Source organism: Streptomyces albireticuli (assembly GCF_002192455.1).
In the GTDB taxonomy this organism is placed as follows: domain Bacteria; phylum Actinomycetota; class Actinomycetes; order Streptomycetales; family Streptomycetaceae; genus Streptomyces; species Streptomyces albireticuli_B.
The window spans coordinates 6,642,083-6,757,425 of record NZ_CP021744.1 but is presented as its reverse complement, the minus strand read 5'-3'; the positions used below and the strand labels follow the sequence as shown (position 1 = coordinate 6,757,425).

Here is a 115,343-nt window from a genome sequence, read left to right as displayed (position 1 = left end):
GCCGCCTGGTGGTCCGCCCGAGGGTGGTCCGGGCGCAGCCCGGCCCGGCGCTGGTCGCGTGCGCGCGCCGGGACACGGACATGCTGGTGATGGGCGCGGGACGGCACGGCTCGGTGCACCGCCTGCTCTTCGGCTCGGTGAGCCGGCACTGCCTGCGGCACGCGCGGTGCCCGGTGCTGGTCGTCCACCCGGACGAGGAGAAGTAGGCCCCGCCGGGGCACCGGACGGGCCGGAACGGGGTCCCCTGGGCTTGCGGCGAAAGGCTGGGCCGCGCGTGGGCCGGGGCCAGGGTGCCGGAGGGAAGGTCCCCGTCACTCTCGTCGGACACGACGGGCGGGCAGGCTCTCGCGGGACCGGCCCGGCGGCGCTCGGGGCCAAGGCGCCAGGGGAGGTCCCCCACCACACGTATCAGACGCGGCGGGGGCGGGCAGGGAACCTCAGCGCAAGCGCGCCAGGTCCCGCGCGACCCCCGTCAGCCACGCCTCCGCGTCCGCGACCAGCAGCGCGTCCGCCCCCGTGACCCCGGCCGGCAGCCCCGCCACGTGCCGCAGCGGCGACGACTCCGCCGCCGGACACGGCGCCTCGGCGCCCGGGGGCGCCGCGCCTCCCGGCCCGTCCCCGGCCCGCAGGGCCGCCGCGGCGCGCCGGGTCCCGTCCGCCACCCGCCCGGCCAGCGCGGCCAGCTCCCCCGCCGCCGCCTCCGGCAGCGGCCCGGTCCCCCTCCCGTGCCGCCCCGTCAGCAGCAGTTCCCCGCCGTGCACCAGGTCGTAGCCCGTGGCGAGGGCGGCCCCCCACGGCGGCTCCGCCGCGTGGCGCCGTCCGGCGCGTTCCATCCGGTGCTGGAGGTACGAGGCCTCCGCGAGCAGCATCGCCTGGCGGGCGGCCCGCAGCGGGGCACGGGAGGTCCGGCCGTCGCCGAGCAGCGCGATGACCGTGCGGCAGGCGGCGGCCCCCTCGGTGAGGAAGGCCGTCACGTCGCGGCGCAGCTCGCCGTGCCCGCCGTGGGGCCAGGCGAGCAGGCTGGCCAGGGCGCCGACGGCCCCGCCGATGAGCACGTCGACGAGCCGCACCCCGGAGAGCGACCACTCGGGGGTGACGAACTGCGTGAACGCGAGGACGAAGGTGAGGCTGAAGACGGCCTGCGTCGCGGCGGGCCCGAGCGGCGGGGCCACCGTGAAGCCGACGAGGATGACGACGGGCATGAGCGCCGCGTAGACGGCGGGCACGTCCCCGACCAGGCCGAGCAGGACGGCGGCGGCCACCGCGCCGGCGAGCGTGCCGACGAAGGCGGGGCCCAGGGTGGCGCGGGTGTCCGCGGCCGAGGTCCGCATCATGCTGAGGGTCGCCAGCAGCACCCAGAAGCCGTGCGAGAGGTCGAGGCCGCCGACGAGCAGCCGGGCGGCGGCCAGGGCGACGGCGATCCGCAGGGCGTTCTGGAGGTGCACCGAGTGCGGGGTGAGGTGCAGGCGCAGCCGGCACCACCACAGGACGGGCGCGGGCGTCGTGGCGTAGCCGAAGAAGCCGGCGCGGTCGTCGGCCGGGCGCTCGCCGAGGACGATCCGGGTGGCCTTCCCCGCCAGCAGGGCGGCGACGGCCGCCGCGCGGGCGACCGCGTCCTGCCGCAGCCGGGCGGCCGGGGCACCGGGCACGGTGCCGGCGCGGGCGGCGTCGAACGCGGCGAGGGCCGCGGGCAGGGTCCCGGGCCGCTCCGGGAGGATGCCGGCGCGCAGGGCGCCTGCGGCGGCCCGCAGGCCGTCCTCGGTGTGCCGCAGCAGGGACACGGTGGCGGGGGCGGCCGGGTGGGGCGCGGCGGCGTCGGTGAACAGCCGGTCGAGCTGGTCGGAGGCCTGCCGCAGGAGCGCGCGGACGTGGTTGAGGGCGTGGTCGTGGGCCGAGGGGGAGGCGGGGCGCTCCGCCGTGGGCACCCGGGACAGCCGGGCGGCTTCCACGGCTCGTTCGGCGGGCTCGCGGGTGGTGTCGGGGCCGTCCGCGCCGGCCGCGAGGCGGTCGGCGGCGGCCCGGCCGCGGTCCGCGACGGCCGCCGCCGCGTCCGCGAGGCGGATCCGGTACGGGACCGGGTCGGGGTCCGGGAACAGCAGGCGCTCGGCCAGGGCGGCGAGCACGATGCCGAGGGTGAGCCCGGCGAGCCGGGAGTCCAGGGTGTCCGGGGCGTAGGGCGGGAAGCAGGGGAGCACGTAGAAGAGCTGGAAGGCGGTGGCCAGGCCGGCCACCCTGGGGCCGCCTACCCCGCAGTAGGAGATGGCGAAGCCGACGACGAACATGCCGCAGGCGGCGGCCCAGGAGCGGACGGCGAGGAGGGTGCCGGCGGTGACGAGCACCCAGCCGACCGGCAGCGCGCCCAGCAGGGTGCGGGTCCGCTCCCGGGCGTCGCCCGGCACCTCGCAGAACATGGCCAGGGGCAGGGCGCCGAAGAGGGAGTAGAGGGCCATGACGTCGTCGCCGGTGACGTAGCGGAAGACGTAGAAGCCGGGGCAGCCCGCGACGAGCACCCACAGGGCGCGGCGCGCGGCGCGGCGCGTGTCCGCGCGCCCGAGGAACCGGCGGAGACGCGCGGTCACGGCCATGGGCGGCGAGCGGGGCGCGGGTACGGAGGAGCTGGGCGGATCATGGTGATTCCTCACGTTAGGTGAACGGCGGCGGGCCGCAACCCGGGGGCGGCCGGGCGCCGGGGCCTCCGGAGGTGCCCCGGAATCGGATATTTACGGGCGGGAGCCGCTCCCGTGCCAGGTGCTCCGAATCCCCGCCCGCAAATATCCGGCAGCATTCCGGGGCACCCCCTGCGGCCCCGTCGCCCTCCGTCGTCGTTCGGCCCCGCGCCGGTGTCCCGGCAGTTGCCGGCGCACGGCCCGGGCGGTACGAACCCGGGCGGTACGAACCCGGGAAGGCGGCCCGGGCGGCGCGCCCGTGCCCGGCCCGTCACGGCGCCGACGTCGGCCGCGCCCCCGGAGCGGCCTCCGACGGCAGCCGGACCTCGGCCGTCGTGCCGTCGGGCCCGCTGTCGACGGAGAACCGGCCGCCCGCGCTCTCCACCCGCACATAGTGGCTGGCCAGGCCGATGTGCCCCTCCTTGAGGCGGCGCTGGACGACACCCGGGTCGAACCCGGTGCCGTCGTCCCGGACGGTCAGGACGGTCTCGTCCGCGTCGACGGCGAGCCGGATCCACACCTGGGACGCGTGGGCGTGCTTGACGACGTTGCTCAGCAGCTCCCGGGCCGCCGAGTAGAGCAGGGCCTCGTGGCCGACGCGGCCGGGCAGCCGCAGGTCGTAGTGGACGGTGAAGCCGCCGCGCCGGGCGAACCGCTCCCCCGCCGCCTCCAGCGCGGCGGCCAGGCCCGCCGCGGCCAGGATCTGCGGATGCAGATCGAAGATGATCTCCCGCATCTCGGTGACGGTCCTGCGCACCTCGGTCTGCGCGCGGCGCAGCGCGGCCGACCCGCCCTCCGGCCCGGAACCCGCCTCCACCTCCTCGACCTCCTCCAGGTCGTGGAGGGCCGCGAGCAGCGTCTGGACGGCGCCGTCGTGCAGCGCGTCCGCGAGGTCCGCGCGCTCACGGGTCTCGGCGGCGAGCGCGTCGTCGAGCAGCAGCTCACGGGTGTCGAGCAGGTCCGAGACGGTCCGCGTGCGGCGGCCCAGCAGCATCGCGATCAGGGTGCACACGCCCATGATCCACAGCACGTACACCTCGTCCACGACGACCGGCCAGCTCTCCTCCTCGTTGTCGGCCAGGAGGTGCGGCAGCGACATGGCGGCGTACGCCGCCATGCAGACGACGCCGAGCGCGGCGGTCATCCTGGGCATCTGCCACAGGACGCTGGCGAGGGGCCAGATGAAGTAGGCGTAGCGGACCGGCGAGTCCTGGCCGCCCGCCGTGACCGCGAGGCCGGTGATGATCAGGAGGTCGACGACGAGGGCCGCCACCGCGCTGCCCACCGAGGTGACCGGCCGCCGGTACACCCACACCAGTCGGGCCAGCGACCAGACCAGATAGACGCCGAGCAGCGCGTCGAACCACTCGCGGTGGAAATAGTCGGCCGAGGGGTTCTGTCCCGCCATGAACAAAGGGACGAAGAACGGCAGCCGGCTCCAGGCGACATAGCGCGAGGACTGCGCGATCATCTCGCCGAGCTGCTGCTCACGCCACCGGGTGGTCATCGGTTCCGACGTTAACCGCGGGGGGCTCCCGGCGCCCCGCCGCGGGCCGATCGGTGGAGGGCTTTTCCCCCGCCCGGTGGACCGGTCGGGGGACGCCCCGGGAAAGGGCCGCCGCCTAGCGTGGAAATCGGCCGTCCGGCACCCGGCGGGAGGGCCGCCGACGGTAAAACGCGGGAACGGAAAGCGGAGCGGAAAGGGGAAAGGGAAATGGGGAACGCAGTACGACGTGTCGTGGTCGGGGTCGACGGATCGGACGGCAGCCTGGAGGCCCTGCGCAGGGCCGCCGGGGAGGCCCGCCGGCACCTCGCCCGGCTGCGCCCGGTCCTCGTCCACTCCTCCCCCGAGGGCGACTACACCGACCTGATGTGGCCGCCGGATCCTGAAATGGCCCGGGAGCTGGACGACCGGGCGCGGGCCACCCTGACGGACGCCTGCGAGCGTGCCCTGGGCGGCCTCCCCGGCGATCTGCGCTGCGAGCCGGTGGTGGCCCGCGGGCAGGTGGGCCCGCTGCTGGTGGCGGCCGCGTGCCGGGAGGGCGACCTGCTCGTGGTGGGCGGCGGCTCGCACGGCGCGGTGCACCGCTTCGTGATGGGGTCGGTGAGCCGCTACTGCCTGCGGCACGCGCCCTGCCCCGTGCTGGTCGTCCCGCCCGCAGCGGCCGGGCACGACCGGCGCCGGGCCCGTCCGGAGCTCTGTCTCAGCAGTTCAGCGGGTAAGGGATGACGTGCGTCGTGGGACCCGTGTTGCGGCACAGGCGGTAACCCTGGGCCTTGAGGTCGGCGACGATGCCGGGCAGGGCCTCGGGGAAGTGGCTGAAGAGATGGCCCAGGACGACACCGCTCCGCTTGTCCGCGGCCGGGGCGTCGCGCACGGTCGCGCGGAGCGCCGCCGTACCGGGGAAGGTCCCGTCGGGCCCCTCCCAGTCCCGGGTGTCGACCGTCCATGTGCAGATGCGGTAGCCGAGCTCCTGGGCGAGACGGGTCTCCCGGTCGCCGAAGTCGCCGTAGGGCGGGCGCAGCAGGGTGCTGTCCACGCCGCGCCGGATCTCGGCACGGGCCTCCCGCTCGGAGAGCTGCCGCAGGTGGGGGTGGGAATAGGTGTGGTTGCCGACCCAGTGGCCCTGGGCGTGCAGGGCCGCGGCGACCTTCGGGTAGCGGGAGGCGTAGGAGTTGACGAGGAAGAACGCGGCGCGGATGCCCTGGCGCTGGAGGGATCTGCCCACGGTGACGGCGCGGTCGTTGTCGCCGTAGGACCAGTCGTCCAGGGTCAGCAGCACCCGGCCGGAGGTGTTGCCGCACCGGTGGTGGTCGTAGCCCGCGGGGGCCTTCGGCTTCGCCGTCGCCGCCGTCGCGGGGCCCGCCGCCGGGACGAGGGCCAGGACCAGGGCGGCCAGCGCCGAGGCGAGCGGGGACCGGGCGCGCTTGCGGGAACCGGGCATACGGAACTCCTCCTGTGGTCGCCGTCGGGCTCCGATCATCCTGGGGTCCGCGCGGTGCCGCCAGCCGTACGGGCGAGTCGGGCGAGCGGCTCCCGCCGGGGCGCGGTGCGGGAGGGAACGCGCCCGGCCCCTCTCTCCCGGCCTGCCGAGGCCGGCCGTACGCCCGTACGGCGGCGGCCGGTGACACCACGTGGAGCGGGCCGCGCCCGGGCGGCCGGCGCGGCGTGAGATGGGCCACGTCCGCGGGGTGCCGCCGGACCGTCATCGGCCGTCGCCACCAGCGGCATTGCGCCTGGGGCAAGAATGCCTTGACCGCGGCGCATTGGAACCGGGGACGGCGGGCGCCGAGGATCCGGGCCATGAACAGCGACCTGAGGAACTTCAGCCACCTGGACCTGCTGGCCGTCGTGAGCCAGAGCGGCCCGACCGTCACCTTCTTCGACGCCGCCACCCATGAGCGGCTCGCCGTGCTCGATGTCCCCGCCCAGCCCCACGAGTTGTGCTTCGACCCCGCCCGGCGGCGGCTGTACTGCGCCGGCACCTACGTCTCCGGCTACTACCACGCCCACCAGGGGCGGGCCCGCGACCTCACCGTCATCGACGTGGACACCCTGGAGACCGTCGCGGTCGTCGACCTGGCGCCGGACCACGCCCCGCACGGGCTCGCCCTGGACGGCGCGCGGAACCGGCTGTACGTGAGCGTGGAGGCGACGGACACCGAGCCGGGCGGTGTGGTGGTGCTCGACGCGGGGACCCTGGAGCGGATCGACCGGATCCCGGTGATGGCCGACGGGCCGCACTGGTTCGCGGTCTCGCCCGACGGGCGGCGCGGCTGGTCCACCAACAAGGAGGCGCCGTTCGTGTCCGTGCTCGACCTGGAGCGTGACGAGTTCGCCGGGCGGATCCCCGTGCCGGGGAGCGAGGGGCTCGCGGTCTCGCCGGACGGCCGGTATGTGCATGTGGCCGCGCCCAAGGGCGACTTCGGCTCGGCGCCCGTCGCGCGACCGGGCGTCCGGGTGATCGAGGCGGCCACCGGTGAGGTGGTGCGGACGCTGCCCACCGAGGGCATCGTCTTCCCCGTGCACACCACGGCGACCGGCCTGGTGCTGGCGGGCGAGCTGCGGGTGGCGCCGGGCGGGAGCGCCTTGGGCGCGCAGACCGACGGGGTGCTCACGGTCTTCGCGCCGGAGACCTTCGAGGTCGTCGGCCAGGTGCCGGTCGGCCGGTTCCCGCTGACGATCGCGTCCTCGCCGGACGGCGCGACGGGCTATGTCGCGAACGTCGTGTCGAGCACCGTGACCGTCGTCGACCTGCGGGAGATGCGTGTGGTCACCACGCTGGAGGTCGAGCGGGCCGGCGAGGCGGGCGCGCACGGCATGGCGTACATCCCGGCGGCCCGCTGACGGGCCCACCACCCGGGGGCCCGGCGGCGGGCCCCCGGGAGCCTCACTCCATGGCGTCGACGTAGACCCAGGCGCCGTCCACCCGCGCGAAGCGGCTGTTCTCGTGCTGGGAGCCCTCCTCGCCCCGCACCGTGTAGTGGGCGCGGAACTCGACGGTGCCCTCCGTGTGGAACGGCGTGCCGTCCGTCGTCCCGAGGATCTCCAGCCGGGTCCAGCGCAGCCGCGGGTCGAAGTCGATCTCTTCCGGGCGGGTCGAGGGGTGCCAGCTGCGGAGCAGATAGGCGGCGTCGTGGACGGCGAACGCGCTGAAGCGCGAGCGCATCAGCCGCTCCGCCGTGGAGGCCGTCCGCACCCCCCGGTGGAGGCCGCCGCAGCAGTCACCGTAGGTGGCTTCGAGGCCGCAGGGGCAGGGCGAGGTTTCCGTGACGGCGGCCGGTCGCGGGCGTGGGCTGTTCTTTCTGGACACCCTCCGATTGTGCCCGCTCCGCCCCGCCGCCTCCGCCCGGGGGCGCGGCGGGGCGGAAGACGGCGGAAGACGGCAGGGGGCGGCGGGGCCCCGGACGGGAACGGCTCCGTCCGGCCCGTTCAGCAGGGCTGCCGCCAGGAGTCCAGCTCCAGCTTCTTGCGCATCGAGCTGAGGCCGAGTTTCCCGGCCGTGCCGCAGAATTCGCCCGGCTTCAGCTCGTACTCGACATGGAAAACCGCCTTCCGGTTCTCTGTGAAGGGGGCGAGCCGCCCGCATTCGTCGTACTGCGCGCACTGCTCGTTCACGGCGAAGTCGAAGTCCCGGACCAGCTCCGGGATCTGGTCGAGGTCGTTCTTCAGGCCGATGGCCAGGCCGCGCTCATGGGCGAGCCGCGCGAGCATCCGGTTGAACGCGAGCTGGTGGGCGCCCGTCAGCGGGAAGCCCGTGCGGTTGCGGTAGCCCTCGGTGAGGTCCGGCTCGACGGCGTCGAAGCCCTTCTTCCGGCACATGTCGAACCGGGCCGCCATGATCGGCCGGAGCTCGTCCAGACGGCGGATGTCCAGCCACTTCTCGCCGTCCCAGCCCTTGTTGTTCGCCCCCAGCAGCCCCTTCGGGAACGCGTCGTGGTCGGGCCGGAAGTCCTCCCAGGCACCGGCGTTGATGTAACAGATCACCTTCCGGCCGTCGGCGTGCAGCCGGGCGACGGTCTCGGCGGAGTTCTCGAACCCGTCGATGTCGTAGACGGGGACGTCCACGCCGGTGTCGACCTTCCCGTCGAGCTGCCACTGCCAGCGGGTGCCGGGACGGGGCTGCCAGCGGCCGGCCCGGTCCGGCTCCGTGGAGCCGGAGGAGGAAGGAGCGGCCGGGCCCGACGGGGCGGCCGGGGGCGAGCCGGAGGGCGTACGGCCCGGGGCCGGCGTGCGTCCCCCCGCCGAAGGCGGTGCCGAGCCCCCGGCCGAGGGCGTACGGTCCGGCTCCGGCTGCTCGGGCTCCCCGGAGTCCGTGGCGGAGCAGCCCGCGAGGAGCAGCAGCGCGGCCACCGCCCAGGCTCCCCGCCCTCGTCGACGTGTCGCGCTCACCGCGCACCTTCCCTTTCCGGCGTGGCCGCCGGTGCTCTGTCCGTCGCTGTTCCCGGTGTTTCCGGTGTTTCCGGTGTTCCCGGTGTTCCCGGTGTTGTCGCTGTTTCCGGTGCTGTCGGTGCTCCCGGTGTTCCGGGTGCCGGCCCCGGAGCGGTCTCCCGTGCCGCTCCCGGATCCGTCCGCGCGGCCCCCGGCACGCTCCGCCACGGGTTGGCGCCCGTCCCCGGCACCGCGCAGTGCACCGCCGCGCCCCGCCGCTCGGCGGTGCGGGCGACCAGAGCGGTGTGCTCCTCCGGCACCCCGTGGACGAGGTGGCAGAAGCGCTCCGGCGGATGGTCGGCGGTCCAGGCGGGGACGCCGGCGCTCCGGTACGTCTCCCAGTCGCCCTCGAAGGTGACGAGGACGTCGGCCAGGTGGGCGTAGCCCGGGTCGGGGTGGGTGCCGGGGTTGAGGACGGCGGTGCCCGCGCCCAGCGCCCGGGCCAGCCGGACCAGGCGGCGGTAGTACGGCAGCGACCCGGGGCCGGCCGCCGCCTGGTCGAGGAAGACGCCGTCGACGCCGTACCACTTGCGGTGCCGGCGGACGTCGCCGGCGACCTCGCGGGCCGGGCGGTGTCCGTAGGCGGTGTCGACGTAGCCGAGTACGGGCACGCCCGCGCCCCGCAGCCCGGCCGCGGCCGCGGCGAACGCCGGGTCGGGGAGCCGGCCCGGCCCGTCGGCGGCGTTGAGCACCACACCGCGGAGCCGGGGCGCGACGGCCGGCAGCGCGGCCCACGCGCCGGGGTCGGTCGCCGGGTGGACGTAGAGGGGCACGAGCAGACCGCCGCGCCGCCGGGCTCCGGCGGCCGGGGCCGGGCGGATCACCGCGCGCGCCCGTCGGACCCGGCCAGGGTCTCGGCCCAGAGGTCGGCGAGGGACTCGGCGAGCGGCCGGGCCGGGGTCCAGCCCAGGGTGCGGGCCGTGAGGGCGAGGTCCGCCCGCTGCCAGGGCACGGCGGCGGAGCGCGGTGAGCCGTCGCCGTCCTCCTCCAGCCGGCCGTCGAAGCCGGCCGCGGCGACGAGCCCCCGGGCGAGCTCCCGGACGGGCCGGGCGGTGCCGCTGCCGACGTTGAGGACGGGGGGCAGCGGGCCGGGCGCGGTGACGGCGCGGGCGACGGCCTCGCCCACGTCGCGGGCGTCGACGAAGTCGCGGTGCGCGGAGAGGTCACCGACCCGCACCCGGCCGCCGGGGCCGGCGGCGCGCAGCTCGGCGGCGAGCCGGCCGGGCAGGGATCCGCGCGGCGCGCCGGGGCCGACGGGGTTGAAGACCCGCAGGACGACGGCGTCGAGGCCGGATCCGGTCACCGCCATGGTGCCGGCCAGTTTGGAGACACCGTAGAGGCCGAGCGGCCGTGCGGGGCCGGTCTCGGCGGCGGGCCGTTCGCCGTCGGCCGCGCCGTACTCCGCGGCGGAGCCGAGGTGGACGAGGCGGGCCCCGGGGGCCGCCTCGGACAGGGCGTCGCAGAGGGCCGCGGGGCCCTTGGCGTTGACGCCGATGAGGGTCGTGGCGCCGCCGCCGACCGCGCCGGCGCAGTTGACGACGGCGTGCGGGGCGGCCGCGCGGACCGCGGTGGCCAGCTGGGCCGGGTCGGCGGTGAGGTCGAGGGGCGGGCCGGACGCCGGGGTGCGGCCGCCGACGATCACCCGCGCGCCCGGGAGGGCGCGCAGGCTCTCGACGGCGTGCCGGCCCAGGAAGCCGGTGGCGCCCAGGACGAGGATGCGCATGCGGGCCGGTCACGCTCCCTTGATCAGCATGTCGCGGTGCAGGGAGAATTCCTTGTTGGCCCGGTCGTAGTCGTCGGGACGGCCGATGTCGAGCCAGTAGCCGTCGAATTCGTAGGCGTGCGGCGGGGTCCGGTCCTCCAGCATGTCCAGCACGAGCTCGTCGAAGCCCAGCGGCAGGCCCGGGGTGTAGCGGGACAGCGCCGAGCGGGAGACGCCGTAGACGCCCATGGAGACGCGGTAGTCGATGCTGGGCTTCTCGGCGAAGCCGACGACCCGGCCGGAGTCGGTGGTCAGCACCCCGAAGTCGATGCTGACCTGCCGGGCGTACGTGGCGATGGTCAGCGGCGCCCCGGAGGTCACGTGCGAGCGGTACACGTCGCCGAAGTCCAGGTCGGTGAGGATGTCGCCGTTCATCGCCAGGAAGTGCTCGGGCAGTCTGTCGAGCATGGTGAGGAGGGGGCCCATGGTGCCCAGCGGGCTCTCCTCGGTGGTGTAGTCCACCTTCATGCCCCACTGGGAGCCGTCGCCGACGTAGGCGCGGATGATGTGGCCGAGGTGGCCGATGGCCAGGGTGCAGCTGGTGAAGCCCGCCCCGGCCAGCTGGCGCATCACGATCTCCAGGATCGCGTGCTCCTCGCCGATGGGCACCAGGGGCTTGGGGAGCGCGGTCGTGTACGGGCGGAGCCGGACGCCCTTGCCTCCGGCAAGTATGACTACGTGCATGATGCCGTCCTCTCTGCGTGGGTGACGTGACGGGCGAGCGGTGCCCTCGCGTCAGACGTTGTAGATGCCGGCCTTGTACCGGGCGAGGTTGTTCGGGTCGCGGAAGAAGTCGACGGTGCGCGCGAGGCCGGTCTCCAGGGTGTGGGCGGGGGCCCAGCCGGTGGCGGCGCGCAGCCGCGAGGCGTCGCAGACCAGCCGCATCACCTCGGAGGCGGCGGGCCGGACGCGCTCCTCGTCGGAGCGGACGTCGAGCTCGGCGTCCATGATCTTGCCGATCAGGGAGACGAGGTCACCGATGGAGATCTCCTCGCCGGTACCGGAGTTGAAGGTGCGGCCGACGACGGCGTCGGCGGGGGCGGTGCCGACGGCGAGGAAGGCCGCCACGGTGTCCGCGACGTAGCTGAAGTCCCGGGTGGGGCGCAGGTCCCCGAGGGTGATGACGCGCTCTCCGGCGGCGACCTGTCCGATGACGGTGGGGATGACCGCGCGCATGGACTGGCGGGGGCCGAAGGTGTTGAAGGGGCGCAGGGTGACCACGGGGACGCCGAAGCTGGCGTGGTAGCTGTCGGCGAGGCGGTCGCCGCCGGCCTTGGAGGCGGCGTACGGCGACTGGGTGTTGATGGGGTGGTCCTCGGAGATCGGGACGGTCTGCGCGGTGCCGTAGGTCTCGCTGGTGGAGGTGTGCACCAGGCGGGGTATGCCGAGGTGGCGCACGGCTTCGAGGACGTTGAGGGTGCCCGTGACGTTGGTCTCCACATAGCTGTGCGGGGCACGGTAGGAGTAGGGGATCGCGATGAGCGCGGCGAGGTGGTAGACGGCCTCGGTGCCGGTCACCAGCCCCTGGACGGAGCCGGGGTCGCGGACGTCGCCGAGGACGACGTCGACGTGGGACATCACCTCGTCGGAGAGCGACTCCAGCCAGCCGTAGGACGAGAAGGAGTTGTACTGCACCATGGCGCGGACCTGGTGGCCGGCGGCGACGAGCGCCTCGACCAGGTGCGAGCCGATGAATCCTTCGGCGCCGGTGACGGCTACGGGTGCGGTTGCGGGCATGGCGGATCTCCCTCGGGGACGGAACGGCGAGCGGGTGGTGCCGTGATGACGGGACGTCAGCGGTGGGTCGTCAGCCGGCCCAGCAGGGCGGTGGCGACGGTGAGCAGGGCGAGCGCGGCGCCCGTGCAGACCAGGAGCTGGACGGTGGCCGGTGTGGAGATCCGCAGGGCGAGCGCGGCCGACTCGGCGCCCGCGGCGGCCAGACACAGGGCGGCCGGGGTCCATGCGACACCGAACGCCTGGAGCAGCAGCCCGGTCCACAGGACCGCCCCGAGCGCCAGCAGGGCGATGAGCCGCGGGGCGGTCAAGGGTGGGCCATCCTTCCACAACAGCGCGGTGGCGAACGCCAGAACGGTGAGCGCGGCGAGATATCCGGCCACGCACAGGGCGAGCACCCGGACGGCCCCCAGCAGCATGCCGCGGGTGGTCGTGGCGCGGGCGAGCGCCTTCAGGGCGGTGCCCCGGCAGCGGTAGAGCAGCCATTCCGCCGCTCCCATGCTGAGGGTGAGCGCGATGACGGCGGCGCCGGCGGTGGCCGCTCCCGGGCTGCGGCGCAGCACGTCGCCGAGTGCGGCGAGGGTCGTCAGGACGCCGCAGCCCAGGCCGAACAGGCCGTACGGGAGCGAGGCGAGGGGCGACGGGGCGGCGCCCGGTGCCCCGTCCTCGCGGGTGCGCAGGATCTGGTGGGCGGCCACGCCGAGGACACCGCCGAGGGTGCCGAGCAGCAGCAGGACGCGGAGGGCGGACGGTGACTGGAAGAAGAGGAGCAGGATTCCCCCGGCGGCGGTGGGCGCCAGGGTGAGCAGCAGCAGCCGCTCGCGGCCGAGGACGAGCAGCACGGTGGCCGCCGCCAGGTAGAGCGCCTGGCCGGCCGCGAAGCAGGTGGTGCCCACGGGGCTCGCCGGGCCGGGCGCGAGGAGCGCGGCGGCGGTGGCGAGGAGCGCGCCGAGGGGCGCGCCCAGGCGCAGGCAGCGGCCGGCCGCCGGGCGGCCGCCCGCCGCGAGGCGGACGTACGCCCGGTGGGCGAGGCCCTGGTTCCAGGCCCAGGCGAACAGGGCGGAGGAGACCAGGCCGGCGGTGCCCGCGGGCAGGCCGTAGCCGTCGCGGGCCCCGGTCATCAGCGGTGCGCCCAGCGAGTAGCCGAAGCCGGGCAGGGTGAAGACCAGGGCCCGGAGGGCGAAGCGGCCGGGGTGCGCCTTCCAGGGGTCGGCGCGGGGGGCGGGTTCGGGGTGGCTGCGGGGCACCCGGGCGTAGAGCTCGGCGGCCAGTTCGAAGGCGTCGGAGCGGCCGTAGCGCTCGGTGATCTGCTCACCGGTGAGGCCGTCGGCCTCCAGGACGGCCGCGATCTCGTCGGGGTGCACGGCCGCCGCGCACACCTCGGCGAGTTCCTCGGCCAGTTGGTCGACGGGGTCGGCCGCCCAGCGCGGCCGGGGTCTCGGGCGGGCCGGGCCGGCCGTGGCCGCGAGGTCGTGGGCGGGTTCGGGTTCGTCCGGTACGAGGCGCAGTAAGCCGCTCATCCCGCACCGCCCGCGGCCATGGCCATGACGGGCACGGCCTCCTGCTGCTGTTCCAGGGCGCGCTGCCGGCGGCGCCAGGGGCGCTCGACGGACGGCTGCCGGGTGCGGACGTCGAGGTCGCGGTAGATGTCGCGGAAGGCGCTGATCGTCTGGCGGAGGGTGAACTGCTCGATCACCCGGAGCCGGGCCGACTCCCCCATCCGGGCCCGCAGTCCGGCGTCCCGCAGCAGGGTGAGGGCGGCCTCCGCCATGCTCTGGGGATCCCGGGGCGGTACGACCAGGCCGCTGTCGCCGACGGCCTCGCGGACCCCGCCCACATCGGTGGAAACGGTGGCGCGGCCGCACGACATGGCCTCGATCAGGGTGAACGGGAAGCCCTCGCTGATGCTGGAGAGCATCACGACGTTGCCGGCGGCGTAGGCGTCCCGGATGTCCTCGACGCGGCCCTCGAAGACGACGGCCTCGGCCACCCCCAGCTCGGCGGCGAGCTTCTCGCAGGCCGTACGGTAGCCCTCGCCGCCGCGCGGGGTGCCGCCGAAGAGCCGCAGCCGCGCGGCGGGGATCTCGGCCCGTACGAGCGCGAAGGCGCGGATCAGCGTCTCCAGGCCCTTGATGGGGTCGACGCGCCCGGCCCAGCTGAGCGTCGGGGTCTCCGGCTCCGGTCCGGCGGGCGGGAAGGCGGCCGGGTCGACGCCGTTGTAGACGGTCCGGATCCGGTCGGGCGGGGTGCCGCCGTGCTCCTCCCAGCGCCGGTTGTAGCGGTTGCCGGGGGTGACGAGCGAGGCGACCCGGTAGCTCTCCACGGCGAGCAGCCGGAACAGCCCCAGCATCAGCGCCTTGACGGGCCAGCGGTAGGGCTCGGCGCGGAAGCCGAGGTAGCGCTCGCGGAGGTAGATGCCGTGTTCGGTGAGGAGGAAGGGGGTGCCGTGGCGGTGGTGGGCGATCAGGCCGGGCAGCGCGGCCAGCCCCCCGCTCACCGCGTGGGTGACCCCTTCGGCGGGCGGGTCGGCGGCGAGCGGGCGCAGCGCGTGTTCCAGCAGGTCGGTGGCGAGCAGGGCGTCGTGGAGGGTGGGGCGCGCGCCGGCGGTGGCGAGGCCGGGGCGGTTCCACACCCGGACGAGGGTGCGGGCCGCGGCCTCGCCGCGCAGGGCCGGCGCGAGGGTGCCGGCCGCGGCGTACTCGGCCAGCCGGTAGAAGGTCCTCGGGAAGTGGTGCTCGTGCGCCGGGTCGAGGAGGGTCAGCAGGAAGAGCTCGTAGGCGGTGAGCAGGGCCCGCAGCTGCTTGCCGCGCGGGGCGCGGCCGCCCGGCGGCGGGCCCCACAGCGGGTGGCATGCCACGCTCCGGACGTGCGGCGGGAGGTCCCAGGCGAGCTGTTCCCGCCCGGTGCCCGTCACCGCGATGACCCGGAAGTCGACGTCGGGCATGCCCTGGACCAGCTGGTCGCACCACACGCTCACTCCGCCGTGGCTGTGCGGATAGGTCCCCTCGGTGAGCAGGGTCACCGAGGGAGTGTCGATTGCTGTCTCGGCAAGCGGTCCGTGCATGAAAATTCGGTTCTCTCCAGAGAGTGCGCGGCTCGATGCGGTGCTGCCGGTCAGCGGCGTGCGGTGTGCGCGGCGTCGGCGGGCCCGTAGGGGACGCGGTGGGCGACGCCCTCGGGGACCGAGAGGGCGGCGGCCGGTGCCTGGACGCGGGCGGCGGTGGCGCCGGGGGTGTGCGCGGCGGAGACGGCGGCGCCGGGCAGGGTGAAGGTGGCCGGGGCCTGGGTGCCGGCGGTGGTCCAGCCGGAGCGGGCGCCCGCGTAGGCGTCGCCGAAGGCGGAGCCCGATCCGTTCGGACCGGTCTGCACGGTGCCCTCGGGCAGGGTGGCGGCGGCCTGCGTCCCGTCGGGCGCGCTGATGGTGACGGCGTTGCCGATCCGGTAGGCGGTGACCTTGCCGGCGGCGACCGCGGCCTGCCAGGCGGCGCGCTTGCCCATCTCCGTGCCGATGTCCCGCATGCGGAGGTTGACCAGCGGGGTGTTGTCGGCGAAGAGGCCGTTGTAGTCGGCGAGGACCTTCTCCAGGACGGCGTAGCCGATGCGCTCCTCGGAGAGGTTGGACTGGTGCATGAAGTGCGGGCGCGGGTCGTTGGCGAGGACGTGGCCGAGGGCGATGCGGGACTCGAGCGGCGCGATGTAGGAGGCGAAGCCGGTCTTCGTGTCGAGCGGGGCCTTCAGGCAGGTGGTCGTCTCGGGGAACTTCTCGCAGGTGCCGCTGCCGCCGTCGGCCTTCTTGGTGTAGAGCCAGTTGTACTCGTCGGTCTGCTCGGCCGCGGTGCCGACGTTGTAGTAGACGTTCATGGGGTAGCGGGGCACGGTCAGCGCGGAACCGATGGCGCGCTGCCGCCGCTCGCGGGAGTTGTCGCTGGCGATCCAGCGGACGCCGCTCTGGCCGAGTACGGGCGCGAGCTCGGGGTTGTCCTCGGTCTGCTGGGGCAGGGTGCGCAGGCCGGAGTGCTCGCCGGTGACGAGCTCGTCCTTGTCGTGGACGAGTCCCTGCTTGGCCGCCCAGGCGGCGTTGCCGTCGATCTCGCCGCCGATCTTCAGACGGCTGACCCAGCGGGTCCGGCCGAGGAGGTCGGTGGCGCACTTCCAGGGCACGACGGAGGTGTTCTGCTCGCAGCCGAGGAAGGCGTGCGTGAAGGTGTGGTTGATCCAGCGGTAGGACTTCTGGTCGGCGACGAGCTGCTGGAGCAGCGGGTCGGCCGCGCCGCCGTGCTCCGCCCGGTACTCCTCGCTGCCGACGCCGTTGTAGGCGAGGTCCAGGGTGAGGTTGTGGCTCTGGGACCACTGCTTGGCGTACTGCGCGTCGGCGGCCTTCATCCGGATCGCGGGGCTCTCCGGGTTGGGGTTGCCGGGGCAGTCGACGTCGCCGGGGGTGCACTTGAGCTTGGTGTCCCAGCGGTCGTCCGCCGCGAAGACGTCGTCGACGTGGACGCCGAAGTAGTTGCGGGCGGCACCGAGGTGGGTGCCCCGGGTCAGCCACTCCACGATGCCGCGCGAGACCAGCCGGAACTGCGTCTGGTACTGGTTGGCGACGAAGGTGACGACGAGCTCGCTGCGCCCGTCGTGGGTGTACTCGCCGATCAGGGAGCCGCGGGCGCTGCCGCCCGGGACGGGGGCGTCGAGGAAGCTGGTGTAGGTGGCGCCGTCGGCCTGCTTCTCCAGTGGGGTGGCCAGATATCCGTAACTCTCGTTGACAGCGGTGTCGTTGTCCTCGAAGGGAACGTTTTTCCTCAGATAGCCGAACGGTCCCGCCGCGCCGGCGGAGGTCACCTGCGCGGACTTGCCGTCCAGGGGTCCGCTGTAGCCGCCGTCCGCGGGGGTGTTGAGCCCGACGGCCGGGCGGGCGTAGGTGTAGGCGTCGACCTGCCGGATCCCGAAGCGCTTCTCGTAGGAGGCGAGGGCCGCCATCTCGGGCGAACCGGCCCCGAAGGGGTTGTCGTTGGGTAACACCACGCCCTGGAATTTGGCGCGCGGTCTGCCGTCGGCCGTGTCGCTCAGGAACGCCTCGTCGATCCGCGGGCGTCCCGCCTCGGTGAGGTCCACCTGGGTGAACGGTGTGCCGGCCTCCGCGAGTTCGGCGCGGATCGCCTCGGTGGCCGGGCCGCCGTCGTCGACGACGAGCAGGCGCAGGTCGATCCTCGGCGTGGTGTCGGCGGCATGGGCGCCGCCGGCCGGAACGGCCACGGTGAGCAGGACGCCGGCGGCCCACGCCGCGGCAAGACGGGTCGTACGACCCATAGCTTTCTCCCCCCAGAACGGCCCCGCGCACGCGTGCGCCGCCGTCCGGTCATGACGTGTACGCGCAGCACCGGGACCCGGTACCGACCCGCACATCGAATGGTCCCCAAAGGCACGGCCCCCACCCGCGGTCGCACCTCCCCGGCGACCGCCGCTCCTCCCCCACGGCGCGGACACCGCTGTCCGCGCCTGAGCCGCACGGCCGGAGCCGAGACCGCGCGGTGGTGTCATGAGCCGCCGGGCACACGTGTGCCGCGGCGTCGGGAGGCACCCTCAGCCTCTCGACCGCCCAGCCATATAGTGCGCCATGCCCGAAGGTCTTGCTGGCTCGATGGCCAGGAGCCACGCGGCGGTTCTCGGCAGTCTGGCCGGATTCTGCCGGGCCGCCGGCGGACCCCCCGCGACCCCCGCGCCCCGGGGGCACGACGGGCATCCGCGGGGTGACCTGTAGCGACATTGGTGTACACCGTTGCCGGACCCGTACGCTCCTCCCGGAACCACAGGGGTCACTCGAAGAACGGGGCGTCCGGAGATCGGCCTGATGAAGGCTGTCCGGCTTGCCTGTTGCATCCGGCAATCAGCGGATACTTCCGCCCACCCGTCGGACGGGGTCCGCGCGCCTTCGCCGGACGTTCCGGGGCCCGGCACGCAACCGGAACCAACTCACCCCCCTCTAAGTAAGGTTGCCCTCCAATTCGCCGCCGGGGCGCGCCCGGAGAGGAGCGGGCGATTCTGCTGAGAGCATGCAGCGCTTCCGCCCGCCCCTGACGGGAGGGCAGGGTGTGCGGCATGAGGCTATTGATTCTGGGCGGGACCGAATTCGTGGGATACGCCGTCACCGAGGCGGCGCTGGCACGCGGCTGGGAGGTGACGGTCTTCCACCGCGGCCACCACGCCGCCCCCGCGGGCGTCACGGCGCTGCACGGCGACCGCACGGCGGCGGACGGGCTCACGGCCCTGGCGACGGGCGAGTGGGACGCCGTCGTCGACACCTGGTCGGGCGCGCCGACCGCGGTCCGGGACGCGGCACGGGCACTGGCCGGGCGGGCGGGGCGGTACGCGTACGTGTCGAGCGGCTCGGTCTACGCCTACCCGAGCCCCGCCGGGCACGACGAGAGCCACCCGGTGGTGGACGGCTCGCCCGACGCGGGGGCGGTGGAGTACGCGCGGGACAAGCGCGGCGGGGAGCTGGCCGCGACCGCGGCCTTCGGGGAGGACGGGGCGCTGCTGGTCCGGGCGGGGCTGATCCTCGGCCCCCGCGAGAACATCGGCCGGCTGCCGTGGTGGCTGAACCGGATCGCGCGCGGTGGCCCGGTGCTCGCCCCCGGCCCGCGCGACCTGGGACTTCAGTACATCGACGCCCGCGACCTCGCCGAGTGGACCCTGGACGCCGTCGCGCGCGGCCTGGCCGGCCCGTACAACCTGATCAGCCCGCCCGGCCACACCACGACGGGCGAGCTCCTGGAGGCCTGCGTGCGCGCCACCGGCTCCGACGCGGAGCTGCGCTGGACGGACCCGGAGCCGATCCTCGCGGCGGGTGTCCGCCCGTGGACGGACCTCCCGGTCTGGGTCCCCCGGGGCGAGCTCTACGACACGCTGCACCAGGGGGCGGTGGACAAGGCCCTGGCGAGCGGCCTGCGGTGCCGCCCCGCCGCGGAGACGGTGGCGGACACCTGGTCCTGGCTGACGGCCCTCGGCGGCCGGGCCCCGCAGCGCCCGGACCGCCCGGCGCTGGGCCTGGACCCGCGGGTGGAGGAGGAGCTCCTGGGGGTGCCGGTACGGGGGTAGCGCGCGTCCGCCGCCCCGGAGCCCGGGCCGGGACTCCGGGGCGGCACCCGGAAACGGAGGACAAAGCTCCATAAGCCCCGTCACTCCGGCGCGAGCCGTCACGCGCCCTGCTGGGAGAGGTGCCGCCACCCCCATAATGGGGGCCGCGCCGGGTCGGCCCGACATATGTCAGGGTCATGCCGACCGGGTGCGTACGTACGAGCAGGTGACACCCGAACCATGGGGGCGTGCATGAGCGCTGAGCTGAACCAGGACGAGCGAGAGGGCCACGGGGCCGGGGCGGTGGCGGGCGGCACCCGACGGCGCCGGGGCCGCCGGGCGGTGGTGGCCGCGGTGCTCGCGCTGGCGGCCGCGCTGCTGGTGCCGCCCGCGGCGGCGGAGAGCCCGGCCCGGCCCGCCGCGGTCGCCGTGGCGGCCGCGAGCGCCACGGACGCGGCCTCGGTGCCGGCGGCCTCCGACGCCGGGTCGGCCGCCGACACCTCGCACCGCTACCAGGCCGACAAGGACCGCAAGTCCACGGTCGCCAAGCCGAAGAAAAAGAAGAAGAAGGGCTTCTTCAAGAAGCTCGGCGTGGTGATGATCGTGGTCCTGATCCTGCTGGTCGTGGTGGCGATCGTGGTGATCGCGCTGATCGTCCACTTCGTGCGGAAGGCCTTCAGGCGCCGGCGGTCCTGACCCCGGCGGCCCGGGCCCCCGCGGCGGTCAGCCGCTCTTGCGCCGGAAGGAGCGCTGACCGCCCGCCTTGCCGTGGGTGCCGTGGATCTTGGACCCGTCGCTGTTCCGGCCGTTGCCGGCGGCGTCGGCCGCCTGGCCGCGCTTGCGCTCCAGGGCCTCCCGGAACTTGCGCTTCACATCGTTCTCGGTGTCGTCCCCGGCCGCGTCCTGCGGCGTGTCCTGGGGCGCTGTACTGTCCGTCATCGAAACCTCCTGGTCATGGCGGGCGTCGCCAAAGCTTCGCACGGGCGCCCGCCCATCGGTAGTCCGGCCGGAATCCGGCCCGACCGCATGTCAGGTCACCGTCATGTCCCCGTCGGGGACGTCCTGGACCGTCACCCGGGCGCGCGGCTGGTCCAGCCCGCCGGCCACGGCCCGCGCGATCCCCTCGGGGTCCGGCGCCGTGGGGTAGGGCACGGCCTCGCCGTCCCCGTAGGCCTCGATCGCCTTGGTGAAATAGCCGGGGTGCCAGGCGCCGACCGCGCCCCGGACCTCCACGGCCCGCACCGCCCGGTTCCCCACCCGGCCCTTGAGCGCCGCGAGGATCCCGTCCGAGCGGTACTCGCCGGGCACCTGGAACAGGCTGGCGTGGGCGCCGACCTTGCCGCCGCCGGCCAGCCGGACGGTCACGGTCAGGCAGCTGGTCACGCTCGGGTAGAGGATCGGGGCGCCCGGACGGGCCTCCGCCACCTGCCCCTCGGTGATCCGCACGACGGCAGTGGCACCGCTCGGGACGGCGGCCGCGGGCCGGGGGCGGGCCTCCGCCACCGCACCGGCCACGGGTATCGAGGTGAGCACCACGGGCAGCAGCGCTCCGGACAGCGCCACGGATACGATCTTCGCTCTCATCGCACGATCTTCGCACTCACCCGGCGCTCAGCCGGCCTGCGGGGCTTCGGGTCCGAAGCGGCTGCGGACGGCGGTCTGCACCTCCGCCTCCTCGGCCGGATCGGCGGCGAGCCTGCGCAGCTGCTCCACGACCCGGGCGTCGGCCGTGGTGGCGTGATGCGCCGCGAGCTCCCGGGTGGTCTCCTCGCAGTCCCACAGGCACTCGACGGCGAAGCCCCTGGCGAACGACGGATCCGTGGCCGCGAGGGCGCGGGCCGTGCGGCCGCGCAGCTGCGAGGAGGTCGTTTCGCGGTAGACGTGGCGCAGCACGGGCGCGGCACAGCCGATGGCCAGCCGCCCGGCCCCCTGGACGAGGTCCCACAGCACGGGCGCGTCGGGCCCCTCCGCGCGCACGGTCCGGCGCAGGGCGCCGAGGACGAGCGCCGAGTCGTACTGCGCGCCCCGGCAGGCCAGCATCCCGGCCGCGGCGGCGCCGAGCGCGTCACCGCGGTGGATCCAGGCGCGGGCCCGCTCCAGGGCGGCCGTGCTGCGCATCCGCTCGAAGGCCGTGACGGCGGCCTCCGCGACCAGCGCCGACGGGTCGGCGGCGGCGCCCTCGATGAGGTCGAGCGCCTGCGGGTCGTGGTGCTCGGCGAGATAGCGCAGGGCGGTCGCCCGCGCGGCCTCGGGGCCCTGGGCGGCGGCCTGGATGATCTCCAGCCGGTCCTCGGGGCCGGCGACGGCGGTCAGGCAGCGGGTCGCGGGGACGTGGCGCAGCTGGGTGGGGTGGAGGTCGAGGCCCTGCTGTGCCCAGTCCAGGACCTCCCGCACGCTCCAGCCCGGCCGGGGGCCGGAGGGACGGAGCTGGCGCTGCCAGCGGTCGAAGGACCCCTGTTCCTGTGCGGCACGCACCCGGCCCGCGGTCGCGGGCGAGAGCTGTTCGTCGGCCCACAGCCGCCAGGGACGGGGCTCGAAGGCGTCGCGGACGGACGCGGCGAGGTCGCGCTCGCCCTCGGGTGTCGCGGGGAACCGGGCGAGGACGCTCGCGCCGAGGGCGAGGAGGCCCGCGTCGTCGTCGCGCAGGGCGAGCTCGTCCAGGGCCCATGCCCAGTTCGTGCCGGAGACCGCGTAGCGGCGCAGGAGCAGCAGGGCGTCCGCACGCCCGTAGGAGGCGAGGTGGCCGAGGACGGCGAGGGCGAGGCCCGTGCGCTCCTCGCCCGTGTCCAGGACGTCGTCCGCGTGGAAGAGGTGTTCGGCGATCTCGCCGAGCCCGGCGTCGAGGTCCAGACACAGGCGTGCGTAATAGAGCGAGCGGTTCTCGACCTGCCAGTCCCGCCTGGGGTCGCGCAGCACGCAGTGGTGCAGCGCCGCGAGCGCCTCCGCCCGCGGCGCCGCGAGGGCATACAGGGTCCCGTCGCCGCGGCCTCGCTGGAGGAGGCCGAGCAGGGTGCCGCTGGGCGCTATGTCTGGATCGAACATGGGGTCAGCATCCGGTGCGGGGAGTCGGCTGGCAACGGGATTTCCGTCGTCCGGCATTCTTGCCGGTGTCCATCGGGGCTATGCCTGGTGAACAGGGGGAACTCCGGATCCTCCAAGCGCCCGCAGCCTACCTGGAGCGAAGCATTCCGCCGAGCTGCGCCCGAAATGCCCCCTCGCTTCCCTTCTTCTCCCCCTCTCGCCCCCGCTCGCCTCCTTCTGCCCCACTCGCCCCCTCGCTCGCCTCCCCGCGGTCTTCCCGCCCCCTCGCCCTCCTCGGCTCCCCCGGCCGCGCACCCCCGCATGCCGGCCAAGGCGCGCACAGCCCCGCTCTCCCCCGGGCACGGCCTTCACTCCCGCACCTCCGTCCCCTCCCGTTCCAGGACCCGGTCCGGCACCGCCCGGCAGCCCCTCCCCGCCCGTCCCGACCGCCCGGTGCCGCCCTTGACGCCTCACCTCCACGGTGCTCACGGAATGCCTCTGGCATGTGCCTACGACACCACCGGATCGGGTGTTGCCAAACCACTTACGAGCCCTCGCTCCCTGTGCAACAGTCGTTACCGGCCCATTCCCCGGACCCAGGAGCCGGCCGCGCCGCGCCGGTATCGGAGTACGACATGCCGTCCCCCCTGCACGCGGACCGCCCCGCCGCTCGACCATCCGAGCCCGGCACGGTCGACGCGCTCATCTCCCAGACCCGAAGGCTGCGCGGTGGCGTCGACGCCGTGCGCCGCGGGACGGTGAGGGAAGAGCTGTCCGAGGATCCGCAGCTGCGCTGGCAGCGCGCCCTGTGCGACCTCGCCGTGCACCACCTCGACAACCTCGGCGAGCACCTGGACCAGCTCCGCGCCGGACTGCCGGAGCTCACCGGCGCCGAGGAGGCCCCGGGCTCCCCGGCCGCGCTCCCGCTCGTGCCTCCGCTCGCCCAGCCCGCCGACGCCCCGCTCGGCCGGGCCGGCAGCGCCGAGTGGAACCTCCTCAACGACGAGGCCACCTGGTCCAGCGAGCTCTTCGAGCTCTTCGGCCGCCGCCCCGAGGACGGCGCCCTGACGCTCGACGAGCTCCCGTCCTGGCTCCTGGAGGAGGACCGCGGCCTGCTGACCGCGATGGTCACCGACTGCCTGGTGGACGGCAAGCCGATCGACGGGGAGTTCCGGATCGTCCGCGGCGACGGCTCCCCGCGCACCGTCCACATGATGGGCGAGCCCGTGCTCGACGCCGACGGCGCCACGGCCTCCATGTGGGCCGTCTTACGCGACGTCAGCGAGGAGCGCCGGAGCCGCCGGGCGGTGCACGAGACCGGGGACTCGCTCCAGCGCCACCGCGAGATCGCCCGGACCGAGCGCCGCCTCGCCGTCGAGCTCCAGGAAGCCGTGCTGCCACCGTGGCGCGGCTCCCTGCGCTTCCCGCAGACCGCCGAGGCCGAAGGCGCCCGGGGCGCCCTCGACCTCGCCGCGCACTATCTCCCCTCCTCCAGCAACGCCCTCATCGGCGGTGACTGGTTCGATGCCCTCCAGCTGCCCGACGGGCGGACGCTGCTGAGCGTCGGCGGCCTCACCGGCCACGGTGTGACCGCCACCTCCACCATGGCCATGCTGCTCGGCGCGCTGCGCGGGATGGCCGTCACGGGCGCCGAGCCGGGCCCGCTGATGGGCTGGCTCAACCACCTCCTCGACGCCTCCGCCCAGCCCGCCCTCGGCAGCGCCGTCTGCTGCCGCTACGACCCCACGACCCGCGTCCTCAGCTGGTCCCAGGCCGGCCACCCCGCCCCCCTGCTCTTCCGGAGCGGAAGGGGACGGGCGCTCCAGCCGCCCGAGGGCGTGCTGCTCGGGGCGGTCCCCGACGTCACCTACGCCCAGGCCGAGGAGCAGCTGGAGCCGGGCGATCTGCTCCTCCTGCACACCGAGGGCCTGGTCCCGCACAGCGCGGAGCCGGGCATCGACACGGACCTGGAGCGGCTGCTGAGCCACGCAGCGCGGTTCGCCGCGGCGAGGAGCGCCCAGGAGTGCGTGCGGACCGTGCTGGAGGAGTTCGGCGGCAAGGACCGTGAGGACGACGCCTGCGTGCTGGTCGCCCGCGTCCCCTCGTAGGGATCACGGCTCGTAGGAGCCTTCGTGGGAACCGCGGCCGCCTGGACCGGGGGCGTCGGGGACCACGGGGGCTCATGGAGCCTTCGGTCCCGTGAAGCCTTCGGAGCACGGGCATGCCGTCGTAGCGCGACGGGAACCACAGCGACGGGAACCACATGGGCGAGCGCCCCTGGGACCCGGGAGAGCCTTTCCGGGCCCTCACACCTTCGCGCTCCCGCCTCTGGCCGCGCCGCCCTTCCCCTGCGGTGCCTTGGGCAGCGCCCGCTGGATCTCCTGGCGGAGATCCTCGATCCGGGCGAAGCCCGCGTACTTCCCCGTGAGCCGGTACATCTCGCGCAGCCGGTCCCAGGTCCGGTGCGAGGAGGTCTCGCCGATCGAGACCAGCGCCAGCCGGGCGTAGGTGTCCGCCTGCTCGGGGTCGTTGCTGATGAAGCACGCCGAGGCCATGGAGATGTAGTCGAAGATCTTCGACCGGAGGGTCTCGACCCCGCGCAGCTCCAGCGCCTCCTTCGCGTGCCGCTGGGCGATGGCCGCGGCCGCGGGGTCGTGCTCCGCGAGGGTGCGGTAGGCGAGCGCCTGCATCCCGTGGAGTTCCATCTCGTCGAACTTCTGCATCCAGCTGGGCGCCGGCACATCGCCACGGTCCGAGACGAACAGCTCCTCGGCCTCGCCGAGGGTGCGCCGCATCGCCTGGCCGCGCCCCATCGACGCCTGTGCCCAGGCCTCGATCGTGCACAGCATGGCGCGGGTGCGGGGCAGGGCCTCGCTGCCGGCGCCGGACTTGGCGAGCTTCATCAGGTCGAGCGCGTCGTCCGGACGGCCCAGGTGGACCATCTGGCGGGCGGCGCGGGAGAGCGCCTCGCCCGCCCGTGGGCGGTCGCCGCCCTCGCGGGCCGCGTGGGCGGCGATGACGAAGTACTTCTGCGCCGTGGGCTCCAGGCCCACGTCGTGGGACATCCAGCCGGCGAGCACCGCGAGGTTGGCGGCGACCCCCCAGAGCCTGCGCTGGAGATGCTCGGGGTGGTGGTAGGCGAGCATGCCGCCCACCTCGTTGAGCTGGCCGACGACGGCCTTGCGCTGGAGGCCGCCGCCGCGGGCGGCGTCCCAGGCGCGGAAGACCTCGACCGAGCGTTCGAGTGCGTCGATCTCCGTGGAGCCCACCGGCGCCGCCTCGTAGCGGTCGAGGCCGGCGGGGTCGGCGTGTGCGGTGTCCATCCGCAGGTCGTCGAAACGGGGGGCGTCGGAGGCGAGAACCGGATCGGAGTGCAGCCAGTCGTGCATCGCGCTGCTGAGTGCTGAGCCTGCGGCGAGCGCGGCGCCCGCGCCCACCAAGCCGCGTCGGTTGAGCATGAGGTCCATTCCCGTGAATTCGGTGAGGACCGCGGCGGTCCGCTCGGGCGGCCAGGGCAGTCCGTCCGCGGACTGCCCCTTACCCGCGCGCCCTCGCCGGCCGAACCCGAGGTCCTCGATGGTCACGACACGACCGAGTCGCTCGGTGAAGAGGGCTGCCAGCACCTTGGGCACGGGATCACGCGGGGATTCCCCCATGTCGATCCAACGCCGTACCCGCGAGGTGTCGGTCGCCAGCTGCGGATGGCCCATGACCGCCGCCTGCCGGTTCACCAGTCTCGCGAGTTCGCCCTTGGACCAGCCGGCCAGGCCGAACAGATCCGCTAGGCGGGTGTTGGGTTCCCTTGTCACGTCAAGCCCCCAGGTTCTCGGCTGACTTGAAGGTAGCGGGCGCTCAGGGGCCAGGCGAGTATTCGCCAGGGTTCGCCAGGGTGCGCCAGATGGTGTGCCACCCGCAGGTGGGTGTCATGTAGGAACGCGCCACCCCGGCCACCCGGCTGCCGGACCGCATTCCCCAGGGTGCTCCTCGGCCCGGGGACCGGGGAGCGTCGCATTCGTCGGCACACGAAGGGATCTGTTCCGCACATGTATGCAGCCTCGTCCTCCGTGTCCGCCCCGCCCCGGCAGCTCCGTCCGCAGCACGCCGGCGGCGGGCCGTACCTCGACCCCTCCCACGCCGCGGGAGCTGCCTTCGGAAGCGGACGGGCCCGGCGGTCCCCGGGGCTCGGCGGCCAACCGCTCAGCGGGAGAATCGACTTGTCCGGCCCCCAGGGCGCCCAGCTGCGGACGGCTATCGCCGCCGTGCACCGCATCTGCCCGGAGTTCAACCCCGTCCAGGTGCTGCGGCGGAGCGGACGCTCGGTCCTGCTGGTCGGTTCCACCGGTCGCTCCACAGCCGTGGCCAAGTGTTTACTGGATCACTCCCCCGCCTGGGCCGAGCGGTCCCGCCACGAAATAGCTACATACCGGGCGTTCGTCCGGCACCGCCCTCCGGTGCGCGTGCCCAGGCTGATCGCCGCGGATCCCGACAACTGCACGCTGGTCATCGAGCGGATGCCGGGCCGCCCGGCCGCCACCCAGCGCCACCCGGCCGACTCGCCGCCCCGCGCGGACGTCCGGGCGGCGCTCGGAGCGGTCTGCCGGGTGAACCTCTGGCGGCCCCCGGTCGGCATGTTCGACATGCCGCTCGACTACGGCAAGCGCATCGCCCGCTACCACGAGCTGGGCCTGCTCACCGACCGCGACCTGGGCGACCTCCAGAAGCTGCTGCACGGCCTGGCCCATGTCCAGGGGCAGTTCTGCCACGGTGACGCGCTGCTCTCCAACATCCTCCTCTCCCCCGCCGGTCCGGTGCTGGTCGACTGGGACCAGGCCGGCTGGTACCTCCCGGGTTACGACCTGGCCACCCTCTGGACCGTCCTCGGCGACGCCCCCGGCGCCCGCCGCCAGATCAGCCAGTACGCCCAGCAGGCCGGCCCCGCCTCACGTGACGCCTTTCTGGTGAATCTGATGCTCGTCCTCACCCGCGAGATCCGTACGTACGAGACGGCGGTACAGCGCGCCATGCACGACCCCGCGCCCACGGCACCCGGGGCCGCCGAGTCCGGCGAGGAGCAGCGGCTCCTGCTGCGCCGGCTGCACGACGACTGCGCGCTCGCCAGGCGTGCCGTCCGGGCCGCGGTGGGCACCCGCTGACCGGGCCGACCCCACGCCGAGGCGCCGCGCACTCCCGCGCGGCGCCTCGGCGTTCACCGTTTCGGCCCAATGGGCCACCGTGAAGCGGACGCCCGCGCGGAGTAGTCTCCGGGCACGGGCATTGACATGCGCAGCATCGGCGACACCAGCATGATTGACGGATCGTCATCCAGCGACTACCTCTGGTACGTCCGGTACCGCACGCCCCGCACGCGCGCCCACCGTTCCGACGCAGCTCTTCCCCGACCGTCCCCAGCGCGTGGCACATCCGTCCCGAGGAGGCCGCATTGCGAGGATCCGCTTCCGCACCCCGGACCACCGCTTCCCCGTCCCTGCGAAGACGCCGCCCGCTCCGTGCGGCGGGCGTCGTGGCCTCGGCGGCCCTGCTGCTGCCCCTGGTCGCCACTGCCCCGACGGCCACGGCCGGACAGCCGGCCGACGGCGCCCTGCTCCAGGCGTTCACCGCGGCCTCCGCGAAGTACCACGTCCCGCGGAGCGTGCTGCTGGGCGTCTCCTATCTCCAGTCCCGCTGGGACTCCCACGGTGGCGCGCCCAGCGTCACCGGCGGCTACGGCCCGATGCACCTCACCGACGCCGCCACGGCCCTGGCCGCGGCCCCGCACCACGGTGACGGCCGTGAGGATCCCCGGGGCGACGGCGCCCGGCCGCTCCCGGCCGCCCGTTCCGCCCGGGGCGCGGCGCCCGTGCCGGCCGAGCTCCCGGCGCGGCTGCGCACCCTGGAGCGGGCCGCGAAGCTCTCCGGGCTGTCCGCCGGGGCTCTGCGCCGGGATCCCGCGGCGAACGTCCAGGGTGGCGCGGCGCTGCTCGCCGACGGCCAGCGGCGGCTGGGCCTGCCGCTGAGCGCCGACCCCGCCGACTGGTACGGCGCGGTGGCGGGCTATCCGGGCGCCGGTGACTCCGCCACGGCGGCCACCTTCGCCAAGGACGTCTTCGAGGTGATCCGTTCGGGTGAGCGGCGCACCACCGACGCGGGTCAGCGGGTGGCGCTCCCCGCGAGCCCCCGGCTGGAGGTCCGCCCGGAGCAGGTGCGGCGGCTGGGCCTGCCGGTCTCCCAGGAGGACGGCGTCGAGTGCCCCACCACGGTGGCGTGCGAGTCCATCCCAGCGCCGTACCAGCAGCTGGAGGGCGCCGACTACGGCAATCACGATCTGGGCAACCGTCCCGCGTCGCAGAAGGCGGACTTCATCGTCATCCATGACACGGAGGGGTCGTGGGAGACCACGATCAAGCTGGTCAAGGACCCGGCGTACGTCTCCTGGAACTACACCATCCGCTCGGTGGACGGCCATATCGCCCAGCACGTGCCCACGAAGGACGTCGCCTGGCACGCGGGCAACTGGTACGTGAACGCCAAGTCGGTCGGCATCGAGCACGAGGGCTTCCTGGCCCAGCCCGACGCCTGGTACACGGAGGAGATGTACCGGACGTCCGCGCGCCTGGTGGCCCATCTGGCGCGGAAGCTGGACATCCCGCTGGACCGGCAGCACATCCTCGGCCATGACAACGTCCCGGGCACCACCCCGGGGACCATCCGTGGCATGCACACCGACCCGGGCCCGTACTGGGACTGGGCGCACTACTTCGAGCTGATCGGCAAGCCGCTGCGGCCCACGGGCGGCGTGTTCGGCGGCATGGTCACCATCCGTCCGGACTACGACAAGCACAAGCCCGCCTACACCGGCTGCGCGGAGCCGGGCAAGGCGTGTGCCGCGCACGGCTCGGGCGCGGTGCGGCTGCACACGGCGCCGAGGGAGAATTCCCCGCTGGTGAAGGACATCGGCCTGCGCCCGGACGGCGGCGAGTCGACGACGGATGTCAACGACACGGGTGCCCGCGCCTCCACGGGTCAGCAGTTCGCGGTCGCCGACCGGCGCGGGGACTGGACGGCCATCTGGTACCTGGGGCAGAAGGCGTGGTTCCACAACCCCTGGTGGCGGCCGGCCGCCGTCAACGCCTTCGGTTCGGTCGTCACCCCCAAGGAGGGCGCCGCGGACGTTCCGGTCTACGGACGCGCCTATCCGGAGCAGGCGGCGTATCCGCCGGAGGTGCCGGTGCAGGCGGTGACCCCGCTGCCGTACAAACTTCTGGCGGGGCAGGAGTACGCCCTGGGACAGCGGTTGACGAGCGAGTATCTGTGGGCGAAGACGTTCGACCCCGCGGGTCACAGGCTGGTCCGGGGCAAGGACGTCTATTACGAGATCCAGTTCGGCCACCGGGTGGCCTTCGTGAAGGCCGCCGATGTGACCGTGCGCCCGTCGAACCAGTAGGCGCCCCGGCGGACGGCGGGGCCTGGACGTGCGAGGAGCCCGGTACGGCGGTCCGTACCGGGCTCCGGGGTGTGCGAGCGGGGGTCAGGCCTGCTGGAACATCTCGGCGGGCAGCGGCTTGAGGAGCTGGTAGAGCTCGTCGGTGATGGGCCGGTCCCAGCTGGCGATGGTGACGAGGACGCCATCGCTGCGGTCGAACTGGGTGCAGGAGATGCGGCCCTCGGAGCACTTCACACGCCGCACGATCAGCAGGTTGTCCTCGTGCATGACCGGGATGTCCTCGGTCTCCAGGACGTGGACGGGCTCCTCGTTGCCGAGCGCGGCGAGGAGCTGGGTCACCTCGAAGGGCACCTGGCCCTCGCCCACCTCGCGCGCGGGGGATCCTTCGGGCAGATTGCCGATGATCATCGCCGGGCCGCGCCCGCCGAAGAGGTCATAGCGGAGGAAGACGCCCTGGCAGCTGCCATCGGGCGCGGGCAGCAGCCCGGCTCCCAGGTCACCCGGCCAGTCCCCCGGGTCCATGGCGAGGACGTCGAAGTCCGGCCCGGTGGGCGTGGCTGCGCTGCGGCGGCGGAGGAACGACATGCCCACATCGTACGTGCCCGGCGCCGTCGCGTGACCCCGGGGAGAGTCGTGGTGCGGCGGCCGGTCAGGCCTTCTCGCGCAGGGTCTCCAGGTGGTGGTGGAGCAGCCGGCGGAGCTCGTCCGGAGGGTAGGCCTCGGGCTGGAGCACGGCCTGGAAGGTGAGCCCCTCGACCAGGGCGGTCAGCCGGCGGGCCTCGGTGGCGACGTCGAGTCCGGCGGGCAGGCCGCCGGACTCCCGGCCGCCGCGGAGGACGTGCTCCATCAGGAGGAGCGTGTTCCCGTGCAGCTCCAGGGCGCAGGGGCGCAGTCCGGGGCGGACCCGGGAGGCGGTGGCGAGGGCGATCCAGAGGACGGCCTCCTCGTGCCGGGTGTCGTCCAGCGGGAGGAACTCCTCCAGCAGTTCCTCGGCGCGGGCCCGTCGCCCCCCGCCGGACCCGGGGGCGCGGAGGTGGTCGACGTGCGCGCGGACGCGCTGGTCGACGCGGTCCACCAGGTGCCGCATGGCGAAGACGACCAGTTCGTCGTGGTCACCGAAGTAGTGCCGGACCGAGCCGATGGCCAGGCCCGCCTCCTCGGCGACGTTGCGGAGCGAGGCGGCTTCCAGGCCGCTCCTGGCCACGACCCGGAGGACGGCCTCGGCGACGGCCCTGCGGCGGGCCCGCGGATCGACGATCTTCGGCATGTTGTCGTTATAGCACGATCGAGCTACCATCCGATTTGGCATAGACGTGCTAAATAGGGGGTCCGAGGAAAGTGAACGGCTGGGTGCTGGCGGCGGTGATCGCCGTGGTGCTGATCGTGGTGGTGGTCAAGCGTCTGAGGGGAGAGCCCGTCAACGCCCGCGACCTGCTGGCTCCGCCGCTGATCCTCATCGGCATCGGCGTGGCGTCGGTGGTCAAGGCCGAGGACGTCACGGGGGCGGACCTGGGGTGGCTGATCCCCGGCGCCGTCCTGGGCGTGGCACTCGGCGCGGCGCGCGGCGCCACGATCGAGGTCTTCGAGCGCGGCGGGGTGCTCTGGCAGCGCTACACCGGCAAGTCCTTCGCGGTGGCGGCGGGTTCGCTGGTGCTGATGGCGGGCTTCGGCTTCCTCGCGGCCCGGGCGGGGACGCACGCGAGCGCCCGCCCGGTCCAGCTGAACATCGGGGTCAGCTTCCTCGGCGAGGCCCTGGTGGTCGCCGCCCGGGGCCTGTCGAGCAAAGTACCCTTCGCCCCGGAGCGGCGGCGGCGCTGAGCCCGCCCGGACGCGGCTTGTGGGGGCGCTTGTCCGGGCGGGGCCGACGGCCCGCGAACCGCCGCGCCCCGCACGCTACCAGCGGAATCCGGCACCGGAATTCCGCTCCGGCGATCCGATGGAGCAAATGAGTGAATGCCCGAAACTTCTGCAAATGGGGTCGAGTTACTCAGGTCGCTTCCCTGAGAGGGGCGCTAATCGATCGAAAGGCACAGACGTGCTCAAGAAGGTACTCGCCACGGCCGCCATGACGGCTTCGGCCGTCGGCACCATCGCCGGCCCCGCGATGGCGATCGGCAACGACAGTGACGTCGCCAACGGCAACGCTTCGAAGACCGGTTACGGCAACACCAAGACCGGCGGTGAGCAGAGCCCGCAGATGAGCCTGATCCAGGGCACGCTCAACAAGCCGTGCCTCGGCATCGGCAAGATCGGTATCCAGTCGCTGATCGCACTGATCAACATCGGCGTCCAGGACGTGCCGATCCTCACCTCGCAGCAGCAGCAGCAGTGCACCGACAACTCGACGATCGACGACGGCGACGACCCGCTGTCGCACATCCTCGACGAGATCCCGGTCATCTCGGGCAACGGCTCGGGCAACCGCGGCAGCGGCGGTCACGGCGGCCAGTTCGGCCACGGTGGAGGCTTCGGCCACCACGGCTTCGGCCACCACGACGGGGGCCACGGGCACGACGGCGGCCACGGCGGCTTCGGCCACCACGACGGCGGTCACGGCCACTGACGGTCGGCTCGCGCCGGATCCACAGAATTTCCCCCTTCCTCGGGAGCACGGGCCCCGAGGAAGGGGGATTCCTGCGTTTCCGGGTGCGAAGAGCCGCGAAAAGAAGGGGTCCACGTTTGCGCCCGGGCCACCAGCGAACGGGCCCCCGCCCGCTGCGGGCGGCCCCGGCCGGGCGCCCCGTCCAGGCCCGGGTACCCGGCCGGTACCGGGCACCTACCGGCCGGTACGCCGGTTCCACGCGCGGTCGTATACGATGACGAGGTGACCATGCTCGTGAAACGCCGCCACGTGGACCTCCTCCGCGTCACGAGCATGTCCTGTCGCCGCTTCGGCTGACCCTCTCCCGCCGGGCCCCCTTCTTCGGGCCGAGGCCTGTTTTCTCCTTATCTTCCCGCCGTTTCCCGGTCACCCGTCTGTCCTGTCGCATACCCTGCTCCGACAGACGGCCGCCCGGCGCATCGCCGTACGGAACCGGGCCTTCACAGCTGTGGACACCCTCATGAGCAACCAGCTTCCCGTCCTCGATCTCTCCGCCGCCGACGGTGACCCCGACGCCCGTGCACGCTTCCGTCATGACCTCCACTCCGCCGCCCGTGACGTGGGCTTCTTCCACTTGACCGGCCACGGCGTCACCGAGGCCGAGACCGAAGACCTGATGCGCACGCTCCGCGCCTTCTTCGCGCTGCCGGAGGCCGAGCGGCTGGCCGTGAGCAACCTCAACTCGCCCCACTTCCGCGGCTACACCCGCATAGGCGACGAGCGCACGGGCGGCAGCCGCGACTGGCGCGACCAGCTCGACATCGGCGCCGAGCGCGCGCCGCACGTGCCCGGCCCGGACGAGCCCGGCTACTGGTGGCTGGAGGGCCCGAACCAGTGGCCGGACTCCCTCCCGGAGCTGCGGACGGCCGCCCTGCACTGGATCGACCGGCTGAGCTCGGTCGCCGAGCGCCTGCTGCACGAGCTGCTCGCCGCGATCGGCGCCCCGGCCGACTTCTACGACGACGCGTTCGCCGACCGCCCGCACCTGCACCTGAAGCTGGTCCGCTACCCCGGCAGCGCCCCCGACGGCGCCGCCCAGGGCGTGGGCGCCCACAAGGACTACGGCTTCCTGACGCTGCTGCTCCAGGACGAGGTGGGCGGCCTCCAGGTGGAGGGGCCGGACGGGGAGTTCCTGGACGTGGCGAAGGTGCCCGGCGCGTTCGTGATCAACCTCGGTGAGCTGCTGGAGGTGGCCACCAACGGCTATCTGAAGGCCACCAACCACCGGGTCGTGAGCCCGCCCGGCAACCGGGAGCGCTACTCCGTGCCGTTCTTCTACAACCCCCGGCTGGACGCCCGCATCGAGCCCGTGCCGTTCGCGCACGCGGACCAGGCGCCGGGCGTCACGCAGGACTCCACGAACCCGCTGTTCGCGGAGTACGGCCGCAATGAGATCAAGGGGTGGCTGCGGGCGCACCCCCAGGTCGCCCGCCGCTACCACGCGGAGCTGCTGACCGAGGGCGTGGCGGCGCGCTGAACCCCCGGGGCCCCGCCCCGGACTTCGCTCCTCGGGCGCTGGGCGGGCCGGAATCCGCCGGCCCGCCCAGCGCCCGAGGACATCCGCTACGTCAGGTCGAACTCCCCTTCGCGCGCCCCGAGTACGAACGCCCGCCACTCCGCCGGTGTGAAGACCAGCGCCGGACGGTCCGGCCGGCGTCCGTGCCGCATCGCGATGAAGCCTTCGACGAAGGCGATCTGGACGTCGCCGAGCCCCTGCGTCCCGGACTGCCAGGCGGCGTTCGCGAGGTCGAGGTCGGGCGTCAGCTCGCCCGCCGGTCGTTCAGTCGTGCTCTCCGCCACGTCCGTAGCTCCTCCCGGTCGTCGTCCCGGCCCACCCTAGCGAGCACGGCCGGAGCCGGACAGGCCGCGTCACACACCGTCAGGAGGTGGGCGGCCGGCTTCCCACCAGCCACATGGAGAAGAACTGCGCCCCTCCCCCGTAGGCGTGGCCGAGGGCCTTCGCGGCGCCCTCGACCTGGTGCGCACCGGCCCTGCCGCGCACCTGGAGGGCGGCCTCGGCGAAGCGGATCAGGCCGGAGGCGCCGATCGGGTTGGTGGACAGGACCCCGCCCGAGGGGTTGACGGGCAGCTCGCCGCCGAGCGCGGTGGCACCGGACGCGGTGAGCTTCCAGCCCTCCCCCTCGACGGCGAAGCCGAGGTTCTCCAGCCACATCGGCTCGTACCAGCTGAACGGGACGTACAGCTCGGCGGTGTCGATCTCGCGGCGGGGGTCGGTGATCCCGGCCTGGCGGTAGACCTCGGCCGCGCAGTCCCGGCCCGCGCGGGGCGAGACGAAGTCCTTGCCGGCGAAGAGCGTCGGCTCGCTGCGCATGGCGCCGCCGTGCACCCAGGCGGGCGGGTGCGGGGAACGGGCCGCGCCCGCGCGGTCGGTGAGGACCAGCGCGCAGGCGCCGTCGGAGGACGGGCAGGTCTCGGAGTAGCGGATCGGGTCCCAGAGCATGGGTGAGGCCCGGACCTTCTCCAGGGTGAGGCCGTGCTCGTGGAGGTGGGCGTAGGGGTTCTTCAGGGCGTTGCCGCGGTCCTTGTGGGCGACGAGGACGCCGGTGTCCGCGGGGGCCCCGGTGCGGCGGATGTACGCGCGGACGTGCGGGGCGAAGAAGCCCCCGGCGCCGGCCAGCAGGGGCTGCTGGAAGGGGACGGGCAGGGACAGCCCCCACATGGCGTTGGACTCGGACTGCTTCTCGAAGGCGAGGGCCAGCACGGTCCGCTGGACGCGGGCGGCGACGAGGTTCGCGGCGACGAGCGCGGTGGAGCCGCCCACGGATCCCGCGGTGTGCACCCGCAGGACCGGTTTGCCCGATGCGCCGAGGGCGTCGGCGAGGTACAGCTCGGGCATCATCACGCCCTCGAAGAAGTCGGGCGCCTTGCCGAGGACGACGGCGTCCACGTCGGCCCAGGTGAGCTCCGCGTCGTCGAGCGCCCGGCGGGCGGCCTCGCGGACGAGGCCGGGCAGGGAGACGTCGCGACGGGCGGCGGCGTGGTGGGTCTGGCCGATCCCGACGACGGCCACGGGTTCCTTGCCGCTCATGACCTCGGCCCCCTTTCCTGCCTTGCCGGCCTTTCCGGCCCTTCCAGCACGGCGACGAGGTTCTGCTGGAGGCACGGCCCCGAGGTCGCGTGCGCCAGGGCGCGGTCGGATTCGCCCCGGTGGACGCGGGCGGCCGCCTCGCCGAGCCGGATCAGTCCGGCGGCCATGACGGGGTTGGCCGCCAGGGGCCCTCCGGAGGGGTTGACGACCACACCGTCGTCCAGCCGCAGCGCCTTGCGCAGGACCACCTCCTGGGAGGTGAAGGGCGCGTGGAGTTCGGCCGTGTCGACGGGGGCGTCGAAGGCGCCGGCGCGCTCGGCGGCGAGGCGGGTGGAGACGGAGTCCGTGAGGTCCCGTACGCCGAGCGCGTGGGGTTCGACGCGGTGGTCCATGCCGCGGATCCAGGCGGGCCGGGCGCGCATGCGGCGGGCGGTGTCGCCGGCGGCGAGGACGACGGCGGCGGCGCCGTCGCCGACGGGCGGGCAGTCGCCGGCGCGCAGCGGCCGTACGACGTAGTCGCCCGCCGGTACGGGGCCGCTGAGCGGCGCGTACGGGTTGGCCTCGGCGGCGGTGCGGCTGCGGGCGGCGATGCGGGCGAGGGCGTCCTCGTCGGTCTCGCCCGCGTCGATGAGCGCCTGCGCCTGGAGGGCGGCGAGGGCGACGGGGTCCGGCCACAGCGGTGCGGTGCAGTAGGGGTCCAGCTGGCGGGTGAGGACGTCGCGGAGGTCGCCGGAGGAGGAGGTGCCGTGGGCGTAGACGAGAGCGGTGTCGGCCTCGCCGGTGAGGATCTTCACCCAGGCCTCGTGGAGCGCCCAGGCCCCGTCCATCTCCACGTGGGACTCGGCGACGGGCGGCCAGGCGCCGACGGTGTCGAGGGTCATGGTGAAGGAGAAGGGCCGGCCGGCGAGGTAGTCGCTCGATCCGGAGCAGGTGAAGTCGGCCTCGCCCGGGCGCAGTCCGGCCTGGTCGAGGGCCTCGCTCAGGACGGGCAGCAGCATCTCGGCCTCGGAGAGCTCCGGGGTGGCGCGGCGGTGCCGGGTCTGCGCGAAGGCGACGATCGCGACCTCGCGGGCGGCGGCCGGGCCGGGCCGCGACGGCCCGGTCACAGCAGCTCCTTGTAGGTGTCGTAGGCGGCGTCGGGCTCGCCGGTGGGGCGGTAGTGGTCGGGGTGGCGGGCGCCCTCGGTCCAGACGGGCTCGACGCGCAGTCCCATGCGCACCTGGTCGCAGGGGATGCCGGCGATGCGGCCGTGGAGGGCGAGGCCGGCGCCGTCCAGGGCGATGTGGGCGTAGACGTACGGCACGTCGAGGGCCGCGTTCCCGGCGTTCCTCGCCTTGATGTTGACGACGCAGAAGGTGGTGACGGTGCCGCGGGGGCCGACCTCGACCTGTTCGCGGGTGGCGACGGCGCAGGTGGGGCAGGCGCCGCGGGGCGGCACGTAGACCTTGCGGCAGGACGGGCAGCGTTCGCCGGTGATCCTGCGCTCGGCGAGGGCGTCGAGGTGGCGGCCGAGGGCGCGGCCGGGGGTGTAGGTGTAGTCGAGGCGGGCGGGTGCGGTGAGGGTGGTGACGGGGTCGGTGAAGACGCCGTCGTGCGGGACGGGTGGGCCCGCGGGTGGAGCGGTGCCGGGCGGGCAGGGTTCGAAGCAGGCGATGTCGGTGATCGCTCCGGTGCGCCGCGGGGCCCAGCGGACGCGGACGCGCAGGCCGGTGCGTACGGCGTCGGGGCCGGGGGCGTCGAGGGCGTGCAGGAGGGCGGTGTCGGCGCCGTCGAGGCGGACGAGGACCCAGGCGAAGGGGGTGGCCAGGGGCTGGCCGCGGCGTGGTGCGGGGTTCCAGGCCCAGGTGGTGACGGTGCCGGTGGCGGCGGTGCGGACGAGTGCGTGGAGCTCCTCGCCGGTGTCGGGGTCGTATTCGGCGGGTGGTACGAGGACGCGGCCGTCGTGGGTGCGGATGCCGAGGACGACGCGCTCGCGCAGACCGGTGAGGAAGGCGCTCAGCACCGGGCCGAGGGAGCGGGTGAAGGGGAATTCGACCACCAGGGGGGCGGTGAGGACGTCCGGCACGGCGGGTCTCTCCCTCGGTCAGGCGCGGCGGAAGACGGGCGGGCGCTTCTCGGCGAAGGCGCGGGCGCCCTCCTGGGCGTCGGCGGTGCGGAAGAGGGGCATGCCGCGTTCGAGTTCGAGGGCGAGGCCCTCGGCCTCGGTGAGGCCGGCGGTGTCGTAGGCGCAGGCCTTGACGGCCTCGACGGCGAGGGGGCCGTTGGCGTTGATGAGCGCGGCGGTCTCCAGGGCGTGGTCGAGGGCGGTGCCGTCGGGGACGACGTGGCCGACGAGGCCGATGCGCTCGGCCTCGCGTGCGGTGTACGGGCGGCCGGTGAGCAGCATTTCGAGGGCGTGGGTGCGGGGGATCTGGCGGGTGAGGCGGACGGTGGAGCCGCCGACGGGGAAGAGGCCGCGCCGCACCTCGAAGAGGCCGAAGACGGCACTCTCGGCGGCGAAGCGGAGGTCGGTGCCCTGGAGGAGCTCGGTGCCGCCGGCGACGCAGGGGCCCTCGACGGCGGCGATGACGGGCTTGCGGGGCCGGTGGTGGCGGAGCATGGCCTTCCAGTGCAGGTCGGGGTCGGCGGTGAACCGTTCCCGGTAGGGGTCGTCGGCCGCCGGGCGGCCGTCGCCGGTCCGGGGCGCGGCCAGGGACTTGAGGTCCATGCCGGAGCAGAAGGCGCCGCCGGCGCCGGTGAGCACGATCGAGCGGATCGCGTCGTCCTCGTCGGCCTCGGCCCAGCCGTCGTGGAGGCCGACGAGCATGGGGAGCGAGAGGGCGTTCCTGGCCTCCGGCCGGTCGAGGGTGAGCACGAGTGTGGCGCCGGCGCGCTCCACGGTGAGGTGTTCGGTGCCGCCCATGGGGTCCTCCTGTCGTCGGACCCCAACAGGGTGCAGGAGGCGCGGAGGGGGTTCAATAGCTTCCCGGCAGTTTTCTGATTGGTCGTCAGTTTTCTTGCGCGCAGGGCCTTCCCACCTCCACGGGGCGGCGCTCTAATGTCCGCCGTGGACTACAACCTCGCGGATCTGTTCGAGTCCGTCGTCGACACCGTGCCCGGCCGGGAGGCCCTGGTCCACCTCGACCACCCGGGCGACGGCACCGAGCGCAGGCTGACCTACGCCGGGCTGGACGAGGCGGCCAACCGGCTGGCGCACCACCTCCGCGACAGCGGCGTACGGCCCGGCGACCACGTCGGGCTGCACCTCTACAACGGCGTCCCCTACCTCCAGACGCTGTGGGCCTGCCTGAAGATCCGCGCGGTGCCGGTGAACGTCAACTACCGCTATGTGGCGGGCGAGCTGGCCTATCTCTACCGGGACGCGGACCTGACGGCGCTGGTCTTCGACGGCGCGTTCACGGAGCGGGTGGCCGAGGCCCTGCCGGCGGCGCCCACGCTGCGCCGTCTCATACGGGTCGGCGCGCCTCCCGAGGGGGCGCGCGAGCCCGCCGTCGCGCCCGTGCCGTTCGCGGAGGCCGAGGCGTCCGGGGCGCCCGGGCGCGACTTCGGGCCGCGCTCCGGCGACGACCGGTTCGTCATCTACACCGGTGGCACCACCGGCATGCCGAAGGGTGTGCTGTGGCGGCAGGAGGACCTGTTCTTCGCCGGGCTCGGCGGGGGCGCCCCGACGGGTGAGCCGGTGAAACGGCCGGCGGAGCTGGCCGAGCGGGTGGCGGCCGGCGGCGAGGGGCTCGTCTTCCTCCCCGCGGCGCCGCTGATGCACGGCACCTCCACACTGACGGCGCTGATCGCCTTCGGCTTCGGCCAGAAGGTCGTGCTGCACCGCAAGTTCGTGCCCGGCGAGGTGCTGCGCACCGTCGCGAAGGAGCGGGTCACGAGCGTCTCGCTGGTCGGTGACGCGATGCTGCGGCCGCTGGTCGACGCGCTGGCGGGGCCGCTGCGGGGCACGGACTGCTCGTCGCTGCTCACCGTGAGCAGTTCGGGGGCCGTCCTCTCGGACACCGTGCGGGAGGAGTTCGCGGCGGTGCTGCCCGGCGTGGCGCTGCTGAACAACTTCGGGTCCTCGGAGTCCGGTTTCAACGGCACCGCCACCGAGGACCGCGGCCGGGGGTTCCGGCTGCGCGTCAACGACCGTACGACCGTGGTCGACCCGGTCACCCACGTGCCCGTCCCGCCCGGCACGCCCGGCCGTGTGGCCCAGCGCGGCCATGTCCCCCTCGGCTACCACAACGACCCCGGGAAGACCGCCGAGACCTTCTTCCGGCTGGGCGGCGAGCGGTGGGTGCTGCTCGGGGACATGGCGACGGTCGACGCCGACGGCGTCGTCACGGTCCTCGGCCGGGGCTCGCAGTGCATCAACACCGGCGGCGAGAAGGTGTACCCGGAGGAGGTCGAACAGGCCCTCAAGGCCCACCCCGGCGTCTACGACGCCCTGGTCGCGGGCGTCCCCGACCCGCACTGGGGCCAGCGCGTGACCGCCGTCGTCCAGCCCCGCGAGGGAGCCGCTCCCCCGCACCCGGACGACCTCCGGGCCCACTGCCGCACCCGCCTCGCGGGCTACAAGGTCCCGCGCGCCGTCGTCTACACGGACCGCATCCGCCGTTCCCCGAGCGGCAAGGCGGACTACCGCTGGGCGCGGGCGGTGGCGGCGGGCGAGCTCTGACGCGCGCCCGCTCCGCGATCCCGGGCCCGGCACCCCACCTCTTGACGTGCGGCTCCTCCTGCTGGTTACGTGGCGGTCAGGAAACTACCGAATGATCGGTCGGGGCTGGGTGGTGGCGATGACGGGGAGCGGCGCGCTGCTGGACACGGCGGAGCGGATGTCCGGCGCGGAGCTGGCCGCGCTCCAGCTGGAGCGGCTGCGGGCGACGCTGCGGCACGTCTACGAGAACGTGGGCTTCCACCGGCGGGCGTTCGACGCCGCCGGGGTGCGGCCGGAGGACTGCCGTTCGCTCGGCGATCTCGGCCGGTTCCCCTTCACCACCAAGGCGGATCTGCGCGACCACTACCCGTTCGGGATGTTCGCCGTGCCCGAGGGGCGGGTGCGCCGGATCCACGCCTCCAGCGGCACCACGGGGACCCCCACCGTCGTCGGCTACACCGAGCGCGACCTCGGCGTCTGGGCGGACGTCGTCGCCCGGTCCCTGCGGGCCGCGGGGGCCCGGCCGGGGCACAAGGTGCACGTGGCCTACGGGTACGGCCTGTTCACCGGGGGCCTGGGCGCGCACTACGGCGCCGAGCGGCTGGGCTGCACGGTGATCCCCGCCTCCGGCGGCATGACCGCGCGCCAGGTCCGGATCATCCAGGACTTCCGGCCCGAGGTCATCATGGTGACGCCCAGCTACATGCTCACGCTGCTCGACGAGTTCGAGCGGCAGGGCGTCGACCCCCGCTCCACCTCGCTGCGCGTGGGCGTCTTCGGCGCCGAGCCGTGGACGGACGGGATGCGCCGCGAGATCGAGGAGCGCTTCGCGCTGGACGCCGTCGACATATACGGGCTCTCCGAGGTCATGGGGCCCGGCGTGGCACAGGAGTGCGTGGAGACCAAGGACGGGCCGCACATCTGGGAGGACCACTTCTACCCCGAGGTCGTCGACCCCCTCACCGGCGAGGTGCTGCCCGACGGCGGCCACGGCGAGCTGGTCCTCACCTCGCTCACCAAGGAGGCCATGCCCGTCGTCCGCTACCGCACCCGCGACCTCACCCGGCTGCTGCCCGGCACCGCGCGCCCCGCCTTCCGGCGGATGGAGAAGGTCACCGGCCGCAGCGACGACATGATCATCCTGCGGGGCGTCAACCTCTTCCCCGCGCAGATCGAGGAGGCCGTGCTGGGCATCCCCGGCGTCGCGCCCCACTTCCAGCTGCGGCTGACCCGCGAGGGCCGCATGGACCGCCTGACCGTACGGGCCGAGGCGCGCCCGGGGGCGACCTCCGCGCAGCGGGCGGCGGCCGCCGGGGAGCTGGTGCGGCGGGTGAAGGACGGCATCGGGGTGTCGGTGGACGTCGAGATCGTCGATCCGGAGACGCTGGAGCGGTCGGTGGGCAAGATCAAGCGGATCGTCGACCTCCGGGAGAAGGGCGGGGCGTGAGGGGTTCCCGATGCCGGGGGCCGGCCCTTACGTTCCGTAGCGTTCCCTCAGCTCCCGCTTGAGGATCTTGCCGCTCGCGTTCCGCGGCAGCTCCTCCGCGAACAGCACCCTCTTCGGCGCCTTGAAGTGGGCGAGCCGCTCCCGCGCGTGGGCCAGCAGCTCCTCCTCCGTCACCGGCCCCCGCGCCACGACGACGGCCGTGACGGCCTCGATCCAGCGCGCGTCGGGCAGCCCGATCACGGCCGCCTCCACGACCGCCGGATGGGTGTACAGGGCGTCCTCGACCTCACGGGAGGCGACCAGCACTCCCCCGGAGTTGATGACGTCCTTGATCCTGTCCACGACGGTGAGGTAGCCCTCGGCGTCGCGGACGGCCATGTCACCCGAGTGGAACCAGCCGCCCCGGAACGCCTCCTCGGTCTCCTCCGGGTCGTTCCAGTATCCGTCGCACAACTGCGGTGAACGGTAGACCACTTCACCCGGCGTGCCGTCCGGCACCTCCCGCCCCTCCTCGTCCACGACCCCGGCCTCCACGAAGAACACCGGCCGCCCGCACGACGCGGGCCGCTCCGCGTGCTCCTCGGGGCGCAGCACGGTGGTCAGCGGTCCCGTCTCGCTCTGTCCGAAGCAGTTGTAGAAGGCGAGGCCGGGCAGCCGGGACCGCAGCCGTTCCAGGACCGGCACGGGCATGACCGACGCCCCGTAGTACGCCTTGCGCAGCCCGGAGAGGTCGCGGGTGGCGAAGCCGGGGTGGCCGGCCATGTCGATCCAGACGGTGGGCGGGGCGAAGAGGCTGTCCACGCCGTCCTTCTCGATCAGTTCGAGGAGGCGGCCCGGGTCCGGCGCGTCGATGACGAGGTTCTCCGCGCCGACCGCCAGGTAGGGCAGCAGGAAGACGTGCGTCTGCGCCGAGTGGTACAGCGGCAGGGCGTGGACCGGCCGGTCGCCCGGCTTGAGGTCGAGGGCCGTGACGGCGCTGGCGTACGCGTGCACGAAGGCGCGGTGCGTCATCATCGCGCCCTTGGGCAGCGCGGTGGTGCCGGAGGTGTAAAGGAGCTGTACGAGCCCGTCCGCGCCGGGTCCGCCGGCGGGAAGGCTCGCCTCTCCGGGATGCCCGGCGAGCCGTTCCAGCAGCGAGCCGGTGGCGTCCCGGAGCGGCAGGGTGCGGACGCCGGCGGGCAGGTGGCGCTCCAGGAACGGGTCGGTGAGGACCAGGGAGCTGCCGGACTGTTCGAGGATGTGGCGCAGACCGGCGCCGGTGAGGCGGTGGTTGACGGGGACGTGCACGAGCCCCGCGCGGGCGCAGCCGAGGAAGCCGATCAGGTAGGCGTCGGAGTTGTGGCCGTAGGCGGCGACGCGGTCGCCGGGCACGAGCCCGTCGTCCAGCAGCGCGCAGGCGGCACCCGTCACCGCCTCGTCGAGCTCCCGGTACGTCCAGGAGCGCTCCCCGTACCGCAGCGCCGTCCGTCGCGGCACGCGCGCGGCCGTACGCCGCAGGATGCCGTCCACCGTGCTGTCGCGGACTCCGGTCATGACCGGATCCTGGGGCCGCCGCGCACGGAGGTCAAGACGACGCCACGGGGGAAAGGCGGCCGCCCCGCGCTCCGCCCGTGGTCAACTCCCTTGGCCGCCAAGGCGTCCTTAAGCCCGCAGGAGACCGTTCGTCCCTCTGACACCTCGGGAGACACCTTGCGCCTACGTCCTCGCACGCGCGCCCTGGCGGGCCTCGGCCTGGCCGTGCTGACCTGCGCCGCCGTGCTGCCGGGCCCCGCCGCGGCCGCCGCGCCCGGCCCTGCCCCACGCGCCTCGGGCGGCGGCCTGTCCGCCGTCATCCGCTACACCGAGTACGGCATTCCGCACATCACCGCCAAGGACTACGCCAACCTCGGCTTCGGCACCGGCTGGGCCCAGGCCGCCGACCAGGTGTGCACCCTCGCCGACGGGTTCGTGACCCTGCGCGGCGAGCGCTCGGCCCGCTACGGCCCCGACGCGAAGCCCGACGGATCCCTGTCGTCCGCCTCCACCAACCTCGCCAGCGATCTCTTCTTCCGCGGCCTGAACGACGCCAGGACCGTCGACAAGCTCCTCGCCCGGCCCGCGCCCGCCGGCCCCGGCCCGCAGGCCAAGGAGCTGATGCGCGGCTGGGCCGCCGGCTACAACGCCTGGCTGGCGCGCAACCGCGTCAGCGACCCCGCGTGCCGCGGCGCCGACTGGGTCAGACCGGTGACCGCCCTGGACGTGGCCCGGCGCGGTTACGCCATCACCGTGCTCGGCGGCCAGGGCCTCGCCGCGGACGGCATCACGGACGCCGCGCCCCAGCCGGCCGCGGCACCCCGCGCGCGGGCGGGCGGAGCCGCCGGGGACCCTGCGGAGACGGCCCGCAAGATCTTCGACGAGCGGCGGCGGAGCGCCGGGATGGGGTCGAACGCGGTGGCCTTCGCGGGTTCCACCACGGCGAGCGGGCGTGGCCTGCTGCTGGGCAACCCGCACTACCCGTGGCAGGGCAGCCGGCGCTTCTGGCAGTCCCAGCAGACCATCCCCGGCGAACTGAACGTCTCCGGCGGCTCGCTGCTCGGCATGCCCGGCGTGCAGATCGGCCACAACGAGCGCGTCGCCTGGAGCCACACGGTCGCCACCGGCGTGCCGACCGGCCTGTACGAGCTGAGAACGGCGCCCGGTGACGCCCGCTCCTACCTCGTGGACGGCAAGGCGGAGCGGATGACCGAGCGCAAGGTCACCGTGCCCGTCCGGGGCGCGGACGGCCGGACCTCCCAGGTCACCCGGGGCCAGTGGTGGACCCGTTACGGGCCGGTGGTGACCTCGCTCGACGAGCTGCCCCTGCCCTGGGCGGACGGCAAGGCGTACGCCCTGGTCGACCCCAACGCGGAGAGCCTGCGCTTCACCGACGCCTCGCTCGCGCTGGGCAGGGCCCGCAGTGTGCACGGGATCCAGGACGCCCTGCGCCGTACGCAGGGCCTGCCGTGGGTGAACACCGTCGCCGCCGACTCCGGCGGCCACAGCCTCTACACCCAGGCGCAGGTGCTGCCACGGGTGACCGACGAGCTCGCCGGGCGCTGCTCGACCGAGCTCGGGAAGCGGACGTTCCCCGCCGCGGGCCTCGCGGTCCTGGACGGCTCGCGCGGCGACTGCGCGCTGGGGCGGGACGCCGACGCCCTCCAGCCCGGCATCTTCGGGCCCGCCGCGATGCCGGCGCTGATCGACGCGCCGTACGCCGAGAACTCCAACGACAGCCCCTGGCTGGCCAATGCCGACCGGCCGCTCACCGGCTACCCGAGGATCTTCGGTGACACCGGGACCGCGCGGTCGCTGCGCACGCGCGGTGCCGTCGAGGACGTCTCCGCCATGGCGAAACGTGGCGGACTGACCGTGGCGGACCTGGAGCGGCAGCAGTTCGCGAACCGCTCGCCCGCCGGTGACCTGGCCGCGGCCGACGCGGCGAAGGCGTGCGCCGCGCTGCCGGGCGGCAGGGCCACGGGCACCGACGGCAAGGCCGTCGACGTGTCGGCGGCCTGCGGGGTGCTGGAGCGCTGGGACCGGACGACGCACACCGGCAGCAAGGGCGCGGTCCTCTTCGACCGCTTCTGGCGCCGGCTCGTGGCGGAGGCCCGGTCGGCGGAGCTGTGGCGTGTGCCCTTCTCCGCGGCGGCTCCGGTGACCACGCCGAACACCCTGAACACCGCGTCCCCCGCGGTCGGCCGCGCCCTCGCCGACGCGGTCGCCGAGCTGCGGGCGGCGGACATCGCCCTGGACGCGCCGCTGGGCGCGCACCAGTTCGTCGTACGGGACGGCGAGCGCGTCCCCGTTCCCGGTGGCACCGAGGCCCTCGGCGTCTGGAACATGATCCACGGGGCGCCGTGGGACTCCGCCCGCGGCGGCTACCCGGATGTGCGGTTCGGCTCCAGCTACATCCAGGCCGTGGGCTTCGACGGCAGCGCCTGCCCCGTGGCCCGCACGCTGCTGACGTACGGCCAGTCCTCCGACCCGACGTCGCCGCACCACGCGGACCAGACCAGGCTGTTCTCGGCCGGGCGGATGGTCACCGGCCGCTTCTGCGAGAAGGACATCCTGTCCTCGCCGCGGTTGCGGGTGGTGCGGGTGAGCGAGCGCTGAGCGCTCCGTTCCCGTGCGTGACCGGGTGCCGCTCGCTCACAGCGGGCGGCCCCGGTCCTTCCAGTAGGGCTCCCGCAGGCGGCGTTTGTAGAGCTTGCCGTTGGGGTCACGGGGCATCGTGGTGAGGAAGTCGACGCTCCTGGGGCGCTTGTAGCCCGCGAGCGACCTGGCGCAGTGCGCCATGATGTCCGCCTCCAGGAGGGCGCCCGGCACATGTCCCTCGGCGGGTTCGACGACGGCCTTCACCTCCTCGCCCCAGTCGTCGTGCGGGACGCCGAAGACGGCCGCGTCGGCCACGGCCGGGTGGGCGAGGAGCACGGACTCGATCTCGGCGGGGTAGATGTTGACGCCGCCGGAGATGATCAGGTCGATCTTGCGGTCGCGCAGGAAGAGGTAGCCGTCCTCGTCGAGGTGGCCGAGGTCGCCGACGGTGAAGAAGTCACCGATGCGGTTCTCGCGCGTCTTGGCGTCGTCCTTGTGGTACGCGAAGCCGCCGGTCGTCATCCTCATGTAGACGGTGCCGAGCCGGCCCGGAGGAAGGCGCTCCCCTTCGTCGTCGAAGATCGCGAGTTCGCTGATGGGCCAGGCCTTGCCGACGGTCCCGGGCTTCTTCAGCCAGTCCTCGGCGGTGGCGAAGGCGCCGCCGCCCTCACTGGCCGCGTAGTACTCCTCGACGCAGTCCCCCCACCAGTCGATCATCGCGCGCTTGACGTGGTCCGGGCAGGGCGCGGCGCCGTGGACGGCGTGGCGCATCGACGACACGTCGTAGCCCGCCCGGACCCGTTCGGGCAGGCCCAGGAGCCGCTGGAACTGGGTGGGGACCATATGGGTGTGGGTGCACCGGTGGGTGTCGATCAGGCGGAGCATCTCCTCCGGCGTCCACTTGTCCATCACCACCAGGCGGTGGCCGATGTGCAGGGACGCGGCGGCGAACTGGAGCACGGCCGTGTGGTAGAGCGGTGAACAGACCAGGTGGGTATGGCCGTCGAAGGGCCTGATGCCGAAGATGCCGAGGAATCCGCCGAGGTGGGACTCCTCCGGGGGCTTCCCCGGCAGGGGGCGGCGGATGCCCCGGGGGCGGCCGGTGGTGCCGGAGGTGTAGTTCATGACCCAGCCGAGCGTGCGGTCCGGCGGCGGGGTGCCGGGCCGGCCGTCGAGGAGGCCCGCGTACGGGCGGAAGCCGGGGATGTCACCGACGGCGTGGCGGCCGGCCACGGGCAGGCCGGCCTCGTCGGCGGCGGCGGTCGCGGTGGCGGCGAAGCGCTCGTGGGCGAGGAGGACCCGGGCCCCGGAGTCGGCGAGGATCCAGGCGATCTCCGGGGCCACGAGGTGGTGGTTGACGGGGACGAGGTAGAAGCCGGCCTGGGTGGCGGCGAGGTGGGCGGTGAGGAGTTCGGCGCCGTTCGGGAGGAGGACGGCGAAGGCGTCCCCTTCCCGCAGGCCGGCTCCGCGCAGCCCGCGGACGAGTTGGTTCGCGGCGGAGTGCAGCCGGCCCGCGGTCCAGGCCTCACCGGCCGGGGTGACGAGGACGGCGCGGCCGGGGTCGGCGGCGGCCAGGGCCCAGAAGCCGTTGGGTGGTTGGGGCATGAGGTGGTCCGTCCTCTCGGTCATGGCCTTGCCCGCCGGGTACGTGCCGCTCGGGGGAGTTCAGCACCGGGCACGTCCCCCTCGGGCGCCGCGCCCCGGTCGGGGCCCGCTCGGGGACGTGACGCCCGCTCAGGGCTCGTCCGGGCACGGGGCACCGGCTCGGCGCCCGGCCGGTGGCGGCATGCCCGCCCCCGGCGCGCAGGGCACGAGCCCGCCCGCTCACGGCTCGTCCGGCCACGTCTCGTCCGGCCCGAACCCGCCCGGTCACAGCTCGTCCGGCCCGGGGCCGCCCGGCCACTGCTCGTCCGGCCGCATCCCGCCCGGTCACGTCCCCCCGCCCCCGCCCCCGCCCCGTCCGCGATCCGCCCCAGGCGCTCCACCGCCCGGGCGAAGTCCCTGGTGAGTTCGTCGAAGACGGCCCGCACGGGGCGCCGGGAGTTCATCCGGCCGACGATCTGGCCGACCGGCGTGCCCAGCAGCGGTGCGGCCTCGTACTTCTGGATGCGGGAGAGCGCCTCGGCGACGAGCAGCCCCTGGAGGGGCATGGGGAGGGTGCCGGGGCCGGCCGGGTCGTCCCAGGCGTCGGTCCAGGCGGTGCGCAGCTGGCGGGCGGGTTTGCCGGTGAGGGCGCGGGAGCGGACGGTGTCGCCCGAGCCCGCGGCCAGGAGTTTGGCGGTCAGGGCCGGGGAGTGCAGCTCGGCCTCGTCGGTGGTCAGCCAGAGGGAGCCGAGCCAGACGCCCTGGGCGCCGAGGGCGAGCCCGGCGGCGATCTGTTCGCCGCTGCCGATCCCGCCGGCGGCCAGCACCGGCAGCGGGTCGACGGCGCGGACGACCTCGGGCGTGAGCACCATGGTGGCGATCTCGCCGGTGTGGCCGCCCGCCTCGTACCCCTGGGCGACGACGATGTCGATGCCCGCCTCGGCGTGGCGGACCGCGTGCCGGGCGCTGCCCGCCAGCGCGGCGACGAGGACGCCGTGCGCGTGCGCGCGGGCGACGACGTCGGCGGGCGGCGGGCCGAGGGCGTTGGCGAGCAGGGCGATCGGGTGGTCGAAGGCGACGTCGAGCTGGGCGCGGGCCACGTCCTCCATCCAGCCCGTGATGCGCCAGCCCGAGCGGTCGCCGGGGCCCAGTTCGGGGACGCCGTGCCGGGCGAGCGTCTCGTCCACGAACCGCCGGTGGCCGGCCGGGATCATGGCCTCGACGTCGGCCTCGGTCACCCCTTCGACCTTCCGCGCCGGCATGACGACGTCGAGCCCGTACGGCCTGCCGCCGGTGCGGCCCTCGATCCAGTCGAGGTCGCGGTGGAGCGCGCCGGGGTCCGCGTAGCGTACGGCCCCGAGCACGCCGAGACCTCCGGCACGGCTGATGGCGGCGGCCACCGCCGGGAAGGGCGTGAAGCCGAAGACCGCGTGCTCGATCCCCAGCCGCCGGCTCAGCTCGGTCTGCATGGGCGGCAGGATGCCGCAGCCGGGCGGGCGAGGGAAGAGGTTTTCTGATGCAGCGTCAGATAGGGGTGGCCGGGCGCCGGGAGGGGCCGGGTCCTCCCTCTCGTCCCCCTGCCCGTGCCCCCGCCCGGCCCGCGCCCTGCGCACCGCCGCCACCTGGCGGTAGAGCTCCACCGCCTCCGTCGAGCGGCCGAGCTGCTCCAGGCAGTGGGCCTCGTCGTTGCGGCTGGTCAGGGCGTCCGGGTGGTCGGCGCCCAGGACGCGCTGCCGGGCCTGGGCGACCTCGCGGTAGAGGGCGAGGGCGTCCTTCCAGCGGCCGAGCCAGCCGAGTCCGACCGCGATCTCGCGGCGGCTGACGAGCGTCTCGGGGTGGTCGGTGCCCAGCAGGCCCTCGCGGAGCGCGCAGACGTCGCGCGCCTCGGCGAGCGCCTCCTCCCAGCGGCCGAGCCGGCCGAGGTTGACACCCAGGCAGTGCCGGGCGCGCAGGGTGTCGGGGTGATCGGGGCCCTGCGCCTGGGTGCGCTCGTCGACGAGTTCGCGGAAGAGCTTCAGGGCCTCCGCGCTGCGGCCGAGCCGGCCGAGGCAGATGCCCGCCTCGTAGCGGGCGGCGAGGGTGTCCGGGTGGTCCGCGCCCAGCACCCGCTGCCGGGCGGCGGCGACCTCGCGGTAGGTCCGCAGCGCGTCGGCCCAGCGGCCGAGCTGGCCCAGGGCGTAGCCGACCTCGTAACGGGTGACGAGGGTGTCCGGGTGGCTCGCGCCGAGGACCCGGGCGCGGGCGGCGGCGACGTCGCGCGCCATGCCGTACGCCTCCTCCGGCCGCCCCAGCCGGCCGAGGTTGAAGGCGAGGTTGTGGCGGCAGCGGAGGGTGTCGGGGTGGTCGGGGCCCATGGTGCGCTCGCGGGCCGCGAGCACCGCCACGTACACGTGGTGGGCGTCGACGTGCTTGCCGAGCTGCCCGAGGACGTACGCCGTCTCCTGCCGCGCGGCCAGCGTGTCGGGGTGGTCGGGGCCGAGCACCCGCTCGCGGCCGGCCGCGGCGCGCGCGTACTCCCGCAGCGCCTCGCCCGTACGGCCCTGCCGGCTGAGGGTGAACGCGGCCTCGTACCGGCTGGCGAGGGTGTCGGGGTGGTCGGGGCCGAGGACGAGCTCCCGCTCGGCGGCCACGCCCCGGTGCGCCTCGCCGGCCTCGGCCCAGCGGCCCAGCCGGCCGAGCCGCAGCGCCTCCTGGTGCCGCCCGGCGAGCCGGGTGAGGACCTCCGGGGACGGGAGCTCGGCGAGGGCGGACCGGCCGCCGGCGCCGGTGGCGGCCACGGCCGGCGGACCGGTCAGGGTGCCGGCCGCGACACCGGTCCAGGCGCCGGTCAGGGAGACGGCGGGGTCGGGCGGCAGGACCGGCCGGGGGCCGGGGCCGGTCGCCTTGGAGCCGGTGGTCATGTTCCTGGCCCAGCCGGGCAGCCGGGGCGGCTCGGGCAGCCGCACCGAGGCACGCGGCGGCCGCGGCAGGTTCCCGGGCAGCGGCCGGGGCAGCGTGCCGGCGTGGGCGGCCGGGCCGAGGGCGAGCAGCCGGGCGTGCAGGGCGGCCGCGTCGGGCGGCCGGTCGTCGGGGTCCTTGGCGAGCAGGTCGAGGACGATCCCTTCGAGGGGCTCGGGGAGTTCCGGGCACAGCTCGCGCGGCGGCCGGGGCGCCCGGTCCCGGTGGCCGACGAGGACGGCCCAGGCGTCGTCCATGTCGAAGGGCGGGGCGCCCGTGGCCAGCTCGTACAGCACACAGCCCAGGGAGTACAGATCGCTGCGCTGGTCGACGGAACCGCCGCCGATCTGCTCCGGCGACATGTAATGCGGGGTGCCCATGGCGATGCCGGTGCCGGTGAGGCGGGAGGAGAGGGACGACAGGGAGCCGTAGCCCATGTCGCCGAGCCGGGCGATGCCGAAGTCGCAGATCTTCACGCCGCCGTCGGCGAGCCGCATGACGTTGGCGGGCTTGAGGTCCCGGTGCACGACCCCCTGCCGGTGGGTGTAGTCGAGGGCCGCGGCGACCTGCTCCGCGATGTCGACGACGTCCGGCACGGGCAGCGGGTACCGCCGGTTGTCGTCCATGAGCTCGCTGAGGTTGCGGCCGTCGAGCAGCTCCATGACGAGGAAGAGCACGCCGTCGGACTCGCCGAAGTCGTGCACGACGGTGATGCCCCGGTGCTGGAGGGCCGCCGCGACCCGCGCCTCCCGCCGGAACCGCTCCCGCAGCACCCTCAGGTAGGAGTGCTCGTGCCGCGGCCCCATCGGCTTGAGGCACTTGACCGCGACCTGCCGTCCGAGCGAGGTGTCACGGGCGCGCCACACCTCGCCCATGCCGCCCCGCCCGATCCGGTCGAGCAGCTCGTACCGCCCCTGGATCAGCCTGGATTCCACCATCCCTCGCCGCCGCCCCCGTCGCGTCGCGTGCATCCCCCGGCCCGTCCAGTATGGCGGCCGCCACGTGCGGCTTGAAGACGGAAGGACGGCCGCCGGATACGGCCGGCGGGCGGCGCCCGGCTCGGGCGGGCGCGCTTCCGGAGGCCCGGAGGGCGCGGGCCGCCTTCCGGGGCACGCGGGCCGCCGCGCCCCGGCCCCCGGGCCGTTACGCGTGTAGCGCCCGGAGCCTTCCGGACGTCACGCCTGCGGCTCGGCCGCCGCCCCGCCGAGCGTGGTGACGACCACGAAGCGCAGGTCCGGCTGTTCGGCGGGGACCAGGACATGGCTGGTGACCTGGACGTCCGTGCCGCCGTGGCAGGGCAGCCGGAGCCGGAGGCGGTGGCCGCCGGGGTGTTCGACGACGGCGTGCTGCTCGGCCCAGATGCGGCGGCAGGTGCCGTTGGCGGCGAGGATGTCCGCGATCAGGGCCTGGATCTGGGCGTTCCGCGGGGCCCGGTGGCTGGCGACGCGCAGCATCGGCAGGTAAATGCGGGCGCAGGTGTCCTCCCAGCCCAGGATCTGCTCGCGGGCCTCGGCGGAGGTCAGCGCCCAGCGCATCAGGTTGGGCTGCGGGCCGAGGGTGAAGGGGAACCACTCCGCCATGGGGGCGTTGGCGGCGACGATGTTCCAGGCGGCGTCGGAGACGTAGGCCGGGTAGGGCGCCTGGTGTTCGAGGAGGGTCACGGTCGCCGGGTCCACAGCGGCCCCGTCCCGGTGCGCGCCGCTCACGGGCGGGCGGCGGCCGGAGACGCCGAGGAAGAGGGTGAGGGTCTCGGTCTCGCTGAGCCGCAGCGCCTCGGCGACCCGCAGCAGGAAGGCGTCCGAGAACTCCCGGGGCGCGCCGGTCTCCAGCGCCCGGTACCAGCCCTCGCTCACACCGGTCAGCCGGGCGACGTCGGCCTGGGACATCCGGGAGCCCGCGCGGTGTCCCCAGATGCGCAGCTCGGGTATCCGGCGCCGGTCGACCCGCTCGCGCCAGGCGCGCAGCAGCCGGCTGACGGACTGTCCGCCCACCGGTGTCGCGGCCGGGGCGGCCGGGCTTCCCGGCCGCGTCGGCGACTCGGGACTTTGGTCCTGTTTCACCTTCGGATCGCTCCCCCGGCTTTAACTGATCATTTGCCATGCCCGTTTCTACCGGATCCGGGCGGCGCTGACCAGTCCGGTCCAACTCCCGAACAATGCCCGTTCAGTTGTTTAACGATTGATTTGATTCCGCACCGCCTTCCGGGGACCCGCACTGGAACTCACGACACTGCGAGTGACGGATTTCCTGTTGCAGACTCTGAGTGCGAAGAAGGCGTCGCGGGCCTCGACCGGTCCGCGCTGCCCGATGCCGCGTGTCCGTGGAGGAGAACCCATAAGGATTCGTTGGAGGTGTCAGAATATGCGCTTTCAGATTCTCGGCCCTTTGCGGATCGCCGACGGCCCCGAGGTGGTCGTCCTCCCTCCGTCGAAACCCACCGTCCTGCTGGCCGCGCTGCTGCTCCGGCCGGGCACGGTGGTGTCGGTGGGTTTCCTGCGGCGGGCGATCTGGGGCGACGAGGAGCCCTCCTCGGCGAAGGCGGCGCTGCACGCCTGTGTGCTGCGGCTGCGCAAGACGTTCGCCAAGTACGGGCTGTCCGACGCGGTGATCGAGTCCGTGCCGGGCGGTTACCGGATCGCGGTCGAGCCGGGCTCCCTGGATCTCGTCCACTTCCGTGAACTGCGGGCGAGGGCACAGGCCGAGCGGGATCCGGAGGCCGAACTGTGCCTCCTGAAGGAGGCGCTGTCGCTGTGGCAGGGGCCGTTGCTGACCAACGTCCCGTCGGACCTCCTGCGCCGGGACGAGATGCCGCGGCTCGTCGAGGAGCGGCTGCGGACGGTCGAGCGGGCCTGCGACATCGAGCTCGCGCTGGGCCGTTGCGGCCAGGCGCTCGTCGAGCTGTGGGCGGTCGCGCGGGCCCACCCCGGGCACGAGCGGTTCCGCGAGCAGCTCATCGAGGCGCTCTACCGCACGGGCCGGCAGGCCGACGCACTCGCCGAGTACCGCGAGGTCAAGCGGTACCTCCAGGACGAGCTGGGGGTGGACCCCGGACCGGCCCTGCGCCGGCTCGAACTGAGCATCCTCCGCGGGGACGACATCGGACCGCGCCGGGAGGCGGGCGGCACGGACCCGGTCCCCGCGCCGGCCGCTCCCGTCCCCGCGCCCACAGACACCGACACGGCGGCGGCGCCCCCTCCGGGGCCCTCCCCCCTCGCCGCCGTGTCGGGCTTCACCGGCCGGGCGGCCGACGCCGCCGCGCTCGCCGGGCGGCTCACCGCCGACCGGTCGGGACCGACGATCGTGGTGCTCTCCGGCGCGCCCGGCATCGGCAAGACCGCCCTCGCCCTGCACACCGCCCGGCAGGTGGAACACGCCTTCCCGGACGGCCTGGCCGCGGTGCGGATGACGCGCGACGACGGCACGCCGAGGACTCCGGCCGAGGTGGCGGCCGAGCTCCGGCAGCGGGCCGGGGCCCGTCCCCCGGGCCCGCGGGGACTCCTGGTCCTGGACGACGTGACCGGCGCCGACCAGGTGCGGCCCCTGCTGCCGGCCGAGGCGGGCGGTGCCGTGCTCGTCACCAGCAGGCTCGGCCTCGCCGGGCTCCTCGCCGCGCACGGCGGCTGGGCCCACCGGCTGGGCACGCTCGCCGAGGAGGAGTCCTTCCGGCTCCTGGCGGCCGTCCTCGGTGACGGCCGCGCCGAAGCGGAACCCGAGGCGGTCCGCCTCCTGGCGGCGGCCTGCGGCCATTTCCCGTTCGCCCTGCGGATCATGGCGGCGCGCCTGCTCACCCGGCCGCGCCTGTCGGTGGCCGGCTGCGTGGCCTGGCTGCGCGAGGACCCCGTCGCCCGGCTGTCCCTCCCCGACGACCCCCGCCTGTCGGTGCCCAGGACGTTCACCGACGCGCTGGACAGGCTCGACCCGCGGCTCGCCGACGCGTTCCTGCGCGTCGGCTCCGCCCCTCCGGAACGGCTCTCGGTGACCGGCGCGGCCGGCCTGCTGGGAGTGGTCCCCTCACTGGCCGAGGAACTCCTGGAACGGCTGGTGGACGTGAGCCTGCTGGAAGAAGGGCCGGCCGGTCGTTACCACATGCACGAACTGCTCCGGAATTTCGCCCGCCGGGCCACCGGATATCAAGCCGGTCCCCCCGCGCTGACGACGCGCCACTGAATTCATCCGTCTCCTTCACGAGGTGTGAAACTCATGCTGGAAGCCTACGAAGCGATTGCCGAGACGCGGCCCCGGATCCGCCGGGACGTACTCTTCACGGAGACTCCGGACGGAGTGCTGTTCCACAACGCGCACGGCGGGTTCCATCTCAATTCCAGGTCCGGATACCGTTTCGCCACTCTGATAGTCCCGCACCTGAACGGGGAGAACCGGGTCGCCGACCTCTGCGAGGGGCTCGGCGAGCCCCAGCGGGCCATGGTCGGCCGGCTGGTGCGGACGCTGTACGAGCGCGAGTTCGCCCGTGACACCCCCGTACCGGACGGTCCGTCGGTATCGGGGACGGCTCCGGAGGTCGCGGAGCGCTTCGCCCCGCAGATCGCCTACGTCGACCACTACACCGACGACGCGGCACGGCGCTTCCAGGAGTTCCGCACCACGCGGGTCGCGGTCGTCGGCGACGACCTGATCGCCCGCTGGTGCGTGCTGAGCCTGGTCCGCAACGGCAGCGCCGCCGTCGGCCACCTGCCGGGCCTGGACACCCCGGAGAACCGTTTCGCCGAGGTACGGGCCGAGGCCGGCGCCCTCGCCGCCGAGGGCTGCCCCGTCGCCCTGGAGACGATCGCGACGGACGGGCCGGTGCGCTGGAGCGATCTGACGGGGTACGACGTCGTCGTGGTCACCGGCGGCCGCGAGGGCGCGCGGCGGCTCTTCCGGCTGGTGGCGGCCGGGGTGCCCGAGGGCACGTCCCTGATACCGGCGGCCCTCTTCGGGGACCGCGCCGTGGTCGGCCCGCTGATGACGCCCGGCACCGCGGGCTGCTGGGCCTGCGCCGTGCTGCGGCTCGGCGCCCACGGCGACGCCGCGGCGGCCGCCGACCTGTGGAGCGGCATCTGCCTGCCGGCCGGTGACGGACCGCCGGCCCGGGAGGCCGGCCGCGGCCTCTCCGCGATGATCGGCAACCTCCTCGGCTACGAGGTCTTCCGCCTCACCACGGGCGCGCTGCCCGCCGAGACCCGCGGCCAGGTGATCGTCCAGGACACCGAGTCCTTCGACGTCGTCGCGGAGCCGCTGCTCCCGCACCCCCGCTGCCCGTTCTGCCCGGCCCCGGAGGCCACGGGCACGCCGGCGCGCCCCGTCGCCCCGGAGGAGCCCGCGCCCGCCGGCGGCACCCCGCCCGGCCTCGACACCGAAGCGCTGCTCGCCGAGCTCAACGGCCGGCAGATCCTGCTCCGCCCGCACACGGGCGTCTTCGAGCGGTTCACGGACGAGCCCTGGACCCAGACCCCGCTGAAGGTCGGCGCCGTCAGCCTGCCCACCGGCCACGCCGGGCGCCGGAACATCACCGCCTTCGACATCCACACCGTCGCGGGAGCCCGCCTGACCGCCCTGAACGCGGCCGCGGGCGCCTACACCGAGCACGTCGTCCCACTGCGCGGCGTCCTCACCGGCGAGGCGCTCGACGACGCCCGCCGGGACACCCGCTCCCTCGCCCCCGCCGCGCTGACCGTCGCGAGCGGCCTCGCCGCCGACGCCCCCGAGCCGGCCGCGTGGGTGCGGGCCACCTCGCTGGCCGACAGGGAGCCGGTGCTGGTGCCGGCCGGCGCGGTGCGCACCTTCGGCCCGTACAACCGCGACCGGCTCCACACGCCGACCACCGCGGGCACCGGTGCGGGCCGGACCGCCGCCGAGGCCACGGCGCGCGGCCTGCTCTCCGCCCTGTGCCACGACGCGCTGGAACGCGCCGTGCGCGGCACGGGCGGGGCGGCCCTGGTGGCGCCGGAGGGGCTCGGGGACGACCCGGAGCTCGCCTTCCTGCTGAGCTCGGCCCGCAACCTCGGTGTGGAGTGCGAGCTCCTCGACCTCGGCGAGCCGGCCCGCTCCTCCGCGCACGTGCTGCTCGCCCGCGCCCTCCTCCCCCGGACCGGCGAGCGGATCTGGGCCGTGGCCGGCGAAACCGGCCGACGGCGGGCCGCCGCCGGGGCGCTGCGCGACCTGCTGGGCCAGGAGCAGCTCGGCCGCGAGCTCGCCGAGCGGGGCGAGCCGCCCGTCGACCTCGGCGACCCGCTGCTGGGCGACCTGGAGCCGGCGGCCCTCGCGGTCACCGGCACGAGCGGCGCCCGCCTGGACGAGGCCACCTCGTACCCGGCGATCCTGGACCGGCTGCGCGCGGCGGGGCGCGAGGCGCTCGTCGTGCCCACGGACTCCGCCGATCTGCTCGCCGGCGGCATCAGCACCGTCCGGGTGCTCCTCACCCGCGAGGGCGCGCGCACCACCGGGGCGTCCCGTGCCCACTGAGACCGCGGCACCCCCCTCCGCGCCGGGCACGGCCCCCGAGTGGGAGCGCGCGTGCCGGGACCTGGCCGCCCTGCTGCGTGACTCCCCCGCCGCGCCCGGGCCGGTCGAGGTCACGGCGCTCGGCTTCCGGGACGAGCTGTCCCAGGGGCCCTCGGCCGGCCACGGGCCCCGGACGCGCGTACAGCTCTACGGGCACCACGCGCTCGTCGGACCGTTCCCCCGCGCCGGTGAGGAAGCGGAGGCCGCCCGGCCGTGCCCCCGGTGCCTGGCCCGGCGCTGGCAGTCGGTGCGCGGCCGGGCGCTGCGCGACGCGCTGGAGCTGGGCTCGGGCACCAGGGCCGCGGGCGTGCCGCCGTACGCCCTGCCGTTCCTGGCCGACGCGATCGCCGCGCTGGTCACGGACCGTCAGGAGCGGGAGGCCGGACGGGCGCGCGAGGCGGCCACGACCGCGGAGGACCCCGGCGGGCCCGGAGCCGTCCCGGCCCCGCCCGTCTCCCGCGCCCCGGCTCGCGCGAAGGACGAAGCGGCCGCGGGAACCGGGGGCACCTGTCGCACCGGCACGGTCGGCGCCGACGGCCCCTTCCCCGCCGTCCACCTCGTCGACCTGGAGACCCTGCGCGTCAGCCGCCACCCGCTCGTCCCGGACGCGGAGTGCCCGGACTGCGGGCGCGGCGTCCCCGACAGCGCGGAGGCCGCGACGCTCACGCTGCGGCCCGCGCCCGAGCACCGGCCCGGCTCGTTCCGGGTGCGCGGCATCGGAGCCTACGACCTGCCGACGGAGGCGTTCGCCAATCCGGTCTGCGGCGCCCTCGGCCCCGGTGTGGTGCACGACGTGGCGTCGGCGACGACCTCGGCGACGATCGGCTGCTTCGAGCTGCGCTCGGGCGAGTACCTGCGCGAGACCTTCTGGGGCGGCCACGCCGACTCGTACGCGGACAGCGCCCGGATCGGCGTCCTGGAGGGCCTCGAACGGGCGGCGGGCATGCGCGCCCGCGGCCGGACGACGCGGGTCCGGGCCTCCCTGGAGGCCCTGCGGGCCCGGGGCGAGGCGGCCGTGGACCCCCGCGAGTGCGGCCTGTACCCGCCGGAGTTCCACCGCGCCAACCCCCGGGTCACCCCCTTCACGCCCGGACGGGAGATCCCCTGGGTGTGGGGGTACTCGCTGCGGGACCGCCGCCCGCTGCTGGTGCCCGAGATCCTCACGTACTACAGCACCCCGGGCCTGGAGAACCGCTTCGTGCAGGAGAGCTCCAACGGCTGCGCCTCGGGCGGCTCGCTGGAGGAGGCGGTCTACTTCGGGCTGATGGAGGTCGTCGAGCGCGACGCGTTCCTGCTGGCCTGGTACGGCCGGGCCGCGCTCCCCGAGATCGACCCGTGGACCAGCGCCGACCCGCGGACGCGGCAGATGGTGGACCGGCTGGCGATGTACGGCTACGAGGCGCGGTTCTTCGACACCCGGATCACCTTCCCGGTGCCGGTGGTGACGGCGGTCGCGGTCCGCCCCGACGGCGGCCTCGGCACGATGTGCTTCGGCGCGGGCGCCGGGCTCGACCCGGAGGCGGCGCTCGCCGGCGGGCTGTGCGAGATCGCCACCGACGCGGTGAACATCCGCGGCCGGGCCGAGCGCGACGGGGAGCGGCTGCGGGCCATGGCCGCCGACTTCGACAAGGTCCTGGCCCTGCACGACCACCCGCTGGTCTACGGCCTGCCGGAGATGGCCGGGCACGCCGCGTTCCTCCTGGCGGAGCGGGGGCCGAAGCTCCCGATGGCGGAGCTGTACGGGCCCGGCACCCGGGTCCTCGCCGCCTCGGGCGACCTCAGGGACGACGTCGAGCGGTGCGTGGCGGCGGTGACGGACGCGGGGTTCGACGTGGTCGTCGTCGACCAGACGCTGCCCGAGCAGCGCGACCTGGGGCTGCACACGGTCTCCGTGATCGTGCCGGGGCTGCTGCCCATCGACTTCGGATGGGGGCGGCAGCGTGCGCTCCACATGCCGCGGACGCGGACGGCGCTGCGCGCGGCCGGGCTGCGCGAGCGCGACCTGCGGCCCGAGGACCTCAACCCGGCACCGCACCCCTTCCCTTGACCCCCGCGCTCCCCTCCCGACTCCCCCCACTCCCCTGGCCGATTGAGCCGAACGAGCCGAACACCTAAGGAGAACCTGTGGGTTTCGCCCATGAATACGCGGCTGCGATCATGCACCGCGGCAGAATCCCCATGGAGCCCGTCGACTTCGTGCCCGACTGGTCGGACCGTCCGCGCAAGGGGAAGTTCTACCCGGGCGCCGAGTCCCTGCCGCTGCCGGACGGCGCCCTGCCGGACCCCGGAGCGACCGTGCAGGAGGGCGTCTTCGCCGCCTCCGGGCCCCGGGACGAACCGTTCACCCTGCCCCTGCTGAGCGGGATGCTGCTCGACTCGTACGGCCGGGTCGGCCGCCGCCTGGGCGTCCAGGCCAACACCGACCTGCCGTCCCTGCCGGTCTACACCGACGCCAACTGGTACCGGGGCACCGCCTCGGGCGGCGGTCTCTACCCCGTCACGGTCTACTGGGTCAGCGGCCCCGGCGGCCCCCTCGCCCCGGGCGTGCACCACTACTCCACGACGCACCACGCCATGCAGCGCCTGCTGACGGGCGACGTCTCCGGGGAGGTCCGCGAGGCCCTGGGGAACGGCACGGGCGCGGACCAGTTCCTGGTCCTCGGCGTCAAGTTCTGGCAGAACGCCTTCAAGTACAACAGCTTCTGCATGCACGCGGTCAGCATGGACGTCGGCGCCGTCCTCCAGACCTGGCGCATCTGGGCGCGCGCCCGCGGGCTGCGGGTCGAGCCGGCCCTGTGGTTCGACGAGGAGCGGCTGGCCCGGCTGCTGGGCGTCGACGTGGCGGAGGAGGGCATCTTCGCCGTCGTGCCGCTCTCCTGGGAGGGGCCGGAGACGGACGCCGTCGCCCCGGCGCGGGTCGCGGGCGGTCCCGCGCCCCGGGTGCGGCGCACCGAGAGCGAGCGCTCCCGCCGGGTGATCACTTTCGAGACGGTCCGGCGCGTCCAGGCCGCGACCGTCGGGCACGCCGCCGACCGCCCGGCGCCCGGCGCGCTCGCCCCGGCCGCCGCCCTGCCCGCCGGGGAGGGCGGGCGCGTGGCCCTGCCGGCGGCCCCGCCGCTGACCATGGACGTGCGGGAGGCGCTGCGGCGCCGGCGCAGCAGCTTCGGGCGCTTCGCCGCCGGGCGGCCGCTCTCCGCCGGGCAGCTGGCCGCCACCCTGGCCGCCGCCGCGTCGGCGTCGGTCGGCGGCGACGCCGCGGACCCCGGCGGGCCGCCGCTCGCCAAGCTGTACGTCTTCGTCAACCACGTGGCGGGCGTCGCGCCCGGGGCGTACGAGTACGTGGCCGACGACCACGCGCTGCGGCTGGTGAAGCCGGGGCCGCCGGGCACCTTCCTCCAGGAGAACTACTTCCTGTCCAACTACAACCTGGAGCAGGCCGGGGCCGTCGTCGTCCCCGCCGTGCGCACCGCGGCCGTGCTGGACGCGGTCGGCGACCGCGGCTACCGGCTGGTCAACGCCACGGTCGGCGCGGTGGCACAGACCTTCTACACCACGGCGTCCGCCCTGGGGCTGGGCGGCGGCGTCGCGCTCGGCTTCGACACCGTCTCCTTCGTCGAGGAGCTGGGCCTCGCCGGGAGCGGCGAGGCACCCCTACTGATCATGCTCGTCGGCCATGAGCGGCCCGGCTCCGCCGACTTCCGCTACGAGATCGCCTGAGCGGCGCGGGGAAGCCATGACCCACCACACCATCCCTGAGTCCCCCCTGCCCCCGGGCGACGACCCCACCTGGACGCTCGGCCCCCGGTTCATGCTCCGCGTCGCCGGGCTGCCGCTGGAGTCCGTGCACGCCCTGCGCTGCCCGGACACCGGCGACTGGGCCGACCGCGTGCTCCGCGCCGAGGCCCGGCTGCGGGCGCGGGGCGCCGGGCTCAGCGACCGGCTGCACCCGCTCGTCAAGGCCGCCGGCGACGAGCGCGCCCGGCGCCTGCTGCTGCGCCTGCGCCGGGAGGTGTTCAACGGCAAGCCGCCGGCCGCCCCCGAGGAGGCCGTCGCCCTGGTCGCCGCCGCCGACCCGGCGACCGCCGCGGCGGTCGGCGACTGGGTGCGCGACCGGCGGGCCCTGGAGGCGCTCCTCGCCGAGGGCGCCCCGCTGCTCGCCGCCGAGACGGCCCGCAGCCGCGCCGCGCTGCGCCGCCTGCTGGGCGAGGAACGGCTGCGGCTCGGGCTGCTCCTGGCGTCGCCGACGCTGGAGGGCCGGCTGGACGCGTACGTACGGACCGATCCGGCCCGGCGGCCGGACAAGCGGCTGCGCAAGGTCGAGCGCTCGGCGCTCGCGTACCTCTACCGGACCGCGCGCAAGACCAGCCCCTTCAGCACCTTCACGGCGGTGGCCCTCGGCCGGTTCGCCGAGGCCGGCCCCGAGGAGCCCGGCCGTCCGGAGAACGGGGAGGAGACGATCCGCCTGCCCGAGGTCTGGTCCAGCCACCCCCGGCTCAACGTCGTGGTCCTGGCCCGGCTCACCGAGCTGATCCTCGCCGACCCCGTCCGGCGCGCCGGCCTCCCCGTCGTCCTCGCCTCCGGCTGGGAGCACGACGACGACCGGATCCGCTACGTGCGCCGCTCGCTGACCGCGGGCGACGACGGCGCGGCCGTCACCTTCGACGTGGCCGGCGACCGGCTGTTCTTCCTCCGCCGCAGCGGCACCCTGGAGCGCCTGCTCACCCTCTTCACGCGAAGGCCCGACCCGCGCTACGGCGAGCTCGCGCGGTGGCTGGGCGAGGAGCACGACGCGGACCCGGAGGAGTGCGAGCGCTATCTGACGGCCCTGCTGGAGCTGGGCATGGTGCAGATCCCCTGCCTGCGCACGGACGTGCACGCGGCCGACCCGCTGCGGGCCTTCCGCGACTCCCTCGAAGCCGTGGGGCGTCCCTGGGCGCACGAGCTCGCGGAGGCCCTGGAATGGCCGATCGCCTGCGTCGACCGCTACCCCGCGGCCGGCACCGGGCTGCGCCGCGAGCTGCTGGCCGAGCTGCGCCGGTCCCTGGCCGACATCCAGCGGCACCTCGGCGCGCGGGAGCCCGCGCTGCCGCAGACGCTGCTCTACGAGGACGTGCGCGCCGGGGCCGACCCGGCGGCCGGGACCGCCGTGGTCTGCGACCCCCGGTCCTGGGCGGGCGACGACGGCGGCCCGCTCGCGTCGCTGCGCTCCCTGGAACGGGTCCTGCCCGCCTTCGATCTGACGCTGCCTCAGCGGATCACGTTCAAGGGCTTCTTCCGGGCGCGGTACGGCCGGGGCGGCCGCTGCGAGGACCTCCTGAAGCTCGTGCACGACTTCCACGAGGACTTCTACGACCAGTACCTGACGTTCGCCGCCCGCCGGCAGCCGTTCGGCGAGGACGGCGCGTACGTCCCCGAGCCGAACTGGCTGGGCCTGCCGCAGATCACGGCCGTGGACGCGGCCCGCGAGGAGTGGACCGCCCGGATGCGCCGGCTGTGGGACACCGCGCGGGGCGCCGAGGAGCTCCGCGTCCACCCCGGGACGGTCGACGCCGTCGCCGGCGAGCTCGCCGGGGCCGCGCCGGACTTCGCGCCGCAGAGCCACTTCCTCCAGCTGGTGCGCCGCGACGGCGACCCGCTGGCCGTGCTCAACCAGTCGTACGGCGGGCTCGCCTTCCCCTTCAGCCGTTTCACCCACTGCTACGACGACGCCGAGGGGGACGGCGGCACCCTGTCCGACCGCGTCCGGCACGCCGCGGCGGCCGCGCAGCCGGAGGGCGCGGTGTTCGCCGAGATCACCGGCGGCTTCGTCACCAGCAACCTCAACCTGCACGGGCGGCTCACGGACTACGAGATCGTCTGCCCGGGCGAGACCAGCTCGGTGCCCGAGGAGCACCGGATCCACCTCGACGACCTCTACGTCGAGGACGACACCGCCGCGGACCGGCTGGTGCTGCGCTCGCGGCGGCTCGGGCGCGAGGTCGTCCCCGTCTACCTCGGCTACCTCGTGCCCCTGGCGCTCCCCGAGATCCCGCGCACCCTGCTGCTGCTCTCCCCCACCTCCATGGCGCCGCTCGACGTGTGGGGCGGGGTCCCGGAGGGGACGCCCGAGAACGGGGTGACCAGCCGCCCCCGGGTGCGCTACGGCGGCCTCGTCCTCAGCCGGCGCAGCTGGACCGCCCCCGCGTCCGCGCTGCCCGCGCGCACGGCCTCCGGGCCGGAGGCCGACGCGGCCTGGTTCCTCGCCTGGCGGCGGTGGCGCGCGGAACACCGGCTGCCGCTGCGCGTCTTCGCGACCGTCACCCCGGCCGGGACGGCCGGCGGAACCGGGGCCGGCGCCGCCCGGGCCAAGCCGCAGTACGTCGACTTCGACAGCCCGCTCTCGCTGACGGCCCTGGACGGGCTGCTCAAGGACCCCGGGGACCGGGTGGTGCTCCGTGAGGCGCTGCCCGACGAGGACGGCCTGCGCGCCGTCTCCGACCGGGGCACCCATGTCGTCGAACTCGCCGTCGAGACCCTCCGCAACGACCGCAAAGGAACCGGTGCGCAGAAATGACCGTCTCCCGCCCCGACACCGCCCCGGCGGCCGCGCCCGGCGCCTGGCAGGCCCTGCACATCCACTACGCCGCGAACCCGGCGCCCCTGATGACCCGGTGCGTCGGCCCGCTCGTCGAGGGGCTGCTCGCCGACGGCCTGCTGGAGAGCCACTTCTTCATCAACTACTGGCTGGAGGGCCCGCACGTCCGGCTGCGGCTCAAGCCCTCGACCGAGGCGGCCACGGAGGCCGTGCTCGCCCGCGCCGAGGAGGCGGTCGCCGCCTTCCTCCGTGAGCGTCCCGCGCTCTACGAGGTCGATTCCTCGGGCTTCCTCAACGAGTTCTACAACACCCTGTTCGAGCTGGAGTTCCCGGAGGACGAGCGGGGCGGCTTCCTCGCGCCCGACGGGCGGATGAGGCTCAGACCGAACAACAGCTTCAGCCGGCAGCCCTACGAACCGGAGTACGGCAAGTACGGCGGCCCCGCCGGGGTCGCGCTCGCCGAGTGGCACTTCCGGCACTCCAGCGAGCTCGTCATCGAGGCCGTGCGCGGCATGAACCTCCACCTGCGGACCGTACGGCTGGGCACCGCGGCCCAGCTGATGATGGTGATGGCCGGCTGCTTCCTGCCCGACCGGGAGGAGCTCGCCGGGTTCCTGGACCGGTACCACGTCTTCTGGCAGAAGGCCTTCTCCGGCACCGGCTTCATCGGCTCCGACGAGTACGACCGCAGTTACGGGACCACCGGCCCGGCACTGGCCCGGCGCTTCGACGCGGTCCTGGACGCCCTCGCGCGGGGCGAGGCCGGCCGGCTCCCCCGCTTCCTGGGCGGCTGGGCCGCGCACTGCGCCGAACTGCGGGACCGGGCCACCGCGCTGGCCGTGGGCGGCGAGCTCGTCCTCCGCTCCTGGGACGGCACGGCCGACGAGCGGATCACCGACCCGGCCGCCGCCCTGCCCCTCCTGCTCTCCCCCTATATGCACATGACCAACAACCGGCTCCACGTGACGATCCGCGACGAGGCGTATCTGTCGTACGTCCTGGGGCGCGCCCTGCGCGAGGAGAGCCTCCGATGACCACCGGGCTGCTCGGACAGCGGCCCGCCCTGCGCGCGGAGGTGCTGCGCAGCGCGGCGCTGCGGCGCGGCCCGGCCCTGGTGCACCTGGTGAAGGACCCGCGCAGCGGGCAGTCCTTCGAGGTCGGGGTCAAGGAGCACTTCCTCATGGCCCGGCTGGACGGCACCCGCACGCTCGGCGAGATCGGCGAGGAGTACGCCGGCCGCTTCGGCCGCAGGCTCGGCGAGGCCAACTGGCGGCAACTGCTGCGGCTGTTGTGGGAGCGGGGGCTGCTGACGGGTGCGGAGCCGCCCGCGGCGGCCCCGCCCGAGGAGCGTGACGGGCGCCGCACGCTGCTCAAGGGCACGCTGCGGCTGACCGCGGACGCGGCCGCCACCACCGACCGGCTGCACAGGGCCGTCGGCCCGCTGCTGTCCGCCGCGTTCGTGGTGCCCGTGCTGCTGCTGGCCCTCGGCATGGAGGTGTGCGTCGGTCTGCGCCTGGGCGAGTTCGCACACGAGGCGTTCCGGCTGTTCCGGCAGCCGGCGGCGCTGCTCGCGGTGTTCACGCTGCTGTGGGTGAGCACCGCGCTGCACGAGCTGGCCCACGGGGTGGTGGCCCGCCGCTTCGGCGGGACCGTCGGCGAGATCGGGCTGCGCTGGCACCTGCCCATGGTGTTCATGTACTGCGAGGTCGAGAACTACCCCTACCTGCCCACCCGCTGGGCGCGGGTGGCCACCGCGGCCGCGGGCACCGTGATGAACCTGGCCTTCCTGCTGCCGTTCTGGCTGCTGTGGTCGCTCCTGCCCGGCGGCGACCCGGCGCGCGGCCCGCTGGCCGGGCTGCTCCTCGTCGGCTCGGTGCTGGCGCTCACCAATCTGGTGCCGCTGCCGCCGCTGGACGGCTACAAGATGCTCGGGCACGCCCTGGGCATGACCGACTACGCCACCGAGAGCCGCCGCTTCCTGCGGCTGCTGTGCGCCCGGGCGGTACGGCGCGGCGACGGCGTCGCCGGCTACCCGCGCGGGGCACGGGTCGCCTACACCGCCTACGGGCTGGGGGCGGTCCTCCTCGTCTGCGGCAGCGGCGCCGGGTTCGTCCTGCTCTGCCACCACTTCCAGGGTGACCGCTACGGCGTGTGGGCGGCCGTCGTCCCGGCGCTCCTGGTCGCCGCGCTGGTGGCGGCGACGGGCCCGTGGGCGAGACGCGGTGGCCGGGACGCACAAGCCTTGTCCGCAACGCGCAAGTGAAGCTGAGGAATCCATGACACAGAAGAAGCCGACCGGACAGGCGGCGGGGCCCGCGCTGGTGCTGGAGGGGGTGCGCAAGCGCTACGGGGACAAACAGGCCCTGGACGGCATCACCCTGACCGTGGAGCGCGGCGAGTTCTTCGGCGTGCTCGGCCCCAACGGCGCGGGCAAGACGACCCTCGTGGAGATCATGGAGGGGCTGCGCCGGGCCGACTCCGGCTCGCTGTCCGTCCTGGGCGCCTCCCCGTGGCCACGGAACATGGCGCTCCTGCCGCGCGTCGGGGTGCAGACCCAGAGCTCCGCGTTCTTCACCCGGCTGACGGCGCGGGAGCACCTGGCGACGGTCGCGGCGCTCTACGGCGCCGACCCGGCCGGGGTGGAGCGCACCCTGTCGCTCGTAGGACTGGCCGAACAGGGCGGCGTCCGGGTCGACGTGCTCTCGGGCGGGCAGCGGCAACGGCTCGCGATCGCCTCCGCGCTGGTCCACGAACCCGAGCTGATCTTCCTCGACGAGCCGACCGCGGCCCTCGACCCGCAGGCCCGCCGGGCCCTGTGGCAGGTGCTGCGCGGGCTGAAGGGCGCCGGGCGCACCATCGTCTACACCACCCACCACCTGGACGAGGCGGAGGCGCTCTGCGACCGGGTGGCGATCGTCGTCGCCGGTTCCGTGGTGGCCCTGGACAGCCCGGGGAAGCTGGTCGGCGCGGCGAAGGCGCCGACGCGGCTGCTGGTGCCGGCGGACCGGATCACGGTGGAGCGGGCCCGGGCGTTCGAGGGCGTCGACCGGGCCGTCGCCGAGGGCGGCTCGGTCGTCATCGAGACCCGGGCGGCGGGCCCGGTGCTGGCCGCGCTCGGTGAGGCCGTGGGCCTCGACGGCGTCCGGACGCGCACCGCGACCCTTGAGGACGTCTATCTGGAACTCACCGGTGAGCTCACCGGATCGGAGCGGCACGCATGAGTGAGCGAAGCGAACGAACGATCAAAAGGTGCGTGCCGTGCGCGGGCGGGCCCGAGCGAAGCGAGGGACACGCATGAGCGCGTACGGCGCACTGACCGCCGCGAGTTACCGCGCCTCGGTCAGGGACAGGACCACCGTCTTCTTCACCTTCGCCTTCCCCCTCATCTTCCTGGTCGTCTTCGGCCTGATCTTCCGCGGCAAGACGGTGGAGGAGAGCGGGCGCGGCTACATCGACTACATCGCCCCGGGCGTGCTGTCCTGGGGCGTCGGCAACGCCGCCGTCTTCGGGGTGGCGTTCACGCTGATGCAGTGGCGGCGCGACGACCTGCTGCGGCTCGTCCGGATGACGCCCACGCCGCTCACGTCCGTGCTCGCGTCGCGGTACGTCATCGCCCTGGTCATCGGGGCGGTGCAGGCGGCGCTGTTCATCGGGGTCGCGCTGCTGCCGCCGTTCGGCCTGCGGGTGGACGCCACCTGGCCGCTGGCGCTGCCGGTGCTGGTGTGCGGCATCACGGCGTTCCTCGCCATCGGCATGGTGATCGGGTCGCGGGCGGACACCCCCGAGGCGGTGGCGGCGGTCGCCAACTGCGTCATGGTGCCGATGGCCTTCCTGTCCGGCTCGTTCTACCCGCTCGACGCGATGCCGTCGTGGCTCCAGTCGGTGTCCAAGGTGCTGCCCCTGGGCTATCTCAACGACGGGATATCGAAGGCGGTCTCCGGGCGCGCCGACCTCGCGTCGACGGCCGTCGCCTGCGGTGGCCTCGCCGTGTTCGCCCTCGTCTTCGGCGTCCTCGCGCTCAAGACCTTCCGCTGGAGCAACGAGTCATGAGCACGGTCACCACAGGGTCCCCCATGGCCGGGGCGAGCGCGCTCCTCCAGCGGGCGCTCACCGAGCGCTTCCACGCCGCTCCCCGGCCCGCGGGCGCGGCGGAGCCCCTGGTCGTGCCGGTGGGCGCGGCCGACGCGTTCCGCCCCGGCGAGGACCCGTACGCCGCGCTCCGCGCCCGCGCCACCGTGCACCTCACCGCGCAGGCGGTGCTGATCGGCCCCTGGGGCACCACCGACGAGGCGACCGCGGCCTGCGGCAACTGCCTCGCCAGGCGCTGGCAGCGGCTGCGCTCGCGCTCCGAGCGCGACGCGCTGGAGGTGGGTCGCCGTATGACGGCGGCCGGGCCGTGGCCCGTCCTGCCGGAGTACGCCGTCGACACGGTCTGGGCCGTGTACGAGGCGGTCCTGCTCGGCGGCCGGCCGGCGGGCGCGGGCCGGCCCGCGGGCGAGTGGCACACCGCCGCGGACCTCCCGCTGCCCCAGGTGTCCCGGGTCGACCTGGCCACCCTGCGGATCACCACGCTGCCGCTGCTCACGGAGCCGTTGTGCCCCGCGTGCGCACCGGCGCCGGCGCCCCGGGAGCGGCTGAGGCTCGTCCCCCGGCCCAAGCCCGGCGCGGACGCCGCCCGGCTCCGCCCGGCCGGCTCGTACCCCTTGCCCCGGGGCGCGCTAGCCAACCCGGTCTGCGGCGCGCTCGGCGAGGGCACCTGGCTCAACGTCGCCTCGCCCACGACCTCCCCCGTCGCGGGCAGCGTCTTCGTGCGCACCTACGCGGGCCTGTCCGACGTCACCTGGAGCGGCCAGGCCAACTCCTTCGAGTCCAGCCGGACACTGGCCTTCCTGGAGGGGCTCGAACGCTACGCGGGCATCCACCGCCGGCACGGCGGCGCGCCCGTGGTGGCGGCCTACGACGACGTCCGCGCGGAGGCGGTCGACCCGCGCGCGTGCGGTACGTACGCCCCGGAGACCTACCGCGACGACCCGATGGTGGCCCCGTTCGACCCCGCGCGGGAGATCCCGTGGGTGCGGGGGTACTCCCTGCGCGACGACCGCACGGTGCTGGTCCCGGCCCGGACGGTCTACTACGGCGCGGGCGTGGACAGCGACAACTTCGTCTTCGAGAGCTCCAACGGCTGCGCGACCGGCAGTTGTCTGGAGGAGGCCGTCCTCTTCGGCCTGCTGGAGCTGATCGAGCGGGACGCGTTCCTGCTCGGCTGGTACGGCCGGGCCCGGCTCACCGGCATCGACCTGGCGTCCTGCCGGGGCGGCGCGGTGCGGGCGATGGCCGACCGGGCGGCGCTCCAGGGGTACGACGTCCGCGCCTTCGACAACCGCGTCGATCTGGCGGTCCCCGTCGTCACCGCGCTCGCCGTGCGGCGCGACGGCGGTCCGGGCACGCTGTCCTTCGCGGCGGGCGCGCGGCTCGACCCGGAGGAGGCCGTCGAGGCGGCGCTGTCGGAGGTGCTCACGTACCTCCCGCACCTGGACCGCCAGGTGGCGGAGCACCGGGCCGACCTGGAGGAGATGGCCGAGGACTTCTCGAAGGTCCGTCACCTCACCCACCACGCCAGGCTCTACGGGCTGCCGCGGATGGCCCGGCACGCGCGGGAGTACCTGGAGCCGGCGGCGGTGCGTCCGATGGACGAGCTGTACGCCGGCTGGCGGGAGCGGCGCCCGGCCACGGGGGACCTCCTCGACGACGTCCTGCTGTGCCGGGACGAGCTGACGGCCGCCGGGTTCGACGTGATCGTCGTCGACCAGACCTCGCCGGAGCAGGAGCGCATGGGGCTGCGCACCGTCTCGACGGTCGTCCCCGGGCTGGTCCCGATCGACTTCGGCTGGGACCGGCAGCGGGTGCTGGGCATGCCCCGGCTGCGGACGGCGTTCCGGCGCGCCGGCCTGCGGGACACCGACCTGACGGTCGCTGAGCTGCGCCGGGTGCCGCACCCCTTCCCCTGATCCCTCCGCTGCCCGGACGGACGCGCGCGGACGCCGGCAGCCCTCCCCGGGCGGGAGTTCCGTCCCGGGGAGGGCTGCCGGCGCGTGGCCCGAAGAAGATCAGGCGGAGCAGCTGGTGGTGCTGGTGGTGCTGGAGCAGGTGCTCGTGGAGCTGGAGCTGGTGGAACCGGCGAGGACCACCTCGCTGGCGTCCGAGTAGTCGCTGATCTCGAAGGTCTCCGACTCCAGCTCCAGGATCTCCTGGGCGAGGGAGGCGAGTTCCGTCTTCTGGGCCATGGCGGTCTCCTTGGCGGTCCGTGCGCGGCGGTCGCCCGCCGCGCCGTTCGTTCGTTGCTCCGCAAGTCCACCAGGGCCCGCTGACGGATCACTGTGCCGACCGCTGACGCGCGATGTCAGCGGGCGTCGCCGCCGGGTCCCTTCCGCGCGTCTCCGCGCACCTCCGCACCCGTACCGTCCTCCGGCCAGGAGTCACCTCGTGCTCACCGAAGACCTGCTCAAGACGATCACCACGTTCTATCTCGGCCTGCACGCCCACCCCGAGCTGTCCGGGGAGGAGGAGCGGACGGCCGCCGGGTTCGCGGACCTGCTGGCGGCGGAGGGCTACCGGGTGACGACCGGTGTCGGCGGCCACGGTGTGGTCGGCGTGCTGGAGAACGGCGAGGGCCCGCTGGTCATGATCCGCGCCGAGCTCGACGCCCTGCCCGTCGAGGAGCGCACCGGGCTGCCGTACGCGAGCCGGGTGACCGCGCCGGTGCCCGTCATGCACGCCTGCGGCCACGACCTCCACCTGGCCGCCGCGGCGGGCGCGGCGGGCGTGCTGGCCCGGGACAGGGGGCGGTGGCGGGGCACGCTGATGGTCGTCGGCCAGCCCGCAGAGGAGACCCTGAGCGGGGCGCGGGCCATGCTCGACGACGGCCTCTACGCGCGCTTCGGGCGCCCGGACGCGGTGCTGGCCCAGCACGCCGCGCCGCTTCCCGCGGGCATGGTCGCCCACGGCGCGGGCCCCGTCACGGCGGGCGGCGTCACCCTCCGGGCCGTGATCCACGGGCGCGGCGGGCACGCGGCCGTGCCGCATCTGGCGGTCGACCCGGTCGTGACCGCCGCCGCCACGGTGCTCCGGCTCCAGGGCGTGGTCGCCGCCGCGACGGCGCCGGCGGAGCAGGTCGTCCTCACCGTGGGCGAACTGCGCGCGGGCGACCGGGCCAACGTCGTGCCCGACCGCGCCGAACTGGGGCTGACCGTGCGCGGCTTCTCCGAGGACGCGCTCGACCGGGTCTGCGCGGCGGTGCGCCGGGTCGTACGGGCGGAGTGCGCCGCCTCGGACTGCCCCGAGCCGCCGGAGATCACCGTCGTGAACCGCTCCCCCGTCAACCTCCCGGACCCCGGCCTGACCGCCACCGTGCGCGCGGCCCATGTGGCGGCCTTCGGCGCGCCCCGGGTCGCGGGGTGGCCGCCGGCCATGGCCACGGAGGACTTCCCGCTGTTCGCTGCGGACGGGGTGCCGACGGCGTACTGGATGCTCGGCACGGCCGGCCCCCGCGCGTGGGCGGCGGCCCCGGGGACGTCCGCGGCGGAGAAACTCGCCGCGCTGCCGCCGAACCACTCACCGCTCTTCGCCCCGGACGTGCGGATCGCGCTGCCGACGGGGGTGACGGCGCTGGTGACGGGGGTTCTGTGCCGGCTGTCCGGCTGATCCTTCCGGGTGGCGTCCCGCCCCGGCCCCGCTCAGAGCACGTCGTGGCGCAGGAACGGATGCCGGCAGGTGGGCCGCTTGCAAGGCCCCATGCCGCCCGTCGCGGGCGCCTCGTACGCCGGGCACGGATGCGATGTGAACCGGCACTTGAAGCAGAACGAACCGCTCTCGTCGTCCGGGTCGCCGAACCCGGCCAGCCGTGAGCGGGCGTCCAGGTGGGCCTTGCGGAGTTGTTCCTCGGCGCGGTCGAGGTCGGCCTCGATCTCGTCGCGCGCCTTCTTCTGGGCGTCCGTGAGGTGGTCGTCGGGTGACATGGCTGGCTCCTCGGGAGGAGGGGGATGGTCTGCGACGTGCTCCGCACCGGGCCATCAGGACACGTCACCATCATCGCGCGCCGGCCCCGCCCGCGCATGGCGGCGGGCGCCGCCTCCGGGAACGCCGAAGGCCGGGCGCCCGCCGCGTTTCCGCGGTCGGGGCCCGGCCTTCCGGGGGGATGTACGAACCGGCGCGCGTCAGCGGCCCGGTTCTCGTGCCGACCGGCCTCAGACCGCCGCGGGCGCCGGGGCGGCGTCGGTGCTGTCGGTGGCCTCGGCGGGCTCCTCCGCGCCGGGGACCCGGTGCAGGCCCTTGCGGTCGTAGAAGCGGGTGACGCCGAAGCCGAAGAGGACCGCGACGACCAGGGCGATGCCCATGGCGGTCCAGGCGCGGGTGAGACCGGCGTCGGCCTGGGCGTCGTAGTACAGGATCGAGCGCATGCCGCCGGTGATCTGCCGGAGCGGCTCGAACTCGCCGAGCGCGCGGAAGAAGTCGGGCAGCGCCTCCAGGGGCACGGTCGCCCCGGAGGAGGGGACGGCCATGGCGACGAAGATGATGGCCGAGAGCAGCATGCCGGGGGTGCCGAAGGCGGCGAGCAGGGCCAGCGCGCTCAGGCCGACGACCGCGATGGTGCCCACGGAGTAGAGCCACAGCAGGCCGAGGTGGGAGGCGTCCATGTCGAGGATGCCGACCGTGGCGAACTCGACCAGGGAGCCCATGACCACCGAGAAGGCGAGCATGAGGACGGAGCCCACGGCCAGGGTGCGGACCCGGCTGGTGCGCTGGAGGGGCATGCGCTGGCGGAACGGGCCGAAGTCGCTGTGCAGGTAGCCGAGCGCGGTGTCCACCTGGGAGGTGATGACGTTGGCGCCGAGCATGCCGCAGACGAGCAGGACCAGGGCGTAGTAGAAGGCGCTCAGGCCCATGGCGCTGTGCGAGCCGAGCGGGTGGCCGTCGGCCACCTCGACCGTCACGGGGTCGGCGAGCATCAGCTGGGCGGCCGGGGCGAGCTTGGCCCCCTGGGCGTTCGCGCGCTTGAGGAGGTCCTTGCCGAGCTGGGCGGACGCCCCGTGCGCGGCCTTCTGGTTCGCCTGGCTCGCCATGGACGAGCCGATGCTGCCGGCCGACTGGTTGGTCAGCACGGTCAGGACCGGCCGGACCGGCTGCTTCTGCTGCGGGGCGGTGAGCCCCGTCACCGTGGCGGTGAAGTCCTTCGGCACGACGAGGGCGCCGTAGAGCTTGCCCTGGCCGAGCCGCTTGTCGGCCTCCTGCCGGCTGAGCACCTGCCAGTCGAAGCTGTCGTTGCTCTCGGCGTTCTTCTTGATGCCGGAGACCACCTGGTCGCCGAGGTTGACGTGCTTGCCGCCCGTGTCGGCACCCTTGTCGCTGTTGACCAGGGCGACGGGCAGGTCGCGCAGGTTGCCCTTGGGGTTGACGTTGCCGCCCACGTAGAGCAGGGCGAACAAGGTCGAGACCACCGCGACGATGAGTCCGGTGCCTATCCACAGCCGGGGGCTGCGGAGCACGGACGGGTGCTGAGGGGAAGGCATGAATGCTCCGGTGCGTAACACTACGTAACTGGATACTTGAGGTATCTAGTGCTAGATAGTGGCAGTATCGAGTTGAGGTGTCCAGTCGTGTCCGGTCGCCGGCGGCAGGCGCCCGGCCGCACCACCAGTCGAGGAAAGCCGCATGAAGATCTCGGAGCTCAGCCGCACGACCGGTGTGCCGGTCGCCAGCATCAAGTACTTCCGCAGGCAGGGGCTGCTGCCCGCCGGCCGGGCGACGGCCGCCACGCTGGCCGAGTACGGGGACGAGCACGTCCAGCGGGTCCGGCTGATCAAGGCGCTGACCACCCTGGGCGGGCTGTCGATCGCCGCCACTCGCGACGTCCTGGCCGCGGTCGACGGGGCCGACAGCCCCGACGGCACCCTCAAGGCGATCAGCTACGCCCTGCCGGTGCCGGTCGCCCAGGCCCCGGCCGAGGACGCCGACCAGGAGGCGGCGGCCGAGTCGGCCGCGGCGGCCGACGCGGCGGCCCTCGTCGCGGCCATGGACTGGCGGGTCGCCGCCTCCTCGCCGCACGTCCAGGGGCTGACGGCGGCGCTGCGGGAGCTCCGGCGGCTCGACGCGGGCTATCAGCCGGACCGGCTCGTCGCCTACGCGGAGCTGGCCCACGCGGTCGCCGGCCTCGACCTGGAGCGGGCGGCCGGCTTCGACGACTCCCCGGCCCTGGCCGAGCAGGCGGTCATCGTCCTCGCCCTCTCCGGGCCCGTGCTCGAACTCCTGCGCAGGCTGGCCCAGGAGGACCGGGTCCGGCGCCGCATGGGGCCCGAGGGGAACGGTGATGTTCTGCTGTGACGTCCGGCCCGGGTCAGCGGCGCACCCGCGGCATGCCCAGGCCGAGCCAGGAGATGATCTCGCGCTGGATCTCGTTGTTGCCGCCGCCGAAGGTGAAGATGACGGCGCTGCGGTAGCCGCGCTCCAGCTCGCCGTGGAGGGCGGCGCCGGCCGAGCCCTCCTTGAGGGGGCCGGCGGCGGCGAGGATCTCCATGAGCCAGGCGTAGGCGTCGCGGCGGGCCTCGGAGCCGTAGACCTTGACGGCCGAGGCGTCCTGCGGGGTGAGCTCGCCGCGCTGGAGGGCGTCCACCATGCGCCAGTTGAGCAGCTTCATCGCGTCGAGCCGCACGTGCGTACGGGCGAGCCGGCCGCGCACCCAGCCGAGGTCGGCGACCCGGCGGCCGTCGGCCAGCTTCGTGGCCGCCGCCCAGTGCTGGACGTCGCGCAGGGCGCTGATGGCGGTGGTGCCGTGCGCGGCGAGGGTCACGCGCTCGTGGTTGAGCTGGGTGGTGATCAGCCGCCAGCCCCCGCCCTCCTCGCCGACGAGGTCGGCGACGGGCACCCGGACGTCGTCGTAGTAGCCGGCGGTGGTGCCGTGGGAGGCGAGCGTGCTGATGGGGGTGCAGGAGTAGCCGGGCGAGGTGGTGGGGACGAGCAGGATGCTGATGCCCCGGTGGGGCGGGACACCCTCCTCCACGGGTGCGGTGCGGACGGCCAGCCAGATCCAGTCGGCCGTGTCCCCGTTGGTGGTCCAGATCTTCCGGCCGTTGACGACATAGGTGTCGCCGTCGCGCACCGCGCGGGTGCGCAGCGAGGCCAGGTCGGTGCCGGCGTCGGGCTCGCTGTAGCCGATGGCGAAGTCGAGCTCACCCGAGAGGATGCGCGGCAGGAAGTACGCCTTCTGCTCGGGGGTGCCGAACCGCATCAGGGTGGGTCCGACGGTGTTGAGCGCCATGAGCGGCAGCGGCACACCGGCCTGCGCGGCCTCGTCGAAGAAGATGAACTGCTCCATGGGCGTCATGCCGCTGCCGCCGTACTCCTCGGGCCAGCCCACGCCGAGCCGGCCGTCGGCGCCGAGCCGGCGGATGGTGGCCCGGTAGAAGCGCTTCTGCTCGGCGGGGTCGAAGTGGCGCGCGTGCGCGTCGCCGGGCACCAGCTCGGCGAAGTAGGCGCGCAGTTCGGCGCGGAACCGCCGCTGTGCCGGGGTGTACTCGAGGTCCACCGTGCCCTCCCGGGTCTCGCCGCCGCCGTGACGGCGCACACAGTAGAACCGGTTCCAGAAATACGGAAGGGCGGGGGCGGCCGGCGTGGTGCCGGATCCCGCCCCCGCCCTCCCGGACGGTTCGCCGGTGCCGCGGTCAGCGGCCCGCGTGCTTGCGGTGCCGCCCGCCGGAGCCGGCGGGCGCGCCGGACGGCCGGCGGCGGCTCTGCGGCACCGAGCCGTGGGTGTGGTGGCCGGCCTCGGCCGCCGCGAGCTCGGCCCGCTCGCGTTCCAGGCCGAAGCGCTCCATCAGGGGGATCCGGTGCAGGTTCGGCAGCAGCCAGACGTGCCACAGACCCGTGACGAAGGTGATCGCCGAACCGGCGATCAGCACCGAGCCGAAGGTGTCGGTCGGGTAGTGCGCGCCGACGTACATCCGGGAGAAGGCGACCAGCAGCACGGCGAGGACGCCGCAGACGAGGACGGTCCGCCGGTGCCGGCTCTCGCGGAGGAGGAAGTACGCCGCGATGACGACGGAGACGGTGAAGGCCGTGTGCCCGCTGGGGAAGCTGTTGGAGCCGATCTCGGGGTCGAGCATGAACTCCCGCGGCGGCCGGGGACGGGCCACGACAGCCTTCGCGATCTGTGTGCTGTTCCAGCCGACCGCGACCACGAGGAAGGTCGCGGCCGCCTTCGTCGGCCGGCGGCGGACGAACAGCAGCCAGCCGCTCCAGATCGCGAGGATGATGACGCCCGCCACCGGCGAGGCCAGATAGCTGACCCCTTCCATCACGTGGTTCAGCCACTCGGCGCGGGTGTGGATCTGGATCGTGCGGTCCAGCCGGAGGTCGTGCGGCTGGATCAGTTGGGTGTGCGCGGCGACCATTCCCAGCGCGATCGCGACCGCGAACAGCAGAATGGAATTGCGCAACCAGTGGCGCACGTACGGCATCGGTGGGGCGTCCTTTGTATCGGTAGGGCGGTACCGGCACGGCAGTACACGCGAAGGTGACGAATGCGCGCCGCGCGGATGTCCTCGGCGCGGCTGTACGGCAAAGCTACACGCGCCGCGGACCCGCTCCTCGGGGACGCCGGTCCCCGCCCGTGAGCAGGGACGATGCGTGAGGGAGTTATACCTGACGGTCACCGCCGGGGCGGGGCCCGGGGTGCGGGTTCAGCCGATCGTGGCCCCCCGGGTCAAGGCGCCGGTCAAGGCACCGCCCGGCGGGTCGCGCGGCCGGGCGCCGGGGCCGGGCCGACGCGGTGGCGGAGCTCGGCCGCGCCCGCTCCGGTGAGCCGGTCGAGGCCGGCCGGGCGGCCGGTGAGGGCCAGCAGGATCGCGGCGATGGGCCCTTCGACGTCCCGGCCCTCCCCGGCCACCCACACGGCGTCCGTGGCGGCGAAGCGCAGGCCGTGCAGGCGCTTGCGGGCGTGGAAGGGGAAGCCCATGGTCCAGACGCGGGTGGCGGCGGCCGCGGCCGCCGGCGGCGGCATCTCCCGGGGGCGGCCGAGCGGCAGCGCGATGTCCTGGCCGTGCACCAGGAGGTCGACGAGGGGCTCCAGAGGGGTCGTGCCCACGGCGTGGCGGCGTGATCCGGCCAACCCGCGCAGCTCGGCGGCCAGCGCCGCCGCGGGGCGGTGGGCGGCGTAGCGGCGGGCCGTGTCGCGCACCATGCGGTCGAGGCTGCCGCGGGCCCGCAGGAGGCCGATCAGCACGGCCCCGGGGCCGGTGCGGGACAGGGCGAGGTGCGCGGCGACGTCGCGGACCCGCCAGCCCTCGCACAGGGAGGGCCGCTCCCACTCCTCGTCGGAGAGCTCGTCCAGCAGGTCGGCGAGGCCCAGCCGCTCGGTGTCGGTCGCCTGCCAGATCTCGTCGGTGTCCATCGGGCTCACCCCCTCGCACAGCGCGCGCGACCAACTGTCCATTTTAGCCGGATTTCGAGTGGAACAACCCTGTTCCTTCGGTGCCACTCCGACCCCGGGCGGGCCGCCGGCCCCTCGCGGCCCCCTGGCCGGATCCGGACCCCGCCCGGTCAATTCCGCTCAACGGTACGACCGTTGACGGAGTCCTGCCCCGTGTACACCTCCGACCGGACACAAGGAACCGCACAGCACCGCACAGCACCGCACAACCGCACAGCACCACACCGAACGCACACGGGAAGAAGGAGCGGGAACGCATGAGCATACGTACGGTACGCAGGGCACTGGTGGGGGCGCTGGCCACGGCCGCGGTGACCGCGGGGGTCCTCACCGTCCCCGCCTCGGCCGCCGCGGGCGGCCACGACCCGCACGCGGCCACCCGGGCCGCCATGGAGGCCCAGGTGAAGGCGGGCATCCCCGGGGTCCTGGGGCAGGCCCGGGACGGCTCCGGGGTCTGGAAGGCCGCCTCCGGGGTCGCGGACCTCACCACGCAGCGGCCGCGGCAGGACCAGGACCGCTTCCGGATCGGCAGCGTCACCAAGGCGTTCGTCTCCGTCGTCCTGCTCCAGCAGGAGGCCGAGGGCAGAATCGACCTGGACGACAAGGTCGACGACTGGCTGCCCGGCACCGTCCGGGGCAACGGCCACGACGGCCGGCTGATCACCGTCCGGCAGCTGCTCAACCACACCAGCGGCATCTACAACTACACCGACGACCCGGAGTTCCGGAAGACGATCACCACCGGCTTCCCCGAGCACCGCTACGACACCTACACGCCCCGGCAGCTGGTCGGCATCGCCACCGCCCACGCGCCCACGTTCCGGCCGGGCAAGGCCTGGGGCTACTCCAACACCAACTACGTCCTCGCCGGGATGATCGTGGAGAAGGTCTCGGGCCGCTCCTACGCCCAGGAGATCGAGCGGCGGGTGATCAAGCCGCTGGGCCTGCGCGCCACCACCCTGCCCGGCACCTCGTCCGGGCTGCCCGGCCCGCACGGCCGCGGCTACAGCAAGCTGGAGGACACGCCCGACGCCAAGATCTACGACACCACCGAGCTCAACCCCTCCTGGGGCGGCGCGGCGGGCGAGATCATCTCCACCGCCGGCGACCTCAACCGGTTCTACCGCGCGCTGCTCGGCGGCGAGCTGCTGCCGCGCGCCCAGCAGCGCGAGCTGCTCACCGTGGTGCCCGTCGGGAGCGCGGGCCCCGGCGGCTACGGCCTCGGCGTCTCCAAGGTGACGCTGTCCTGCGGGACGGACGTCTGGATGCACTCCGGTGGCATCCACGGCTCCACCACCCTCGCGACGTCCTCGGCGGACGGCCGTCACACCAGCGCCTTCAACCTCAACGGCGACTGGACCGGTGACCTCGACGCCCTGGTCGAGGCCGAGTACTGCGGTACGGAGGCCCGGCCCTCCGCCGCACCCGGCCCGGTGACGGCCCTGGCGGCCCTGACCGACCTGCGCTGATCCGGCCGGACCGGCCGGGAACGCGTGACGGCTCCCGCCGGACGTCCCTGGGGACCTCCGGCGGGAGCCGTCGTACATACGGGGGCCTGGTCAGCCCTGGCAGACGCCGCGCGCGTAGTCGAAGGTGGCGGTGGCCTGCGAGTACTGCCACTGCGGTGCCAGCAGCTTGGCGTCGAGCTGCTTGGCCGCGTCCGGGCTCTCCACCATGTAGCCGAAGTCCTGGAGCCACGACGGGTAGAGGTTCTTCGAGCCGACGTAGAAGGCGGAGCCGTCCACGGAGACCAGCTTGTGGTGCTGGGCGTAGGGGTGGCCGTCGGCCCACTTCGGGTTCGCGGAGCTGCGGAAGGTCGCCAGCTGGAGGTTGGAGCACATGGCCGTCTTCGCGGAACCCTGGTCACCGGTCAGCAGGGCGAGGCGGTTGCGGAGCAGGTCGCTGACCTCGTTCAGGGACTTGATCTGCGAGTAGCCGCCGCTGCCGACCGCGCCGCGGTTGGCCGGGTCGCTGACGACGATGCGGACCTTGACGCCGGCGGCCATCTTCGCGGCGAGGGCGTCGTAGAGGCGCACGTCGTAGCGGGGCAGCGGCGGGCAGGTCGCGTTGAGGTCCTGCTGGGAGATCTCGATGTGGCTGCTCGCGCTGGCGACCAGCGCGCGCAGGGCGCTCTCCTCGGGGTTGACCGTGTCGTAGTCGCGGTCGGCGTTGGTGCGGTCGGGCAGGCCGACGACGCACTTGGTGTCGGACGCGGTGGGCAGCGTCGGACGGAAGGAGGAGGACGGGTCGCTGTCCTTGATGCCGACGCCGAGGCCGCCGACGGCGATCACGGGGACGTCACCGGTGGGCTTGGCCGCGCCGGCGTTCGCCTCCTTCTCCATGGCCGGCATGCAGCCGGCGCCGTTGGAGGACGCGAACCAGACGCTCGCGATGTTGCTCTTGTTCTCGCACGTCCAGGACCAGAGCGTGTCGAGGTACTTGCCCGCGGAGCCGGCGGCGGGGCCGGTCAGGGCGAGGTCGACGTCCGACACCGGGTGCGCGGTGTCGAGGTAGTCGTCCTTCCAGCTGTTGATGCCGCCGGTGATCGCCGACTGGCCGTCGACGACGAGGAGCTTCGAGTGGTTCCACGAGAAGGCGGTCTTCGACGTGGTCATCGAGGCGACGTTCAGGGTGACGTTGCCGGCGGCCTTGCCGAGCTTGGACACGAGCTCGTCGCGGTACTTCGAAGGCAGCACCGTCGCGTGGTAGACCGGCGCGGCGCCGACGAGGACGCGGACCTTCAGCTTGTTCCCGGACTCCGCCGAGGACTTGAGGCCGGCCACGATCGCGTCCTGGAACGCGCCGTTGGGGAAGGGCGCCAGCGTGGATATGTCGACGGTGCGCTGTGCCTTGGAGATGTTCTCGGTCATCTTGGCGAGCAGCCGCTTGGTGCCGGGGCGGTCGGCGCACTTGTCGTCGCCCCAGCAGCCGGGGGTCTGGAGCAGCCAGTCGGCGGGGTCACCGGCGGAGGCGTCGAGCTTGTTGCCCGCGGTGCGCTCCCACACGCTCCCTTCGAGACCGGGCGAGACCTGACGCAGCGTCTTCTCGACGGCGTCCAGGTGCGGGGTCGGGGAGCCGGAGTCGGCGACGGCCGGGGCGGCGGGCAGCACGGCGAGAGCGACGGCCGAGGCCGCCGCGCACCCGGCGAGGCGGTTGAGACGGCGTAGCCGGTGGCGAGCCATTTCGCATCCTTATCGAGGTGTCAAGAACGGGGGTGTGTCGATGGGCGGGACGCGGGGACGGCGTCTCGCGGATCCGCGTCCGCCGGTGACGGTCGGTACGCGCAAGATCAACTCCTTGAAGTTACCAGTCCGGAAGGGGTGCTTGGACACCATGGGGCAAGCCGGAGCGAGCCCGGACGGGTCCAGGGATTTCTGGATTCAGCCCTTGACAATTCCCATGGAATCCCCTGTTCCAGCGGCTCGGGGGTGCGGGGCGGGGTACCGAACCCCGACTCAGGTAGGGGTCGTTCGTACGCCTCGCGGAGGAGTCACACCCCGGATCGGGGCCCTCAGATGTATGCCACACAGGCTTCCGGGCTGATTACCCGCCCCGCCGCCACGGCCTAGATTTCTTGATCAACGGTGGGCGTTCCCCGCTCCCCCCGGATCCAGAAGTGAGGCAGGCATGTACGGCAAGGCTTTCGCACCCGAATACCGGGGCTCCCTGGGCGACCTCTCCGTGAACGCGTCGCTGGAGGAGGTGCTGGCGAAGGCCACCGAGCAGCTGCGCAGAGCCGAACGGGGCGGGAGCGACCTGGAGTCGGCGCACGCCGGACTGGCCGTCGCGGAGGCGAGCCGCCGGCTCGGCCGGGTCGCGGAGGCCGAGCGGGCGTGGAAGGACAGCTACCGCGCCGCCCGGCGCGCCGCCGACCTGGGGGCGATGGCCTGGGCGGTGTGGAGCGGCGGCACCCTGGCCCGGCAGCGGGGCGACCTCGCGCTGGCCCGGCGCTGGCTCGCCACCGCCGCCGAACTCGCCGAGCGCGGCGGGGACATCGTGGCCCGCGGCTACTCCCTGGCCGGGCTCGCCGAGACCGGCCGGATCCAGGGCGACTACCAGGCCGTCGGCGAACTGCACGAGAAGCTGCTGGCGGAGGCGCGCAAGCGCGGCGAGGCCCGGCACACGGTGTGGGCACTGGAGGGCATCGCCCAGATGCACCGCAACACCGGCTCGTACGACACCGCGCTCGCGATGTTCGAGGAGGCGGCCGAGATAGCCGGGCGGGCGGACGACGCCCGGGGCCGCGCGTGGGCGCTGCGCGGCATCGCCGATGTGCGCTCCGCCCGCGGGGAGACGGAGCCGGCGCTCGCGCTGCTGTCCGAGGCCGAGGCCGCCTGCCGGGAGATGCGGCTGGTCAGCGCGCTGGCCTACAACCACAAGATGCGCGGCAACGTGTTCTTCCGCGCGGGCCGCTACGAGGAGGCGAAGGAGGCCTACGCCGGCGCCCTGGAGGAGTTCCTGGCCATGGACGAGCCGCGGGGCGCCGCGCTGGCCCGGCTGGGGCTCGTGAAGTCCCGCGCCCGGCTGGGGCGCGCCGCCGAGGAGACCGCCGCCGAGCTGGACGAGCTGCACCGCACGCTCGGCGGGATCGGCCTGCTGCACGCCCGGGACATGGTCGACAAGGCCCGCGCCGAGCTGGGCCTCACGCCCGTCGGCGCGGCGGCCGCCTGCTGAACTCCCCCGCTCCGCGCCTTCCTCGGGGCGCCCGGCGTCCGCCGCCGACCGGCCCCGCCCGAGAAGGTCACGCTCCGGCCCCGCTCACGAACGGCCTCCGCCCGAGAAGGACACGCTCCGGCCCCGGCCACGACCGGCCCTCGTCCACGACCACGGAAAGAGAAGCTCCCATGACCTCGCAGACCGGCCTCCAGGTTCCCGTGCCACCCGCCCTCGACCGCTGCCGGAGCCTGGTGGAACCCGCCCTGACCACGGCCGTGCGGAGCCTCCACCCGCTGCCGCGCCTGATGACGTCCTTCTCCCTCGGCTGGTGCGACGCCGACGGCAGGCCCACCGCCGCGCCCGGCGGCAAGGGCATCCGGCAGGCCCTCGCCGTCCTGGGCACCGAGGCCGTGGGCGCGCCCGGTGACCTCGCCGTGCCCGCCGCGGTGGCCGTCGAGCTGGTGCACACCTTCTCGCTGGTGCACGACGACATCATGGACGGCGACGAGCGGCGCCGGCACCAGGAGAGCGCCTGGAAGGCGTTCGGCACCGGCCCCGCGGTCCTGACCGGCGACGCGCTGTTCGCGCTGGCCGTGCGGACGCTGGCCGGCGCCGGCGGCGACCACAGCGGCACGGCCGTCCGGCACCTCGCCGAGGCCATGGGCGAGCTCGTCCACGGACAGGCCGACGACCTGGTCTTCGAGAGCCGGCCCTGGGTGGGCCCCGACGCCGTCGGCATACCCGAGTACCAGGCGATGGCCGCCCGGAAGACGGGCGCCCTGCTCGGCTGCTCGGCCGCCCTGGGCCCGGTCCTGGCGGGCGCCCCGCCGCTGCTGGTGGGCGCGCTCTCGGAGGCCGGGCGGCAGCTGGGCCTCGCGTTCCAGGCCGTCGACGACCTGCTGGGCATCTGGGGCGACCCGGCGACCACGGGCAAGCCGGTCCACAGCGACCTGCGCCGCCGGAAGAAGACCCTCCCGGTGCTCGCCGCCATGGCCCTGGACCCGGCGGCCGCCCGGCACCTGGTGGGGCTGCTGGGCTCGGGGATGCCGGTGGACGCCGACGACGCCTACCGCGCGGCGGCGGTCGTCGAGGAGGCCGGGGGCCGGGAGTTCGCCCTGGAGGACGCCCGCCGCCATGTGGCGTCGGCGCGGGAGTGCCTGCGCGCGGTGCCGCTGGCGGAGCGCGCGGCGGACGAGATCGCCGAGATCGCCGAGTACCTGCTGGACCGCCGGCTGTGAGCTAGCGGGCGGTGTGCCCCGCCGGTACGGGCAGCGGGGTCGCCGCGCAGGTGGTGTCACGGTCCGGTGCGGCGCCGGTGAGGAGGTAGCGGTCGACGATCGCGTCCACGCAGGCGTTCTTCTCCAGGTACTGGCCGTGGTCGCCGCCGGTGACGGTGACCAGGCGCGAGCCGCGCAGCGCCCGGTGGGCGCGCCGGGCGCCCTCGTAGTAGGTGGCCGGGTCGTGGAGGGAGTTGAGCATCAGGACCGGCGGCAGCCCCTCGCCCGTGACGTCGACGCGCGGCGCCGTGCCGGCCGGCCAGGCCGCGCAGGTCGCGGCGAAGGCGAGCGCGCGGGCGCCCATGAGCGGGTACCTGGCGGCGTCCTCGGCGGTCTGCCGCACCCACTGGGCGGTGTCCCGGGTCCACGGGGTGTCGTTGCAGGTGACCGAGAAGAACTCGGCGAGGAACTCCTTGCTGAGGTAGCGGCCGAAGATCAGGTCGACGTTCCGCCGCTCCTCGTCCGTCGCCGTGTCCCAGTGGTCGAGCGCGGCGAGCGCGCCCGCGAGCAGGGGGAACGTCCCGCCCTTGTAGAGGGCCAGGATCGCGCCGTTGTCGAACTGGTTGGGCGCGAGCGTCCTGCCGCCGCCGATCGTCAGCGGCCGCGCGCCCAGGGCGCGGCGGCGCTCCTCCCACCTGGCCTTGGCCTCGGCCGGGGTGCGCCCGTAGTGGTACACGTCGTCGTACCGCGCCAGCCAGGGCAGGAAGTCCTCCTCGAACCGGCGCTGGAAGCTCATCGGCTGCCCCTTCTCGAACTCCTCCCAGGTGCCGTCGAAGGCGATGTTGCTGTCGAGGACGACGCGTTCGACGTGCCGGGGGAAGAGGGTGGCGTAGGTCGCGCCGAGCTTCGAGGCGTAGGAGGGCCCGTAGTAGGAGATCTTCCGCTCGCCGAGCAGGGCGCGGTACAGGTCGACGTCGCGGGCGGTCTGCTCGGTCGTGAGGTACGGCAGCAGGTCGCCGCTGCGGGCCTGGCAGCCGGCCACGAACTTCCGGGAGTTGTCCAGCACGCGGCGGAGGGCGGCGGGCGAGCGGTCCCGGAAGTCGCCGGCGAAGAAGTCCGCGAACTCGGCGTCGTCCTGGCAGCTCACCCGGGTGCTGCGGCCCACGCCGCGCTGGTCGAAGCCCACCACGTCGTAGACCTCGGCGATCTTCGGCGCCGCCTTGACGAAGCCCGTGGGCCGGATCAGCCCCTCGCCACCGGGCCCGCCGGCCGCCATCAGCAGCGTGCCGCGCCGCCGCGCCGGGTCGGCGGCCCGCTGCCGCGACACCCGCACGGTGAGGTCGGCACCGGCACCGGGGTGGTGCCAGTCGCGCGGGACGGTCATCGGCGCGCACTCCAGCGTGGCGCCGGGCGCGCAGGGCTCCCACACGAGCCGCTGCGCGGTGTAGCGCTCCGGCACGGGCGCGGGCACGGCCGCGGCGGGCCGGGCGGCGGTGGCCGCCGGGCACAGCGCGGCGGCGATCGCCACCGCCGCCGCGCCGGTCACGCCGGCGCGGGTCCACCGCGCCTTCCTGGTGCCGATCCTGATCCTGGTCCGGGACATCGATCCTCCTGGGCGTCGTCGTACGCCCTCGATGTTCCGGCCCGGGAAGAGCGCGATCGATCCCGCTGGTATCCGTCTCCGAGGTGGCACCAGCTTCACCATGGCGGGAGGCGCGGTGGAAGCGGCGCCGTGCGGCGGCTACTTGAGGAAGGTCACCTCGGGGTGCCGGGCGGACGGCCGGTCGAGCAGCGGGCTCGGCACGCCGCGCAGCTGACGGTCGAAGAAGGCGGCCACGTAATCCCTGGTGAGGGACGTGGCCTTGGAGGCTGCCAGGGTGCCGAGGGCGCCCGGGCGGTCCTTCTCGGGGAGCTGGGCCGGCAGGCCGAAGCGGTCCACGATCCAGGGGGCGTCGGTGAAGGTGAGGTGCCCGCCGTCGGGCACGTCGAGCCAGCGCTTCCAGCCGGTCAGGTGGCTCCAGGTCTGCTCCCAGTTCTCCTGGAACTCCGGCGACGCGCCGCGCTGCGCGCCCAGCAGCAGGACCGGCTTGCGCAGGCCGGCGGCGGGCGGCTCGGTGAAGAAGTTGCCGTCGAGGTTGACCGCGGCGTCCACGCGCGGGTCGTCGCGCATCACCTCGACGGCGCTCGCGCCGCCGATGGAGTGCCCGGCGACGCCGATGCGCCGGGCGTCGACGCGCGGCACCGCGCCGGGGCGGGTGAGCTGGTCCAGCACGAAGCGAAGGTCCTTGCTGCGGTTGCGGACGACGGCGCCGGTGTCGGGCTTCCCGCAGATCAGGCAGGTCTCCATGCGCCCGCCGGGGAACTCCACGGCGGCCTCGTAGGTGTGGTCGACGGCGGCCACGGCGTAGCCGCGGGACGCCAGGTCCTCGCCGAGCGCGGTGAGGGTGAGGCGGCTCATCCCGAAGCCCGGGGACAGCACGACCAGCGGCCGGGCCTTCGGCGCCGGGCGCGCGTCGGTCACGGCGTGGGCGCGCACGTCGCCGAGCGCCTCGGTGCCGAGGATCTGACGGGACAGCGCCTTCGACGCGTACGGCGCCTTCTCCCCGCGCGAGGGCAGGGCCGGGTACCACATGGTGACCATGAGTTCCCGGGAGCCCGCGGCGGGCTTCCACGGGTCCGGGCGCGACGGGTCGACCAGGTGCAGCGTCCTGGTCCCGATCGGGGCGCGTGTGGTGGGGGCGGGTACCTCGGCGGTGGCGCGGGCGGGTGCGGACGACGACGGCGCGGCGACGGCGGAGGTCACGGGTGCGGCGGCAAGGGTCATGAGCAGCGCGGCGGCCACGAACGACCGCCGCGAGGTGGATGTCCTCAACATGATCATCACCGTAGATCACCACCGGATCGGAGGCATCGGCCGCGGGGTGGAGTGACGGCCGCGCGGGCCCGCCGCGGCGGGAGAATCCCGGCGTGCGGCTCCCGGGGCTGCTGAAGGCCGGGCCGCCGGCGCGGGAGGGGTAGCGGAGGGCGGGGGTTTCCTTCGCGGGGCGGCCCCCTGACGGCCCTTGCCCCGAGAACGACGTCGGGTCAGGGGCAGCCCGAGGCGGTAGCGCGTTCGGCGCGACGGGCCACCGCCCGCAGGACCTCGATCCTGATGTACGCCGCTCCGCCCAGCTGGATGAGCAGCCAGTAGGCACGGAAGGCGCGCCGGGCGTGGGCGTCGGTGGAGCGCACCCGGGTCTCGAACGACAGGAGGGTTCCGCCGGTGCCGGGGACGACGCTCAGGCTCAGGGCCGCTTTGGCCCAGCCTGGCTCGTCGAACGCGACGAACGCCGCCGCGTCCCCCGGGGCGACCGGGGCGGGCCGGGGACGGACCCTCCAGAACCGGGCGACCATGCCCTTGACCAGTTCCTCGCCGTCCACGGTGACCAGGGTGGGGGTGGGGAAACCGTCGATGAACGGCCCCTCGACCCGGCCCCGGCCACCCAGGCGCAGCCGCATCAGCGTCCGGTAGACCGGCAGCTCTGCGGCGGTGACCTCGGTCAGCGCCCGCCACACGGTCGCCGGGTCCGCCGCGATCCGCCGGGCGAACCGCGAGCGGAGGTCGTACGCGGGCAGGAGCCGGTCGAGTTCTCTCGCACCACTCCGCCGGCCCGGCACACCAAGCTGTCGGTTCACGCACCCATCACTACCGTGGACGCTCCCCTTCCCTCACGACACCACCGGATGCCACCCGATAGGGGTGGCCCCGCCCGGAGCAACGGGAAAGGGCGGGACCGGGGAGAGCCCCGCCGCGGGCGCCGCCCCTACTGACCCACCGCCGCCTCGCCCCCGCTCAGCGCGATCTCCGCGAAGCTCCGCAGCGACTCCGTGCCCGGCGCGAAGTACCCCGTGTGGCCACGCGCCCCCGTCGACGGCACGAGCCGGGCGCCGAACGACGCCCCCGTGGGATCCGCCCCGTGTCCGAGGCCGAAGAGCTCGACGTTGGGGACCTTGCCTATCCAGTCCGCGCCGTTGCGCCGCACCGCCCACACGCGGGCGCCCGTGTGCAGCCCGGCCGCGGTGTCGGCGCGGACGCCGGGGCTGCCGAGCAGGACGAGGTCGCCGGCCGTGTTGCCGTCGAGGGCGTGGGCGGCCAGGCCGCAGACGACCGAGCCGTAGCTGTGGCAGAAGACCGCCGGGGCGTGCGCGGCGCCGAGGCCCGCGAGGAAGCGTTCCAGGCGAGGGGCGCCCGCCGCCGCGAGCCGGCCGGTGGCGGCGTCCAGGCCGAGGCCGACGGGGGTGGTGTAGCCCGCCCAGGCGATCACCGCGTTGGGCGTGCCCGGGGCCTGCCGGGTCATCTCGGCCCGCAGCGACGCGGCCATGCCGGCGGGGGTGCCGTAGCGGTCCTTCGTACGGTCGAAGGAGGCCAGGTCGATGTCCGAGCCGGGCACGACGACGGCCGTGCGCCGGGCCGCCGCCCAGTCCCCGTAGACCTCGGCGAGCTGGCCGCGGCCGCGCGGGTCGAAGGCGAGGATCTGCCGGCCGGGCGCGAGCAGCCGGGAACAGCGGTCGGCCTGGGCGCGGGCGCGCTCCCGTTCCCCCGGGGGAGGTCCGGGTCGGCGGCGCGGGCGCGTGCCGCGGCGCGCTCGGCGGTGATGGCCCGCGCGTTGGCCTCGTACCGCAGGGGTACGGGCGCGCCGTCGAGGTTGCCGACGACGAGGGGGTGACGGGCGGCCAGCTCGTGCCGCCGGGTCTCACCGAGGCCGGCGAAGAACGCGGCGACGTCCCGGGGCGCGGCCGTGGCCGGGTCGGGCAGCTCGCGGCCGAGGGAGTGGTCGGCGCGCCAGGCCGCGGTACCGGCCGGCGGGCCGGTGACGGCGGTCTGCTCGTCGGCGACGGCCCAGCCCGCCGTGCCCGCGACGACGGTCGCCGTGAGCGCGGCGGCGATCAGCGAGCGCTTGAAGCGGCCCATGGATGTCTCTCCCTCGTCCTGTGTGGTGACGGAGGGAAAGTTAGGAAGGGAGTGACGGACGGGGCGTCACACCAGGGGGCCAACCCGGAGGTGATACCGCAGTAGGGGGTCGGCGACGCCGGGGGCGCGGGCCGGCGCCGCGCCTCCCCTCCCGGGTGATACCGCCCCGCACGGCCCGGAACGCGCCTGGTCCCGGCCCTACAATCGCCCGGTGCTGGATGTGAGTACGCGCCGTCTCCGCTGCTTCCTCGCCCTCGCCGAGGAGCTCAGCTTCACCCGGGCCGCGGGCCGGGTGCGGCTGGCCCAGCAGGCGCTCAGCCTCCAGATCCGCAAGCTGGAGGAGGGCCTCGGCGTGCGGCTCTTCGAGCGCACGACCCGGCAGGTGTCGCTCACGGCGGCGGGCGCCGCGCTGCTGCCGGAGGCGCGGCGGGTGGTCGGCGCGTGGGAGCACGCGCTGGCGGTGCTGGACGAGTGCCGGCGGGAGGCGGTGACGCTGCGGCTCGGGTTCGTCGCGGGCGCGGCCCTGGAGCTGACGGGCCCGATCCTGGACGAGTTCGCCCGCCGCCGCCCGGAAGTCTCTCTGGTCCAGCGGGAGTTCCACCGGGACGACCCGTCGGCGGGGCTGGGCCGCGGCCTGGTCGACGTGGCGTTCGTCCGGCCGCCCTTCGGGACCGCGGGCCTGTGTCTGCGGGAGCTGCTGGTCGAGCCCCGGGTGGCGGGCCTGCGGGCGTCCCATCCGCTCGCCGGGCGGGAGTCCCTCTCCGTCCGGGACCTGCGGGACCTGCCCGTCGTGGCGGTCCCGCACCCGGACCCGGTGTTCAGCGACTTCTGGACGCTGACCCGGCCCGGCGACGGCGCCGGGCACGGCGGCCCGCGCCGGGTCACCATGGAGGCGGCGACGCCCGCCGAGGAACTGATGCTGGTCACGACGGGCCAGGCCTTCACCGTCACGGCGCTGTCGGCCGCCCGTTACACACCCCACCCCGAGATCCGTTACGTGCCCGTCCGCGACATCGAGGGCTCGGCCCTGGCCGTCGCCCGGCGCCGGGACACCGACTCGGAGCTCGTCGAGGACTTCGTCGCGAGCGCGCTGGCCGTGCGGAACCGCGAGCAGGCGGTCGTACGGGCGATCCGCGGCGAGACGGAGTGAGGCGGACGGGGCGGAAGCAGGGCGGCAGGTCAGTAGGCGGCAGCCCGTGAGCGACGGCGCCCGGACCGGGTCCGCCCCCTCGCCCTGACCGCCTCGGCACGGGCTTTTCCCCTCTCCCCCCACCGCCCTCCCGGCAAGATCGAGCTCCGTTTCGACACGCCTCCGCGACCGCCGGACGACCTTCCGTGAGCACCGCGGCGGGCGCCGGTACGTGTTGCGCAATCGCCTGGGAACCGACGTCCGGCCGACGCACGGCTGTTACAAAACAGCAGGGAAACAGCAGGTTGCGGATCATAGGATCGAACTCATGACCAGTGGGTGATTAGTTCTATTCACCCCGTTGCTTTGTTGAGTTTGATCACCGCGCGCGCATGGCGTTGGCGCAGGAGAGTAGGGGACACACCTGTGCCAGGGCACATACCGCGGCGACGCGTGCTTCAGGTCGCCGGTGGCGGCATCGTCGTCGGAGCGGGCGCGGTGGGCGCCTGGCAATGGCTGGCCCCCGAGGCGAAGCAGGCCGGCCCCAAGGGCGCCTCGGCCCGTAACGCCAAGGTGGCGGCCTCCGAGTCGTTCGTGCACGTCATCGCCCACCCCGACGACTCGCTCTACTTCATGAACCCGGAGCTGGAGCAGTCGATCCGCAGCGGCGCCCCGTCCGTGACCGTCTGCCTCACCGGCGGCGAGTCCGACGGCCGCAACGCGCTCTCGAACACCCGCGACTACCGCAAACTGCCGGAGCGGCGGCCGGAGTTCGTCCGCGCCCGGCTCAACGGCTTCCGCGAGGCCACGGCCCGGATGGCGACCGGCGACTCGCTGAGCCCGTGGGAGGTGGAGACGCTCACGCTGCTCCCCGGCTTCGAGGTCGAGGTCCAGACGCTGCGCGCGGCCCCCCAGGTCCAGCTGATCTTCCTGGAGCTGATCGAGGCCCGGACCCTGCGCAACCCGCGCAAGGAGAGCCTGCGCGGCCTGTGGCTGGGCGCGGTGCCCAACCTGACCACGCTCAAGCCGGCCGCCACCCCGGTCACCCGCACCTTCCGGTACGGGCGCCAGGAGCTGATCGACACCCTCGTCGCCGTGTTCGAGCGCTACCAGCCGACGGTCGTGCGCACCCTCGACCCGAACCCGACGCACGAGCCCAAGCAGCGGCACTTCCCGAACACGCCCCCCGTCCTGGAGGGCATATCCAAGTACGACCACCAGGACCACACCACCTCGGCGTTCTTCGCGCAGGCCGCCCTCGCCGAGTACTGGGGCCGCAAGCACTCGCGGCCGACCGCCGTCGAGAGCTACATCGGCTACGAGGTCTCGCAGCTGCCCAGCAACCTCGACCGGGCCACCACCGACCACAAGGTGAAGTTCCTCGACACCTACGGCTGGGCCGACGGCAAGGACTGCGGCGACTCCGCGGGCTGCGGCGACCGCAAGGTCGGCGCCCGTTCCAAGGCGGTCCGCTGGTCGAACAACTGCCGCCACCGCGCCCCCGGCACCACCCGCTGGGTGCAGCCGCTGCCCGACAAGCGGCTCGCGGCCTTCGCCCTCCTCGACGGCGCCGCGCACTGCTGGACCGAGACCAAGCCCGGCAGCGGCGTCTGGTCCTCGGCCGCCCCGGTCGCCGGCCCGATGCTGGAGGGCCAGGTGCAGGCGGTGCGCCACACCGACGGCACCCTCCAGCTCTTCTCCGTCCGCACGGTGCTGCCGGGCAAGGAGAAGGGTGACCGGACCCACCGGCGCGAGGTCGTCACGACCCGCCAGACCGGGATGAGCTCCGGCACCCCCACGTTCGGCGCCTGGGAACCGCTCGGCTCCCCCGAGACCGAGGACCGGCGCTCCATGGAGATGGGCTACCCGGTCGCGGCCGTGGGCAAGGACGGCACCGTCCACGTCTTCGTCCGCACCTTCGACGGCGGGGTGGCCTTCCGCGGCGGCGCCGGCGGCAAGGACTGGACGGAGTGGGAGACGCTCCCCTCCCCCGGCCCCGAGCCGAGGACCATCGACGGGCTCGACGCGGCGGCCGACGAGCAGGGGCGGATCCACGTCCTCATCGCCGACACCCGCACGGTCCACCACTGGATGTCCCAGGAGCCCGGCGGCACCCCGCAGCCGGCCGAGCCGACCCGGCTGCCCACCTGCACCGGTCCGGTGACCCTGGCCGCGCTCCCGAGCGGCGGCATGCGGGTCGCCATGCGGCAGCCCGACACCTCACGGGTGATCGTCGCGGACCGGCCGGAGAACGGCTCCTGGAAGGTGTCCGCCCAGTGCGAGCCGCTCGGCGGCTACGAGCGCGTCGGCATCGCCCAGGCCGGGAACACGACCGTGCTGGCCGACCGCGACAGCAAGGGCCGCGTCCGCCTCGCCGCCGGCTCGGGCCGCCCCGGGTCCTGGCAGGACCAGGGCATCCCGTACCGCGGGACGCCGGGCATGGTCCAGGACGCGGAGGGGCGCGTGGTGACCGTGGTGCTGGGGATGGACGGCAAGCTGAGTTCCGCGCGTCAGCGGGGGGCCGGGGCCGGGGCGTTCACGGCGTGGGCGGCTCATGACGGCAGGACGCAGGGGACGTGGCGTCGTAGGGCGTCGCGGGAAGGGGCGGGTGGGGGATTCTTCCCCTGCCCGCCCCCTCCCGGTTCCCGGGGCTCCGCCCCGGACCCGGCCCTACGCGCCCAGACGGTCCACGATCAGCTTGTTGATCGCCGCCTGGTGGTTCGCCAGGAAGAAGTGCCCGCCGTCGAACACATGGAAGTCGAACGGCCCCTCCGTGTGCTCGCCCCACGCCTTCGACTCCGCCAGGGTCACCTTCGGGTCGTCGTCACCCGTGAGGGCGACGACCGGGCAGCGCACCGGGTCCCCCGGCTCGTAGACGTACGTCTCGGCGGCGCGGTAGTCGGCGCGGATGGCCGGGAGGACCATCCGCAGCAGCTCCTCGTCGCCGAGGACCTTGGTGTCGGTGCCGCTCAGGCCCTTCATCTCGGCGATGAGGCCGTCGTCGTCGCGCAGGTGGACGGTCTCGTGGCGGTGGGCGGACGGCGCGCGGCGGCCCGAGGCGAAGATGCCGGCGAGGACCGTGCCCTTCTCCCGCTCGAAGCGCCGGGCGACCTCGAACGCGACCGACGCGCCCATGCTGTGCCCGAACAGGGCCAGCGGCTTGTCCGCCCAGGGCAGCAGCGCCTCGAACACCCGGTCGGCGAGGTCGGGGATGTTGTCTATGAGCGGTTCCTTGCGGCGGTCCTGGCGGCCCGGGTACTGGACGCACAGCACGTCCACGGACTGCGGCATCGCCTGGGACACCGGGAAGAAGAAGCTCGCGGAACCGCCCGCGTGGGGCAGGCACGCCAGCCGGACGCCGCTGTCCGGACGCGGGTGGAACCTGCGGATCCAGAGGCCGTTGTCCTCGGTCTTGTCGATCACGGAACGTTTTTCCTTCCAACGGGAATCAGGGCGGGCGGAGAAGGGCCGCGCGGGAGGCGGGGTACGTGACGGGCCCCGCCGCGCCCGGCCCGGGCCCGCTCATTCTGGTGTTCCCCCGACCCGTCGTGCCACAGCCGATCCACGGGACGGGCGCGCGCCTCGCGCGAGGCGCGCGCCCGGGACCGCCCGGCCTTACTTGGCGACCACGTCCTGCTTGATGACGCGCTCGATGTTGCGCTCGGCGAGCGCGGTGATCGTCACGAACGGGTTGACGCCGATGGAGCCGGGGATCAGGGCGCCGTCGGTGACGTAGAGGTTCTTGTAGCCGGCGACCCGGCCGTAGTCGTCGGTGGCCTTGCCGAGGACGCAGCCGCCGAGCGGGTGGTAGCAGAAGTCGTCGGCGAAGGCCTTGAGCTGCTTGCCGAAGAGGTCGTACCGGTAGATCGTGGTGTTGGCCTTGTTGATGCGGTCGAACAGCGACTTCGCGGCGGCGACGGCGGGGGCGTTCTGCTCCCGGGTCCAGCGCAGGTCCGCCCGGTCCTTGGCGGCGTCGTAGACGAAGGTGCCGCGCTGGGGGTTCTTGGTGATCGCCAGGTAGAGGCTGACCCAGGTCTCCAGGCCGGCCGGCATGGGCGCGATCTCGGCGAAGACCGGGGCGTCCGGGTTGTCCCAGTCGTCGATGCCCAGGGCGGGTATCGAGGACTGCTTGGTGCCCGTGGGGTTCCACATGTGGTTGGCGCGGGCGGTCATGATGTTGCCGTTGGGGCCCCAGCCGGCGCCGATCTCGGAGCTGAGGTTCGGCAGGGCGCCGGTCTCCCGGGCCCGCAGCAGCAGCTCGGTGGAGCCGAGGCTGCCGGCGCCGAGGAAGAGGTGGCGGCAGGAGATCTCCTTGGTCGCCAGCAGCTTGCCGTCGGCGTCCTTCTGCTCGACGGTCAGCAGGTAGTTGCCGTCCTTCTGCTGACGGATCGTCTTGACCTGGTGCAGGGTCTCGATGGTGACCTTGCCGGTGCCCAGGGCCGCGGCCAGGTAGCTCTTGTCGAGCGAGACCTTGCCGTGGTTGTTGCCGTAGATGACCTCGGCGTCCAGCGCGGACTTGGGCACCGAGCCCTCGGCCTCGCGCTTCATGTACTCCCAGTCGTAGACGTTGGGCACGAAGGTGGTGCTCAGACCCGCCTTCGACGCCTGCTCACGCGAGACGCGGGCGAACTTGTACCACTCGGTCTCCTCGAACCACTTCTTGTCGATGTTGCCGACGCGGAGGGTCGAGTTGGCGCGCGGGAAGTACCGGTCGTACATCTCGGCGGCGTCGACCTGGGGCAGCACTTCCTCGAAGTACGAACGCCGGGGCGTCACCGCCATGCCGCCGTTGACGAGCGAGCCGCCGCCGACGCCGCGCCCCACGTACACGGACATCTGGTCGAAGTTCACCCGGTCCAGGACGCCCGCGTAGGGGTCGATGTCCCGGTTGGCGAGGTCCAGCCACAGGAAGGAGCCGAGCGGGGCCTCCGTGCGGGTCTTGAACCAGCTGGAGCGCTTGTCGGGCTTGAGCATCCCGCTGAAGACGTTGCCGTCCGGGCCCGGCTGGTTCCACAGCTGGCCCATCTCCAGCATCAGCGTGCTGACGCCGGCCTCGCCGAGGCGCAGCGCGGAGACGGCCGCGCCGTAGCCGGTGCCGATGACGACGGCGGGCACGAAGGTGCCGCCGGCCACCGCCTTGCCCGCGGCGGCGGCGCGCGGGGCCGCGGAGATGGTGGTCGCGCCCGCGAGGGCCGCCGCGCTGAGGGCGGCCATGCCGAAGAGCCGACGCCGCGACAGGTGCTGGTTGTCTACCACGCTGGTGATACCTGACCTTTCGAACAATTACGTAAGTGCTTATCGAACCGTGGTGGTCTGGGGGGTGGCCCACGCGGCGACCGGGCGGCGCCCGGGCTACCAGGCGACCGGCATCCGCTGGACGCCGTAGACCTGCGTGTCGTGCCGCGGCGGGATCGCGTCCGCCGGGACGGCCAGGCGCAGGCCGGGGAAGCGGCGCAGCACCGCGTCGATGCCGGCGCGCAGCTCGACGCGGGCGAGCTGCCGGCCGAGGCACCGGTGGACGCCGTGGCCGAAGGCCAGGTGGCCGGCGGCGTGCCGGGTGACGTCGAGGGCGTCGGGGTCGGCGTAGCGGGCGGGGTCGCGGTTGGCCGCCGGCAGCGAGACCATGACGACCTCGCCCTTCCGCACCGGCACGCCGTCGATCCCGGCGTCCTCCAGGGCGACGCGGGTGGGGCCGTGGTGGACGACGCTGACGTAGCGCAGCAGCTCCTCCACCGCGCCTTCGGTCAGCGAGGGGTCGGCGCGCAGCGCGGCGAGCTGCGCGGGGTGCCGGAGGAGCGCGAGGACGCCGAGCGCGAGCTGGCCGGCGGTCGTCTCCAGGCCGGCGAGGAGCAGGAGGAGGGCGAGCGAGGTGAGTTCCTCGTCGGTGAGGCCGTCCCCGCCGTGGACCAGGCCGCTGAGGACGTCGTCGCCGGGCACGGCGCGCTTGCGGAGGACCAGCCCGTGGAGGTAGGCGCCGAGGTCGGCGAAGGCCGCCGTGACCTCCTCGGTGGAGGCGCCGTGGCCGCTCCACACCGCGGCGTCGTGCCGGAACCGCTCCCGGTCCGCGTGGGGCACGCCGAGCAGCTCGCAGAGGACGAGGGAGGAGACCGGGAGCGCGAAGTGCTCGAAGAGGTCGGCCGGTGAGCCGGCGCGCTCCATGACGTCCAGCCGCTCCTCGGCGGCCTTCCGGGTCCACTCGGTCAGGAGACGCAGGCGCCGGTCGGTGAACTGGCCGGCGAGCAGCTCGCGGTAGCGCCGGTGGCCGGGGCCGCCGGGTGGGGCGGGCGTTCCGGCGGGGGCCGCCGGGGGGTCGGCCAGGACCGTCGCGCGCGGCACCGCGGGGTGTTCGGGTCCGCCCCGGGTGCCGAAGCGGGGGTCGGATAACACGGCACGGGCGGTGGCGTCCGCGGTGACCAGCCAGCCGAGGTGCCCGTCGGCGAACGCCACACGGGTGAGGGGTGCGTGCTCCCGTGCGGTCCGCGTGGCCGCCGGCGGGTCGAAGTGGTTCTCGCGGACGGTCGAGAAAACCGCCGGTGCGGCCCCGGTCATCTCCCCCCGCCTTCCCATGCCATCTGTTTTCCCGCGGTACGAGGCATTTCCCGGGGATGGACCCACCTTGGACACCTTCGACACCTTCTCGAGGACGGTATGCAGCCGTCCGGAACGCTGTCAACGAAATCGATCGCGGGCGCTTTAACCCTGTGGGGCGGCCCGCCGGTACGGCTACCCGGGGGTACCGCGGCGCTTCGGTTCGGTACGGTTCGCCGCGGGGGGCCGCACTGCGGTACGGGGGGCGTCCGCGGTGCCGTCGGGCAGCAGGTGGGCCAGGCCCACGAGTTCGGCGCGGCCGCTGACGTTCAGCTTCCGGTACGCGTGTGTCAGGTGCTTCTCGACGGCCCGTGAGCTGACGTCGAGGCGTTCGGCGATGTCCCGGTTGGAGACGCCGTGCGCGGCGAGCCCGGCGACCCTGCGCTCGGTGCGGGTGAGCGCCTCCACGTCCAGCGGGCTGGCGCGGCGGGCCATGGCCTGGAGCTCGCGCGCGGCCCGGTCGGCGAGCCAGGGCACGCCGGAGGCCAGCGCCTGCTCCCGGCCCCGGCGCAGCTGGATCTCGGCGTCGGCCCGGCCGGCCGCGCGCAGCCGCCTGCCGAGGAGCACGGAGGTGCGGGCCCGCTCCATGCCGTTGACGGCGCCCTCCAGGACGTCCAGGGATTCCCGCAGCAGTTCCAGGCCCCGTTCCCCCTCGGTGACGGCGCCCCGCATCCGCAGGGCGCGGCCGATCGCCACGGGTGTCCCCCAGGCGCGGGCCCGCGCGTACTCCTCCTCGATGAGCTCCTGGGCCCGGGTGGCGTGCCCCATGCGGTAGTGGAGGCCGGCCGCCCAGGCCCGCCAGGGGAAGACCGCGGGGTTGCGCCAGTCGGCGCGCTCGGCGGCCCGCCCCCAGTCGAGGAAGTACTCCAGGGCGGTGGGCAGGTCTCCGACGGCCGCGGCCATGGAGCCGCGCAGCAGCTGGAGGCTGGAGGGCTGGTGCCCTTGGGAGGCGCCCTCGCGGCGGAACTCCAGGAGGCTGCGGGTCAGTTCGGCGTCGCGGCTCTCGATGGCGACGAGCACGATGCCGATCATCGACTGGAGGGTCGCCCAGCCCGTGACCCCGAGGGCGAGCGCCTCGGTGGCCTGGGCGCGGGCCTCCTCCAGGCGGCCCTGGGCCAGCAGCACCTGGGTGAGTTCGATGCCGATGACGCCCTGGGGCACGACGGCGTTCTCCCGGCGGGCCCGGTCCTGCGCGGTGCGCAGCCAGGGGCCGATGACCTCGACGGAGTCGGCGGCGATGAGGATGTGGGGCAGCAGGGGCAGGGCCGAGTAGACGTGGTCCGGGGTGGCGGGCTCGTACTGGAGGACGCGGTTCGCGAGCGGTCCGACCTCCGCGGCGGTCATGCTCTGGGTCATGGTGGCGCCGTGCAGGAGGACGGTGACGAGCTCGCGTTCGGCGGCGGTGCCGAGCGGGGGCGTGGGGCCGAGGGCGCGCAGCCGGTCGGCGCAGGTGAGGAGCCGGCCGGGGCCGGCGACCGCGATGTGGCGCAGCCGGGCCTCCAGACGCAGGGCCAGTTCGCGGTCCTCGCCGGCGATCAGCGTGGCGTCGCCGAGTTCGCCGGCGACCTTGCAGACCACGTCGACGGAGGGCGACGGGCAGCCGCCGAGCTGGGAGGGAGGGATGCGGGCGGCGGCCTTGGCGCGCTGGGTGGCGGTCGGGATGAGCAGCAGGGCCTGGGAGATGTGGCGGATGGCGGCGGGCGGGTCGAAGGCCCGCTCGACGGTGGCGAGGTCGACGAGCAGGGCCGCCCGGTCGGGGCCGGCGGGGGTGCTGCCCAGCAGGGCCCGGCGCAGATAGCGGGCGGCGTCCTCGGGGGCGCCGCGGCGCATCGCGGCGGTGGCGGCGGAGCGCAGCACCTCGATGGCCCAGCCGTCCTGGCAGGAGGTCGCCTCCAGGAGCTGGGCGGCGGCCTGTTCGGCGGGGTGGCCCGCGCCGTGCAGCAGGAGGGCCGCGTAGATGTGGCTGTCCTCGTGTTCCGCGGGGGTCATCGCGTCCTCGACGGCCTCCCGTACGGCCCGGTGGACGAAGCGGGGTCCGTCGGCCGGGGCGAGCAGCCCGAGGCGGCGCAGGGAGCGGATCGCCGCGTCGCGGCCGGTCTCGTCCAGGCCGGCGAGCCGGCCGGCCAGCTCCAGATCGGTGTGGCCGTCGAGGACGGCCAGCGCCTTGGCCATGGCCTGGACGGGGGCGGGCTGGGTGCGCAGGGCGGCGAGGAGCCGTTCGCGCAGGGACGGCAGCGGGGTGGTGCGGACGGTGTGGGCGCGTTCGGCGTCCGGTCCCCCGGTGCCGGCGAGGGCGTCGAGGGCGGCGGTGAGGAACAGCGGGTTGCCGGCGCCCACCTCGTGACAGGCGGTCAGGTAGGCGGGGTCGGCGGGGCGGCCGAAGCGGGCGGCCACGAGCTCGGCCGTGCTCTGCGGCGAGAGCGGGTCGGGGCGCAGCACACGGGCGGCGCGGTCGGTGATCTCGTGGACGCGCGGCTCCTCGCCGCGGGGGTCGCCCTCGCGCAGGGCGACGACGGCGGTGATGCGCAGGTGGGCGATCCGCTTGGCGAGGTGGCCGAGCCAGCGCAGGGAGGGGGCGTCGGCCCACTGGAGGTCGTCGACGAGCAGCAGCAGGGGGGTGCGGGCGGCGCGGTCGGCGGCCAGGGCGAGGAGTTCGCCGTGCGGTTCCGGGGCGGCGGCCCCGGCCGGGTCGCGGGCCGCTTCCGCGGCGTCGGGCAGCAGGGGTTCGAGGAGCTGGCTGACGACGCCGAAGGCGAAGTCCTGTTCCAGGAGGGCGGCGCTGGCGCTGAGGACCTGGGTGCCGCGCCGTTCGGCCAGCGGCCGCAGGGCGCGCAGCAGGGTGGTCTTGCCGGTGCCGAGGCCACCGGTGACGACGAGCAGGGAGCCGCTCGCCCCCTCGGCGGACTCCAGCGCCTCGGAGATCAGGTCGAGTTCACGCTGCCGGTCGAGCAGGGTGGTCATGGGGTGTTCCTCCGTAGCTGCCCCAGCGCGTCGGCCAGCTCCGAGCGCCCTGAGATGCCCAATTTTCGGTAGGCCTTGGTCAGATGGAGTTCGACGGTGCGCAGGGTCACCGAGAGCTCGGCGGCGATGGCGCGGTTGGCCATGCCGTGTGCGGCGAGGTCGGCCACCCGGAGCTCGGCTCCGGTCAGCCCGCCCGGCGCCGGGGCGCGCCCGGTGCCCGGGGCGGTCCGGGCGGCGGGTGCCCGGCGGGGGGCGCGGGTGCCGGTGTTCGCGCCGTCGCGGGCGGCCGCGGCCGCACCGGTGGCCGCGAGCAGGGCGGGGACGGTGGCGGTGCCGGCGGGCCCGGCGAGCGCCGCGGTGCCGAGGGCCGCCAGGGCCTGCCGGTACTGCCAGGTCGCGGGGGCACCGGCCGGTGGCAGCGCGGGCACGGACCGGGGTGTCCGGCCGCCGGCCGCCAGCAGGGCCCGGCGTACGGCGCTGGGCGCGCCCCAGGCCAGGGCGAGGCGGCGCTCCTCGGCCGCCGGTTCGGGGAGGCAGCCGTGCTCGGGGTCGGGGCCCTGGGCGAAGGCGGCGGCCGAACGCCAGGGCAGCAGGGCGGGGTTGGCGACCCGGCGGGCGAGCAGGACCCGGCCGCACTCCAGCAGGTCGGCGAGGGCCTCCTCGCGCCGGTCGCCGGCCAGCCGCAGCAGGCCCCGGGCGTACAGCAGGTACGCCCACGCCAGGCCGTCCTCCGCGCCGGTGGGCCGGGCCAGCCGCACGGACCGCTCGGCGGCGGTGAGGTCGCCGCGCTCCAGGTAGACGAAGGTCTTGAGGCCGACGAGGCCGGGGGCCATCAGAGGGTGCCAGCAGTGCGGCGGCATGGCCTCCTGGGCGTGGTCGATGGCGGCGGAGGCCGCCTCGGTGCGGCCCTGGTGCAGCTCGGCGAGCGCCTCGACGAGCAGGGCGAGGCCGGCGATCTGCTGGGCTCCGAGGCTCTCGGCCCGGACGAGGACGGCGGCGAGCCCGGCCCGCGCCTCGGCGAAGTCGTCGGTGAGGACGAGGGCGTGGCAGGCGGCGAGCTGGCAGGTGAGGGGGGTGGTGTCCCGGGCGGAGGGGGCGAGCGCGGCGCGGGCGAGCGCGCGGGTGCGGGCGATGTCCTGGCCTTGGAGGGCGAGCCGCCAGGCGGCGACGCCCGCTTCGGCGGGTTCGGCGGGTGCTTCGGTCAGACCGGGTATGGAGGGCCGGTCCAGCGCGTAGGCCGCGCCCTGCTGGCTGTGCTCGGCGAGCCAGTACAGGGCGCGGAGGGCGGACCGGTCCCGGGGGTGGAGGTCGCCGCGGTCCAGGGCGTGGGCGATGAGCGGCTGCGCGGAGACGACGTCGCCGCGGGCGACGAGGAGTTCGGCGGCGTGCACCCAGGACGGGCCGGCCGTGGCGTCGGCCTGGGTGAGCAGGGCGCGGCGCAGGTGCTGGTCGGCGGCGTCGGGTGAGGTGGGGAGGACGACCGCGCTCAGCTCGATGAGGACCTTCACGCGCAGTGCCGGGGTGAGGGGTTCGCGCAGGGCGCGCTGGAGCAGCCGGACCGCGCAGGGCAGGTCGCGGGCGGCCCGGCGGCGGGCGGCCTCCCGGCGCAGGACGTCCACCGCCCAGGCGGAGCCGATGATGCGGGCGGCGAGCAGCAGCCGGGCGACCGCCGCGTCGGGGAGCGCCTCCCGGTGTGCCCGCTCGGCGGCGCGGGCGTAGAGCTCCTCGCGGCGCTCCGCGCCGATCCCGGCGAGCACCGCCTCGGCGGCCCTCGGCTCGCGGAAGACGGGCGGGCCGTCGTCGGTGAGCAGCCCGGTCGCGGCCAGCAGGCGCAGGGCGTGGGAGGTGCCGTACGCGCGGGGTTCGGCGAGCGCGGCGAGCATGCCGGGGGTGCCGTCGGCGCCGCACACGGCGACCGCGCGCAGGACGTCCTGGAGTTCGTCGGGCAGGGTGGCGCAGGTCCGGGCGGCGCGGCTGCCGACGGCCTCGGCGGCGGTCTCGTCCAGCTGCGCGAGGCGTTCGGGTACGGGGTCCCAGCCCTGGCGGGAGAACCTGCGGATGACCGCGCGCAGGACGGCCGGTCTGCCGTCCATGGCCCGGGCGGCCGCCCGGCTGAAGTCCGGGTCGACGGACCGCCCGTAGGCCCCCCGCAGCACCTCGCCGACGCCTTCGGCGGAGAGCGGGGCGAGGGTGAGGTGGTGCGCGGTGACGACGCGCCCGTCGGCGAGGGGGCACAGCTCGGTGCGGTCCTCGGGGCCGGGGGAGACGCCGTGGGTGGTCAGCAGCAGCACGGGCGCGCCGGACAGCCGGCGGGCCAGCGCCCGCAGGACGTCCCAGGACTCCCGGTCGGCCCATTGGGCGTCGTCGACGGCGAGGAGCAGCGGCCGCTTCCGGGCGGCGGCGAGCAGGACGCGGCACAGCTCGGGGGTGGTGTCGGCGCCCTGCCGGGCCGTGTGCCAGGACGGGTCGGTGCCGGGGGCGGCGCAGGCCAGCAGCTGGCCGACGACGCCGAGCCGCAGCCCGGACTCCTCCCAGGAGGCGTGGGCGGTGGCAGCGGTGACGCCGGAGCGGTTCGCGAAGGCGACCGCGCGGTCGAGCAGGGCGCTGCGGCCGACCCCGGGGACCCCGTGCACGGCGACGGTGGCCGACCGGCCCGCGCCGAGGCCGTCCACCAGGGTGCGCAGCAGCTTCTCCTCGTGCTCCCGTTCCACGAGCGGCGGTGCGCCGCTGACGTGTCCGTCGACCGTGGGCCAGGATCCGGCTCCCCCGGCCCGGCCGGCTCTCCAGTCCGCCATGGGCCGCCCCCTAGCGACTCTGCGCGTGGGCGCCGGCCGGCGGTCCCACCCGCTCCGGGCGGTGTCCGTCCGCCCCGTAGGGGCGCAGCGGGCCGGGCGTGCCGAGGGAGCCGAGCGAGAGGGGCAGGTCGGCGCGGCCGCGCACGTCGAGCTTGCGGTAGACGTTGGTCAGGTGCATCTCCACGGTGCGGGGGGTGACGAACAGGGCGTCGGCTATCTCCTTGTTGCTGACGCCGCGCCGGGCGAGGACGGCGACGCGGCGTTCGCTGTCGGTGAGCGAGTCGACGGGCGAGGCGGCGAGCTGCGGCATCCGGCCGCCGGCGGCGACGAGCAGCTTCCGGGCGAGGCCGCCGAGGATGTGGTAGCCGCAGCGGGTGGCGAGTTCGATGGCTCCGCGCAGGTGGCGGCGGGCGCCTCGGGTGTCGTCGTGGCGCAGGAGCTCGTAGCCGAGCTGGTACTGGGCCTTGGCCTGTTCGAGGCGGGCCGGGGAGGCGGTGAGCGCGTCGACGGCCTCGGCGAGCAGGTCCAGCCTGGTCCGGCCCTCGGCGACGACGCCGGCGGCCAGCAGGCCGAGGCCGATGCCCCGGGGGGTGCCCCAGCGGCGTACCCGCTCCTGGGCGCTCTCGGCGAGTGCGGCGGCGTCGGCCGTGCGGCCCTGCTGGGCGAGGACGGAGGCGGCGGGGAGCCACCAGGGGGCGAGCACGGGGTTGGTCACTCCGGCCTCCTCCAGGCTGCGCCCGCACCGCTGCCACAGCTCCAGCGCCCCGGCGAGGTCGCCGCGTTCGCGCCGGGCCCGGCCCTTGGCGTAGAGGTAGTGGTGCCACTCCCAGATCTGCTGGTCGGTGCCGTGCCCGCCGCGGGCGAGCACGTGCTCGGCGCGGTCGAGCTGTCCCTGGGAGAGCAGCGCGGTGCCGAGGGCGATGTAGGGCATGGGCGAGCGGGGGCCGTCGGCCGTCTCGGCGATCTCGACCGCGGCGTGGGCGTCGGCGGCGGCGCCGCCGATGTCCCCGGCGGAGTGGCGGACGACGGACCGCCCCGCCAGCACCGTCATGTGCATCCACGGTTCGTACCGGTCCCGGCTGGAGGAGAGGGCACGGCCGAGCCCGGCCAGGGCCTCGTCCGTCTCGTCGGCGAGGCCGAGGACGACGGACGCCCCGAACACCCGCCAGCCGACGGGTGCGGGCTCCTCGACCTTCAGCGCGCGGCGGGCGAGGGCGACCGCCTGCCGGGCGGGCCTGCCGTCGAAGGCGGCCAAGGCGCTCATGACGGCCAGCAGCCGGCGTTCGGCCGGGTTGTCCCCCGGGGGTACGGGCCAGGCGTCGGCCCGGTCCCGGGCCGCGGCCATGGCCGCCTTCTCGTTGACCGCGGTGATCAGCAGGGCGGCGGCGACGGAGGTGCGCAGCTCCGCGTCGGCGGGGTCGGTGCCGAGCTCCGTGCGGAGGGTTTCGAGCACTCCGCCGAGGACGTGGACCGCTTCGGGCGCGTCGCGGGTGCCGAGTGCGGTCGTCCCGTACTCGACGGCGATGCGCGCCCGGTCCCGTGGGTCGGCGGCGTCCTCGAGGGCGTGCCGCAGGTGGAGCAGCGCGGTGGCGGGGGCCACGGGGGCCGCGGCGCGGGCCAGTTCGACGCGGACGACCTGGCGCTGGGTGCCGGTGAGTTCCGCGTCGAGGGCGCGGCGCAGGTAGCGCACGGCGGCCGGGGAGCCGTCCCGGCCGGCTGCCTCGGCGGCGGCGTCGCGCAGGGCGGCGAGCATCCAGGGCTCGGTGAGCTCCTTGAGGAGGACGAGCTGGTCGGCGACGTCCGAGGCGGGGCGGCCGGCGTCGTTGAGGACGCGGGCGGCGCGGGCGCGCAGGGATTCCAGGCGGGCGGCCGGCAGGTCGGCGAGGACGGCGTCGCGGACGGCGTCGCGCATGGTGATGACGGGGTGCGGGCCGGCGGGCGCCACGGCTCCCCCGGCGGTTCCCTCGGCCGGGCCGTCGACGGCGCCGTTGCGGCGCAGGGCGTCCAGGGCGGCGGTGAGGCGCCTGCCGGTGACGCCGGAGAGGGCGGCCAGCGGGTCGGCGCAGGACCGGCCGAGGACGGCGAGGGCCTGGGCGACGGATCGTTCGTGGCCGGGGCAGTCGGCGAGGTGGGCGGTGACGGAGCCGGCGAGGACGGCGTCGCCCGTCCTGCGCAGCCGGCGGGTGCCCGCGGCGTCGGGGCCGAGCCCGGCCGCGCGGACGCCGTCGAGGAGCCGTACGAGCCGGCCCGGGTTGCCGGCACCGGTGTCCACACAGTGGCGGAGAAAGGTTTCGTCGGCGGGGCCGCCGAGGGCGCGGACGACCATCCGGGCGGTGTCGTCCGGGGTGAGCGGGCCGAGGTCCATGGTGGCGCAGCGCCCCTGGGCGAGGAACTCGTCGAGCATGGCCGTGCCGGGGCCGTGGCATTCGGTGCGCTGGGCGAAGAGCACCAGCAGCGGCAGGTCGGCGGCCCTGCGGAGCACGAAGTCGACGCTGCGGAGGGAGGCTTCGTCGCACCACTGGGCGTCGTCGAGGACCAGGGTGAGCGGCCCGGCCGCGAGCAGGCCGGCGAGGTGCCGGTGGAACCGGCGGTGGAAGGCGTAGGCGGCGTGCGCGGCGGAGGTGCCGGGGAGCGTGCCGGCCGGCTCCGGGAGCATGTGCGGGTCGTGGCCGAGCAGTTGGCCCAGCACCGGCCGGCCGTCGCCGGGCTTCTCACCGCCGGCGCCGCGCAGGACGGTGCCCCCCGCCGAGGCCAGCCGGTCGGCGAAGGCGGCGAGCAGACCGGTCCTGCCGATGCCGGCCGGGCCGCGGACGAGGACGGCCCGCGCACCGTCCCGGCGCGCCTCCTCGGCGTGCCGTGCGAGGCCGGTGAGTTCGGTGGAGCGGCCGACCAGGAACCGGGGAGCGTCCTGGCCCTTGTCGCTGCTGACCGCCACGGCGTTTCCTTCTTTCGTGAAGCCACACTCGAGCTCCGTCGACCGACGTGGCGGAGACGGTTCCTAAGACGGTTCCAAGTCCCGACTTGCACGATCAAGATCAGAAACGACGGTAACAGGACAGCTAATGGGGACCCATCACCTTTGAGACAGAATGCGAAGCATCTGTGGCCAAAGATGAACGCTGAGTTCCCGGCCGCCTACGGGGCGTGGCGCCCCGTCAGTCTTCCGCAAGTGAGCCGAAACCCGTCCGCGACAAGAATGCCGACATTCGCTTGTCATTCGCTTGCCGTACGCTGCACCGTTCGCCCTCCCGGGCGGGAAACCCCTGTCTCACCGGCGAAGACGCGCTTAACGGGCATCTTGAGCGGGGTGGTGGGACGGCGTCTTGGGCGGCGTCTCACGGCGGCGCGGCAGGGGGCGCGGGGCGGCATGCGGGTGGAGGACGGACCGCTGCGCGGAGCCCGCTCCCCGGCCCCGCCCCTTCCCGAAACCGGGACTCCGCCCCGGACCCCGGCCCTCAAGCGCCGGACAGGCTGAATTGTCACCCGGAACCGGGCAGGAAAGTCGGCCTCACCCCAAGGGAAGCGGCATCTGCCGCAAGGGAAAGCCGGCCACGGACAGGGGCGAATCCAGCCCGGCTGGGGGCACCTCCCAGCGGTAGCTGGGGGAGTTTGAGGCCACCGCGCGTCAGCGCGGAAAAGGGGGCCCGGGGGCTTGCCCCCGGTTACGGGAAGGGGCGGGTAGGGGACAACGCCCGCCGCAGGCGCACCCCGCACCCGCACCCGCCACAATCCACCGCGTCAGCGAATCCCCACCCCCGAGACCGCCCGGGCGATCACCAGCCGCTGAATCTCACTCGTCCCCTCGAACACCGTGTAGATCGCCGCGTCCCGGTGCATCCGCTCCACCGGGTACTCCCGCGTATAGCCGTTGCCCCCGAGGATCTGCATGGCCTGCGCCGTGACCGTCTTCGCCGTCTCCCCCGCGAAGAGCTTCGACATCGAGCCCTCCGCCGAGGTGAAGGGGCGGCCCGCGGTCGCCATCCACGAGGCGCGCCAGACCAGCAGGCGCGCCGCGTCGATGCGGGTGCGCATGTCGGCCAGCTGGAAGGCGACGCCCTGGTTGTCGATGATGGGGCGGCCGAACTGGACGCGGTCCTTGGCGTATTCGAGTGCCACCTCGTACGCGGCGCGGGCGATGCCCACCGCCTGCGCGCCCACGGCCGGGCGGGAGGCCTCGAAGGTGGCCATCGCGGCGTTCCGGGCGCCGGCGGCGCCCGCCTCCCGCTCCCCCTTCGCCCGCTCCCGGGCGCGCGCCAGCCGGTGCTCCAGCTTCTCGCGGCCGCCGAGCAGGCAGTGGCCGGGGACGCGGACGCCGTCGAGGACGACCTCGGCGGTGTGCGAGGCGCGGATGCCGTGCTTCTTGAACTTCTGCCCCTGGGACAGGCCCGCCGTGCCCGGCGGCACGATGAACGAGGCGTGCCCGCGCGCCCCCAGCGCGGGGTCGACGACGGCGACCACCACATGGACATTGGCTATGCCGCCGTTGGTCGCCCAGGTCTTGGTGCCGTTCAGCACCCACTCGTCCTTCGCCTCGTCGTAGACGGCGCGGGTGCGCATGGCCGAGACGTCGGAGCCCGCGTCGGGCTCGGACGAGCAGAAGGCGGCGACCTTCACGTCGGCGGCGTCCCCGTACATCTGCGGGACCCAGGTGCCGATCTGCTCCTCGGTGCCGTTGGCGAAGACGCCGATCGCCGCGAGGCCGGTCCCGGCGATCGCGAGGCCGAGGCCGGCGTCGCCCCAGAAGAGCTCCTCCATGGCCATGGGGATGCCGAGCCCCGTGGGGTCGAGGAACTGCTGGGCGAAGAAGTCGAGCGAATACAAGCCGATCTTGGCGGCCTCCTGGACCACCGGCCAGGGGAACTCCTCGCGCTCGTCCCACTCCGCGGCGGCCGGGCGCATCACGTCCTCGGCGAAGCCGTGGAGCCAGTCCCGTACCCCCCGCTGGTCCTCGTCGAGCTCCATGGTGAACTCCGCCATAGCCCCTCCCACCCCTCGTTACTCAAGGTAACGCGAGTATGTTACCCATGGGTAGAGGTGTCAACCGCCCCCGCCTCCCCGATTCGCTGAGTGCAGCGGGTGTTACGTTGCGCATGCGTGACGATTCGCAGGGGCGGGGAGGCATTCCTATGGAGAACAACAGTCAGCGGGACGATCAGCAGCGTGCCGCGGAACGGCGGCGCAAGGAGCTGCTGGAGGCCGCGGACCGCGTGGTGCTGAGGGAGGGCCCGGGGGCGTCGATGAACGCCATCGCGGCCGAGGCGGGCATCACCAAGCCCATCCTCTACCGGCACTTCGGCGACAAGGGCGGGCTCTACCGCGCGCTCGCCGAGCGCCACACCGACGCGCTGCTGGTCGGGCTGCGCGCCGCGCTGGACGCCCCGGCGGACCGCCGGGAGCGGGTCGAGACCACCCTGGACAGCTACCTCGCGGCGATAGAGGCCCGGCCGCAGGTCTACCGCTTCCTGATGCACCCGGCCGACGAGAGCCACCCCACGGAGCAGGGCTTCGACGTGGGCCGGCACTCCGCTCCCCTACTGCGGCGGATGGGCGAGGAGCTGGCCCAGGTCATAGCCGAGCGGGTCGACCTCGGCCCGGGCAGCGACGAGCTGGCCCGCGCCTGGGGGCACGGCATCGTCGGCATGATGCACGCGGCGGGCGACTGGTGGCTGCGCGAGCGGCCCTTCCCGCGCGCGCACCTCGTACGGCACCTCGCGGACCTGCTCTGGGGCAGGCTGGCGGCGGCGGGCGACCTGCCGGGCGGCCCCGGCTTCTGACGGGGGCGCCCCGCACGGTGCCCGGCCGCCGGGCGGGCCCGGCGCCCGCCCGGCCGGGGCGGGCCGTCCCGCACGGGACGGCGCCCCGCCCGGTTCGCACCGTCTTCGTCGGAAATTCGCGCCCCCTTCGCAGGGAAAGGGGCGGCCTTCCTGCCCGGTTCCGGGCAGGGCCTCAGCCCACCCGGTGACCGGGGGCCGGGGTCCGGGCCGGGGTGCCGGCGGCGGGTGTCAGCCCGTCCCGCCGGGCGGCCCGCAGCGCGCGCCACTTGCGGACCCCCGTCAGGCGGTCCAGGTACAGCCCGCCGTCCAGGTGGTCGCACTCGTGCTGGAGGCACCGCGCGAAGAACCCCGTGCCGCTCACCCGCACCGGGGAGCCGTCCCTCGTGAAGCCCTCCACCTCCGCCTCGTCGAAGCGCTCCGTGCCCGCCTCGATCCCGGGCACGGAGAGGCACCCCTCGGATCCGCGGACGGTGACGCCGCCGGCCGTGACGAGCCGGGGGTTCACGAGGTGCCCGAGGTGGCGGACGTCCTCGTCGTCCGGGCAGTCGTAGACGAAGACCCGGAGCGGGACGCCGATCTGGTTGGCCGCGAGGCCCACGCCCCGCGCCGCGTACATCGTCGCGAACATGTCCTCGACGAGCTCCGCGAGGCCCTCGTCAAACTCCGTGACCTCCTCACAGGGGGTCGCCAGACCCTGATCTCCGAGCAGCCGCAGGGGCCGTACACGTCCTGAACCACCGGGAATCGAGCCTTTGCGCATGGGGTCAACCCTACGTTCCGAGGGCCGCGGGTTCGGGCCCACGGCCGGATCTCGATAGGCTGATCCCCGACCGAGGCCTCCTGGCCGGCGTTCGGCTCGGAGGGGGCGTTCCACCGGCGGACCAGGAACAGGCGGCGGCGCCGGATTGCAAGGAGGATCTAGGACGATGGCAGGCAACACGGGGCCGCTGTCGCCGCGGGCCAAGCTGGCCGTGACGGCGGGCAAGGCAGCTGCGGCGGTGTCGCGCGCCGCGGGCCGCGGCAGCGGATCGGTGATCGGCGGCAAGGTCGCGCTCAAGCTCGACCCCGATCTGCTCGCCCGGCTGGCGACCCACCTGGACGTGGTCCTGGTGTCGGCCACCAACGGCAAGACGACCACGACGCGGCTGATCGCCGAGGCGCTGCGGGCCAGCGGACCGGTGGTGTCGAACGCGCTGGGCGCGAACATGCCGGCCGGTATCACCTCCGCCCTCGCGGGCGGCTCGGACGCGCGCTACGGCGTGATCGAGGTGGACGAGAAGTACCTGGCGGGTGTCGCCCGGGACGTCTCGCCCAAGGCCATAGCGCTGCTGAACCTCTCGCGTGACCAGCTCGACCGGGCCGCGGAGACGCGCATGCTCGCCGAGAAGTGGCGCGAGGGCCTGGCCGGCACCAAGGCGGTGATCATCGCCAACGCCGACGACCCGCTGATCGTCTGGGCGGCGTCCTCGTCGTCGAACGTGGTGTGGGTGGCCGCGGGCCAGGAGTGGAAGGACGACGCCTGGTCGTGCCCGTCCTGCGGCGGTGTGATGCAGCGCCCGGGCGACGACTGGTTCTGCGGTGAGTGCGGCTTCCGCCGGCCCACCCCGAGCTGGGCGCTGTCGGGCGACTACGTCCTCGACCCGCACGGCTCCGCGTGGCCGATCCACCTCCAGCTGCCGGGCCGGGCCAACAAGGCGAACGCCACCACCTCGGCCGCCGTCGCGGCCACGTTCGGGGTGCCGCCGCAGGTGGCCCTGGAGCGGATGTACCAGGTGCAGGCGGTCGCGGGCCGGTTCGACGTGGTGCAGTTCCTGAACCGGGACATCCGGCTGCTGCTGGCGAAGAACCCGGCCGGCTGGCTGGAGACCTTCTCGCTCATCGACGGCCCGCCGGCGCCGGTGATCCTCGCGGTGAACGCGCGCGGCGCGGACGGCACGGACACCTCCTGGCTGTGGGACGTGGACTACACCCGGCTCGCCGGGCACCCGATCTTCCTCCTCGGTGACCGCAAGCTCGACCTGGCGGTGCGCCTGGAGGTCGCGGGGCTGGACTTCCGGGTCTGCGAGACCGTCGACGAGGCCGTGCAGTCGGCGCCGCCCGGCAAGATCGAGCTGATCGCCAACTACACCGCGTTCCAGGACGTCCGCCGCCGCGTCGGCAACTGACCCCACGACAGGATTGTGAGCATGAGCCAGAACAGTCTGCGGGTGGTGTGGGTCTACCCCGACCTGCTCAGCACCTACGGCGACCAGGGCAATGTCCTGGTCCTGGAGCGCCGGGCGCGGCAGCGCCGGCTGGACGTCCAGCGCGTGGACATCCGTTCCGACCAGCCGATCCCCACCTCCGGTGACATCTATCTGATCGGTGGCGGTGAGGACCGTCCGCAGCGGCTGGCGGCCGAGCGGCTGCGCCGCGACGGCGGTCTGAACCGCGCGGTCGCCAACGGCGCGATCGTCTTCTCGGTCTGCGCGGGCTACCAGATCCTGGGCCACGAGTTCATCAACGACCTCGGCCAGCGGGAGCAGGGCCTCGGGCTGCTCGACGTCGTCAGCACCCGCGGCGAGGGCGAGCGGTGCGTCGGTGACGTGCTCGCCGACATCGACGACCGGCTGGGGCTGCCGCCGCTGACCGGCTTCGAGAACCACCAGGGCATCACCCACGTCGGCCCGAACGCGCGACCCTTCGCGCGGACGCGGATCGGCAAGGGCAACGGCACGGGCGACGGCACCGAGGGCGCGTACAACGACACCGTCTTCGGTACGTACATGCACGGGCCGGTCATGGCGCGCAACCCGCACATCTCGGACCTGCTGATCAAGCTGGCGCTGGATGTCAACGCCCTTCCGCCGGTGGACGACCGCTGGTACGAGGCGCTGCGCAACGAGCGGATCGCGGCGGCGACCCAGCCCTCCTGACGGGCTTCCCGCCCGTACGCGCGCCCGCATGACGGACGGTTGTGTCCCCCGCCACCTCTCGCTTGTATGGTGGCGGGGATCCAGCCGGACGACGGGGTCCGGTCACCCGCCCTGTTGTGAAGGTTCCCTGTCATGCGCATCGGCGTACTCACCTCCGGTGGCGACTGCCCCGGTCTGAATGCCGTCATCCGGTCCGTGGTGCACCGCGCCGTCGTGGACCACGGTGACGAGGTCATCGGCTTCCGCGACGGCTGGCGGGGGCTGCTGGAGAACGACTTCCGCAAGCTCGACCTGGACGCGGTCGGCGGCATCCTGGCGCTCGGCGGCACCATCCTCGGCTCCTCCCGGGTCCGGCCCGCCGATCTGCGCGACGGCGTCGAGCGGGCCCGCGGCCATGTCGCGGAGCTCGGCCTGGACGCGATCGTGCCGATCGGCGGCGAGGGCACCCTCAAGGCGGCGCGGCTGCTGTCGGACGCCGGCCTTCCCATCGTGGGCGTCCCCAAGACCATCGACAACGACATCGCGTCGACCGATGTGACCTTCGGCTTCGACACGGCCGTCGGGGTGTCGACGGAGGCCCTGGACCGGCTGAAGACCACCGCCGAGTCCCATCAGCGGGTGCTGATCGTGGAGGTGATGGGCCGCCACACCGGCTGGATCGCCCTGCACTCGGGCATGGCCGCGGGCGCCCACGCGATCGTCGTGCCGGAGCGGCCCTTCGACATCGACGAGCTGACCGAGGTGGTCGGCCGCCGCTTCGAGGCGGGCAAGCGCTTCGCCATCGTGGTGGTCGCCGAGGGCGCCAAGCCCCGCGCGGGCTCGATGGCCTTCGAGACCGGTGACACGGACGTCTACGGCCACGAGCGGTTCGCGGGCGTGGCCCGGCAGCTGGCCGTGGAGCTGGAGCGGCGCCTCGGCAAGGAGGCCCGCCCGGTGATACTCGGCCACGTGCAGCGCGGCGGCACGCCCACCGCGTACGACCGGGTGCTGGCGACCCGCTTCGGCTGGCACGCCGTGGAGGCGGTGCACCGCGGCGCCTTCGGGATGATGACGGCGCTGCGCGGCACGGACATCACGCTGGTGCCGCTGGCGGAGGCCGTGGAGCGGCTGAAGACGGTTCCGGACGAGCGCTACGCCGAGGTGGAGTGCGTCCTGTGAAGTGATCTTCGCGGCCGCCGCCGTACCGCCCCCGGCCGGAGCTCCGGCCGGGGGCGGCTCTACTCTGGTCCCGGCGCATCGGTACGAAATGGGAGAGACGCGGATGGATCACAGCGGGCACGGCATGATGATGGACATGCCGCCGTTCACGCTGGGACGGGGTCTGGAGTTCAGCGGCGATCCGTTCTTCATGATCGGTTGCTTGCTGGGGCTGGCCCTGTACGGCTGGGGTGTGGTGCGGCTGCGGATGCGCGGTGACGCCTGGCCCGTCGGCCGTACGGTCGCGTTCGTGCTCGGCGTGCTGTCGGTGTGGCTGGTGATGTGCACCAAGCTGAACGACTACGGCATGGTCATGTTCAGCGTGCACATGGTGCAGCACATGGTGATCAGCATGCTCTCCCCGATCCTGCTGCTGCTCGGCGCGCCGGTGACGCTGACGCTGCGGGCGCTGCCCACGGCGGGGCGCGGGCGCAAGGGCCCGCGGGAGTGGCTGGTGGCGCTGCTGCACAGCCGCTACATGCGGATCATCACGCACCCGGCGTTCACGATCCCGCTGTTCATCGCGAGCCTGTACGCCCTGTACTTCACGCCGCTCTTCGACTTCCTGATGGAGTCCAGGACCGGGCACATCGCGATGATGGTGCACTTCCTCGCGGTCGGCCTGGTGTTCTTCTGGCCGATCATGGGCGTGGACCCGGGGCCGCACCGGCCGGGCTACGTGATGCGGATGCTGGAGCTGTTCGCCGGCATGCCGTTCCACGCCTTCTTCGGCATCGCGCTGATGATGGGGTCGGAGCCGATGATCGGCACGTACATGCACCCGCCGGCCTCGCTGGGCATCGACCCGCTGGAGGACCAGCAGGCGGGCGGCGGCATCGCGTGGGCGTTCAGCGAGATCCCGTCGGTCGTGGTGCTGCTCGCGCTGGCCTATCAGTGGTACCGCTCGGAGCAGCGCCAGTCGCGGCGCTCGGACCGGGCCGCGGACCGGAACGGTGACAAGGAGCTGGCGGAGTACAACGCCTACCTGGCCGCGCTCCAGGCGCGCGGGCGGTGAGCTGAGACCCCTGGGTGCACGCCTGGGGTCGGAGGTATGGCGGTGAGGGCCGCGGCCGGAGACGATGGTCTCCTGGCCGCGGCCCTCCCGCGTCCGCGCGTCGGGCCGCCGTGAGGAGGTGCGGCATGCCCGGATCCGCGAAGGCGATGGCGGGGCTGACGGTGGGGGGACTCGTCACGGTGACCGCCTACTCGGTGACCATCGGCAGCGACGGCTGGCTGTGGTTCACCTGGGTGGTGCTGATGCTGATGACGATAGGCACGCTGGTGGCGCGGGGCACGTGACACGGCGCCGGGCGGCACCGGCTAGAAGCGGAACACCGCTCCCGTCGCGGCGTCGAGCCCGCACGCGTTGGGGTAGGTCTTGTGCCAGACGAGCGGCCTGCCGTTCCAGTCGCCCTCCACGGTGGCCGTGACGGGGTCGTACTCCCTGGTGCACAAGTGGCGGTCGCCGGTGAGCGCATCCGGTTCGCCCTTGGCCCGCTGGAGGTCGGCACAGGCCGCGGCCGCGTGCGGGTGGTGGCCGCCGGCGTCGGGGCAGGTGAGCTGGACACCCCGGATCCAGGTGTTCTGGGCGCCGGAGACGGTCAGGAACAGCCGCCCGCGCTCGGGCTCGCTCGCGGTCGCCGCGGGGACGGCGGCGAGGCAGAACAGAGCGGTGGCGGCCGTCGCGGCCGCCACGCCGGTACGTACGGACATTCGGTGCCTCCTGGGGCGCGGGGGATGCCCGGTGCCAGGCCATCGCGCGCGGGGGCCGCGGGGCAAGCGGCCGCACCGGGGCGTCCCCCGGGTGGCGGCGCGCTCTCACCCGGGCGGGCCCGTGGGCAGGCGGACACCGTACCGCCACGGAGCCCGCCCGCCGACCACCCGGGCCGGCCCCCGGGCCCTTCCCCCGCCGCCGACCTGCGGGAAAACCCTTGGCAGTCGAGGGGGGTGAATCCGTAACCTCGGGCACCGTGACTGGACAACGCATATGAGCGCCCGGCTGCGGGGCATCGCCGGGGAGACCGAGCGGATCGTCGCCTCGGGCGGCTGGACCACGCGGGACGGGCGCCGGATCGACCTCGCCGCCGCGATCGCTTCGGCGGCGGCGGGCACCCGGCTGTACGGCCCGGAGCCCGTGCCCGTACCGGAGTGGACGCCCGTGGCCGCCACGGAGTTCGAGGTGACGGGCGAGGGCAGCCTGGACGCGGCGCGGCGGGTGGCCGGGGACGGCCCGGTGGCGGTGCTGGACTTCGCGTCCGCGCGCAATCCCGGTGGCGGTTACCTCAACGGCGCCCAGGCCCAGGAGGAGGCGCTCTGCCGGGGCTCGGCGCTGTACCGGTGCCTGCGCGAGGCGCCGGAGTACTACGCGGCCCACCGGGCGGACCCCAGCCCGTTCTACAGCGACCGGGTGATCCACGCCCCCGGTGTGCCGGTCTTCCGTGACGACCGCGGCACGCTGCTCGACGCCCCGTTCCGGGCGGGCTTCCTGGCGTCCCCGGCGCCCAACGCCGGGGTGATCGCCCGCCGCGACCCCGCGGCGGTGGCCCGGGTGCCGGCGGCCCTGGCGGCCCGCGCCGAGCGCGTGCTGGAGGTGGCGGCCGCCCACGGCTACCGCCGACTGGTGCTGGGCGCCTGGGGGTGCGGGGTCTTCATGAACGACCCGGCGGAGGTCGCGGCCGCCTTCCGGGCCCCGCTGACGTCCCCGGGCCGCTTCGCGGACCGCTTCGACCGGGTGGTCTTCGCGGTCCTGGACCGCCGCGCGGACTCCCCGACGAGGGCGGCGTTCGCCGCGGCCTTCCCGGGCGGCCCGGTCCGCGGCACGGCCGCACGCCTGGGTTAGCGTGCCGCTCATGGCACGCCTCAACCTCCGCGCGGCCGTCCCGGCGGCCGCGACCGCTCTGGCCCTGCTCACGCTGACGGCCCTGGTCCGCCTCGCCGGCTGGGCGCTCTCGCACGACCACGTCCACGACCCCGCCGCGGAGGGCGACGACGTCGGAGCGGCCCTGGGCGCCGAACTGGCCCACACCGCCCGGCGGATCCACGACCTGACGGGCCCGGCCGCGCTGGGGATCGTCGTGACGACGGCGGTCTGGGCGGCGCTGGCCGTGTGGCTGAACCGGCGCGACGGCGAAGCCTTGCGGTGAAGCCCTGGAGCGGGCCTCCCGGTGCGCCGCGCCGCGGGGGTCCGCGGAGGTCCGGGTTCAGCCCGCGAGCTTCTTCTTCAGTTCCGCGGCCTGGGGGCCGGAGTCCTGGGCCGGGATCTGCCAGCGGAAGGTCTTGCCCTCGCCGTCGGTGTAGACGAGGGTGCCGCCGCGCTGGCGCTCGTTGATGTCGAAGGCCCGCGCGCGCCACTTGGTGGTGCCGGCGGGGATGGGGCCGCTGGCGTCGTAGCCGCTGAGGAAGACGTTCGCGGCGTTGCCGTCGCCCGCGCCGACGGCCTTGCCGTCGGCGGACACCCACTGCCAGCCGCCCCGCTGGGCGGGGGCCGTCTCGGCGACGGCCGACGCCGAGGTCGGGCGGTCCTTCACGGACACGACGACGAAGAGGCCGTTCGTGGGCTTGTCGGCCATCGCCTTGGCCGCGTAGACGACGCTGGTGGGCGTCACTTCGAGGCGGCCGGCGCCGCCCGATCCCACGGTCGGGGCGGCCTCGCCCATCGGCTGGACCCCGCGCTCGGGGCTGTCCCCCGTGGTGGCCGAGGAGGCTGCGGCGTTCGCGGGCGACTTGTCCTTCGTCTCGGTGCCGCACGCGGTGAGCGGCAGCGCGGCGACGAGGCAGACGGCTATGACGGTGCTGGTGCGCATGTATCCCCTGAGGTCTGAACGGACCGGCGAAACGTACCGCCGGTAACAAGCCCTCCGGGGCAGGTCTGTTCGAATCGTGACCACTCCGCTATCACCCCGCGACCCACGGAACCGTCGCTACCGCTATGCAGAAAAGCCTCACCCCGGCCCTTACCGGACCGGGGTGAGGCTCGCTATGTCGTGCTGTGTTCCGTTACGCCCGGGGCTACTTGGCCGCGGCCGTCTTCGGCGCCGGAACGGCGTGCGGGGCGCACGTCACGTCCTTGGCGTCGACCTTGCCGTCGAGGAGGTAGGCGTCGACCCTGGAGTTGATGCAGGGGTTGACGAGGCCCGTGACGCCGTGCGAGCCGGCGCCCTTCTCGGTGATCAGGCGCGAGCCGCGGAAGCGCTTGTGCAGCTCGACGGCGCCGACGTACGGGGTGGCGGCGTCACGGTCGGCCTGCACGATGAGGGTCTGCGGCAGGCCCTTGCGCGTGGTGACCTCGACCGGCGTCTGCTGCGGGGCCTTCCAGGTGGCGCAGGGGAGGTTCATCCAGGCGTTGGCCCAGGTCATGAACGGGGCCTTCTTGTGGATGCGGGTGTTGTCCCGGTCCCACTTGTTCCAGCTGGTGGGCCACTTGGCGTCGGCGCACTCGACCGCGGTGTAGACCGCGTTGCTGTTCTCCTTGTCGATGTTGCCGGCCTTGTCCGCGAGGTTCGGGCCGGCCTCCTCGATCAGCGGCTTCTCGTCACCGGCGACGTACTTGCTCCACGTCTCGGCGACCGGCACCCAGGAGGAGTCGTAGTAGGCGGCGCTCTGGA

Annotated in this window: 86 protein-coding genes and 4 pseudogenes (2 of these 90 running past the window's edge); 40 read left to right on the top strand and 50 right to left on the bottom strand. The window is 74.5% G+C overall.

Translation table 11 applies throughout. The annotated features are described in order from the left end of the window. Positions 1-206: the final stretch of a universal stress protein gene (locus SMD11_RS29265; protein WP_087929300.1), read on the top strand. Its footprint begins 253 nt before the window's first position; the window shows 206 of its 459 coding nt (coding positions 254-459); its start codon lies beyond the left edge, outside the window; it ends in the stop codon at positions 204-206. A gap of 231 nt (positions 207-437) precedes the next feature. Here SMD11_RS29265 and SMD11_RS29260 read toward each other — a convergent pair whose 3' ends face one another. Then, positions 438-2,579 (bottom strand): FUSC family protein, encoded by a 2,142-nt coding sequence (locus tag SMD11_RS29260; RefSeq protein ID WP_159395374.1) that lies wholly within the window; start codon positions 2,577-2,579, stop codon positions 438-440. A gap of 358 nt (positions 2,580-2,937) precedes the next feature. Beyond that, a complete protein-coding gene (locus SMD11_RS29255) occupies positions 2,938-4,173 on the bottom strand; it encodes a sensor histidine kinase (RefSeq protein WP_087929298.1) in 1,236 nt (411 codons plus the stop codon). Positions 4,174-4,380: 207 nt separating this feature from the next. Here SMD11_RS29255 and SMD11_RS29250 point away from each other — a divergent pair, with 207 nt between their 5' ends. Then, positions 4,381-4,896 carry a universal stress protein gene (locus SMD11_RS29250; RefSeq protein ID WP_087929297.1) on the top strand — a complete coding sequence of 172 codons (516 nt, stop codon included), beginning with the start codon at positions 4,381-4,383 and terminating at the stop codon, positions 4,894-4,896. On the opposite strand, the gene SMD11_RS29245 is transcribed toward SMD11_RS29250, so the two are convergent. Beyond that, positions 4,871-5,611: a polysaccharide deacetylase family protein gene (locus SMD11_RS29245; protein WP_159395373.1), complete on the bottom strand. Its 741-nt coding sequence runs from the start codon at positions 5,609-5,611 to the stop codon at positions 4,871-4,873. The two genes, SMD11_RS29250 and SMD11_RS29245, sit on opposite strands and share 26 nt — an antisense overlap. A 359-nt stretch (positions 5,612-5,970) precedes the next feature. Between SMD11_RS29245 and SMD11_RS29240 the strand changes: the two genes are divergently transcribed. Further along, positions 5,971-7,014: a YncE family protein gene (locus tag SMD11_RS29240; protein ID WP_087929295.1), complete on the top strand. Its 1,044-nt coding sequence runs from the start codon at positions 5,971-5,973 to the stop codon at positions 7,012-7,014. 43 nt (positions 7,015-7,057) lie between these two features. On the opposite strand, the gene SMD11_RS29235 is transcribed toward SMD11_RS29240, so the two are convergent. The 9 genes from SMD11_RS29235 to SMD11_RS29195 all read right to left on the bottom strand — a co-directional run bounded on the left by SMD11_RS29235 (position 7,058) and on the right by SMD11_RS29195 (position 17,398). Beyond that, the gene (locus tag SMD11_RS29235; protein WP_087929294.1) at positions 7,058-7,480 is read right to left on the bottom strand and encodes a YchJ family protein; all 423 of its coding nucleotides are present in this window, start codon (positions 7,478-7,480) and stop codon (positions 7,058-7,060) included. 119 nt (positions 7,481-7,599) lie between these two features. Further along, positions 7,600-8,559: an endo alpha-1,4 polygalactosaminidase gene (locus tag SMD11_RS29230; RefSeq protein ID WP_087929293.1), complete on the bottom strand. Its 960-nt coding sequence runs from the start codon at positions 8,557-8,559 to the stop codon at positions 7,600-7,602. Further along, positions 8,556-9,422, bottom strand: a complete 867-nt coding sequence (locus tag SMD11_RS29225) for a spherulation-specific family 4 protein (RefSeq protein WP_418952489.1) — start codon at positions 9,420-9,422, stop codon at positions 8,556-8,558. Before SMD11_RS29225 ends, SMD11_RS29230 begins: the two co-directional genes overlap by 4 nt. Further along, positions 9,419-10,321 carry an NAD-dependent epimerase/dehydratase family protein gene (locus SMD11_RS29220; protein WP_087929292.1) on the bottom strand — a complete coding sequence of 301 codons (903 nt, stop codon included), beginning with the start codon at positions 10,319-10,321 and terminating at the stop codon, positions 9,419-9,421. The genes SMD11_RS29225 and SMD11_RS29220 overlap by 4 nt, the downstream gene beginning before the upstream one ends. A gap of 9 nt (positions 10,322-10,330) precedes the next feature. Then, on the bottom strand, positions 10,331-11,044 hold the full coding sequence (locus SMD11_RS29215; RefSeq protein WP_087929291.1) for a nucleotidyltransferase family protein: 714 nt from the start codon (positions 11,042-11,044) through the stop codon (positions 10,331-10,333). 51 nt (positions 11,045-11,095) lie between these two features. Further along, complete coding sequence (locus SMD11_RS29210; protein WP_087929290.1) at positions 11,096-12,097, bottom strand: SDR family NAD(P)-dependent oxidoreductase; 1,002 nt, start codon at positions 12,095-12,097, stop codon at positions 11,096-11,098. Positions 12,098-12,153: 56 nt separating this feature from the next. Beyond that, positions 12,154-13,614, bottom strand: a complete 1,461-nt coding sequence (locus SMD11_RS29205) for a hypothetical protein (RefSeq protein ID WP_159395372.1) — start codon at positions 13,612-13,614, stop codon at positions 12,154-12,156. Further along, on the bottom strand, positions 13,611-15,158 hold the full coding sequence (gene pelF, locus SMD11_RS29200) for a GT4 family glycosyltransferase PelF (RefSeq protein ID WP_087929289.1): 1,548 nt from the start codon (positions 15,156-15,158) through the stop codon (positions 13,611-13,613). The genes SMD11_RS29205 and pelF overlap by 4 nt, the downstream gene beginning before the upstream one ends. Before the next feature lie 50 nt (positions 15,159-15,208). Further along, positions 15,209-17,398 (bottom strand): hypothetical protein, encoded by a 2,190-nt coding sequence (locus SMD11_RS29195; protein WP_087929288.1) that lies wholly within the window; start codon positions 17,396-17,398, stop codon positions 15,209-15,211. A gap of 789 nt (positions 17,399-18,187) precedes the next feature. On the opposite strand from SMD11_RS29195, the gene SMD11_RS29190 reads away from it, so the two are divergent. Both SMD11_RS29190 and SMD11_RS29185 read left to right on the top strand, forming a co-directional pair. Then, on the top strand, positions 18,188-19,186 hold the full coding sequence (locus tag SMD11_RS29190) for an NAD-dependent epimerase/dehydratase family protein (RefSeq protein ID WP_087929287.1): 999 nt from the start codon (positions 18,188-18,190) through the stop codon (positions 19,184-19,186). A gap of 231 nt (positions 19,187-19,417) precedes the next feature. Then, entirely contained in the window at positions 19,418-19,861 is a 444-nt protein-coding gene (locus tag SMD11_RS29185) for a hypothetical protein (RefSeq protein ID WP_087929286.1), read from the top strand. A 27-nt stretch (positions 19,862-19,888) separates the two neighbouring features. Here SMD11_RS29185 and SMD11_RS29180 read toward each other — a convergent pair whose 3' ends face one another. The 3 genes from SMD11_RS29180 to SMD11_RS29170 form a co-directional block, all read right to left on the bottom strand. Next, on the bottom strand, positions 19,889-20,104 hold the full coding sequence (locus tag SMD11_RS29180; protein WP_087929285.1) for a DUF5302 domain-containing protein: 216 nt from the start codon (positions 20,102-20,104) through the stop codon (positions 19,889-19,891). Between the two features lie 90 nt (positions 20,105-20,194). Further along, positions 20,195-20,749 carry a hypothetical protein gene (locus SMD11_RS29175; RefSeq protein WP_087929284.1) on the bottom strand — a complete coding sequence of 185 codons (555 nt, stop codon included), beginning with the start codon at positions 20,747-20,749 and terminating at the stop codon, positions 20,195-20,197. A 27-nt stretch (positions 20,750-20,776) separates the two neighbouring features. After that, complete coding sequence (locus SMD11_RS29170; RefSeq protein ID WP_087929283.1) at positions 20,777-22,207, bottom strand: HEAT repeat domain-containing protein; 1,431 nt, start codon at positions 22,205-22,207, stop codon at positions 20,777-20,779. Positions 22,208-22,821: 614 nt separating this feature from the next. On the opposite strand from SMD11_RS29170, the gene SMD11_RS29165 reads away from it, so the two are divergent. After that, the gene (locus tag SMD11_RS29165) at positions 22,822-24,294 is read left to right on the top strand and encodes a PP2C family protein-serine/threonine phosphatase (protein WP_087929282.1); all 1,473 of its coding nucleotides are present in this window, start codon (positions 22,822-22,824) and stop codon (positions 24,292-24,294) included. A 198-nt stretch (positions 24,295-24,492) separates the two neighbouring features. Here SMD11_RS29165 and SMD11_RS29160 read toward each other — a convergent pair whose 3' ends face one another. After that, complete coding sequence (locus SMD11_RS29160; protein ID WP_087929281.1) at positions 24,493-25,995, bottom strand: hypothetical protein; 1,503 nt, start codon at positions 25,993-25,995, stop codon at positions 24,493-24,495. A 234-nt stretch (positions 25,996-26,229) separates the two neighbouring features. Between SMD11_RS29160 and SMD11_RS29155 the strand changes: the two genes are divergently transcribed. Together SMD11_RS29155 and SMD11_RS29150 are read left to right on the top strand one after the other, a co-directional pair. Next, positions 26,230-27,339 (top strand): aminoglycoside phosphotransferase family protein, encoded by a 1,110-nt coding sequence (locus SMD11_RS29155; RefSeq protein WP_087929280.1) that lies wholly within the window; start codon positions 26,230-26,232, stop codon positions 27,337-27,339. A 287-nt stretch (positions 27,340-27,626) separates the two neighbouring features. After that, on the top strand, positions 27,627-29,627 hold the full coding sequence (locus tag SMD11_RS29150; RefSeq protein ID WP_087929279.1) for a peptidoglycan recognition family protein: 2,001 nt from the start codon (positions 27,627-27,629) through the stop codon (positions 29,625-29,627). An 84-nt stretch (positions 29,628-29,711) separates the two neighbouring features. Here SMD11_RS29150 and SMD11_RS29145 read toward each other — a convergent pair whose 3' ends face one another. Together SMD11_RS29145 and SMD11_RS29140 are read right to left on the bottom strand one after the other, a co-directional pair. Next, on the bottom strand, positions 29,712-30,212 hold the full coding sequence (locus tag SMD11_RS29145) for a hypothetical protein (RefSeq protein ID WP_087929278.1): 501 nt from the start codon (positions 30,210-30,212) through the stop codon (positions 29,712-29,714). Between the two features lie 64 nt (positions 30,213-30,276). Then, on the bottom strand, positions 30,277-30,894 hold the full coding sequence (locus SMD11_RS29140; RefSeq protein WP_087929277.1) for a TetR/AcrR family transcriptional regulator: 618 nt from the start codon (positions 30,892-30,894) through the stop codon (positions 30,277-30,279). Between the two features lie 71 nt (positions 30,895-30,965). Between SMD11_RS29140 and SMD11_RS29135 the strand changes: the two genes are divergently transcribed. The 4 genes from SMD11_RS29135 (at position 30,966) to SMD11_RS29125 (ending at position 33,706) form a co-directional block, all read left to right on the top strand. Then, a complete protein-coding gene (locus SMD11_RS29135) occupies positions 30,966-31,445 on the top strand; it encodes a DUF1453 domain-containing protein (RefSeq protein ID WP_087929276.1) in 480 nt (159 codons plus the stop codon). A gap of 217 nt (positions 31,446-31,662) precedes the next feature. Then, positions 31,663-32,190, top strand: coding sequence for a rodlin (locus SMD11_RS29130; RefSeq protein WP_324614779.1), 528 nt, complete (start codon positions 31,663-31,665; stop codon positions 32,188-32,190). Positions 32,191-32,451: 261 nt separating this feature from the next. After that, positions 32,452-32,526: a putative leader peptide gene (locus SMD11_RS37380; RefSeq protein ID WP_418952541.1), complete on the top strand. Its 75-nt coding sequence runs from the start codon at positions 32,452-32,454 to the stop codon at positions 32,524-32,526. A 163-nt stretch (positions 32,527-32,689) separates the two neighbouring features. Then, positions 32,690-33,706, top strand: a complete 1,017-nt coding sequence (locus tag SMD11_RS29125) for an isopenicillin N synthase family dioxygenase (RefSeq protein ID WP_087930794.1) — start codon at positions 32,690-32,692, stop codon at positions 33,704-33,706. 86 nt (positions 33,707-33,792) lie between these two features. Here SMD11_RS29125 and SMD11_RS29120 read toward each other — a convergent pair whose 3' ends face one another. The 5 genes from SMD11_RS29120 to SMD11_RS29100 all read right to left on the bottom strand — a co-directional run bounded on the left by SMD11_RS29120 (position 33,793) and on the right by SMD11_RS29100 (position 38,180). After that, the gene (locus SMD11_RS29120) at positions 33,793-34,029 is read right to left on the bottom strand and encodes a DUF397 domain-containing protein (RefSeq protein ID WP_087929275.1); all 237 of its coding nucleotides are present in this window, start codon (positions 34,027-34,029) and stop codon (positions 33,793-33,795) included. A gap of 79 nt (positions 34,030-34,108) precedes the next feature. Then, positions 34,109-35,278: a thiolase domain-containing protein gene (locus SMD11_RS29115; RefSeq protein WP_087929274.1), complete on the bottom strand. Its 1,170-nt coding sequence runs from the start codon at positions 35,276-35,278 to the stop codon at positions 34,109-34,111. Further along, complete coding sequence (locus tag SMD11_RS29110) at positions 35,275-36,384, bottom strand: thiolase domain-containing protein (protein WP_087929273.1); 1,110 nt, start codon at positions 36,382-36,384, stop codon at positions 35,275-35,277. Before SMD11_RS29110 ends, SMD11_RS29115 begins: the two co-directional genes overlap by 4 nt. Further along, a complete protein-coding gene (locus SMD11_RS29105; RefSeq protein ID WP_087929272.1) occupies positions 36,381-37,343 on the bottom strand; it encodes a Zn-ribbon domain-containing OB-fold protein in 963 nt (320 codons plus the stop codon). Before SMD11_RS29105 ends, SMD11_RS29110 begins: the two co-directional genes overlap by 4 nt. A gap of 18 nt (positions 37,344-37,361) precedes the next feature. Beyond that, entirely contained in the window at positions 37,362-38,180 is an 819-nt protein-coding gene (locus SMD11_RS29100; protein WP_087929271.1) for a crotonase/enoyl-CoA hydratase family protein, read from the bottom strand. 144 nt (positions 38,181-38,324) lie between these two features. Between SMD11_RS29100 and SMD11_RS29095 the strand changes: the two genes are divergently transcribed. Together SMD11_RS29095 and paaK are read left to right on the top strand one after the other, a co-directional pair. Continuing rightward, on the top strand, positions 38,325-39,941 hold the full coding sequence (locus SMD11_RS29095; protein ID WP_087930793.1) for an acyl-CoA synthetase: 1,617 nt from the start codon (positions 38,325-38,327) through the stop codon (positions 39,939-39,941). A gap of 91 nt (positions 39,942-40,032) precedes the next feature. Further along, on the top strand, positions 40,033-41,367 hold the full coding sequence (gene paaK, locus SMD11_RS29090) for a phenylacetate--CoA ligase PaaK (protein ID WP_234366204.1): 1,335 nt from the start codon (positions 40,033-40,035) through the stop codon (positions 41,365-41,367). 27 nt (positions 41,368-41,394) lie between these two features. On the opposite strand, the gene SMD11_RS29085 is transcribed toward paaK, so the two are convergent. Continuing rightward, positions 41,395-42,900, bottom strand: a complete 1,506-nt coding sequence (locus SMD11_RS29085; protein WP_087929270.1) for a fatty acyl-CoA synthetase — start codon at positions 42,898-42,900, stop codon at positions 41,395-41,397. Between the two features lie 156 nt (positions 42,901-43,056). Between SMD11_RS29085 and SMD11_RS29080 the strand changes: the two genes are divergently transcribed. Further along, positions 43,057-45,498, top strand: coding sequence for a penicillin acylase family protein (locus SMD11_RS29080; protein ID WP_087929269.1), 2,442 nt, complete (start codon positions 43,057-43,059; stop codon positions 45,496-45,498). A gap of 36 nt (positions 45,499-45,534) precedes the next feature. On the opposite strand, the gene SMD11_RS29075 is transcribed toward SMD11_RS29080, so the two are convergent. The 4 genes and pseudogenes from SMD11_RS29075 to SMD11_RS29065 form a co-directional block, all read right to left on the bottom strand. Further along, positions 45,535-47,085: an acyl-CoA synthetase gene (locus SMD11_RS29075; RefSeq protein WP_087929268.1), complete on the bottom strand. Its 1,551-nt coding sequence runs from the start codon at positions 47,083-47,085 to the stop codon at positions 45,535-45,537. Positions 47,086-47,105: 20 nt separating this feature from the next. Then, positions 47,106-48,476: pseudogene (locus SMD11_RS36605) on the bottom strand (NAD(P)H-dependent flavin oxidoreductase); the annotation flags it as partial. Positions 48,477-48,650: 174 nt separating this feature from the next. Continuing rightward, positions 48,651-50,939 (bottom strand): annotated as a pseudogene (locus tag SMD11_RS36600) (tetratricopeptide repeat protein); the annotation flags it as partial. A 237-nt stretch (positions 50,940-51,176) separates the two neighbouring features. Next, positions 51,177-52,061, bottom strand: coding sequence for a helix-turn-helix transcriptional regulator (locus tag SMD11_RS29065; protein WP_087929266.1), 885 nt, complete (start codon positions 52,059-52,061; stop codon positions 51,177-51,179). 301 nt (positions 52,062-52,362) lie between these two features. On the opposite strand from SMD11_RS29065, the gene SMD11_RS29060 reads away from it, so the two are divergent. The 10 genes from SMD11_RS29060 to SMD11_RS29015 all read left to right on the top strand — a co-directional run bounded on the left by SMD11_RS29060 (position 52,363) and on the right by SMD11_RS29015 (position 69,084). After that, positions 52,363-54,168: an AfsR/SARP family transcriptional regulator gene (locus tag SMD11_RS29060; RefSeq protein ID WP_087929265.1), complete on the top strand. Its 1,806-nt coding sequence runs from the start codon at positions 52,363-52,365 to the stop codon at positions 54,166-54,168. Positions 54,169-54,201: 33 nt separating this feature from the next. After that, entirely contained in the window at positions 54,202-56,463 is a 2,262-nt protein-coding gene (locus SMD11_RS29055) for a TOMM precursor leader peptide-binding protein (protein WP_087929264.1), read from the top strand. Positions 56,464-56,599: 136 nt separating this feature from the next. Next, positions 56,600-58,549 carry a TOMM precursor leader peptide-binding protein gene (locus tag SMD11_RS29050; RefSeq protein WP_199844097.1) on the top strand — a complete coding sequence of 650 codons (1,950 nt, stop codon included), beginning with the start codon at positions 56,600-56,602 and terminating at the stop codon, positions 58,547-58,549. 77 nt (positions 58,550-58,626) lie between these two features. After that, positions 58,627-60,219, top strand: coding sequence for a nitroreductase family protein (locus SMD11_RS29045; protein WP_087929263.1), 1,593 nt, complete (start codon positions 58,627-58,629; stop codon positions 60,217-60,219). A 16-nt stretch (positions 60,220-60,235) separates the two neighbouring features. Further along, the gene (locus SMD11_RS29040) at positions 60,236-63,055 is read left to right on the top strand and encodes a lantibiotic dehydratase (protein ID WP_234366203.1); all 2,820 of its coding nucleotides are present in this window, start codon (positions 60,236-60,238) and stop codon (positions 63,053-63,055) included. Next, positions 63,052-64,110 carry a lantibiotic dehydratase C-terminal domain-containing protein gene (locus SMD11_RS29035; protein WP_087929262.1) on the top strand — a complete coding sequence of 353 codons (1,059 nt, stop codon included), beginning with the start codon at positions 63,052-63,054 and terminating at the stop codon, positions 64,108-64,110. The genes SMD11_RS29040 and SMD11_RS29035 overlap by 4 nt, the downstream gene beginning before the upstream one ends. Then, positions 64,107-65,339, top strand: coding sequence for a metalloprotease (locus SMD11_RS29030; RefSeq protein ID WP_234366202.1), 1,233 nt, complete (start codon positions 64,107-64,109; stop codon positions 65,337-65,339). The genes SMD11_RS29035 and SMD11_RS29030 overlap by 4 nt, the downstream gene beginning before the upstream one ends. A gap of 13 nt (positions 65,340-65,352) precedes the next feature. After that, a complete protein-coding gene (locus SMD11_RS29025) occupies positions 65,353-66,297 on the top strand; it encodes an ABC transporter ATP-binding protein (RefSeq protein ID WP_087929261.1) in 945 nt (314 codons plus the stop codon). A 73-nt stretch (positions 66,298-66,370) separates the two neighbouring features. Further along, positions 66,371-67,126, top strand: coding sequence for an ABC transporter permease (locus tag SMD11_RS29020; RefSeq protein WP_087929260.1), 756 nt, complete (start codon positions 66,371-66,373; stop codon positions 67,124-67,126). Beyond that, a complete protein-coding gene (locus SMD11_RS29015; RefSeq protein WP_199843974.1) occupies positions 67,123-69,084 on the top strand; it encodes a TOMM precursor leader peptide-binding protein in 1,962 nt (653 codons plus the stop codon). Before SMD11_RS29020 ends, SMD11_RS29015 begins: the two co-directional genes overlap by 4 nt. Before the next feature lie 99 nt (positions 69,085-69,183). Here the strand turns inward: SMD11_RS29015 and SMD11_RS29010 are convergent, their stop codons facing one another. Continuing rightward, positions 69,184-69,360: a thiazolylpeptide-type bacteriocin gene (locus tag SMD11_RS29010; protein ID WP_087929258.1), complete on the bottom strand. Its 177-nt coding sequence runs from the start codon at positions 69,358-69,360 to the stop codon at positions 69,184-69,186. A 199-nt stretch (positions 69,361-69,559) separates the two neighbouring features. On the opposite strand from SMD11_RS29010, the gene SMD11_RS29005 reads away from it, so the two are divergent. Further along, on the top strand, positions 69,560-70,777 hold the full coding sequence (locus tag SMD11_RS29005; protein ID WP_234366201.1) for an amidohydrolase: 1,218 nt from the start codon (positions 69,560-69,562) through the stop codon (positions 70,775-70,777). Between the two features lie 32 nt (positions 70,778-70,809). Here the strand turns inward: SMD11_RS29005 and SMD11_RS29000 are convergent, their stop codons facing one another. Next, complete coding sequence (locus SMD11_RS29000) at positions 70,810-71,091, bottom strand: hypothetical protein (RefSeq protein WP_087929256.1); 282 nt, start codon at positions 71,089-71,091, stop codon at positions 70,810-70,812. A gap of 228 nt (positions 71,092-71,319) precedes the next feature. Beyond that, positions 71,320-72,642 carry a YhgE/Pip domain-containing protein gene (locus SMD11_RS28995; protein ID WP_087929255.1) on the bottom strand — a complete coding sequence of 441 codons (1,323 nt, stop codon included), beginning with the start codon at positions 72,640-72,642 and terminating at the stop codon, positions 71,320-71,322. Positions 72,643-72,784: 142 nt separating this feature from the next. Between SMD11_RS28995 and SMD11_RS28990 the strand changes: the two genes are divergently transcribed. Next, complete coding sequence (locus tag SMD11_RS28990; RefSeq protein ID WP_087929254.1) at positions 72,785-73,453, top strand: MerR family transcriptional regulator; 669 nt, start codon at positions 72,785-72,787, stop codon at positions 73,451-73,453. A 13-nt stretch (positions 73,454-73,466) separates the two neighbouring features. Here the strand turns inward: SMD11_RS28990 and SMD11_RS28985 are convergent, their stop codons facing one another. From SMD11_RS28985 to SMD11_RS28975, 3 genes are all read right to left on the bottom strand, one after another. Next, positions 73,467-74,654, bottom strand: a complete 1,188-nt coding sequence (locus tag SMD11_RS28985) for an acyl-CoA dehydrogenase family protein (protein WP_087930789.1) — start codon at positions 74,652-74,654, stop codon at positions 73,467-73,469. Between the two features lie 136 nt (positions 74,655-74,790). After that, positions 74,791-75,585, bottom strand: coding sequence for a phosphatase PAP2 family protein (locus SMD11_RS28980; protein ID WP_087929253.1), 795 nt, complete (start codon positions 75,583-75,585; stop codon positions 74,791-74,793). Positions 75,586-75,842: 257 nt separating this feature from the next. After that, positions 75,843-76,559 carry a maleylpyruvate isomerase family mycothiol-dependent enzyme gene (locus SMD11_RS28975; protein ID WP_234366200.1) on the bottom strand — a complete coding sequence of 239 codons (717 nt, stop codon included), beginning with the start codon at positions 76,557-76,559 and terminating at the stop codon, positions 75,843-75,845. Between the two features lie 254 nt (positions 76,560-76,813). On the opposite strand from SMD11_RS28975, the gene SMD11_RS28970 reads away from it, so the two are divergent. Then, a complete protein-coding gene (locus SMD11_RS28970; protein WP_199843973.1) occupies positions 76,814-78,025 on the top strand; it encodes a serine hydrolase domain-containing protein in 1,212 nt (403 codons plus the stop codon). 90 nt (positions 78,026-78,115) lie between these two features. On the opposite strand, the gene SMD11_RS28965 is transcribed toward SMD11_RS28970, so the two are convergent. Then, a complete protein-coding gene (locus SMD11_RS28965; RefSeq protein WP_087929251.1) occupies positions 78,116-79,738 on the bottom strand; it encodes a phospholipase D-like domain-containing protein in 1,623 nt (540 codons plus the stop codon). 445 nt (positions 79,739-80,183) lie between these two features. On the opposite strand from SMD11_RS28965, the gene SMD11_RS28960 reads away from it, so the two are divergent. Then, positions 80,184-81,230, top strand: coding sequence for a tetratricopeptide repeat protein (locus SMD11_RS28960; protein ID WP_087929250.1), 1,047 nt, complete (start codon positions 80,184-80,186; stop codon positions 81,228-81,230). Between the two features lie 170 nt (positions 81,231-81,400). Continuing rightward, complete coding sequence (locus tag SMD11_RS28955; protein ID WP_087929249.1) at positions 81,401-82,450, top strand: polyprenyl synthetase family protein; 1,050 nt, start codon at positions 81,401-81,403, stop codon at positions 82,448-82,450. 1 nt (position 82,451) lies between these two features. Here SMD11_RS28955 and SMD11_RS28950 read toward each other — a convergent pair whose 3' ends face one another. From SMD11_RS28950 to SMD11_RS28935, 4 genes and pseudogenes are all read right to left on the bottom strand, one after another. Next, a complete protein-coding gene (locus tag SMD11_RS28950) occupies positions 82,452-84,032 on the bottom strand; it encodes an alpha/beta hydrolase (RefSeq protein WP_087929248.1) in 1,581 nt (526 codons plus the stop codon). A 138-nt stretch (positions 84,033-84,170) separates the two neighbouring features. Next, on the bottom strand, positions 84,171-85,304 hold the full coding sequence (locus SMD11_RS28945) for an alpha/beta hydrolase family protein (RefSeq protein ID WP_234366199.1): 1,134 nt from the start codon (positions 85,302-85,304) through the stop codon (positions 84,171-84,173). Positions 85,305-85,513: 209 nt separating this feature from the next. Beyond that, the gene (locus tag SMD11_RS28940; protein ID WP_159395371.1) at positions 85,514-86,104 is read right to left on the bottom strand and encodes a hypothetical protein; all 591 of its coding nucleotides are present in this window, start codon (positions 86,102-86,104) and stop codon (positions 85,514-85,516) included. Between the two features lie 128 nt (positions 86,105-86,232). After that, a pseudogene (locus tag SMD11_RS28935) lies at positions 86,233-87,380 on the bottom strand (alpha/beta hydrolase). Positions 87,381-87,591: 211 nt separating this feature from the next. On the opposite strand from SMD11_RS28935, the gene SMD11_RS28930 reads away from it, so the two are divergent. Together SMD11_RS28930 and SMD11_RS36595 are read left to right on the top strand one after the other, a co-directional pair. Next, a complete protein-coding gene (locus tag SMD11_RS28930; protein WP_087929246.1) occupies positions 87,592-88,530 on the top strand; it encodes a LysR substrate-binding domain-containing protein in 939 nt (312 codons plus the stop codon). Positions 88,531-88,848: 318 nt separating this feature from the next. After that, positions 88,849-89,649 (top strand): annotated as a pseudogene (locus tag SMD11_RS36595) (PIG-L family deacetylase); the annotation flags it as partial. A gap of 1,530 nt (positions 89,650-91,179) precedes the next feature. On the opposite strand, the gene SMD11_RS28920 reads toward SMD11_RS36595, so the two are convergent. The 7 genes from SMD11_RS28920 to SMD11_RS28890 form a co-directional block, all read right to left on the bottom strand. Beyond that, positions 91,180-91,932, bottom strand: coding sequence for a thioesterase II family protein (locus tag SMD11_RS28920; protein WP_087930786.1), 753 nt, complete (start codon positions 91,930-91,932; stop codon positions 91,180-91,182). Between the two features lie 192 nt (positions 91,933-92,124). Next, positions 92,125-93,723 carry a GMC oxidoreductase gene (locus SMD11_RS28915; protein ID WP_087930785.1) on the bottom strand — a complete coding sequence of 533 codons (1,599 nt, stop codon included), beginning with the start codon at positions 93,721-93,723 and terminating at the stop codon, positions 92,125-92,127. Positions 93,724-93,861: 138 nt separating this feature from the next. Continuing rightward, entirely contained in the window at positions 93,862-95,058 is a 1,197-nt protein-coding gene (locus SMD11_RS28910) for a cytochrome P450 (RefSeq protein WP_087929245.1), read from the bottom strand. Between the two features lie 174 nt (positions 95,059-95,232). Continuing rightward, a complete protein-coding gene (locus tag SMD11_RS28905) occupies positions 95,233-98,058 on the bottom strand; it encodes an AAA family ATPase (protein ID WP_087929244.1) in 2,826 nt (941 codons plus the stop codon). Further along, the gene (locus SMD11_RS28900; protein WP_087929243.1) at positions 98,055-100,853 is read right to left on the bottom strand and encodes an AAA family ATPase; all 2,799 of its coding nucleotides are present in this window, start codon (positions 100,851-100,853) and stop codon (positions 98,055-98,057) included. Before SMD11_RS28900 ends, SMD11_RS28905 begins: the two co-directional genes overlap by 4 nt. A gap of 10 nt (positions 100,854-100,863) precedes the next feature. Then, entirely contained in the window at positions 100,864-103,788 is a 2,925-nt protein-coding gene (locus tag SMD11_RS36900) for a helix-turn-helix transcriptional regulator (RefSeq protein ID WP_087929242.1), read from the bottom strand. Between the two features lie 803 nt (positions 103,789-104,591). Next, on the bottom strand, positions 104,592-105,830 hold the full coding sequence (locus SMD11_RS28890) for an acyl-CoA dehydrogenase family protein (protein WP_087929241.1): 1,239 nt from the start codon (positions 105,828-105,830) through the stop codon (positions 104,592-104,594). A 149-nt stretch (positions 105,831-105,979) separates the two neighbouring features. Here SMD11_RS28890 and SMD11_RS28885 point away from each other — a divergent pair, with 149 nt between their 5' ends. Continuing rightward, positions 105,980-106,627: a TetR family transcriptional regulator gene (locus SMD11_RS28885; RefSeq protein WP_087929240.1), complete on the top strand. Its 648-nt coding sequence runs from the start codon at positions 105,980-105,982 to the stop codon at positions 106,625-106,627. A gap of 172 nt (positions 106,628-106,799) precedes the next feature. On the opposite strand, the gene def is transcribed toward SMD11_RS28885, so the two are convergent. Continuing rightward, the gene (gene def / locus SMD11_RS28880) at positions 106,800-107,387 is read right to left on the bottom strand and encodes a peptide deformylase (RefSeq protein ID WP_087929239.1); all 588 of its coding nucleotides are present in this window, start codon (positions 107,385-107,387) and stop codon (positions 106,800-106,802) included. Positions 107,388-107,553: 166 nt separating this feature from the next. On the opposite strand from def, the gene SMD11_RS28875 reads away from it, so the two are divergent. The 5 genes from SMD11_RS28875 to SMD11_RS36005 all read left to right on the top strand — a co-directional run bounded on the left by SMD11_RS28875 (position 107,554) and on the right by SMD11_RS36005 (position 112,038). Further along, positions 107,554-108,792: a MurT ligase domain-containing protein gene (locus tag SMD11_RS28875; RefSeq protein ID WP_087929238.1), complete on the top strand. Its 1,239-nt coding sequence runs from the start codon at positions 107,554-107,556 to the stop codon at positions 108,790-108,792. A 21-nt stretch (positions 108,793-108,813) separates the two neighbouring features. Next, entirely contained in the window at positions 108,814-109,542 is a 729-nt protein-coding gene (locus tag SMD11_RS28870; protein WP_087929237.1) for a type 1 glutamine amidotransferase, read from the top strand. Between the two features lie 132 nt (positions 109,543-109,674). Beyond that, positions 109,675-110,700: a 6-phosphofructokinase gene (locus SMD11_RS28865; RefSeq protein ID WP_087929236.1), complete on the top strand. Its 1,026-nt coding sequence runs from the start codon at positions 109,675-109,677 to the stop codon at positions 110,698-110,700. Between the two features lie 103 nt (positions 110,701-110,803). Beyond that, positions 110,804-111,754: a cytochrome c oxidase assembly protein gene (locus SMD11_RS28860; RefSeq protein WP_087929235.1), complete on the top strand. Its 951-nt coding sequence runs from the start codon at positions 110,804-110,806 to the stop codon at positions 111,752-111,754. A 125-nt stretch (positions 111,755-111,879) separates the two neighbouring features. Beyond that, on the top strand, positions 111,880-112,038 hold the full coding sequence (locus tag SMD11_RS36005) for a hypothetical protein (protein ID WP_199843972.1): 159 nt from the start codon (positions 111,880-111,882) through the stop codon (positions 112,036-112,038). A 21-nt stretch (positions 112,039-112,059) separates the two neighbouring features. Here the strand turns inward: SMD11_RS36005 and SMD11_RS28855 are convergent, their stop codons facing one another. Beyond that, entirely contained in the window at positions 112,060-112,452 is a 393-nt protein-coding gene (locus SMD11_RS28855) for an SSI family serine proteinase inhibitor (protein WP_087929234.1), read from the bottom strand. Between the two features lie 274 nt (positions 112,453-112,726). On the opposite strand from SMD11_RS28855, the gene SMD11_RS28850 reads away from it, so the two are divergent. After that, positions 112,727-113,578: a TIGR02452 family protein gene (locus SMD11_RS28850; protein WP_087929233.1), complete on the top strand. Its 852-nt coding sequence runs from the start codon at positions 112,727-112,729 to the stop codon at positions 113,576-113,578. A 10-nt stretch (positions 113,579-113,588) separates the two neighbouring features. Next, positions 113,589-113,882, top strand: coding sequence for a hypothetical protein (locus SMD11_RS28845; RefSeq protein ID WP_159395370.1), 294 nt, complete (start codon positions 113,589-113,591; stop codon positions 113,880-113,882). Between the two features lie 57 nt (positions 113,883-113,939). Here the strand turns inward: SMD11_RS28845 and SMD11_RS28840 are convergent, their stop codons facing one another. Together SMD11_RS28840 and SMD11_RS28835 are read right to left on the bottom strand one after the other, a co-directional pair. After that, positions 113,940-114,542 carry a hypothetical protein gene (locus tag SMD11_RS28840; RefSeq protein WP_087929231.1) on the bottom strand — a complete coding sequence of 201 codons (603 nt, stop codon included), beginning with the start codon at positions 114,540-114,542 and terminating at the stop codon, positions 113,940-113,942. Positions 114,543-114,747: 205 nt separating this feature from the next. Then, positions 114,748-115,343, bottom strand: the 3' end of a protein-coding gene (locus SMD11_RS28835; protein WP_234366198.1) for an alpha/beta hydrolase. Its footprint extends 1,003 nt past the window's final position; the window shows 596 of its 1,599 coding nt (coding positions 1,004-1,599); its start codon lies beyond the right edge, outside the window; its stop codon occupies positions 114,748-114,750.

What these genes read in the sequence shown, in the direction of transcription:
- SMD11_RS29255 (WP_087929298.1), bottom strand. Translation starts at nt 4,173, where the DNA reads ATGACCACCCGGTGGCGTGAGCAGCAGCTCGGCGAGATGATCGCGCAG.
- SMD11_RS29250 (WP_087929297.1), top strand. Translation starts at nt 4,381, where the DNA reads ATGGGGAACGCAGTACGACGTGTCGTGGTCGGGGTCGACGGATCGGAC.
- SMD11_RS29245 (WP_159395373.1), bottom strand. Translation starts at nt 5,611, where the DNA reads ATGCCCGGTTCCCGCAAGCGCGCCCGGTCCCCGCTCGCCTCGGCGCTG.
- SMD11_RS29240 (WP_087929295.1), top strand. Translation starts at nt 5,971, where the DNA reads ATGAACAGCGACCTGAGGAACTTCAGCCACCTGGACCTGCTGGCCGTC.
- SMD11_RS29220 (WP_087929292.1), bottom strand. Translation starts at nt 10,321, where the DNA reads ATGCGCATCCTCGTCCTGGGCGCCACCGGCTTCCTGGGCCGGCACGCC.
- SMD11_RS29215 (WP_087929291.1), bottom strand. Translation starts at nt 11,044, where the DNA reads ATGCACGTAGTCATACTTGCCGGAGGCAAGGGCGTCCGGCTCCGCCCG.
- SMD11_RS29210 (WP_087929290.1), bottom strand. Translation starts at nt 12,097, where the DNA reads ATGCCCGCAACCGCACCCGTAGCCGTCACCGGCGCCGAAGGATTCATC.
- SMD11_RS29205 (WP_159395372.1), bottom strand. Translation starts at nt 13,614, where the DNA reads ATGAGCGGCTTACTGCGCCTCGTACCGGACGAACCCGAACCCGCCCAC.
- pelF (WP_087929289.1), bottom strand. Translation starts at nt 15,158, where the DNA reads ATGCACGGACCGCTTGCCGAGACAGCAATCGACACTCCCTCGGTGACC.
- SMD11_RS29195 (WP_087929288.1), bottom strand. Translation starts at nt 17,398, where the DNA reads ATGGGTCGTACGACCCGTCTTGCCGCGGCGTGGGCCGCCGGCGTCCTG.
- SMD11_RS29190 (WP_087929287.1), top strand. Translation starts at nt 18,188, where the DNA reads ATGAGGCTATTGATTCTGGGCGGGACCGAATTCGTGGGATACGCCGTC.
- SMD11_RS29185 (WP_087929286.1), top strand. Translation starts at nt 19,418, where the DNA reads ATGAGCGCTGAGCTGAACCAGGACGAGCGAGAGGGCCACGGGGCCGGG.
- SMD11_RS29180 (WP_087929285.1), bottom strand. Translation starts at nt 20,104, where the DNA reads ATGACGGACAGTACAGCGCCCCAGGACACGCCGCAGGACGCGGCCGGG.
- SMD11_RS29175 (WP_087929284.1), bottom strand. Translation starts at nt 20,749, where the DNA reads ATGAGAGCGAAGATCGTATCCGTGGCGCTGTCCGGAGCGCTGCTGCCC.
- SMD11_RS29170 (WP_087929283.1), bottom strand. Translation starts at nt 22,207, where the DNA reads ATGTTCGATCCAGACATAGCGCCCAGCGGCACCCTGCTCGGCCTCCTC.
- SMD11_RS29165 (WP_087929282.1), top strand. Translation starts at nt 22,822, where the DNA reads ATGCCGTCCCCCCTGCACGCGGACCGCCCCGCCGCTCGACCATCCGAG.
- SMD11_RS29155 (WP_087929280.1), top strand. Translation starts at nt 26,230, where the DNA reads ATGTATGCAGCCTCGTCCTCCGTGTCCGCCCCGCCCCGGCAGCTCCGT.
- SMD11_RS29145 (WP_087929278.1), bottom strand. Translation starts at nt 30,212, where the DNA reads ATGTCGTTCCTCCGCCGCCGCAGCGCAGCCACGCCCACCGGGCCGGAC.
- SMD11_RS29140 (WP_087929277.1), bottom strand. Translation starts at nt 30,894, where the DNA reads ATGCCGAAGATCGTCGATCCGCGGGCCCGCCGCAGGGCCGTCGCCGAG.
- SMD11_RS29125 (WP_087930794.1), top strand. Translation starts at nt 32,690, where the DNA reads ATGAGCAACCAGCTTCCCGTCCTCGATCTCTCCGCCGCCGACGGTGAC.
- SMD11_RS29115 (WP_087929274.1), bottom strand. Translation starts at nt 35,278, where the DNA reads ATGAGCGGCAAGGAACCCGTGGCCGTCGTCGGGATCGGCCAGACCCAC.
- SMD11_RS29100 (WP_087929271.1), bottom strand. Translation starts at nt 38,180, where the DNA reads ATGGGCGGCACCGAACACCTCACCGTGGAGCGCGCCGGCGCCACACTC.
- paaK (WP_234366204.1), top strand. Translation starts at nt 40,033, where the DNA reads ATGATCGGTCGGGGCTGGGTGGTGGCGATGACGGGGAGCGGCGCGCTG.
- SMD11_RS29085 (WP_087929270.1), bottom strand. Translation starts at nt 42,900, where the DNA reads ATGACCGGAGTCCGCGACAGCACGGTGGACGGCATCCTGCGGCGTACG.
- SMD11_RS29075 (WP_087929268.1), bottom strand. Translation starts at nt 47,085, where the DNA reads ATGCCCCAACCACCCAACGGCTTCTGGGCCCTGGCCGCCGCCGACCCC.
- SMD11_RS29060 (WP_087929265.1), top strand. Translation starts at nt 52,363, where the DNA reads ATGCGCTTTCAGATTCTCGGCCCTTTGCGGATCGCCGACGGCCCCGAG.
- SMD11_RS29055 (WP_087929264.1), top strand. Translation starts at nt 54,202, where the DNA reads ATGCTGGAAGCCTACGAAGCGATTGCCGAGACGCGGCCCCGGATCCGC.
- SMD11_RS29040 (WP_234366203.1), top strand. Translation starts at nt 60,236, where the DNA reads ATGACCCACCACACCATCCCTGAGTCCCCCCTGCCCCCGGGCGACGAC.
- SMD11_RS29035 (WP_087929262.1), top strand. Translation starts at nt 63,052, where the DNA reads ATGACCGTCTCCCGCCCCGACACCGCCCCGGCGGCCGCGCCCGGCGCC.
- SMD11_RS29030 (WP_234366202.1), top strand. Translation starts at nt 64,107, where the DNA reads ATGACCACCGGGCTGCTCGGACAGCGGCCCGCCCTGCGCGCGGAGGTG.
- SMD11_RS29025 (WP_087929261.1), top strand. Translation starts at nt 65,353, where the DNA reads ATGACACAGAAGAAGCCGACCGGACAGGCGGCGGGGCCCGCGCTGGTG.
- SMD11_RS29020 (WP_087929260.1), top strand. Translation starts at nt 66,371, where the DNA reads ATGAGCGCGTACGGCGCACTGACCGCCGCGAGTTACCGCGCCTCGGTC.
- SMD11_RS29015 (WP_199843974.1), top strand. Translation starts at nt 67,123, where the DNA reads ATGAGCACGGTCACCACAGGGTCCCCCATGGCCGGGGCGAGCGCGCTC.
- SMD11_RS29010 (WP_087929258.1), bottom strand. Translation starts at nt 69,360, where the DNA reads ATGGCCCAGAAGACGGAACTCGCCTCCCTCGCCCAGGAGATCCTGGAG.
- SMD11_RS29000 (WP_087929256.1), bottom strand. Translation starts at nt 71,091, where the DNA reads ATGTCACCCGACGACCACCTCACGGACGCCCAGAAGAAGGCGCGCGAC.
- SMD11_RS28995 (WP_087929255.1), bottom strand. Translation starts at nt 72,642, where the DNA reads ATGCCTTCCCCTCAGCACCCGTCCGTGCTCCGCAGCCCCCGGCTGTGG.
- SMD11_RS28990 (WP_087929254.1), top strand. Translation starts at nt 72,785, where the DNA reads ATGAAGATCTCGGAGCTCAGCCGCACGACCGGTGTGCCGGTCGCCAGC.
- SMD11_RS28980 (WP_087929253.1), bottom strand. Translation starts at nt 75,585, where the DNA reads ATGCCGTACGTGCGCCACTGGTTGCGCAATTCCATTCTGCTGTTCGCG.
- SMD11_RS28975 (WP_234366200.1), bottom strand. Translation starts at nt 76,559, where the DNA reads ATGGACAGTTGGTCGCGCGCGCTGTGCGAGGGGGTGAGCCCGATGGAC.
- SMD11_RS28970 (WP_199843973.1), top strand. Translation starts at nt 76,814, where the DNA reads ATGAGCATACGTACGGTACGCAGGGCACTGGTGGGGGCGCTGGCCACG.
- SMD11_RS28965 (WP_087929251.1), bottom strand. Translation starts at nt 79,738, where the DNA reads ATGGCTCGCCACCGGCTACGCCGTCTCAACCGCCTCGCCGGGTGCGCG.
- SMD11_RS28960 (WP_087929250.1), top strand. Translation starts at nt 80,184, where the DNA reads ATGTACGGCAAGGCTTTCGCACCCGAATACCGGGGCTCCCTGGGCGAC.
- SMD11_RS28955 (WP_087929249.1), top strand. Translation starts at nt 81,401, where the DNA reads ATGACCTCGCAGACCGGCCTCCAGGTTCCCGTGCCACCCGCCCTCGAC.
- SMD11_RS28950 (WP_087929248.1), bottom strand. Translation starts at nt 84,032, where the DNA reads ATGTCCCGGACCAGGATCAGGATCGGCACCAGGAAGGCGCGGTGGACC.
- SMD11_RS28945 (WP_234366199.1), bottom strand. Translation starts at nt 85,304, where the DNA reads ATGTTGAGGACATCCACCTCGCGGCGGTCGTTCGTGGCCGCCGCGCTG.
- SMD11_RS28915 (WP_087930785.1), bottom strand. Translation starts at nt 93,723, where the DNA reads ATGGCCGCCCTCAGCGCGGCGGCCCTCGCGGGCGCGACCACCATCTCC.
- SMD11_RS28910 (WP_087929245.1), bottom strand. Translation starts at nt 95,058, where the DNA reads ATGACCGGGGCCGCACCGGCGGTTTTCTCGACCGTCCGCGAGAACCAC.
- SMD11_RS28905 (WP_087929244.1), bottom strand. Translation starts at nt 98,058, where the DNA reads ATGACCACCCTGCTCGACCGGCAGCGTGAACTCGACCTGATCTCCGAG.
- SMD11_RS28900 (WP_087929243.1), bottom strand. Translation starts at nt 100,853, where the DNA reads ATGGCGGACTGGAGAGCCGGCCGGGCCGGGGGAGCCGGATCCTGGCCC.
- SMD11_RS28890 (WP_087929241.1), bottom strand. Translation starts at nt 105,830, where the DNA reads ATGGCGGAGTTCACCATGGAGCTCGACGAGGACCAGCGGGGGGTACGG.
- SMD11_RS28885 (WP_087929240.1), top strand. Translation starts at nt 105,980, where the DNA reads ATGGAGAACAACAGTCAGCGGGACGATCAGCAGCGTGCCGCGGAACGG.
- def (WP_087929239.1), bottom strand. Translation starts at nt 107,387, where the DNA reads ATGCGCAAAGGCTCGATTCCCGGTGGTTCAGGACGTGTACGGCCCCTG.
- SMD11_RS28875 (WP_087929238.1), top strand. Translation starts at nt 107,554, where the DNA reads ATGGCAGGCAACACGGGGCCGCTGTCGCCGCGGGCCAAGCTGGCCGTG.
- SMD11_RS28870 (WP_087929237.1), top strand. Translation starts at nt 108,814, where the DNA reads ATGAGCCAGAACAGTCTGCGGGTGGTGTGGGTCTACCCCGACCTGCTC.
- SMD11_RS28865 (WP_087929236.1), top strand. Translation starts at nt 109,675, where the DNA reads ATGCGCATCGGCGTACTCACCTCCGGTGGCGACTGCCCCGGTCTGAAT.
- SMD11_RS28860 (WP_087929235.1), top strand. Translation starts at nt 110,804, where the DNA reads ATGGATCACAGCGGGCACGGCATGATGATGGACATGCCGCCGTTCACG.
- SMD11_RS36005 (WP_199843972.1), top strand. Translation starts at nt 111,880, where the DNA reads ATGCCCGGATCCGCGAAGGCGATGGCGGGGCTGACGGTGGGGGGACTC.
- SMD11_RS28855 (WP_087929234.1), bottom strand. Translation starts at nt 112,452, where the DNA reads ATGTCCGTACGTACCGGCGTGGCGGCCGCGACGGCCGCCACCGCTCTG.
- SMD11_RS28850 (WP_087929233.1), top strand. Translation starts at nt 112,727, where the DNA reads ATGAGCGCCCGGCTGCGGGGCATCGCCGGGGAGACCGAGCGGATCGTC.
- SMD11_RS28845 (WP_159395370.1), top strand. Translation starts at nt 113,589, where the DNA reads ATGGCACGCCTCAACCTCCGCGCGGCCGTCCCGGCGGCCGCGACCGCT.
- SMD11_RS28840 (WP_087929231.1), bottom strand. Translation starts at nt 114,542, where the DNA reads ATGCGCACCAGCACCGTCATAGCCGTCTGCCTCGTCGCCGCGCTGCCG.